96 protein-coding genes and 1 pseudogene (1 of these 97 cut by a window edge) are annotated in these 106758 nt (G+C 72.0%); 47 read left to right on the top strand and 50 right to left on the bottom strand.

The features are described 5' to 3' along the window. The first annotated feature begins 86 nt into the window (after positions 1–86). Positions 87–854 carry an NPP1 family protein gene (locus MQP27_RS30875; protein ID WP_242769374.1) on the top strand — a complete coding sequence of 256 codons (768 nt, stop codon included), beginning with the start codon at positions 87–89 and terminating at the stop codon, positions 852–854. 64 nt (positions 855–918) lie between these two features. Here MQP27_RS30875 and MQP27_RS30870 read toward each other — a convergent pair whose 3' ends face one another. From MQP27_RS30870 to MQP27_RS30855, 4 genes are all read right to left on the bottom strand, one after another. Further along, positions 919–2451 carry an MFS transporter gene (locus tag MQP27_RS30870; RefSeq protein ID WP_242769371.1) on the bottom strand — a complete coding sequence of 511 codons (1533 nt, stop codon included), beginning with the start codon at positions 2449–2451 and terminating at the stop codon, positions 919–921. 11 nt (positions 2452–2462) lie between these two features. After that, positions 2463–2876 (bottom strand): VOC family protein, encoded by a 414-nt coding sequence (locus MQP27_RS30865; protein WP_242769368.1) that lies wholly within the window; start codon positions 2874–2876, stop codon positions 2463–2465. 6 nt (positions 2877–2882) lie between these two features. Beyond that, complete coding sequence (locus MQP27_RS30860) at positions 2883–3653, bottom strand: SDR family NAD(P)-dependent oxidoreductase (RefSeq protein ID WP_242769353.1); 771 nt, start codon at positions 3651–3653, stop codon at positions 2883–2885. Between the two features lie 141 nt (positions 3654–3794). Next, entirely contained in the window at positions 3795–4715 is a 921-nt protein-coding gene (locus MQP27_RS30855; RefSeq protein ID WP_242769350.1) for a zinc-binding dehydrogenase, read from the bottom strand. Positions 4716–4814: 99 nt separating this feature from the next. On the opposite strand from MQP27_RS30855, the gene MQP27_RS30850 reads away from it, so the two are divergent. From MQP27_RS30850 to MQP27_RS30835, 4 genes and pseudogenes are all read left to right on the top strand, one after another. Continuing rightward, positions 4815–5642, top strand: coding sequence for a class I SAM-dependent methyltransferase (locus MQP27_RS30850; RefSeq protein WP_242769347.1), 828 nt, complete (start codon positions 4815–4817; stop codon positions 5640–5642). Between the two features lie 307 nt (positions 5643–5949). Next, entirely contained in the window at positions 5950–7089 is a 1140-nt protein-coding gene (rho, locus tag MQP27_RS30845; RefSeq protein WP_242769344.1) for a transcription termination factor Rho, read from the top strand. A 76-nt stretch (positions 7090–7165) separates the two neighbouring features. Next, the gene (locus tag MQP27_RS30840) at positions 7166–7729 is read left to right on the top strand and encodes a hypothetical protein (protein WP_242769330.1); all 564 of its coding nucleotides are present in this window, start codon (positions 7166–7168) and stop codon (positions 7727–7729) included. Positions 7730–7922: 193 nt separating this feature from the next. Continuing rightward, positions 7923–8753: pseudogene (locus tag MQP27_RS30835) on the top strand (D-alanyl-D-alanine carboxypeptidase family protein); the annotation flags it as partial. Between the two features lie 83 nt (positions 8754–8836). Here the strand turns inward: MQP27_RS30835 and MQP27_RS51465 are convergent. Both MQP27_RS51465 and mptB read right to left on the bottom strand, forming a co-directional pair. Next, the gene (locus MQP27_RS51465; RefSeq protein ID WP_308290015.1) at positions 8837–10189 is read right to left on the bottom strand and encodes a glycosyltransferase 87 family protein; all 1353 of its coding nucleotides are present in this window, start codon (positions 10187–10189) and stop codon (positions 8837–8839) included. Beyond that, complete coding sequence (gene mptB, locus MQP27_RS30825) at positions 10186–11583, bottom strand: polyprenol phosphomannose-dependent alpha 1,6 mannosyltransferase MptB (protein ID WP_242769326.1); 1398 nt, start codon at positions 11581–11583, stop codon at positions 10186–10188. The genes MQP27_RS51465 and mptB overlap by 4 nt, the downstream gene beginning before the upstream one ends. Positions 11584–11753: 170 nt before the next feature. Between mptB and MQP27_RS30820 the strand changes: the two genes are divergently transcribed. Next, the gene (locus MQP27_RS30820) at positions 11754–12518 is read left to right on the top strand and encodes an alpha/beta fold hydrolase (RefSeq protein ID WP_242769323.1); all 765 of its coding nucleotides are present in this window, start codon (positions 11754–11756) and stop codon (positions 12516–12518) included. A 9-nt stretch (positions 12519–12527) separates the two neighbouring features. Here the strand turns inward: MQP27_RS30820 and MQP27_RS30815 are convergent, their stop codons facing one another. From MQP27_RS30815 to MQP27_RS30795, 5 genes are all read right to left on the bottom strand, one after another. Next, positions 12528–13466, bottom strand: coding sequence for a glutaminase (locus tag MQP27_RS30815; RefSeq protein WP_242769321.1), 939 nt, complete (start codon positions 13464–13466; stop codon positions 12528–12530). Positions 13467–13535: 69 nt separating this feature from the next. Continuing rightward, on the bottom strand, positions 13536–14948 hold the full coding sequence (aspA, locus tag MQP27_RS30810) for an aspartate ammonia-lyase (RefSeq protein ID WP_242769318.1): 1413 nt from the start codon (positions 14946–14948) through the stop codon (positions 13536–13538). Positions 14949–15070: 122 nt separating this feature from the next. Further along, positions 15071–16087 carry an asparaginase gene (locus tag MQP27_RS30805; RefSeq protein ID WP_242769303.1) on the bottom strand — a complete coding sequence of 339 codons (1017 nt, stop codon included), beginning with the start codon at positions 16085–16087 and terminating at the stop codon, positions 15071–15073. Between the two features lie 31 nt (positions 16088–16118). Beyond that, positions 16119–17576 carry an amino acid permease gene (locus MQP27_RS30800; protein WP_242769300.1) on the bottom strand — a complete coding sequence of 486 codons (1458 nt, stop codon included), beginning with the start codon at positions 17574–17576 and terminating at the stop codon, positions 16119–16121. Continuing rightward, positions 17573–18250, bottom strand: a complete 678-nt coding sequence (locus tag MQP27_RS30795; RefSeq protein WP_242769478.1) for a FadR/GntR family transcriptional regulator — start codon at positions 18248–18250, stop codon at positions 17573–17575. The genes MQP27_RS30800 and MQP27_RS30795 overlap by 4 nt, the downstream gene beginning before the upstream one ends. Before the next feature lie 179 nt (positions 18251–18429). On the opposite strand from MQP27_RS30795, the gene MQP27_RS30790 reads away from it, so the two are divergent. After that, complete coding sequence (locus MQP27_RS30790; protein ID WP_242769297.1) at positions 18430–19119, top strand: GAF and ANTAR domain-containing protein; 690 nt, start codon at positions 18430–18432, stop codon at positions 19117–19119. 130 nt (positions 19120–19249) lie between these two features. Here MQP27_RS30790 and MQP27_RS30785 read toward each other — a convergent pair whose 3' ends face one another. The 5 genes from MQP27_RS30785 to MQP27_RS30765 form a co-directional block, all read right to left on the bottom strand. Next, entirely contained in the window at positions 19250–20086 is an 837-nt protein-coding gene (locus tag MQP27_RS30785; RefSeq protein ID WP_242769294.1) for an undecaprenyl-diphosphate phosphatase, read from the bottom strand. 73 nt (positions 20087–20159) lie between these two features. Then, entirely contained in the window at positions 20160–20534 is a 375-nt protein-coding gene (crcB, locus tag MQP27_RS30780) for a fluoride efflux transporter CrcB (protein WP_242769291.1), read from the bottom strand. Next, a complete protein-coding gene (locus MQP27_RS30775; protein WP_242769288.1) occupies positions 20531–20911 on the bottom strand; it encodes a DUF190 domain-containing protein in 381 nt (126 codons plus the stop codon). The genes crcB (MQP27_RS30780) and MQP27_RS30775 overlap by 4 nt, the downstream gene beginning before the upstream one ends. Next, complete coding sequence (crcB, locus tag MQP27_RS30770; RefSeq protein ID WP_242769285.1) at positions 20908–21369, bottom strand: fluoride efflux transporter CrcB; 462 nt, start codon at positions 21367–21369, stop codon at positions 20908–20910. Before crcB (MQP27_RS30770) ends, MQP27_RS30775 begins: the two co-directional genes overlap by 4 nt. A gap of 170 nt (positions 21370–21539) precedes the next feature. Then, on the bottom strand, positions 21540–22502 hold the full coding sequence (locus MQP27_RS30765) for an SMP-30/gluconolactonase/LRE family protein (RefSeq protein ID WP_242769282.1): 963 nt from the start codon (positions 22500–22502) through the stop codon (positions 21540–21542). A gap of 135 nt (positions 22503–22637) precedes the next feature. Between MQP27_RS30765 and MQP27_RS30760 the strand changes: the two genes are divergently transcribed. Further along, positions 22638–23480, top strand: coding sequence for a YhjD/YihY/BrkB family envelope integrity protein (locus MQP27_RS30760; RefSeq protein ID WP_242769277.1), 843 nt, complete (start codon positions 22638–22640; stop codon positions 23478–23480). Between the two features lie 13 nt (positions 23481–23493). Here MQP27_RS30760 and MQP27_RS30755 read toward each other — a convergent pair whose 3' ends face one another. The 3 genes from MQP27_RS30755 to MQP27_RS30745 all read right to left on the bottom strand — a co-directional run bounded on the left by MQP27_RS30755 (position 23494) and on the right by MQP27_RS30745 (position 27706). Beyond that, entirely contained in the window at positions 23494–23781 is a 288-nt protein-coding gene (locus MQP27_RS30755; RefSeq protein ID WP_242769274.1) for an ArsR/SmtB family transcription factor, read from the bottom strand. Positions 23782–23978: 197 nt separating this feature from the next. Next, on the bottom strand, positions 23979–25538 hold the full coding sequence (locus MQP27_RS30750) for a glycosyl hydrolase 53 family protein (RefSeq protein ID WP_242769271.1): 1560 nt from the start codon (positions 25536–25538) through the stop codon (positions 23979–23981). 146 nt (positions 25539–25684) lie between these two features. Beyond that, on the bottom strand, positions 25685–27706 hold the full coding sequence (locus MQP27_RS30745; RefSeq protein WP_242769268.1) for a beta-galactosidase: 2022 nt from the start codon (positions 27704–27706) through the stop codon (positions 25685–25687). A gap of 230 nt (positions 27707–27936) precedes the next feature. Here MQP27_RS30745 and MQP27_RS30740 point away from each other — a divergent pair, with 230 nt between their 5' ends. From MQP27_RS30740 to MQP27_RS30710, 7 genes are all read left to right on the top strand, one after another. Further along, positions 27937–29256, top strand: coding sequence for an ABC transporter substrate-binding protein (locus tag MQP27_RS30740; protein ID WP_242769250.1), 1320 nt, complete (start codon positions 27937–27939; stop codon positions 29254–29256). Further along, positions 29253–30179, top strand: a complete 927-nt coding sequence (locus MQP27_RS30735) for a carbohydrate ABC transporter permease (RefSeq protein ID WP_242769246.1) — start codon at positions 29253–29255, stop codon at positions 30177–30179. Before MQP27_RS30740 ends, MQP27_RS30735 begins: the two co-directional genes overlap by 4 nt. Continuing rightward, the gene (locus tag MQP27_RS30730) at positions 30176–31081 is read left to right on the top strand and encodes a carbohydrate ABC transporter permease (protein ID WP_242769234.1); all 906 of its coding nucleotides are present in this window, start codon (positions 30176–30178) and stop codon (positions 31079–31081) included. Before MQP27_RS30735 ends, MQP27_RS30730 begins: the two co-directional genes overlap by 4 nt. Then, positions 31078–32109: a LacI family DNA-binding transcriptional regulator gene (locus MQP27_RS30725; RefSeq protein WP_242769232.1), complete on the top strand. Its 1032-nt coding sequence runs from the start codon at positions 31078–31080 to the stop codon at positions 32107–32109. The genes MQP27_RS30730 and MQP27_RS30725 overlap by 4 nt, the downstream gene beginning before the upstream one ends. Positions 32110–32209: 100 nt before the next feature. Then, a complete protein-coding gene (locus MQP27_RS30720) occupies positions 32210–32953 on the top strand; it encodes a methyltransferase domain-containing protein (RefSeq protein WP_242769230.1) in 744 nt (247 codons plus the stop codon). Between the two features lie 148 nt (positions 32954–33101). After that, positions 33102–33452, top strand: coding sequence for a VOC family protein (locus MQP27_RS30715; protein WP_242769228.1), 351 nt, complete (start codon positions 33102–33104; stop codon positions 33450–33452). Positions 33453–33522: 70 nt separating this feature from the next. Next, positions 33523–33909 (top strand): MarR family winged helix-turn-helix transcriptional regulator, encoded by a 387-nt coding sequence (locus MQP27_RS30710; RefSeq protein WP_242769226.1) that lies wholly within the window; start codon positions 33523–33525, stop codon positions 33907–33909. Between the two features lie 243 nt (positions 33910–34152). On the opposite strand, the gene MQP27_RS30705 is transcribed toward MQP27_RS30710, so the two are convergent. Then, positions 34153–34752, bottom strand: coding sequence for a TetR/AcrR family transcriptional regulator (locus MQP27_RS30705; RefSeq protein WP_242769224.1), 600 nt, complete (start codon positions 34750–34752; stop codon positions 34153–34155). Positions 34753–34852: 100 nt separating this feature from the next. Here MQP27_RS30705 and MQP27_RS30700 point away from each other — a divergent pair, with 100 nt between their 5' ends. After that, complete coding sequence (locus MQP27_RS30700) at positions 34853–35767, top strand: oxidoreductase (protein ID WP_242769219.1); 915 nt, start codon at positions 34853–34855, stop codon at positions 35765–35767. Positions 35768–35798: 31 nt separating this feature from the next. Here the strand turns inward: MQP27_RS30700 and MQP27_RS30695 are convergent, their stop codons facing one another. The 9 genes from MQP27_RS30695 to gnd form a co-directional block, all read right to left on the bottom strand. Further along, entirely contained in the window at positions 35799–36212 is a 414-nt protein-coding gene (locus MQP27_RS30695) for a nitroreductase family deazaflavin-dependent oxidoreductase (protein WP_242769218.1), read from the bottom strand. Between the two features lie 102 nt (positions 36213–36314). After that, positions 36315–36752, bottom strand: a complete 438-nt coding sequence (locus tag MQP27_RS30690) for a VOC family protein (protein ID WP_242769217.1) — start codon at positions 36750–36752, stop codon at positions 36315–36317. 319 nt (positions 36753–37071) lie between these two features. Then, positions 37072–37473: an SseB family protein gene (locus tag MQP27_RS30685; RefSeq protein ID WP_242769216.1), complete on the bottom strand. Its 402-nt coding sequence runs from the start codon at positions 37471–37473 to the stop codon at positions 37072–37074. A gap of 127 nt (positions 37474–37600) precedes the next feature. Next, positions 37601–38842 carry an acyl-CoA dehydrogenase family protein gene (locus MQP27_RS51460; RefSeq protein ID WP_242769215.1) on the bottom strand — a complete coding sequence of 414 codons (1242 nt, stop codon included), beginning with the start codon at positions 38840–38842 and terminating at the stop codon, positions 37601–37603. Between the two features lie 97 nt (positions 38843–38939). Further along, positions 38940–39647 (bottom strand): GntR family transcriptional regulator, encoded by a 708-nt coding sequence (locus tag MQP27_RS30675; protein ID WP_242769214.1) that lies wholly within the window; start codon positions 39645–39647, stop codon positions 38940–38942. Continuing rightward, positions 39644–40192, bottom strand: coding sequence for a cysteine hydrolase family protein (locus MQP27_RS30670; protein WP_242769213.1), 549 nt, complete (start codon positions 40190–40192; stop codon positions 39644–39646). The genes MQP27_RS30675 and MQP27_RS30670 overlap by 4 nt, the downstream gene beginning before the upstream one ends. Further along, positions 40189–41652, bottom strand: coding sequence for a purine-cytosine permease family protein (locus MQP27_RS30665; protein ID WP_242769212.1), 1464 nt, complete (start codon positions 41650–41652; stop codon positions 40189–40191). Before MQP27_RS30665 ends, MQP27_RS30670 begins: the two co-directional genes overlap by 4 nt. 70 nt (positions 41653–41722) lie before the next feature. Then, positions 41723–42205 (bottom strand): hypothetical protein, encoded by a 483-nt coding sequence (locus MQP27_RS30660; RefSeq protein WP_242769211.1) that lies wholly within the window; start codon positions 42203–42205, stop codon positions 41723–41725. 47 nt (positions 42206–42252) lie between these two features. After that, complete coding sequence (gene gnd, locus MQP27_RS30655; protein WP_242769210.1) at positions 42253–43692, bottom strand: NADP-dependent phosphogluconate dehydrogenase; 1440 nt, start codon at positions 43690–43692, stop codon at positions 42253–42255. 182 nt (positions 43693–43874) lie between these two features. On the opposite strand from gnd, the gene MQP27_RS30650 reads away from it, so the two are divergent. The 8 genes from MQP27_RS30650 to MQP27_RS30615 all read left to right on the top strand — a co-directional run bounded on the left by MQP27_RS30650 (position 43875) and on the right by MQP27_RS30615 (position 57368). Further along, positions 43875–45320, top strand: coding sequence for a glyceraldehyde-3-phosphate dehydrogenase (locus MQP27_RS30650; protein WP_242769209.1), 1446 nt, complete (start codon positions 43875–43877; stop codon positions 45318–45320). A 116-nt stretch (positions 45321–45436) separates the two neighbouring features. Next, the gene (locus tag MQP27_RS30645; RefSeq protein WP_242769208.1) at positions 45437–46888 is read left to right on the top strand and encodes a purine-cytosine permease family protein; all 1452 of its coding nucleotides are present in this window, start codon (positions 45437–45439) and stop codon (positions 46886–46888) included. A 126-nt stretch (positions 46889–47014) separates the two neighbouring features. Further along, a complete protein-coding gene (locus tag MQP27_RS30640; RefSeq protein ID WP_242769207.1) occupies positions 47015–48589 on the top strand; it encodes an acyl-CoA carboxylase subunit beta in 1575 nt (524 codons plus the stop codon). Positions 48590–48650: 61 nt separating this feature from the next. Beyond that, positions 48651–50366, top strand: a complete 1716-nt coding sequence (locus tag MQP27_RS30635; protein ID WP_242769206.1) for a fatty acyl-AMP ligase — start codon at positions 48651–48653, stop codon at positions 50364–50366. Continuing rightward, positions 50363–54310 carry a type I polyketide synthase gene (locus MQP27_RS30630; RefSeq protein ID WP_242769205.1) on the top strand — a complete coding sequence of 1316 codons (3948 nt, stop codon included), beginning with the start codon at positions 50363–50365 and terminating at the stop codon, positions 54308–54310. The genes MQP27_RS30635 and MQP27_RS30630 overlap by 4 nt, the downstream gene beginning before the upstream one ends. A 21-nt stretch (positions 54311–54331) precedes the next feature. Further along, on the top strand, positions 54332–55276 hold the full coding sequence (locus tag MQP27_RS30625; protein WP_242769204.1) for an alpha/beta hydrolase: 945 nt from the start codon (positions 54332–54334) through the stop codon (positions 55274–55276). A gap of 122 nt (positions 55277–55398) precedes the next feature. After that, complete coding sequence (locus tag MQP27_RS30620; protein ID WP_242769203.1) at positions 55399–56646, top strand: PucR family transcriptional regulator; 1248 nt, start codon at positions 55399–55401, stop codon at positions 56644–56646. Positions 56647–56726: 80 nt separating this feature from the next. Beyond that, the gene (locus MQP27_RS30615) at positions 56727–57368 is read left to right on the top strand and encodes a cutinase family protein (protein ID WP_242769202.1); all 642 of its coding nucleotides are present in this window, start codon (positions 56727–56729) and stop codon (positions 57366–57368) included. Between the two features lie 62 nt (positions 57369–57430). Here MQP27_RS30615 and MQP27_RS30610 read toward each other — a convergent pair whose 3' ends face one another. Next, the gene (locus MQP27_RS30610; RefSeq protein WP_242769201.1) at positions 57431–59152 is read right to left on the bottom strand and encodes a hypothetical protein; all 1722 of its coding nucleotides are present in this window, start codon (positions 59150–59152) and stop codon (positions 57431–57433) included. A gap of 229 nt (positions 59153–59381) precedes the next feature. Here MQP27_RS30610 and MQP27_RS30605 point away from each other — a divergent pair, with 229 nt between their 5' ends. Next, a complete protein-coding gene (locus MQP27_RS30605) occupies positions 59382–60779 on the top strand; it encodes an MFS transporter (protein ID WP_242769200.1) in 1398 nt (465 codons plus the stop codon). A 40-nt stretch (positions 60780–60819) separates the two neighbouring features. Here MQP27_RS30605 and MQP27_RS30600 read toward each other — a convergent pair whose 3' ends face one another. The 4 genes from MQP27_RS30600 to lnt all read right to left on the bottom strand — a co-directional run bounded on the left by MQP27_RS30600 (position 60820) and on the right by lnt (position 65952). Further along, on the bottom strand, positions 60820–62862 hold the full coding sequence (locus MQP27_RS30600) for a helix-turn-helix domain-containing protein (protein ID WP_242769199.1): 2043 nt from the start codon (positions 62860–62862) through the stop codon (positions 60820–60822). A gap of 76 nt (positions 62863–62938) precedes the next feature. Beyond that, positions 62939–63739, bottom strand: a complete 801-nt coding sequence (locus MQP27_RS30595; protein ID WP_242769198.1) for a 3-hydroxybutyrate dehydrogenase — start codon at positions 63737–63739, stop codon at positions 62939–62941. Positions 63740–63793: 54 nt separating this feature from the next. Beyond that, entirely contained in the window at positions 63794–64273 is a 480-nt protein-coding gene (locus tag MQP27_RS30590) for an NUDIX hydrolase (RefSeq protein WP_242769197.1), read from the bottom strand. 68 nt (positions 64274–64341) lie between these two features. Then, positions 64342–65952: an apolipoprotein N-acyltransferase gene (gene lnt, locus MQP27_RS30585; protein WP_242769196.1), complete on the bottom strand. Its 1611-nt coding sequence runs from the start codon at positions 65950–65952 to the stop codon at positions 64342–64344. A 246-nt stretch (positions 65953–66198) separates the two neighbouring features. On the opposite strand from lnt, the gene MQP27_RS30580 reads away from it, so the two are divergent. Next, positions 66199–67266, top strand: a complete 1068-nt coding sequence (locus tag MQP27_RS30580; protein ID WP_278196695.1) for an O-antigen ligase family protein — start codon at positions 66199–66201, stop codon at positions 67264–67266. A gap of 9 nt (positions 67267–67275) precedes the next feature. On the opposite strand, the gene MQP27_RS30575 is transcribed toward MQP27_RS30580, so the two are convergent. Then, positions 67276–67821: a hypothetical protein gene (locus MQP27_RS30575; RefSeq protein WP_242769195.1), complete on the bottom strand. Its 546-nt coding sequence runs from the start codon at positions 67819–67821 to the stop codon at positions 67276–67278. 105 nt (positions 67822–67926) lie between these two features. Continuing rightward, complete coding sequence (locus MQP27_RS30570; RefSeq protein WP_242769194.1) at positions 67927–68712, bottom strand: glutamate racemase; 786 nt, start codon at positions 68710–68712, stop codon at positions 67927–67929. A 39-nt stretch (positions 68713–68751) separates the two neighbouring features. On the opposite strand from MQP27_RS30570, the gene MQP27_RS30565 reads away from it, so the two are divergent. Then, positions 68752–69945, top strand: a complete 1194-nt coding sequence (locus MQP27_RS30565; RefSeq protein WP_242769193.1) for a glycosyltransferase — start codon at positions 68752–68754, stop codon at positions 69943–69945. A gap of 4 nt (positions 69946–69949) precedes the next feature. Here the strand turns inward: MQP27_RS30565 and MQP27_RS30560 are convergent, their stop codons facing one another. Next, on the bottom strand, positions 69950–71257 hold the full coding sequence (locus MQP27_RS30560; RefSeq protein ID WP_242769472.1) for a TerD family protein: 1308 nt from the start codon (positions 71255–71257) through the stop codon (positions 69950–69952). A gap of 299 nt (positions 71258–71556) precedes the next feature. On the opposite strand from MQP27_RS30560, the gene MQP27_RS30555 reads away from it, so the two are divergent. From MQP27_RS30555 to MQP27_RS30540, 4 genes are all read left to right on the top strand, one after another. Continuing rightward, on the top strand, positions 71557–71994 hold the full coding sequence (locus MQP27_RS30555) for a DUF6643 family protein (RefSeq protein WP_242769192.1): 438 nt from the start codon (positions 71557–71559) through the stop codon (positions 71992–71994). A gap of 43 nt (positions 71995–72037) precedes the next feature. Beyond that, complete coding sequence (locus MQP27_RS30550) at positions 72038–72865, top strand: MOSC domain-containing protein (RefSeq protein WP_242769191.1); 828 nt, start codon at positions 72038–72040, stop codon at positions 72863–72865. Positions 72866–73079: 214 nt separating this feature from the next. Then, positions 73080–73685, top strand: a complete 606-nt coding sequence (locus MQP27_RS30545; protein ID WP_242769190.1) for an Rv1733c family protein — start codon at positions 73080–73082, stop codon at positions 73683–73685. Between the two features lie 108 nt (positions 73686–73793). After that, on the top strand, positions 73794–76232 hold the full coding sequence (locus MQP27_RS30540; protein ID WP_242769189.1) for a right-handed parallel beta-helix repeat-containing protein: 2439 nt from the start codon (positions 73794–73796) through the stop codon (positions 76230–76232). Between the two features lie 17 nt (positions 76233–76249). On the opposite strand, the gene MQP27_RS30535 is transcribed toward MQP27_RS30540, so the two are convergent. Continuing rightward, a complete protein-coding gene (locus MQP27_RS30535; RefSeq protein ID WP_242769188.1) occupies positions 76250–78574 on the bottom strand; it encodes a lipase family protein in 2325 nt (774 codons plus the stop codon). Positions 78575–78864: 290 nt separating this feature from the next. Here MQP27_RS30535 and MQP27_RS30530 point away from each other — a divergent pair, with 290 nt between their 5' ends. Together MQP27_RS30530 and MQP27_RS30525 are read left to right on the top strand one after the other, a co-directional pair. Then, positions 78865–79683 carry a DeoR/GlpR family DNA-binding transcription regulator gene (locus MQP27_RS30530; RefSeq protein WP_242769187.1) on the top strand — a complete coding sequence of 273 codons (819 nt, stop codon included), beginning with the start codon at positions 78865–78867 and terminating at the stop codon, positions 79681–79683. A 93-nt stretch (positions 79684–79776) separates the two neighbouring features. Next, on the top strand, positions 79777–80259 hold the full coding sequence (locus MQP27_RS30525; protein WP_242769186.1) for an SRPBCC family protein: 483 nt from the start codon (positions 79777–79779) through the stop codon (positions 80257–80259). A 26-nt stretch (positions 80260–80285) separates the two neighbouring features. Here the strand turns inward: MQP27_RS30525 and cds1 are convergent, their stop codons facing one another. Next, positions 80286–81410, bottom strand: a complete 1125-nt coding sequence (cds1, locus tag MQP27_RS30520) for an L-cysteine desulfhydrase Cds1 (RefSeq protein ID WP_308290014.1) — start codon at positions 81408–81410, stop codon at positions 80286–80288. Between the two features lie 331 nt (positions 81411–81741). Between cds1 and MQP27_RS30515 the strand changes: the two genes are divergently transcribed. Beyond that, a complete protein-coding gene (locus MQP27_RS30515; protein ID WP_242769185.1) occupies positions 81742–82065 on the top strand; it encodes a hypothetical protein in 324 nt (107 codons plus the stop codon). A gap of 228 nt (positions 82066–82293) precedes the next feature. Further along, positions 82294–82824 (top strand): ATP-binding protein, encoded by a 531-nt coding sequence (locus tag MQP27_RS30510; protein WP_242769184.1) that lies wholly within the window; start codon positions 82294–82296, stop codon positions 82822–82824. A 35-nt stretch (positions 82825–82859) separates the two neighbouring features. Here the strand turns inward: MQP27_RS30510 and MQP27_RS30505 are convergent, their stop codons facing one another. From MQP27_RS30505 to MQP27_RS30495, 3 genes are read right to left on the bottom strand one after another with little or no spacing between them, the layout of a single operon-like run. Next, positions 82860–85421 carry an ABC transporter permease gene (locus MQP27_RS30505; RefSeq protein WP_242769183.1) on the bottom strand — a complete coding sequence of 854 codons (2562 nt, stop codon included), beginning with the start codon at positions 85419–85421 and terminating at the stop codon, positions 82860–82862. After that, a complete protein-coding gene (locus MQP27_RS30500) occupies positions 85418–86167 on the bottom strand; it encodes an ABC transporter ATP-binding protein (protein WP_242769182.1) in 750 nt (249 codons plus the stop codon). Before MQP27_RS30500 ends, MQP27_RS30505 begins: the two co-directional genes overlap by 4 nt. After that, positions 86164–86457: an SHOCT domain-containing protein gene (locus MQP27_RS30495; protein ID WP_242769181.1), complete on the bottom strand. Its 294-nt coding sequence runs from the start codon at positions 86455–86457 to the stop codon at positions 86164–86166. The genes MQP27_RS30500 and MQP27_RS30495 overlap by 4 nt, the downstream gene beginning before the upstream one ends. Positions 86458–86633: 176 nt before the next feature. On the opposite strand from MQP27_RS30495, the gene MQP27_RS30490 reads away from it, so the two are divergent. From MQP27_RS30490 to MQP27_RS30475, 4 genes are read left to right on the top strand one after another with little or no spacing between them, the layout of a single operon-like run. Beyond that, positions 86634–87191 carry a TetR/AcrR family transcriptional regulator gene (locus MQP27_RS30490; protein WP_242769180.1) on the top strand — a complete coding sequence of 186 codons (558 nt, stop codon included), beginning with the start codon at positions 86634–86636 and terminating at the stop codon, positions 87189–87191. Between the two features lie 11 nt (positions 87192–87202). Continuing rightward, the gene (locus MQP27_RS30485) at positions 87203–87598 is read left to right on the top strand and encodes a (R)-mandelonitrile lyase (RefSeq protein WP_242769179.1); all 396 of its coding nucleotides are present in this window, start codon (positions 87203–87205) and stop codon (positions 87596–87598) included. 11 nt (positions 87599–87609) lie between these two features. Continuing rightward, the gene (locus tag MQP27_RS30480; RefSeq protein ID WP_242769178.1) at positions 87610–88194 is read left to right on the top strand and encodes a DUF4865 family protein; all 585 of its coding nucleotides are present in this window, start codon (positions 87610–87612) and stop codon (positions 88192–88194) included. Continuing rightward, positions 88191–89099, top strand: coding sequence for a phosphotriesterase family protein (locus MQP27_RS30475; protein WP_242769177.1), 909 nt, complete (start codon positions 88191–88193; stop codon positions 89097–89099). Before MQP27_RS30480 ends, MQP27_RS30475 begins: the two co-directional genes overlap by 4 nt. Positions 89100–89111: 12 nt before the next feature. On the opposite strand, the gene MQP27_RS30470 is transcribed toward MQP27_RS30475, so the two are convergent. Then, positions 89112–89636: an SMI1/KNR4 family protein gene (locus tag MQP27_RS30470; protein WP_242769176.1), complete on the bottom strand. Its 525-nt coding sequence runs from the start codon at positions 89634–89636 to the stop codon at positions 89112–89114. Positions 89637–89670: 34 nt separating this feature from the next. Then, the gene (locus MQP27_RS30465; RefSeq protein WP_242769175.1) at positions 89671–91140 is read right to left on the bottom strand and encodes a ketol-acid reductoisomerase; all 1470 of its coding nucleotides are present in this window, start codon (positions 91138–91140) and stop codon (positions 89671–89673) included. An 88-nt stretch (positions 91141–91228) separates the two neighbouring features. Between MQP27_RS30465 and ilvY the strand changes: the two genes are divergently transcribed. Further along, entirely contained in the window at positions 91229–92077 is an 849-nt protein-coding gene (gene ilvY, locus MQP27_RS30460; RefSeq protein ID WP_242769174.1) for an HTH-type transcriptional activator IlvY, read from the top strand. 15 nt (positions 92078–92092) lie between these two features. Here ilvY and MQP27_RS30455 read toward each other — a convergent pair whose 3' ends face one another. Together MQP27_RS30455 and MQP27_RS30450 are read right to left on the bottom strand one after the other, a co-directional pair. Further along, the gene (locus tag MQP27_RS30455; RefSeq protein WP_242769173.1) at positions 92093–92548 is read right to left on the bottom strand and encodes an RpiB/LacA/LacB family sugar-phosphate isomerase; all 456 of its coding nucleotides are present in this window, start codon (positions 92546–92548) and stop codon (positions 92093–92095) included. A gap of 10 nt (positions 92549–92558) precedes the next feature. Then, complete coding sequence (locus MQP27_RS30450) at positions 92559–92780, bottom strand: hypothetical protein (protein WP_242769172.1); 222 nt, start codon at positions 92778–92780, stop codon at positions 92559–92561. Between the two features lie 116 nt (positions 92781–92896). On the opposite strand from MQP27_RS30450, the gene pdxR reads away from it, so the two are divergent. After that, complete coding sequence (gene pdxR, locus MQP27_RS30445; RefSeq protein ID WP_242769171.1) at positions 92897–94333, top strand: MocR-like pyridoxine biosynthesis transcription factor PdxR; 1437 nt, start codon at positions 92897–92899, stop codon at positions 94331–94333. A 19-nt stretch (positions 94334–94352) separates the two neighbouring features. Here the strand turns inward: pdxR and MQP27_RS30440 are convergent, their stop codons facing one another. Further along, the gene (locus tag MQP27_RS30440; protein ID WP_242769170.1) at positions 94353–95591 is read right to left on the bottom strand and encodes an ROK family protein; all 1239 of its coding nucleotides are present in this window, start codon (positions 95589–95591) and stop codon (positions 94353–94355) included. Between the two features lie 184 nt (positions 95592–95775). Here MQP27_RS30440 and MQP27_RS30435 point away from each other — a divergent pair, with 184 nt between their 5' ends. After that, a complete protein-coding gene (locus tag MQP27_RS30435; RefSeq protein WP_242769466.1) occupies positions 95776–96909 on the top strand; it encodes a methyltransferase in 1134 nt (377 codons plus the stop codon). Here the strand turns inward: MQP27_RS30435 and MQP27_RS30430 are convergent, their stop codons facing one another. Continuing rightward, complete coding sequence (locus tag MQP27_RS30430; protein ID WP_242769169.1) at positions 96910–97785, bottom strand: class II fructose-bisphosphate aldolase; 876 nt, start codon at positions 97783–97785, stop codon at positions 96910–96912. Between the two features lie 65 nt (positions 97786–97850). Next, on the bottom strand, positions 97851–98732 hold the full coding sequence (locus tag MQP27_RS30425) for an SIS domain-containing protein (protein ID WP_242769168.1): 882 nt from the start codon (positions 98730–98732) through the stop codon (positions 97851–97853). Between the two features lie 146 nt (positions 98733–98878). Between MQP27_RS30425 and MQP27_RS30420 the strand changes: the two genes are divergently transcribed. The 5 genes from MQP27_RS30420 to MQP27_RS30400 all read left to right on the top strand — a co-directional run bounded on the left by MQP27_RS30420 (position 98879) and on the right by MQP27_RS30400 (position 105932). Beyond that, entirely contained in the window at positions 98879–99658 is a 780-nt protein-coding gene (locus tag MQP27_RS30420; protein ID WP_242769167.1) for a DeoR/GlpR family DNA-binding transcription regulator, read from the top strand. Between the two features lie 93 nt (positions 99659–99751). Then, a complete protein-coding gene (locus MQP27_RS30415) occupies positions 99752–101590 on the top strand; it encodes a glycoside hydrolase family 15 protein (protein WP_242769166.1) in 1839 nt (612 codons plus the stop codon). Between the two features lie 129 nt (positions 101591–101719). Beyond that, the gene (locus tag MQP27_RS30410; RefSeq protein ID WP_242769165.1) at positions 101720–102373 is read left to right on the top strand and encodes a hypothetical protein; all 654 of its coding nucleotides are present in this window, start codon (positions 101720–101722) and stop codon (positions 102371–102373) included. Positions 102374–102452: 79 nt separating this feature from the next. Continuing rightward, the gene (locus MQP27_RS30405) at positions 102453–103919 is read left to right on the top strand and encodes an amidohydrolase (protein WP_242769164.1); all 1467 of its coding nucleotides are present in this window, start codon (positions 102453–102455) and stop codon (positions 103917–103919) included. A 162-nt stretch (positions 103920–104081) separates the two neighbouring features. Further along, entirely contained in the window at positions 104082–105932 is a 1851-nt protein-coding gene (locus MQP27_RS30400) for an isochorismatase family protein (RefSeq protein ID WP_242769163.1), read from the top strand. 62 nt (positions 105933–105994) lie between these two features. Here MQP27_RS30400 and MQP27_RS30395 read toward each other — a convergent pair whose 3' ends face one another. After that, positions 105995–106758 carry the 3' portion of a lysine N(6)-hydroxylase/L-ornithine N(5)-oxygenase family protein gene (locus MQP27_RS30395; RefSeq protein ID WP_278196693.1) on the bottom strand. 592 nt of this gene lie beyond the right edge of the window, so only the last 764 of its 1356 coding nucleotides appear in the window; its start codon lies off the right edge, out of view; the stop codon is at positions 105995–105997.

Genomic DNA, 106758 nt, shown 5'->3' with positions numbered 1-106758 from the left:
AAGCCGCGTCGACGCCTACCAGCGCTTTACCGCCATCCTCGGCGTCAGCCCCGGCAACAACCTCTACTGCTGAGGCGGGAGATGTGATGCGGAACCTGAGATCCCTCACCAAGGCCCTGCTCGGTGCCCTCGGGGCACTGACGCTCGTCGTCGCCGTGCCGGCGAGCGCCCATGCCAACGTGCTGCAGCTGCTGCCGCAGAACGCCGACGGACTGGAGCAGACCTTCTCACCTGCCTACGACTACGACGGCGACGGCTGCTACGCGACGGCCGCGATCGGCGCCGACGGCACGATCAACCCCGGGCTGAAGCTCGGCGGTGACGTCAACGGGCACTGCCACGACTACGCCCAGCTCGCCAACGCCAACACCTACTCGCGGGAGAAGTGCAACAACGGCTGGTGCGCGGTGATGTACGCCAGCTACTTCGAGAAGGACCAGGCGACCCTCGGTCCGGCGGCGATCGGGCACACGCACGACTGGGAGCACGTCGTGGTGTGGATCAGCAACAACGAGGTGCAGTACGTGTCGGTGTCGCAGCACAGCGGCTACCAGGTGGCGGCCCGCTCCTCGGTGCGCTTCGACGGCACCCATCCCAAGATCGTCTACCACAAGGACGGTGTCTCGACCCACTGCTTCCGCTTCGCCAACGGCAACGACGAGCCGCCGGAGAACGCGACCGGGGGCTGGTTCTATCCGCGGCTGGTGGGCTGGAACGGCTATCCGGACGGCTTCCGCGACAAACTGCTGAGCGCCGACTTCGGGGCAGCCACCATCAAGATCAAGGACGGCGACTTCGCCTACGCGCTCGCCCACTCCATGCCTTCTGGGATCCCGTTCGACCCGAACGCGTGACGGAGGCTCGGATCTCACGAGAGAGGCCGGGGTCGCCGACCCCGGCCTCTCCCTTCCGCGCGTGCTACGCCGACGCCGTCTGCACCGTCGGTTCGCCCGCGCCCACCGCCGACCGGGCCGCGTTCTTGCGGACCAGCAGCAGCGTGACCAGTGCGCCGAGGAGGGAGGCGCAGCCGCAGATCACCACACCGACCGCCATGCCGTGGCCGAGCGCCGTCTGCGCGGCGGCCCGGGCGCTGTCGCTGCCGGCGTTGACGACGGCCAGCGGGCCCGCCGCCGACTCCATGCCCGCGTCCGCGCCGCTGAGCTTCCCCACCAGCACCCCGGAGGCGGCGCTCATCGCGACCGTGCTGATGACGGCCGGGCCGAGCGCCTGCCCGAACTCGCGCACCAGGCTGGTCGCACCGCTGGCCATGCCGGTCATGTTGATCGGTACGGCGTTCACGGCGGCGGAGGTGAGCGAGGAGACCACGCAGATGAAGCCGACGCCGAGCAGCAGCACCGGGCCGATGAAGGCCGCGAGGGACGTGGTGGTGATGGGCAGCGCGGCGATCCAGAACTGGCCCGCGGCCATCGGCAGCAGCCCGCCCATCAGCAGCCAGCGCGGCTCCACCCTGGTGAGCATCTTGCTCAGCACCGGCGCCAGCAGCAGTGGGATCAGCTGAAGGATCACGAACGGCATGCCCGCCCGCAGCGCGCTCAGGTGCATCACCGCGCCGAGCCGGATCGAGACGCAGTACGCGGTGCCGATGAAGCCGAACATGCCGGCCAGCGCGACGACGGCCGCGGCCGCGAACGAGGGGATCCTCAGCAGGTCCAGGTTGAACATGGGCGACGCGGAGCGCTTCTCGGCGACGACGAAGCCGACCAGGGCCACGGCGGCCAGGGAGAGCGAACCGACGATCGCCGCGCTGCCCCAGCCGCGGTCGCCGCCCTCGATGATGCCCCACAGCAGCGCGGTCAGACCGACGGCGATGGTGATCTGGCCCGGCCAGTCCAGGGTGCGGCCCTCGGGCGCCTTGGAGTCGGTGACCAGGATCCAGCAGGTGACGCCCACGGCGAGGCCGAGCACGACGGGCGGTACGAACGCCCAGCGGAAGTCGGCGACCGTGGCGAGGATCCCGGAGGACAGCGGGCCGAGGGCCGAGGCCAGCGAGATGCTCAGCGCCCAGATCGAGACCGCCTTGGCGCGGTCCTTCTCCTCGGGGGTGGCGGCCGCGATCACCGCGAGGGAGCTGGGGAAGAGGGCGGCGGCACCGACACCGGCGAGGGCCTGGCCGATCCACAGCATGGTGATGTTCTGGGAGGTGGCGTTGAGGAGTTCGCCGAGCGCGAGCACGAATCCGCCGAGCACCAGCAGCCGCTTGCGCCCGAAGAGGTCGCCGACCACGCCGAAATTCAGCTCCAGAATGGCTGTGGGCAGAATGAAGGCAGAGGTCACCCAGGCCACCTGGGAACCCGAGGCGCCGAAAGCGGCCTGAATGTTTCCGTTGATCGGGGAAGGCACCGTAATACACAGCTGTGCCGCCGCGACAGCGAGACAGCACGCTATGAGCGTCCCCGTGTCGAGTTTCTTCAAGGAAATCGATTCCGTCATCGCGCGTGCCCTCACTCTGCGTTTTTCTCTATGAGTTCGATGAGATTTCCCTCGGGGTCACTGACCCAGGCCATGCGGATTCCGGGCTCGGGTGAGGGCCCGGGTTTCATGACCTCGCCCGCTCCGCGGGCCACCAGGGCCTCGTAGACGGGTTCGAGTTCGGGGGTGGTGACCGCGAAGTGCCCGTATCCCTCGGTGAGGACCGCGGTCATCGGATCCGGCGCCCGCAGGCCGGGGGCGGATCCGGGTCGGGCGAGGAGTTCCAGGCGCCAGCCCTGCGGATGAGCCAGCACGACGCCGCTGAGGCCGGGGCCGTCGAGCCGGAACTCGAAGACGGGCGCGAGCCCGAAGGCGTCCCGGTACCAGGCGGTCTGGGCGACGAGGTCGCGTACGTTGAGGCCGACGTGATCGAGTCGCGCGAGCACGGCCGCTCAGCCCGCCATCGCGCTGTCGCCGCCGTCGACCATGAGGTTGGCGCCGTTGACGAACGCGGCCTCGTCGGAGCACAGAAAGGCCGCGACGCGCGCGATGTCCTCGGGTTCGCCGACCCGTCCGGCCGGGATCCGGGCCTCCAGGTGGGCCCGGGGGCCGTCCGGGTCGTCGAGGAAGGGAGCGGTGGCAGCGGTGCGGGTCATGCCGGGGGCGACGGTGTTGACGCGGATGCGGTGCGGGGCGCCGGCCGCGCACAGGTGCTTGCTCATCGCGAGCACCCCGCCCTTGGCGGCGCCGTGCGGCACCATCGGCATGAACGGCGCACCGCGCACGGCGGCCACCGAGGCGACGTTCAGGACGGCCCCGCCGCCGCGCGCGACGAGGTGCGGCCAGGCGGCCTGTGTGCAGAAGTAGGGGATGTCCAGCTCGTTCTTGATGGTGAAGTACCAGTCCTCGGCCGGCATCGTCTCGAACGGGCCGTTCCGCAGTGCGGACGCGTTGTTGTAGAGGATGTCGATCCCGCCGAAGGCCTCGATCCCGGCGTCGATCCACTGCCGTGCGCCGGCTTCGGTGGACAGGTCGACGGGCGCGAGGGACCGCATCACTCCGCCGGCCTTCTCGACGAGTTCCACGGTTTCCGCGGCGCTGTCCTCGTCGATGTCACAGCCGAATACGGTGGCGCCTTCGGCCGCGAATACCCGAGCCGCGGCCCTGCCTATTCCTGCCCCCGTTCCGCTGATGAAAGCGATTTTCCCGGCCAGTCGACCCATGATTGTCCAAGTCCCTTGTCCCATGCCCGCCGGAGTGCGGTGATGGCAGAGTAGGTAGGGGGTTGGGCCGGAACAAGAAATAGGTCAGGAAAGGAGCATCGGGGGTTCGTATGGCAGGTATGCGGCTCGGGCCCGAAGGCGTCAGCTCACGTCCAGGACCGCCTTCCCGCGCAGCCTGCGGCCGCTCAGCGCCTCCACCGCGTCCGCGATCTTGTCCCAGGGTCCGCGCCAGCCGACCGGCACGCGCAGCTTCCCGGCGTCGACGAGGGCGAGCAGCCGCCCCAACTGGGCCTGGCGGTCGGTGAGTCCACCGCCGTTGTAGACCGACACGATCGACTTGGGCTGCCTGCTGCCGAGCGTGGACCCGACCGGCAGCACGGCCTCCCGACCGGAGGCCCAGCCGATGCTCTGCAGGCTGCCGCCGGACGCCAACAGGCCGTACGCGGCGGCGAGTTGGTCGCCACCCACCGTGTCGACCACGACGTCGACCGGTTCCGTCACCCGGTCGACCCCGCCCACCACCTCGTCCGCGCCGAGTTCCGAGACCCAGCGCAGCCCGTCCTCGGACCCGGCGACCCCGATCACGTGCGCCCCGCCCAGCGCGGCGAGCTGCACCGCGAACCCGCCCACGCCCCCGGACGCCCCGGTCACCAGGACCCTGCGGCCGAGCAGCGGCCCGGCCTGTTCCAGTGCCCGCAGCGCGGTGCCCGCCGCGACCGGCAGCGCGGCGGCCTCACCCAGGTCGACGCCGTCCGGGACGACCGCGACATCGGCCACGTCCATCGCCCTCAGCGCCCCGAAGCCGCCGCCCTCCGCGAAGCCGACGACCCGGCTGCCGACGCCGGGCCCGGTGCCGTCCGCCGCGGCACGCACGACGACGCCGGCCGCGTCGAACCCGATCACCTCGCCGGGCGCGGCCTGCTGCGCGAACCACAGCTCCGCCGAGTTCAGCGAGGTGTGCCCGACCTCGACCAGCACCTGGCCCGGTCCGGGCGCCGGATCCGGGGCCTCCCCCAGGCGCAGCCGCCCGGGTGCCTCGGGGTCCACGATCAGTGCGCGCATGACTTGCCCTTCCCGTCGTCGGACATCCGTCCCACGCCAACCGTGACCGATCCGGGGTTCTTCCCGCCATTCGAAGCCCGTCCGGGGTTGGATGTCGTCATGAGCACCGACGAGCACACGCGGTTCATGCGGGCCAACGAGGCCAACTGGGACGCCCGCACCCCCGTCCACCTCGCCAGCCGCTTCTACGGCCTCGACCAGGACCTCGACCCCGAGCGCTGGTTCGCCTCCTTCGAGTGGCACGACCTCGGCGACCTGCCCGGCCGTGACGTGCTCCACCTGCAGTGCCACCTCGGCACCGAGACGATCGCCTTCGCCCGGCGCGGCGCCCGGGCCACCGGCCTCGACTTCTCCGCGGCCTCGGTGGCCGCGGCAAGGGACATCGCGACGAAGGCGGGCCTGGACGTGGACTACGTACAGGCGAACGTGTACGACGCCGAACAGGCCCTGGACGGACGGCAGTTCGACGTCGTGTACACCGGCAAAGGCGCGCTGTGCTACCTGCCGGACCTGGACCGCTGGGCCGACGTCGTCGCCCGACTCCTGCGCCCCGGCGGCCGGTTGTACATCGTCGAGTTCCATCCCGTCCTCAACTCCCTCGGCCCGAAGCCCGCTCCCGGCGAGGGACCCGAGCTGCTGCTGCGCCACGACTACCTGGCGGGTGGCGGTCCCGTGCACCGCGACGCGACGCACACGTACACCGACGGCCCGGCCGTCGAGGGCGCCACGGACAGTTACGAGTGGATGCACGGAATAGGCGAGGTAGTCAACGCGTTGACCGGGGCAGGACTGACCATCCGGAGCCTTCGCGAGAGCGACGAGCTGCCCTGGCCGCGCTGGCCGCAGATGGTCCGCACGCCGTCCGGCTGGTGGCGGCTTCCGGAACCCCGGATCCCGCTTCTGTACGGTCTGCTCGCCTCTCGCTGATCGGTTTGACGATCGGTTTGACAGCGGGCCCACTGTGGTACGGTCCTGCTAGCACTTGTGTACGCCCCGTGTCAGGGCGCCGGTGCCAGTTCCTCTTCAGTACGCCGACCCGCCCGCCGATTCCCGGCCGGCGCACCGGCATTCCGGCTCCACCTCGTACCCGGTGCGGCTGTGCCGTACCCCGAGGCAGCTGTTCCCGCCGCCGAAGGCGCATCACCACCTGCGCGCCTTCCCGTCGCGGCTCTCCCCTTCCCTCCCGCATGTCTCATGCCATCCGTCTTCGAACGGACCGAAAGGACCAACCACCATGACCACCACTCTCGAACCCCCTGTGAAGCAAGAAGCCCAGACCCAGATCGCCGTCGGTGTCCTCGACATCGACGCGGGCGGGAAGGGCCACCTGCGCGCCGAGAGCCTGCACGCCTCGCCCTCCGACCTCCCGGTCTCCCCCGCGCTGATCCGCCGTCACGGCCTGCGCAAGGGCGACCTCGTCGAAGGCGTCCGCGACGGCCGGCGCGCACTGACCGAGGTCGCACGGGTCAACGGGCGCACGCCCGACGACCTGCGCGGCCGACGCCACTTCCGTGACCTCACGCCGCTGCACCCCAACCAGCGACTGCGCCTGGAACACCCGGCGGCCGGTCTGACCGGACGCGTCGCCGACCTCATCGCGCCCGTCGGCAAGGGCCAGCGCGGGCTGATCGTGGCCCCGCCCAAGACCGGCAAGACCGTGCTGCTCCAGCAGATCGCGGCGGCCGTCGCCGGCAACCACCCCGAGTGCCGCCTGATGGTGGTGCTGCTGGACGAGCGTCCCGAGGAGGTCACCGAGATGCGGCGCTGTGTGCGCGGCGAGGTGTACGCCTCCACCTTCGACCGGGCGCCCAAGCAGCACATCGCGCTCGCCGAACTCGTCATCGAGCGGGCCAAGCGGCTCGTCGAGGCGGGCGAGGACGTCGTCATCCTGCTCGACTCCCTGACCCGGCTGTGCCGGGCGCACAACAACTCGGCCGCCGCCGGTGGCCGCACCCTCAGCGGCGGCGTCGACGCGGCCGCGCTGCTGGGCCCCAAGCGGTTCTTCGGCGCCGCCCGGCTGGCCGAGGAGGGCGGTTCCCTCACGATCCTCGCCACCGCGCTCGTGGAGACCGGTTCGCGCGCCGACGACTACTTCTTCGAAGAGCTCAAGAGCACCGGCAACATGGAGCTCCGCCTCAACCGCGAGCTCGCCTCGCGCCGCGTCTACCCGGCCGTCGACATCAACCCCTCCGGCACCCGCCGCGAGGAACTCCTCCTGTCCCCGGCCGAGTTGACCGCCGTACGCGGACTGCGCCGCGCGCTGCAGACACGCGACGGCCAGGGCGGCCTGGAGACCCTCCTGGAGCGCATGCGCGACACCCCCGACAACGCGACATTCCTGCGCCGCATCCAGCCGACGCTGCCCGCCGAATGACCGGTGCCCCCGGCGGAGTCGACGGCCGGACGGATACCGTTGCCGTTGCAAGGCACCGACATGAGGGGGACTCGCCGTGACCGGCATCGAGATCGCTGTGGGATACGTCTTCGCCTGGGCCGTGCGCAAGGTGCGCCGGGCGGCACCGAGGGCGGACGCGGAGGTCGACCGCGCGATCGACACGGGGATGGACCGCCTGCACGACCTGGTCAGCGCGAAGCTGGGCGACGACCCCGCACTCACCAGGGCCATCGCCGAGGCCGACGGCGGCTCCGAGGAACTGAGCGAGCGGACCCGTCGGCGCCTCGAGGACTCCCTGGCGGACGCCACCGACGACGACCCCGACTTCAGGACGGCCCTCGAACAGGCGGTCGCCGAGCTCCAGGCGGCCGGCGCCCCCGTACCGACCCGGACGGTCACCGCCTCCGGCACCCGCGCCGTGGCCGTGGGCGGCAACGCGGGCGTCATCATCACCGGCGACCGGGCGAGCGTCCCCGCCGGCGCCCCCGCCGTCCCGCCCCGGAGCGGCGAGAACCCGCCCGCGGCCCGGCAGACGGACGTCGAGGCCTCCGGGGAACGCGCCGTCGCGGTCGGGGAGGACGCGGGCCACATCGTGACGGGCGACGGTCCGAACGTCTGAAACGGGCCCAACGCCTCGAACAACCCCACCACCTGGAACGGCTTCAGCGTCTCGCACTGCCCCACCGCCCGGACCAGCCCTGTCGCCGGAAACAGCCCACCGCTCGACAAGGCACTGCGGCATCCGGGTGCTCCCGCCTCCACCCCGGCCCGGCCATCGCCGCGTACGGCGGAGCGATTTCTACGTTGGCGGTATGACTATCGGATTCTCATCCCGGGCGGTCGTCACGACCTGTGCGCTCTGCGCGGCGGGCGTGCTCGCGTTCACCCCCGTCGCGGCGGCCGTTGGCGCGGAACCCACCCCGCCCGGCGGGCCGCGCACGGCGGTGCCGCAGCCGTCGCTGCTGTATCGAGCCGGCACCCAGGTGCGCGCCCACCGCGGAGCGCCCGCGGTTCCGGACGTCTCCGCGCTGTCCTGGCTGGTGGCCGACGCCGACAGCGGTGAAGTGCTCGCCGCGCACGACGCGCATCGCAGGCTGCCGCCGGCGAGCACCCTCAAGACCCTGTTCGCCCTCACCGTGCTGCCGGCCCTCCCGGCCGGCGTCCGGCACACGGTCACGGAGGAGGAGCTGGCGGGCATCGGGCCGGGCAGCAGCCTGGTCGGGGTCGCCGAGGGGCGCACCTACCAGGTCGCGGACCTGTGGCGCGGGGTGTTCCTCAACTCCGGAAACGACGCCGTGCACGTCCTGGCCGCGCTCAACGGCGGCTGGCGTACGACGGCCGTACGGATGCAGGCCAAGGCCCGTGCCCTCGGCGCCCGCGACACACATGTGCGGTCGCCGGACGGCTACGACACGCCGGGGCAGGTGTCGTCGGCGTACGACCTGGCTGTGTTCGGGCGGGCGGGGCTGCGCAACGCGGACTTCGCGCGGTACTGCGGCACGGCCGAGGCCAAGTTCCCGGGCGGGGGCGGATGGTCGTACGAGATCGCGAACACGAACCGGCTGCTGACCGGCGCGGACGGTGTGCAGCGGTATCCGGGGCTGATCGGCGTCAAGAACGGCTACACCAGCAACGCGGGCAACACGCTGGTCGCCGCGGCCCGCCGGGGCGGGCGCACGCTCGTCGTCACGGTGATGAACCCGCAGGCGGGCGGCGGGTTCGCCGTCTACGAGGAGGCCCGGGAGCTGCTCGACTGGGGCTTCGCGGCCGCCGGGCGGGTGGCGCCGGTGGGGTCCTTGGACGCGCTGCGGGTCAGGCCGAGGCCGGGACCGGAAGCCGTTCCCGTGGTCGCGGCGGTCGCGCCGGAGGGCGGGCCGGGCTGGGCGGAGACGGGGTTCATCGCGGGTGCCGCGGCGCTCGGCGCGGGCGCGGTGGCGCTGGCGCTGTGGGCCAAGGGCAGGCGGACTGCGGGGAGTTGACCGACCGGCAGCCCCAGCAGCAGGCCCAGCGTGATCCACGCGTAGATGTTGCTGCCCAGGAACCCGTCGATGCCGGAGGCGTCGTCGAACCACAGCCACACCACGCTCGTGCACAGCATCGCGTACAGGGCGCCCGCCACGCGCGGGTGCCCCGTGCGGATCAGCACGGCGAAGGACGGCAGCAGCCACACCAGGTGGTGGACCCAGGTGATCGGGCTGACCAGGCAGGCGGTCAGCCCGGTCAGCGCGAAGGCGGTCGCCCAGTTCCCCGCGGCGACGGCCTGCCGGGACCGCCACGCCCACACGCCCAGCACCAGCAGCACCGCCAGCGCCCAGACCGGCCGGTCCGTGATGCCGAGGCGGGCCAGGATGCCCTGCACCGACTGGTTGGAGACGTAGTCGAGGCGGCCCACCCGGTTGGTGTCCCACAGGGCCTCGGTCCAGTAGAAACGCGAGGCGTCGGGGGCCATCAGGGCGGCGAGCCCGGTCGCCGCGCAGGTGACGAAGGCCGCCACCGCGGCGGCACGCCACCTGCGGGCGATCAGCAGCAGGCCGATGAAGACCGCGGGCGTGAGCTTGATCGCCGCCGCGAGACCGATGCCGACGCCGGCCCAGCGCCCGCGGCCGGTGCGCAGCAGCCAGGCGTCGGTGAGCACGAGAGCCAGCAGCAGCAGGTTGACCTGGCCGAAGCTGAGGGTGTCGCGCAGCGGCTCGAAGAGGGCGAGGACACAGGCGCCCAGGGCACAGCCGTACCAGCCGTAGCGCCGCCACGCGCCCTCGGTCAGGTAGTGCAGGACCAGGGCGAGGGCCGCCAGGTTGAGCAGCAGGGCGAGGGCGATCGCGGTGCGCAGGCCGACGAGGGTCATCGGCAGCATGCTGACGGCCGCGAACGGCGGGTAGGTGAAGCCGTACGTCGTCCCCGGCACCTGGTAGTCGTAGAGCCGTCCGCCGTGGTGGATCCAGGTGTTGACGGCCCCGTAGTAGACCCGCAGGTCGAACCAGTCGCGCAGCAGCGGCACGGTCGCGGTGAAGGCCGTGACGGCGGCGGCGAGGGAGAGGACCAGCAGCAGGCGGCCGCGGTCGGTGCGGGGCCCGGTCATGCGGTACGTCCCAACGCGGGCGCCTGGGCCGCCTGGTGGGCCTGCCACAGCACGACCACGGCGAGCAGGCCGCCGGAGACGGCCAGTACGAGTTCGTCGGTGCCCGCGGGCGTCCCGTTCGGCAGGGCGAGGAACGCGACGACTCCGGTCACCACGGCCAGTCGGCGCCGTATCGACGTGCTGGGTGCCGCCGCGGCGATGAGGAACAGGCCCCACAGGGCGTACCAGGGGCGGATCGCCGGGCCGAGGACGACCACCGCGGCCAGGCTCAGGCCGAGCGCATACACCGGCGAGATGCGTCCGCGGCGCGTCCATATGACGAGGATCGCGACGCCGGTGGCGACCAGGCCCAGGGCCTGCCAGGCCGGTACCGCGAGGGGGGCGAGATCACTGCCGAGCTTGGTCAGCAGGGCGGCGGTGGCGCGGCCGAGGAGGCTCGTCAGGGCCCAGTTGTGGGGCGACACGGGCGTCTTGAGCGCTCGTATCCAGCCGTATCCCGTGCCGGTCACGGCGGTGACGGCGACGGTGGTGGCGGCAGCTGCGGCCGCGGTCGTCAGCACCGCGCGCACCGGACCGCGGCCCGCGCGGATCTGGAGCGCTGTCACCGCCGCGAGCCCCAGCACGGCGGGCGCCTTGACCAGGGCGGCGAGCGTGACGAGCACCGCGCCCAGCAGCGGCCAGCGGCCGAGCGCGGCCACCAGGCCCATGCCCAGCAGGCCGAGCATGATCGCGTCGTTGTGGGCGCCGGCGACCAGGTGCAGCAGCACCAGCGGGTTGAGGGCGCCGAGCCAGAGCGCCTGCGCGGGGTCGGCGCCGCTGTGGCGGGCGAGGCGGGGCAGGGTCGCCGCCATCAGGGCCACGCCGAGCAGGGCCACCAGGCGCATCCCGAACAGGCCGGCCGGCAGTTCGCCGTGGGTCAGGCCCGACAGGGCGGAGGCGACGCCGAGGAAGACCGGGCCGTACGGGGTCCCCGTGTGCTGCCACAGCGGCGGGACCTCGTTCGCGAGCGGGCCGCCGAGATGCGAGGGACCGTAGGCGTAGACGTCCATGTGGGCGTCGACCATGGCGCCCTGGGCGAGGTAGCTGTAGACGTCACGGCTGAACAGGGGCGGGGCGAGCAGCAGCGGGGCCGCCCACACGGCGAGGACGAGCAGCAGGGCGCGCGGGGTGGGGGGCTCGGCGCTGCGCACGAGCCGGCCGAGCAGCACCCAGGCGGCTATCAGCAGGACGACGCCGAAGTAGGCGCCGACGACTCCCAGGGCCACGCGGACGTTCGAGGGGTCCAGGAGCTCTTCGACGGGCAGGGCGCCGGCCGTCTCACCTCCGAGTGCGAGGAAGGCGGTGCCGGCCAGGCCCAGCACCTGACAGCGGCGGAGATCGACGGGGAAAGCCATGGCCAACACTCGGAAAGCGTGTCAACGCCGGATGGCCGGAAATTGACGTGCCGGTCTCCGGGCGGGGGCCTGCGCGTGACCGGCTTGTGATTCCGCCGTCGGGGCGATGAGTTCGCCGGGTCCGGCCGGTCTCCTTGATACCCGACCCACCTGTGAAGGACGTGATCGCTGTGCCGAGCAGCTCCGGATACGCCAAGGTCAACGGTCTTGAGATGTACTACGAGGTCCACGGGCCCGCAGCTGCCGCGCGCCGTCCGCTGGTGCTGCTGCACGGTGGTGTCCACACCGTCGGGCTGTCGTTCGCCGCGGTGCTGCCCGTGCTGGCCGCCGATCGGCGGGTCGTGGCTCCCGAACTCCAGGGACACGGTCACACCGCCGACACCGATCGCGACCTGACGGTGCCGAACCTCGCCTCGGACGTCGTGGCGCTGCTGGACGAACTCGGCATCCGGCAGGCCGACTTCCTCGGCTTCAGCCTGGGCGGGCTGACCGCCCTGGAGGTCGCCGTGCGCCACCCCGAGCGCGTGGGCCGCCTCGTGCTCGCCGCGACGCAGTACCGCCAGGACGGCTACCACGACGACGTCCGGAAACCGGATTTCACCTCACCCCGGCTGCCCAGCCAGGCCGACTTCCAGGAGATGGCCGACGCGTACGCGGCCGTCGCGCCGCGCCCCGAGCACTTCCAGGACTTCCTCGGCAAGGTCACCGGCGCCGCCCACGCCCCGCTGCCCTGGACCGCCGACGACCTGCGCGGGCTCGGGACGCCCACGCTCCTGGTCGTCGGCGACCGCGACTTCGTGCGCGTGGAGCACGCGGCGGAGATGCGGGAGCTGATCCCGCAGGCGCGGCTGGCGGTGCTGCCGTCCACCACGCACGTGGAGCTGATGGGGCGCACCTCTCTGCTGGTGCCGCTGCTGACCGAGTTCCTGGACTGAACGGCCGGCTCAGAAGACCGACAGCCCGGTCAGGGTCGTGAAGCGGTCCAGGGCCGCCACGCCCGCCACCGAGTTGCCCCGCTCGTCCAGGCCCGGGCTCCACACGCACAGCGTGCACCGCCCGGGCACGACCGCGATGATGCCGCCGCCCACCCCGCTCTTGCCGGGCAGGCCCACCCGGTAGGCGAACTCGCCCGCCGCGTCGTACGTCCCGCAGGTCAGCATCACCGCGTTGACCTGCTTGGCCTGGCTGCGCGTGAGCAGCCGGGTGCCGTCGGCGCGGATGCCGTGGCGGGCCAGGAAGCTCGTGGCCAGGGCGAGGTCGGCGCAGGAAGCGGTGATCGAGCACTGCCGGAAGTACTGGTCGAGCAGGGCCGGGATCGGGTTGTCGATGTTGCCGTAGGACGCCATGAAGTGGGCGAGTGCGGCGTTGCGGTCGCCGTTGGCCGCCTCGGAGGCGGCGACGTCCTTGTCGAAGTCCAGGCCCGGGTTGCCGCTCTCCGTGCGCAGGAAGGCGAGCAGTTCACCGGCCGCGTCCCCGGTACGGGTCTGCAGTCGGTCGGTGACGACCAGCGCGCCGGCGTTGATGAACGGGTTGCGCGGGATGCCGCTCTCGTACTCCAGCTGGACCAGCGAGTTGAAGGGGTTGCCGGAGGGCTCGCGGCCGACGTGCTCCCACAGTTCGTCGCCCTCGCGGGCCAGGTCGAGGGCGAGGGTGAAGACCTTGGTGATGGACTGCGTGGAGAACGGCTCGCGCCAGTCCCCCACGCCGTACACCGTGCCGTCCAGCTCCGCTACCGCCATGCCGAAGCGGCGCGGGTCGCAGGCCGCGAGCGCCGGGATGTAGTCGGCGGGGCGGCCGCGGCCGGGGGTGCGCTCGATCTCCTCGGCGATGCGCTCCAGGACCGGCTGGAAGGAATGGGACGACGTCGCTGTCATGATCACCATTGTGCCTCCAGGCCGGTCCCGGCGCGTCGTCGCAGGTCGGATGCGGGTCGGATGCGGGTCTGATGCGGGTCAGGCCAGGGGTGAGGCACTGCCCGCGACGACCTCGGGCCGCAGCAGGTCGGCCAGGGTCTCGGCGGGCAGCAGGCCCTTCTCCAGGATGAGTTCGGCCACGCCGCGGCCAGTGACGAGGGCCTCCTTGGCGATGTCAGTGGCGGCCGTGTAGCCGATGTGCGGGTTCAGCGCCGTGACCAGCCCGATCGAGTTCTCGACGCTCGCACGCAGCGCCTCGGTGTTGGCGGTGATGCCGTCCACGCAGCGCTCGGCCAGCGTCACGCACGCGGCCTGCAGATGCGTGATCGACTCCGACAGGGAGTGCAGGATGATCGGCTCAAAGGCGTTGAGCTGCAACTGGCCCGCCTCGGCGGCCATGGTGATGGCGACGTCGTTGCCGATCACCTCGAAGGCGACCTGGTTGACGACCTCGGGGATCACCGGGTTGACCTTGCCGGGCATGATGCTCGAACCGGCCTGCACGGGCGGCAGGTTGATCTCGCCGAGGCCGGCCCGCGGCCCGGACGACAGCAGCCGCAGGTCGTTGCAGCTCTTGGACAGCTTGACGGCGATCCGCTTGAGCACACCGGACATCTGGACGAACGCCCCGCAGTCCTGGGTGGCCTCGACGAGGTTGGCCGCGGTGACCAGCGGCAGCCCGGTGATGTCGGCGAGGTGGCGGCGGGCGGACTCGGCGTACCCGACCGGAGCATTGAGTCCGGTGCCGATGGCGGTGGCCCCCAGATTGATCTCATGGATCAACTGGACGGCCTCGTCAAGACGGTTGCGATCCTCGTCAATCATGACGGCATACGCGGAGAACTCTTGACCGAGCGTCATCGGCACCGCGTCCTGCAACTGTGTACGGCCCATCTTGAGCACATTGCGGAACTCGACGGCCTTGCGGGCGAACGAGTCCTGCAGTACAGCCATCGACCTGAGCAACCCACGCACCGCGAATACCGTCGCCACCTTGACGGCGGTCGGATACACGTCATTGGTGGACTGCCCGAGGTTGACGTCCTCGTTGGGATGCAGGAACTGGTACTGCCCCTTCTCGTGCCCCATCAACTCCAACGCCCGGTTCGCGACGACCTCGTTGGCGTTCATGTTGGTCGAGGTCCCGGCGCCACCCTGGATGACGTCGACCACGAACTGGTCGTGCAGCTTCCCGTCCCGGATCTCCCGACAGGCCTCGACGATGGCGGCGGACTTCTTCGGCTCCAGCAGCCCCAGCTCCTCATTGGCCAGAGCGGCGGCCTCCTTGACGGCGGCCAGGGCGTCGATGAGGTGCGGATAAGCGGAGATCGGAGTCCCGGTGACGGGAAAGTTCTCGGTGGCACGCAGGGTGTGCACACCCCAGTAGGCGTCGACGGGAACATCCCGATCACCAAGCAGATCATGCTCGCTACGGGTGACGACGTGGGTCATGAGGGTACGGAACCTCTTTCAGAAGGGTTGCTTGAAACGCCCCGTCTTTGAGGGGCGCGGGGAACTGCGCGACCAGCCACAACGGACCCGGCAGCCGCCGGACAACAAGTCGGCCCGCCCCACTAGGCGCAAGCCGAAACCACCACAGGCTCAAGCGAACGAACGGGCCGCACACACCCCACCGCCCGCCCACCACCGAGCAGCGCCTCACCGGCGAACTCGGTGAGCAGCTCCGGATCAACCCCGGCCCGCGCCAACGCCGCCGCAGTCACCGGGATCCGCGCCCGATTCGCACCATCGGCAATCTTCACGGCAACGGCTCGCCCATCCGGCAGCGCAGCAACCTGCACCCCCTCGAAGCCGTCCTTCGCCAGCAGCCCCGGCACAGCAGCCATCAACGCGGCCACATCCCGCCCCGCACCGGAGGCCATCTCCGCGTGCGACCGCATCGCGTCAGCCACCCGCGCCTCCGGCGTACCAGGAGCGGCGGCAGCGATCCGCGCCCCCGCACGAGCAAGCCCGTGCAGCGAGACCGAGAACAGCGGCGCCCCGCACCCGTCGACGGTCACCTGGGCGATCCGCTGCCCGGTGAGATCCTCGACGATCTCCGCGATGGCCTGCTGGAGGGGGTGCTCCGGATCGAGATAGTCGTCCAGGGACCAGCCGTTCAACACGCACGTGTAGAGCATGGCCGCGTGCTTGCCGGAGCAGTTCTGGGCGAGCCGCGAGGGCGCACGCCCCTCCCGCACCCACGCGTCCCGCACGACCGGGTCGAACGGCATGTCGGTCACGTTGCGCAGATGGTCCTCGCTCAGCCCGGCGAGCTCCAGGATCCGCAGGGTCCCGGCGAGGTGTCGCTCCTCGCCGGAGTGGCTCGCCGCGGTGAGCGAGAGCAGCTCGCCGTCGAGCGGCAGCCCCGCCCGGACCATGGCGACGGCCTGGACGGGCTTGAGGGCGGACCGGGGGTAGAAGGCCGCCTCGATGTCGCCGAGCTGGAACTCGACGCGTCCGTCGGGGCCGAGCACGACGACGGAGCCGTAGTGGATGCCCTCGACGACCCCGCCGCGTATCAGGTGGGCGACGGGGGCGTGGAGGGGCTCGCGGATCAGGGGTGCGTCCGCGACGGAACTGCTGAACATCACTGCCTCTTGTCCGGGAGCGGTACGCGGGTCACGCGCCCGCTCCAGTGGTGGGTTCGTTCTCGGTGGACCGGCGGGCGACGCGGCCGCGGATGCCGAACCATCCGCCGACCAGCGCTCCGACGATCAGCGGCAGGCACAGCACGGTGGTGCGGCCGGCGCCTCCGTCGGCGTACATGAGGATCAGGACGGAGGCGAGGAACGCCAGCGTCACGAGTTCGGTCCACGGGGAGCCGGGCAGCCGGTAGCCCGGGCGGGTCAGCTCGCCCTTCTGGGTCTTCTGCCAGAAGAGGAGGTGACAGATCATGATCATGCCCCAGGTGGAGAGGATGCCGATCGCCGCGAAGTTCAGGACGATCTCGAAGGCGTCCGCCGGGACCACGAAGTTGAGGCCGACGCCCAGGACACAGATACCGCTGGTGAGCAGGATGCCGCCGTACGGGACCTGGCTGCGGCTCATCACCGAGGTGAACCTGGGGGCAGAACCGGACATCGCCATGGAGCGCAGGATGCGGCCGGTGGAGTACAGGCCGGAGTTGAGCGAGGACATGGCCGCGGTGAGGACGACGAGGTTCATCACGCCGCCGGCCGCCGGGATGCCGATGTTGGACAGCACGGTCACGAAGGGGCTCTCGCCGGAGCTGTACTTGTTCCAGGGCAGCAGCATCGACAGCAGGACGACCGAGCCGACGTAGAAGAGACCGACGCGCCACATGATCGAGTTGATCGCCTTGGGCATGATCTTCTCGGGGTTCTCGGTCTCGCCCGCGGCGACGCCGACCAGTTCGACGGAGGCGTAGGCGAAGACGACGCCCTGGATGATCAGCAGCATGGGCAGCAGGCCGTTGGGGAAGACACCGCCGTTGTCGGTGATCAGCGACGGGCCGGGGGCGGCTCCGTCGACGGGGTGCTGGGTCACCAGCAGGAAGATGCCGATGCACATGAAGATCACCAGCGCGCTGACCTTGACGATCGCGAACCAGAACTCCAGCTCACCGAAGATCTTGACGGAGATCAGGTTGACGGTCAGCACGACCGCAAGGGCGATCAATGCGATCAACCATTGAGGGATGTCGGAGAACATGCCCCAGTAGTGGGTGTACGTGGCGACCGCGGTGATGTCGGCGATGCCGGTGGTCGCCCAGTTGAGGAAGTACATCCAGCCCGCGGTGTACGCGCCCTTCTCGCCGAGGAACTCGCGGGCGTACGACACGAAGGCGCCCGAGGAGGGCCGGTACAGCACGAGTTCGCCGAGGGCGCGGACGACGAGGAAGGCGAAGACGCCGCAGACCGCGTAGGCGACGAACAGGGAGGGGCCGGCGTCGGCGAGCCGGCCGCCCGCGCCGAGGAAGAGACCGGTGCCGATGGCGCCACCGATGGCGATCATGTTGACGTGCCGGGACTTCAGGGACTTGCTGTAGCCCGCGTCTCCGGCGTCGACATGGCCGGAACGTTTCTGCACGCCTTCGTGCAGGGACTGCTCGCTCACGCCTCGGGTCCGCCTTCCGTTGGGGTGTCCGTGCGCGCGGGGCGCACGATGTCGGTGAGGGTGGTCTCGACGCGGTCGAGATGGTGCGCCATGGCGTCCGTCGCGTCGAGTTCGGAACCGTCCATCAGCGCCTCGACGATCGCCCGGTGCTCGCGGTTGGACTGCTCGCGGCGCCCGCCCAGCTCGTTGAGGAAGGCCGACTGACGCGCCAGTGCGTCCCGGATCTCCTCGATGACCCGGCGGAAGACCGGGTTCTGGGAGGCCTGGGCGACAGCGAGGTGGAACAGCGTGTCGAGGGCGACCCAGGAGGTGGTGTCGGTCTCCCGCTCCATGCGCTCCAGCAGGTGCGCCAGGTGGTCCAGGTCCTCGGGCGTGCGGCGCACGGCCGCGTAGCCCGCCACCGGGATCTCCACGTGGCGGCGTACCTCCAGCAGGTCGCTGGCCGCGTAGTCGCCGAAGGTGGGGTCCTCGACGGCGTTCGCGACCACGAAGGTGCCCTTGCCGGTCCTGGAGACGGTCAGGCCCATCGTCTGCAGGGCCCGCAGGGCCTCGCGCAGCACGGGCCGGCTGACCTCCAGGGTGCGGCAGAGCTCCGCCTCGGAGGGCAGCTTGTCCCCCACCGCGTACTCGCCGTTCTCGATGGCGGCACGCAGATGTGCCAGGACCGCTTCCATCGCGCTGATGCGCCGCGGACCCTGACTGGCTGTCTTGCTGTCTGACAGGTTCACGGGAGCGATACTGCGGGTGACGGGCGGACACTGTCAAGGGGGTCACCCGGCCGCCCGGTGAGACTTGCGGGAAAGGCTGGGTAGACGGCTTCTTGGCCAGGACGGACCAAGACACGGAGGCCGGTATGGACTGGGCCGGATTCGCGCAGCAGATGGCGGCGATGGCCCGCGATCTGCTCGCCCAGGAGTCGGTCGACGCCACCCTGGAACGAATCAGCCGCTCGGCGGTCGAGCTCGTGGAGGGCTGTGACGCGGCCGGCATTCTGGTGCTGAGCGGCGCGAAGGTGAAGACGTTGGCCCCCACCGAGAAGCTGGTCGTCGACAGTGACCGCCTGCAGGGGCGGCTGGGCGAGGGGCCGTGCTTCGATGCCGCCCGCACCGTGGACGGCGAGCGGGTCTTCCGTATCGCGGACTTCACCCGGGAGCAGCCGCGCTGGCCCGCCTACGCCCCGCAGGCGCACGCTCTGGGCATGGGCAGCATGATGGGCTTCCTGCTCTACACCGAGGACCAGGAGTTCGGCGCGCTCAACCTCTACTCACGGGAACCGGGCGCCTTCACCGACGCCAGTGAACTGGCCGGCTGGCTGCTGGCCTCCCATGCCGCCGTCGCCTTCTCCAGCGCCCGCTCCCACGCCCAGATGGAGCAGGCGGTCGCCACCCGTCACCTCATCGGCGAGGCCATGGGCATCCTGATGGGCGCGCACAACCTCACCGAGGAGCAGGCGTTCGAGGCCCTGCGCCGCTTCTCGCAGCAGCACAACATCAAGCTCCGCGAGGTCGCCCGGCGGGTCTGCGAGCGCGGCGGCGTGGACTGACGGCACGGGCGGCTCCCCCGGCTCGTTGGCTGAACCGGAGGAGCCTGGTCGGGCCAGCCCCCCAGGGGAGCGTCGCTGCACCCGGCCTGCACGCCAAGTCCCCAGCCCGGCTCCCTTCACGCATCCGCCGTCAGCTGTCCAGCGCCCCGCTCGCCAGCAGGCCGAGCAGCAGCACTCCCACGACGATCCGGTAGACGACGAAGGCGTTGAAGGAGTGCTTGGCGACGTACTTCAGCAGCCAGGCGATGGAGGCGTAGGCGACGACGAAGGAGACGAGCGTGCCGACGGCGAGCGGGGCGGCGCCCACGCCCGTGCCGAGCGCGTCCTTGAGCTCGTACAGACCGGCGCCGGTCAGGGCCGGGATGCCGAGGAAGAAGGAGAGACGGGTGGCGGCGACGCGGTCCAGGTCGAGGATGAGGGCCGTCGACATGGTGGCGCCGGAGCGCGAGAAGCCGGGGAAGAGCAGGGCGAGGATCTGCGAGCCGCCGACCAGCATCGCGTCCTTGAAGGTCGTGTCGTCCTCACCTCGCTTGTGCCGGCCCATCTGGTCCGCCGCCCACATGACGCCACTGCCGACGATCAGTGAGGCCGCAACCACCCACAGGGAGGCCAGCGGGCCCTCGATGAGCGGCTTGGCGGCCAGGCCCACGATCACGATGGGGATGGTGGCGTAGATGACCCACCAGGCGAACTTGTAGTCGTGGTGGTACCGCTCCTCCTTGTTGACCAGCCCCCTTCCCCAGGCGGAGACGATCCGCACGATGTCCTTGAAGAAGTACAGGAGCACGGCCGCGATCGCCCCGACCTGGATGACGGCCGAGAAGCCGACGACGGCGTCGTCGTCGACGGGGATGTTCATGAGCCCCTCGGTGATCTTCAAATGGCCGGTGGAGGAGACGGGCAGGAACTCGGTCAGTCCCTCGACGACTCCGAGGACGGCGGCCTGGCCGACGTTGATGACGCTCATGGGATCCAGTTCTGGAGGAGTTGGTCGACAGTGCTGTAGACAGTCTTACTACGCGTGGGCGTGGTCCGGGTAGTCAGGACCACAGGGCCTGCGCGACCGACACCCCGGCGAATGCCGCGCCGAGGCCCGCCGTCACGCTCCCCACGACGTTGGCGGCAGCGTAGAGCCCCGCCCCCGTCTCGGTCAGCCGCAGGGTCTCGTACGAGAAGGTCGAGTACGTCGTCAGGGCCCCGCACAGGCCGGTGCCGAGGAGCAGTTGCAGGTGGGAACCGGCCGCTCCCCGGGCCGCGGCGCCGGTCAGGAGGCCGAGGATCAGGCAGCCCGTGACGTTCACCGCGAAGGTGCCCCAGGGGAAGACCGTGTCGTGCCGCGACTGCACCGCGCGGTCGGTGAGGTAGCGCAGCGGAGCGCCCACCATGGCGCCCGCGATCACCAACAGCCAGTTCACAACGACCTCTTACCCTTCGCGTCCGCTTTGCCGGGGTCGCTCTCGCGGCCGACGTACCTGATGACCTCGCAGTCGTCGAGGATGACGAGTCCCTCGCCGACGAGTTCGTCGAGCTGCGGGAGGAAGGCCCGGACCCGCTCCCCGGTGTCGACCATCACGATCGCGACGGGCAGGTCCTCGCTGAGGGAGAGCAGCCGGGTGGTGTGGATCAGGGAGGACGCGCCGAAGCCCTCGATGCCGCGGAAGACGCTGGCGCCGGCGAGTCCGGCCGCGTGGGCGCGGTGCACGATCTCGGAGTAGAGGGGCTTGTGGTGCCAGGTGTCGTTCTCGCCGATGAACACGGTCACGCGCAGGGCGTTGCCGGTCAGCCTGGTCATGGCTGCCTCCACTTCAGGACGCGGCGGCACGCGGCGACCGCGAGCCAGACCGCCGAGAGGGCCGCGAGCAGGGTCGCGGCGAGGTAGGCCAGGCCCGTGCGGGGGTGGCCGGAGTCGACGAGCCGCTGGATGTCGACGGCATAGGTGGAGAAGGTGGTGAAGCCGCCGAGCACGCCGGTGCCGAAGAAGGGGCGGACGAGTCGGTGGGCGGCCCAGATGTCGGTGATGACGACCATGAACACGCCTATCACGGCACAGCCGACGACGTTGGTCCAGAAGGTCGCCCAGGGGAATCCGCCCGGCTGAGCGGGCCACCACAGGGCGAGTGCGTAGCGGGCGGTGGCGCCGAGGGCTCCGCCGAGGGCGACCACCGCGACAACGGGTGCCTGGGTGCGCCACTCGGGCCGCCGCGGGGCGCCGGTGCGGGTACGGAGGCTCTCGGCTTCCGGGGCTGTCATAAGCGTGCGTCTCCTACTCGCCGGGGCCCGGGCGTGCGGGCGCCGCTCCTTCGCAAGTAGGGACCGTTGGCGGCACCACTGCCGCGGTTCGGGTACGGCGGGCCCCACCGCCGCGCCGCGACGAGGTGCTCGCGGCCGGGCTACAGGGTAGCGCCCGGCCCGGACCGGGGTCATTTCGGGGCGGGCCGCTCGCAGACCGCGATCCCGCGCTCCCACAGGCTGCCCAGCACCAGGTGGCCGGCTGCTTCGCAGACGCTGGTGACCATGCGGAAGCCGGAGCGGCGGTGGGTGAGGTGGTGAACGACGTCGCCCTGGTCGTCGACGGCGAGGACGCCGATGGTGCCGGCGGGGCGGTAGGGGGCGTGTACGGCGATGCGGGCGGCGGCGCCGCGGACGGCGGGCGGGGTGCGGTGCAGCAGGTCGAGCGGCGGGACGCGCGGGGAGGCCAGGGAGACCCAGATCGGCCCGTCCGGTGAGCCGCGCCAGATGTTGTCGGGCATGCCGGGCAGGTTCTCGGCGAAGGGCTCGCCGTGCCCCGCCTTCGGGCCGGTGAGCCAGTAGCGGGTGAGCCTGCGGGCGCCGGTCTCGGCGACGACCAGGAACGATTCGTCGGCGGCGAGTGCGAGGCCGTTGGCGAACTGCAGCCCCTCCAGCAGCACTTCGGGCGCCTCGCTGCCGGGTGCGAGGCGCAGCAGCCGGCCCGTGCCGGTGTGCTCGACGATGTCGCCGATCCAGTGCTCGAGCGGGTGCACCCGGCTGGAGACGGTGAAGCAGACGCTGCCGTCCGCCAGGGCGACGACGTTGCTGCAGAACCGCAGCCGCTCCCCCGCCACCGAGTCGGCGAGGATGCGGACGATGCCCTCGCGCAGGTCGACGCGGAGCAGGCCGAGGTCGGCGTCGCACACCAACAGGGCGTCGTCCGGCAGGAGTTCGAGGCCGAGCGGCCGGCCGCCGGTCTCGGCGAGCACTTCGACACGGGCGGGCGCCTCGCCGGTCAGGCCGTCGACGCGCAGGATGCGGCCGTCCTCCACGCCGGTGAGCACCCGGCCCCGGGCGTCGGCGACGACGTCCTCGGGGCCGCGGCCGCCGATGGCGACGTACCGGAGCGGAACAAGAGCGGCGGGTCGGTCCATGGAAACCTCCTCGTCGAGGTCGGGACAGTTCATGCTGGCACGTAGGAGGAGGTCCGCCGGGCGCGGGGTCACTCGATCAGGTTTACCTCGGCACTTTCCCGGCCACTCAGGACATCGCCGAGAAGGAGTGGTCCCATGTCACGGTCGGCCCGCTGGTGGCACCGGTCGGGGCTCGGCGAGCTGCACCGGCGGGGCAGGGAGCTGGAGTTGCTGCACCGGGCCATGGGCTTCGCCACGCTCGCGCTGGTCACGCTGGCGCCGCTGCTGATCGTGGTCGCGGCGGCGGATCCGCTGGGGCACGGCGGATTCGCGCTGTGGCTGGTGGACGGGATGGACCTGTCCGGGCGCTCCGCCAAGGCCCTGTCGGACGTCTTCGGGCCGCCCAGCAAGGTGGTCGGCACCGCCAGCGCGTGGAGCGTGGCGTTGCTCGCGGTGTTCGGGCTGTCGTTCGCGGCGAGCGTGCAGAACGGCTACGAGCGGATCTGGAAGCCGTCCCCCGGCCCGTGGCACCGGATCTGGCGGCAGGCGGTCTGGCTGGTCGTGCTCATGGCGTACGTGTACGCGCAGGTGGAGACCCGGAACGTGCTGCACGGGACCGCCCGTATCCCGCTGAGCATGGCGGTCGGGATCCTGTTCTTCTGGTGGGGCCCGCACTTCCTGCTCAATCGCCAGGTGCGCTGGCGGCATCTGCTGCCCGGCGCGCTCGCCACAATGGCGGGGCTGGTGGGCCTGCGCTGGTTCTCCTACCTGGTGTTCACCCCGCTGCTGGTCACCAACGCGGTCAGCTACGGCCCGGTCGGCACCATCCTGGTCGTGGAGTCCTGGCTGGTCGGAGTGGGTTTCGTGGTCTACGGCGGTGCGCTGGTCGGGCGGCTGCTGTGCGAGCGGTTCGGCTACACGGACGAGGAGGCGGCAGCCGAGGAAGGGTCAGCCGAGGAGGAGGCCCCGCCCCTCCAGGCGCCCGAAGGCAAGGTCTAGCCCCTGGCCGCGCCTACCAGCCCTTCTCGAACATCCGCGCCACCTCGGCGATCCGCACCTCGTCGCGCCGGTAGTAGGTGCGCGTCCCGATGCTGCATGCGGTCAGCAGGCCCATGTCCGCGAGCAGTGCGAGATGGGTGGCCGCGACCGCGCTCGGCACGCCGAGCTTCGCGGCGACGGCGTCCACGGTCACGCCTCTTTCGACGCCGCTCCCGGGCGAGAGCGGCGGGAAGTGGGCGGCCGGGTCCTTGAGCCACTCCAGGATGTCCAGACGTGTCCCGCTGACGGAAGTCCTCAACATCGCGTGCCCCTTTCCGGACGGACCACCGCGAACCGCGTCCTCCCACTGTCCCGCAGGACCCACAGTCGTGTCCGTGACTCGGCGGTCCTTGTCCGGTACCGAACGGCGCGGTCTGTCCAGGCGTGCCGGGCACCGGCCCGGTACGAAAAGGGCGAGGGCCCGACCGCTCCCCTGCGGCCGGGCCCTCTTCTCATGGTTCAGCGATGGCTGAACCAGCTCATGGCGGAAGTCGCCTTGTTCGAGTAGTCGAACAGGGCCTGGTTCTCCCAGCCGTTGCCGGAGGTGGAGTCGGTCGGGTCCCAGCCGTTGCCGGTGACCGCGGTCCAGGTCGCCTCCCAGTAGAAGACACCGAGTCCCTTGTTGCCGGGGACGGCCTCGACGATGTTCGCGACGGCGTTCATCCACGCCAGCTGGCCCGCCTGGGTGGCCGGGTAGCCGGTGACCAGCTCGCCGCTGGTGTCGATCTGGTTCTCCAGCGAGTCGTTCTGGGACAGCGTGAACGGGTAGGCCGTCTCGGCGATGAAGACCGGCTTGCCGTAGCGGGAGACCACGTCGTCCAGGGTGGTCTGCGCGGCGGCCAGCGAGCCGTGCCAGTAGCCGTAGTACGACAGCCCGATCACGTCGTAGTTGATGCCGTAGGTCTTGGCGTTGTCGAACCACCAGCGGACCGTCGCGTCGTCGCCCGCGTTGGCCAGGTGCAGGGCGACCTGCGTGCTGGAGGAGACCGCCTTGACCGCGCTGTAGCCGGAGTTGATCAGCCCGGCGAGCTGCGACCAGTTGTCGGTGGAGCCCTCGGACCACAGCATGCCGCCGTTGATCTCATTGCCGACCTGGACCATGTCGGCCGTGGTGCCCTGGGCCTTCAATGCGTTCAACACGTCGTACGTGTGGTTGTACACGTCCGTCTTGAGTTGACTGTATGTGTGCGAGGACCAGGCGGCGGGCTTGGTCTGCTTGCCCGGGTCGGCCCAGCTGTCCGAGTAGTGGAAGTCGACCAGCAGCTTCATGCCGGCGGCCTTGATGCGCTTGGCGACGGCGAGCACGCGCGTCTTGTTGTTGTAGCCGTCGGCCGGGTCGACCCACACCTTCAGGCGCGCGTAGTTCATGCCGGCGTTCTTCAGGATGGTGACCGCATCGCCCGTGGTGCCGGAGCTGGTCTTGTAGACGCCGCCGAGGGCCTCGCTCTTGGCGAGGGAGGAGATGTCGGCACCCTTGATCGACAGGCCGGTCGAGCCGGAAGCGAAGGTCAGGTCGTCAACATTGATCCAGTTGCCCGCGTTCGCGTCACTGTTGATGCTGATGGTGCACTGGTTGTTGGTCACATTGACCGACGTGACAATGCGGACCCAGCTGCTGGTGGAGACCGGCAGATCGGTCCTCTGCTCGGAACTGCCGCAGTTCTTCAGGGATATGTACGCGGAGTTCTGGCCGCCGCTGGAGCGGACCCAGGCGGTCAGCGTGTAGTTGCCGTTGGTCAGTCCCGACAGGTACTGGTACGTCTCCACCTTGTAGGCGGCGGACGAGTACTGGGACAGGCGGTAACTGCCGCTGTGGCCACCGGACTCGGTGTACGAGGCGCCGGTGTCGCCGTACTCGGACCAGCCGGCCGGGACGGCCACGCCCGCGCCGTCGGACTCGAAGCCGCCGTTGGTGAGCGTACTGGCGGCGTGCGCCGTGGTGGCGGGCACAGCGACGAGGGCGAGCCCGGCCACGAGCGGCAGCAGCAGGGCCCTTAGTGTGCGTCTGGGATGGAACATCTTCGTCCGTCGTCCCTTCGACGTGATGAGGATGGGGCGTCCCCTCCAGTGGGGGTTTCCCCGATGGGGTTCCTTCCGGTGGCACCCGGAGGGAGAGCCCCTCCGCCCGCGGCTCTCGTGGCACGCGCGGGCGGAGGGGAGTCGGCTCAGCCGTCGAGTCGTACGACCCGGACGGCTCCCGCGGGCAGCGCGAGGCGGCCCGCGGCGCGTTCACCGGTCAGCAGCTCGGTGCCGTGCGCCTCCAGCGGCACCTTCGCGTCCGAGCCGGTGTGGTTGATCGCGAACAGATAGCTGCCCGACTCACCGGTGCGGCGGACGACCTCGACGTCGCGGGGCAGGTCGGCGCGCGGGGCGACCCGGGCGTCCTCCAAGGCCCAGCCCAGCAGGGCGTCCAGGCCCTCGGCGGCGAGGCGGGTCGAGACGTACCAGGCGGTGCCCTCGCCGAGGTGGTGGCGGGTGACGGCCGGCCGGCCCGCGGTCAGGCCGTCGGCGTACGTCCACACGGTCTCGGCGCCGCGCGGCACCACGAACTCGCTCCACACGTCACCGGCGAGTTCGCTGCCGTCCGGGCCGGTGATGCGTACCAGCTGCCCCTGCAGCAGCGGCGAGAACTCCTCGACGGTCAGGCCCAGCACGTCCCGGAGCGCGCCCGGGTAGGCGCCCGGGTGGACGGCGTCGTGCTCGTCGACGATGCCGGAGAAGTACGAGACGACGAGGGTGCCGCCCCGCTCGACGTACTCCTTGAGGTTGTTCCCGGCCGCCTCCGTCATCAGGTAGAGGGCGGGCACGACGACAAGGGGATACCTCGACAAGTCGGCTTCCGGGTGGGCGAAGTCGACCGTGAGGTGGCGGTCGTACAGGGCCTCGTAGAAGGCGTCGGCGCGCTCGCGCGGGTCGTGGTCCTCGCTGGGGCGCCACTCCAGGTTCTGCGCCCACCAGGAGTGCCAGTCCCACAGGACGGCCACGTCGGCCTCGGTGCGGCTGCCGCGGACGGTGCTCAACGAGTCGAGGGACGCGCCCAGTTCGACGACCTCGCGCCACACGCGCGTGTCCGTGCCGCCGTGCGGGAGCATCGCCGAGTGGAACTTCTCGGCGCCGCGCCGGGACTGGCGCCACTGGAAGAACATCGCGCCGTCGGAGCCGCGCGCCACGTGGGCCAGGGAGTTGCGGGCCATCTGGCCGGGCGCCTTGGCCGGGTTGCGCGGCTGCCAGTTGACGCCCGAGGTGGAGTGCTCCAGGAGCAGCCAGGGGGCGCCGCCGGCGACGGAGCGGGTGAGGTCGGCGGCCATCGCGAGGTTGACGTGGGTGCGGCGGCCGTCGGTGATCAGGTAGTGGTCGTTGGTGACGAGGTCGACCTCGCGGCCCCAGGCCCAGTAGTCGACGGAGTCGCACTGGCTGAGGGCGGTCATGAAGTTCGTGGTGACCGGGACGCCGGGTGACAGGCGGTGCAGGATGTCCCGCTCCGCGCAGAAGTTCTCGCGCATGGTGTCGTCCGCGAAGCGCTTGTAGTCCAGCGCCTGGGCCGGGTTGACGGCCGTCGGGGTGGCGCGCGGCGGGTTGATCTGGTCGAAGCCGGCGTAGCGCTGGCCCCAGAAGGCGGTGCCCCAGGCCTCGTTGACGGCTTCGACGTTCTCGTACGTCGTCCGCAGCCAGCGGCGGAAGTGGGCGGCGCAGGAGTCGCAGTAGCAGGCGGAGACGGGGACGCCGTACTCGTTGTGCACGTGCCACATCGCGAGGGCCGGGTGGTCGCCGTAGCGCTCGGCGAGCTTGCCGGTGATGGTCGCGGCGGCCGCGCGGTAGTCGGCGTTGCTGTGACAGATCGCGGCGCGGGAGCCGAACTCGTAGCGCACGCCCTCGCGGCTGACCGGCAGCGCCTCGGGGTGGGCGCGGTAGAACCAGGCGGGCGGGCAGACGGTGGGCGTGCCCAGGTCGACGCGGATGCCGTTCTCGTGCAGCAGGTCGACGATCCGGTCCAGCCAGCCGAAGTCGTACACCCCAGGTGAGGGCTCGAGGAGCGCCCAGGAGAAGATTCCGAGGCTCACCATCGTGACGCCGGCCTCGCGCATCAGCCGGACGTCCTCGTGCCAGACGCTTTCCGGCCACTGCTCGGGGTTGTAGTCCCCACCGAAGGCGAGCCTGGTGAGGCCCCTGGGGCTGGTCTCCGGCATGGATCTCTCCCGTTTTATCGATCATTTGGGAACGTGCACACACAGCGGCGGTGGTGCGAGCCCAACATAACCGCACAGCAACAACCATTGACAAGTGTCCGGGATGTTTCTCTACTGTGAACGCTCACAGAGCAGCATGACAGGTCCTCGCGACGGGCGGGGGCCCGGCTCATGTGATTCGCATGGCAGGTTCCCGCAGCAGGCGGGGGCCCAGGTCAGGGGAGAGATCCATGCCCAACACGAAGCGCAGTCGCCTCGTGGCTTGCACCATCGCCGTCGCCCTCGGCGCCACCGCACTCGCCGCGTGCGGTTCGTCCGACTCGGACAGCAAGGCCGAGTCCGGTCCGGTCTCGCTGACGTACTGGACCTGGACGCCCGGCATGGACAAGGTCGTGGACCTGTGGAACAAGGGTCCGGGCAAGAAGGACCAGATCACGGTCACGGTGAAGAAGCAGGCGTCCGGCGACACGCTGGTCACCAAGATCCTCACCGCGCACAAGGCGAAGACGGCCCCGGACCTGGTGCAGGCCGAGTACCAGGCGCTGCCGACGCTGGTCAGCAACGACGCGCTCGCCGACATATCGAAGCAGGTCGGCGACGCGAAGAGCGACTTCGCCGAGGGCGTCTGGCAGCAGACCACGCTGGGCACGGACGCGGTGTACGCGGTGCCGCAGGACATCGGGCCGATGATGTTCTACTACCGCGCCGACCTCTTCAAGAAGTACGGCCTGAAGGTCCCGACCACCTGGGACGAGTTCGCCGAGACCGCCCGCGCGCTGAAGAAGAAGGCCCCGGACAAGGACCTCACCACCTTCTCCGCCAACGACTCCGGCCTCTTCGCGGGCCTCGCCCAGCAGGCCGGCGCCAAGTGGTGGACGACCTCCGGCGACAAGTGGAAGGTCGGCATCAACGACGCGGCCACCAAGAAGGTCGCCGACTTCTGGGGCGGCCTGGTCAAGGAGGGCGCCATCGACAACCAGCCGATGTACACGCCGTCCTGGAACAAGGCGCTGAACACCGGCAAGCAGATCGCCTGGGTCTCCGCCGTGTGGGCGCCGGGCACGCTGACCACGGCCGCGCCCGACACCAAGGGCAAGTGGGCCATGGCCCCGCTCCCCCAGTGGTCCGCCGGTGAGAACGTCACGGGCAGCTGGGGCGGCTCCTCCACCGCCGTCACCTCGGACTCGGCGCACAAGGAGGCCGCCGCCAAGTTCGCCGCCTGGCTGAACACGGACGGCACGGCCCTGCAGGCGCTGGCCAAGGAGAGCGGTATCTACCCGGCCGCCACCAACGCCCAGACCAGCGGCGCCTTCGCCACTCCCCCGGCGTACTTCTCGAACCAGTCGGACTTCTACACCAAGGCCGCCGAGATCGCGAAGACCACGGCGCCCTCGGCCTGGGGCCCGAACGTGAACGTCGCGTACACGACCTTCAACGACGCGTTCGGCGCCGCCGCCAAGAACAAGTCGGACTTCACGGCCGCCCTGGACAAGATGCAGGACGCCACGGTCGCCGACCTGAAGAAGCAGGGCTTCGAGGTCGCTCAGTGAGCAGCACCACCCGCCGGAGGTCGTACGGGGTCAAGGGGGCCCCGTACGCCTTCCTCCTCCCCGCAACGCTCCTCTTCGCTCTGTTCTTCGCGCTGCCCATCGGCTACGCGGCCTACCTGAGCTTCCGCAAGGTGCACGTCTCCGGGCTCGGCCTGGGTTCGGGTGCCCGCAAGGAGGTCTGGGCCGGCCTGGAGAACTACTCCGACGCCCTCACCGACAGCGAGCTGCTGCACGGGGCGCTGCGCGTGCTCGGCTACGGCTGCATCGTCGTCCCGGTGATGCTCGGCCTCGCCCTCCTGTTCGCGCTGATGCTCGACTCGGAGAGGGTGCGGCTCGCCCCCTTCACCCGGCTGGCGATCTTCCTGCCGTACGCCATTCCCGGCGTGGTGGCGGCCCTGATGTGGGGCTTCCTGTACCTGCCGGACGTCAGCCCCTTCTACTACGTGCTGGAGAAGCTGAACCTGCCGCAGCCGAACCTGCTCGACGGGGGTCCGCTGTACCTCGCGATGGCCAACATCGCGGTCTGGGGCGGCACCGGCTTCAACATGATCGTCATCTACACCTCGCTGAAGTCGATCCCGGCCGAGGTGTACGAGGCGGCCAAGCTGGACGGCGCCACCCCGCTGCAGATCGCGCTGCGGATCAAGATCCCGATGGTGGCGCCCTCACTGGTGCTGACCTTCTTCTTCTCGATCATCGCGACGCTCCAGGTGTTCAACGAGCCGACCACCCTCAAACCGCTCACCAACTCCCTGCCGCTGACCTGGAGTCCGCTGATGACCGTCTACCAGGACGCGTTCCGCAAGGGCGACATCTACCAGGCGGCCGCCGAGGCCGTGATCATCGCCGTCGCGACACTCGTCCTGTCCTTCGGCTTCCTGCGGGCCGCGAACCGCCGTCAGAAGCAGGAGGCCGCACGATGAGTTCCCTCGCCGTCCAGAAGGTCCCCGCCACGGCCGGCACCACGGGTACCGCCCAGGACCGTCCGCCGCTGCGCCGCCGGATCTCGCTGGTCCCGACGGTCACGCTGCTGATCGGCGCGATCTACACGCTGCTGCCGGTTGCGTGGGTCGTCATCGCGTCCACCAAGTCCGGGCGCGAGCTGTTCTCCACGTTCACGTTCCTGCCCGGCAGCGGCTTCGCCGACAACATCAAGCAGCTGAACGCCTATCGCGACGGCGTGTACTGGAAGTGGATGGGCAACTCCGCCCTCTACGCCGGTCTGGGCGCCCTGCTGTCGACGTGCGTGTCGGCGTTCAGCGGCTACGCGCTGGCGACCTACCGCTTCCGCGGTCGCGAGACGATCTTCAACGTCCTGCTCGCCGGCGTGCTGATGCCGCCGATCATCCTCGCCATCCCGCAGTACCTGCTGCTGGCCAAGGCGGACCTCTCGGACTCCTACCTGTCCGTGCTGCTCCCGCAGATCCTTTCGCCGTACGGCGTCTACCTCGCGCGCATCTACGCCGCGGCAGCCGTGCCGACCGACGTGGTCGAGGCGGGGCGGATGGACGGGGCGAGCGAGTGGCGGATCTTCACCCGGGTCGCGCTGCCGATGATGGTGCCCGGTCTGGTGACGGTGTTCCTGTTCCAGTTCGTGGCCGTGTGGAACAACTTCCTGCTGCCGTACATCATGCTCAGCGACGACGAGAAGTTCCCGATCACGCTGGGCCTGTACACACTGCTCGAACAGGGTGCCAACACTCCCGCGCTCTACACCCTGGTGATCACGGGCGCGTTCCTGGCGGTGCTTCCGCTGATCGCGCTCTTCCTGGTCGTCCAGCGGTTCTGGAGCCTCGACCTGCTCTCCGGAGCCGTAAAGTCATGACCATGAGCAACACGGGGGGCCGACGCAGACCGCCGACGATCCACGACGTGGCCCGCGAGGCGGGTGTCTCGCGGGGCACCGTCTCGCGGGTGCTCAACGGCGGGCACTACGTCAGCCCGGCCGCGGCGGAGGCGGTCAACGCGGCGATCCGCAAGACGGGGTACGTCGTCAACAGGCACGCGCGCTCACTGATCACCGGCCGTTCGGACTCCGTCGGCTTCCTGCTGACGGAGCCTCAGGAGCGGTTCTTCGAGGACCCCAACTTCAATGTGCTGCTGAGCGCCTGCACCCAGGCGCTGGCGGCGCACGACATTCCGCTGCTGCTGATGCTGGCGGGCACCAAGGACGAACGGCGGCGCATAACCCGCTACATCACGGCCGGTCATGTCGACGGCGTGCTGCTGGTCTCCAGCCACTCCGGGGACCCGGTCGCGGAGGAGCTGCACAAGGCGGGCGTGCCCCTCGTGCAGTGCGGCAAGCCCATGGGCCTCGGATCCAAGGTGAGTTACGTGGCCGCGGACGACCGGGACGGCGCCCGGGACATGGTTCGCCATCTGCTGTCGCTGGGCCGCCGTCGCATCGGGATGGTGAGCGGACCGCTGGACACGCCCGGCGGTGTGGACCGTCTCGCCGGGTACAAGGAGGTGCTCGCCGACGCGGGCATCGAGATCGACGAACGGCTCGTCGTCTCCGGCGACTACAGCCGGGCCAGCGGCGAGGCCGGGGCCGAACGGCTGCTGGCCCAGGCCCCGGACATGGACGCCGTGTTCGTCGCCTCCGACCTGATGGCGCAGGGCGCCCTGACGGCGCTGTACCGGGCGGGCCGCAGGGTCCCGGAGGACGTGTCGGTGGGCGGCTTCGACGACTCCGTCGCGGCGATCGAGGCGACCCCGCCCCTCACCACGATCCGCCAGCCCTACGACCGCATCAGCGCCGAGATGGTACGGGTGCTGCTCGCCCAGATCGGCGGCGAGGACCCGGCGGCGGTGATCCTGCCCACGGAGCTGGTGAAGCGGGACTCCACATAGCGGCAGGGGACATGGGCGCTCGGGGCCCGGGGGCCGAAGCTCCCGGGCCCCGTCCGTCGTTCCCTCCCCGGCACGGCCGTCCCTTCGCATACTGAGGGGCATGGCCATCTACGACACGCTCGGCACGACGTACGGCCTCACCCGGCGACCGGATCCGCGGATCGCCGCGCGGATCCACGCCGCGCTCGGGGACAGCGCCGAGGTGATCAACGTCGGCGCGGGCACCGGCTCCTACGAGCCGCCCCGCACGGTTCTCGCCGTCGAGCCGAGCCAGGTCATGATCGCCCAGCGCCTGCCCGGAGCCGCGCCCGCGGTGTGTGCCGTCGCCGAGCGGCTGCCGTTGCGCACCGGCGCCGCCGACGCCGTGATGGCGCTGCTGACCGTGCACCACTGGACCGACCCGGCGGCGGGTCTCGCCGAGCTGCGCCGGGTGGCCCGCCGCCGCATCGTCGTCCTGACCTGGGACCAGGCGGTCTTCCGCGAGCGGTTCTGGCTCGTGCGCGACTACCTCCCGAGCGCCGCCGCCTACGACGACACCCGCGCCGTACCGATCGGGCGGCTGGCCGAGCTGCTCGGCGGGGCGCGCGTCGAGCCCGTCCCCGTCCCGCACGACTGCACCGACGGGTTCGGCGCCGCGTTCTGGCGCCGGCCCGACGCCTACCTCGACCCACGCGTGCGTGCCGGGATCTCCCTGTTCGCGCAGACCGGGGAGGACGCCCTCGCCCCGGGCCTCGCGGCGCTCGGTGACGACCTGGCGACGGGCCGCTGGCACGAGCGGCACGCCGGTCTGCTCACGCTCGACAGCATGGACGTCGGCTACCGGCTGCTGATCGCGGACAGCTGATCTCCCGTACGGCGGACCCTCTGATCCTTGAGGTGGTCGACTCACGGCTCCAGGCGGTCAGGATTCGAGAAGCCGTCCACCGCTCCCCCGCCCTAGCGTGAAACCACCGACGAAAACCGTCGGGTCACCCGATGCGGAGGAGCACACCATGACCGCCGGCCTCAACACCGTCATCTACCCCGTCAAGGACATCGCCGCGGCGAAGGCCCTGTTCAGCGCGCTGCTGGAGGTGGAGCCGTACGCGGACGAGCCGTACTACGTCGGCTTCAAGGACGCCGGACAGGACATCGGCCTCGACCCCAACGGCCACGCCAAGGGCATGACCGGACCGGTGCCCTACTGGCACGTCTCCGACATCCGGGGCCGGCTCGCGGCGCTGCGCGAGGCGGGCGCCGAGGTGCTGCAGGACGCCCAGGACGTCGGCAACGGCAGGCTGATCGCCTTCGTGAAGGACGCCGACGGCAACCACATCGGGCTGCTTCAGGACCCGACCTCCTGACCCGGCCACTGCATGCACCCGCACTAATTGCACGCTCAACGAATGGCTGATTCGGTGTTACCGTGCGGGTATGGGAGCGAAGACGGCCGAGGCCCGGCTCGAGGACAAGTGGCGGGACATCCTGTCCACGCACGCTCGCACGATGTGCGAGATCGACCGGGTGCTGCACCCGTACGGCCTGGGCGCGAGCGACTTCGAGGTGCTGGACATCCTCGCCTCCGAGTCGCCCCGCGACGGGGACCAGTGCCGGGTGCAGAACCTGGTCGGCCGAGTCCATCTCAGCCAGAGCGCGCTGTCCCGGCTGATCGCCCGACTGGAGAAGGACGGCCTGCTGGAGCGCTCCGTCTGCGTGGAGGACCGCCGCGGCGTGTGGGTCACCCTGACCACCAAGGGCCGGGACCTGCACACCGAGGTACTGCCACTGCAACGCGCCGCGCTGGCGCGGATGTTGGGCTAGCGCCTGTCCGGCGGATCAGGTCGGCTATAAGAAACGGCGCCTCCTGGCTCACCCGAGCGGGGCCTGGCGCTCCCCCACTGCCTTGAGGGAGTCGACGCGGTGGGGGCACCTCCCGGCCGAAGGCTGGGGGACGTCGGCGAGTGACGACAACACGGCTGGGGGTGCCCCCTCCGGGGGAGTGCGTGCCAGACCCCGCGACGCCGAGCTGATCCGCCGGACAGGCCCCAGCAGTCGCGGGTACCCCTATTCCGGCGCGGCCCCCCGCAGGATGAAGGCAATCACGTCGTCGAGCGCGCGCTCGTCGGTGTCCGGGGGCAGCATGCCCGTGGCTGCGAGGTTGGCGTACCCGTGCAGGGTGGCGAAGATCGGCACGCCCACGGACTCCGTTGTCCCCGCGCGCAGTTCACCCCGGCGCTGCCCCTCGACGATCAGCTCCACCAGCAGGTCGGACCAGCGTTCGGTGGCCGCGACCAGCGCCTCGGACGCCTCCGGATCGTGCTTGATCGAGTACATCAGGTCCAGCAGTACGGCATTGCCGAGCGCGAACCCCACATAGGCGCGGACCATGGCGTCGAGGCGCTCCGCGAACGACTCCCCGAGCCCCTCCTGGGACGCCTTCAGGGCCGTCGCCAACCGGTCGAACCCGGTCAGCGCCAGGGCGTCGAGCAGCGCCTGCTTGTCCTTGAAGTGGCGGCTCGGCGCGGCATGGCTGACGCCGAGATCACGGGCGAGCTCACGCAGCGACAGCGCGGCCGGCCCCTTCTCCCGGAGCGTCTCCTCGGCGCGGGTCAGCAGCGCGGCGCGCAGGTCTCCGTGGTGGTAGCTGCGAGGGCGGGTGTACATACGCGCCAGTGTATCGGGCATGTGTTCCGTGACTACATTGTTGGCACCGCCATCTTTGTTGTCATTGACAGCATTGTTGGCGACGCCTACATTGGCTGCCATGACTACTGCACCCAGCAAGTGGACCGTGTCCGACATCCCCGACCAGACGGGCCGCACCGTCGTCGTCACCGGCGCCAACAGCGGGCTCGGCATCGCGACCGTGGAGGCGCTGGCCGGCGCCGGCGCGCACGTCGTGCTCGCCGTCCGGGACCCGAAGCGCGGCGAGGCCGCGGCGGCCGGGGTCGACGGCAGCGTGGAGGTACGCCGCCTCGACCTCGCCGACCTCTCCTCCGTGCGCGAGTTCGCCTGGAACTGGCGCGGCGATCTGGACCTGCTCATCAACAACGCCGGCGTCATGAACATCCCGGAGTCCGCCACCAAGGACGGCTTCGAGACCCAGATCGGCACCAACCACCTGGGCCACTTCGCCCTGACGAACCTGCTGCTGCCGCGCATCACCGACCGGGTGGTGACGGTGTCGTCCGGCGCGCACAGGATCGGCGGACCGTACATCCACTTCGACAACCTCAACCTCACCGGCGAGTACACGCCCATGAAGGCGTACGGCCAGTCCAAGCTGGCCAACCTGCTGTTCACGCTGGAACTGCAGCGCCGGCTGACGGAGTCGGGCTCGTCCGTGCGGGCCACGGCCGCGCACCCCGGCTATGCCGTCACGAATCTGCAGAGCCGTGACGCCAGCGCGGTGCGGCGTCTCCTCATGCGGGTCGGCAACCGCGTCATGGCCCAGGACAACAAGGCCGGTGCCCTGCCCACCCTGTTCGCCGCCGTCCAGGACCTGCCCGGCGCGAGCTATGTCGGCCCCGACGGCCTCGGTGAGATGCGCGGCGCCCCGACCCTGGTCGGCCGTTCGGCCGCGGCCGGCGACCCGGCCGCCGCCCGCCGTCTGTGGACGCTCTCCGAGGAGCTGACCGGCGTCACCTACCCCCAGCCCACCACCGTCGACGCGGCGTGAGGGACCGGGTTCCCGGCCCCGCGCCGCACGCTCAACTCCGGGCGTGCAGGCGGAAGACCGGATGGTCGGCGGGGTCCGGCAGCGCGGTCAGTACCGCGGAGACGGTCGGCATGCCGCCGTACTTGTCGCGGTACGCCGCCATGATGGGCGGGCGGTCGGCCTCGGGGACCTCCTCCGCCATGAGGTCCTCGGTGCGGCCGTGGGCGGTGACCCGGCACTCGGGCGAGGCCTGGAGGTTGAGCGCCCAGTCGCTCAGGCCGCGGTAGGAGACGAGGTAGCGCGCCCCCTCGTACTCCAGTACGGCGACGGGCACGGTGCGCCACTGGCCGCTGGTGCGGCCGCGCACCGAGAGCCGGGACACGACCGACCGCCCGAACAGCGGCGCGAGCCGGTTGCCGACGTTGCGCTGCATCCAGGGCGGCTTGAGATAGGTGCGGTCCTTCATACCGTGCCTCCTCCGTCGGTTCCTCCGTTGCAGGACCCCGCAGTCGCACTCCTGTGGATACTCCACCGTGAACGCACGGTTCACCAGGCCCTTGCGGAAGCGCTACGCGAGGCCGCCGAAGTCGGGGATGGTGACCGAGCCGTCCTCGGCGAGCGGGAAGCCGGGGTTGTGGGCGACTTCCCAGGCGTGGCCGTCGGGGTCGGTGAAGGCGCTGGAGTAGAAGCCGATGGCGTTGACGGCGGCGGGCTTGGTGACGGTCCCGCCGGCCCGCTCCACGGCCGCCAGCAGTGCGTCGACCTCGGCCTCCGAGCGGACGTTGTGCGCGAGGGCGATCCCGCCGAAACCGCTCGCCGGCGTGGGCTCCAGACCGCAGTCCCGGGCCAGCTCGTCCCGGCTCCACAGTACGAACCCGAGGCCGCCGGCCTGGAAGAAGACGGTCTCCGCGACCTCCTGTCCCCGCCAGCCCAGCGCCTCGTAGAAGGCCTTGGAACGGGCGAGATCGGAAACGCCCAGCGTGATCAGAGTGATGCGCTGTTCCATCCGGTCACCGTACTCGCGTGGACGGGCCCGCCGATGGCGTACTCAGGGGAGTCGCCCTCGCGGATCCCGCGCGCCACGTGAATGCCTCGATCCGCCGCGTTTTGCGGACAGTCCCCGCGCATCAGGGAGCGACGCGGGCGCCCTGACGGACGTATCGTCTGCCACGGCGACCGCGGGCGTCCGAGGATGAACGGGGTCGGCGCCGTTCGTCCTCGTGTCGTGCGAGAGCCCGGGTGCGGGAGCGGGAGACCGCCCGCACCCTGCCCGGGCCCGGCCGCTCCCCTTCCGAGTTCGGTGGCCGGGCCCCCTCCATCACGGTCTACGGGCGCGCCAGCAGGGTGCGCACCCCTTCCGAGGTCAGCGTCAGCGGGTGGTCGGAACCCGCGTCGATGGTGAGGGACAGATCGTCGGCCGGCCACTGGGAGGCCAGCGCGCCCAGCGGCACCAGACGGTAGCTGGAGATGTACGGCAGCAGCTCCGCCATCTCCACCTCCGAGGTGAACACCGGAACCACCGGGTCACCCCCGGGCTGTTCCAGGACGGGCAGCGCCACGGCGGCGGGATCGGCCCCGTCGCCCTGGTTCGCGTCGTCGGGCACGGGAACGAGCACATCGCTGCCGGCGAGCGTGTCCAGCGCCGCCGTGTCCTCGGTGTTCACGGCCAGCGCGTCCAGCGCCTGCCGGGCCGGTGTGGCGTTGTTGCGGTGGGCAGGTGTCTCCATGGCAGATCCCCTGGTAGCGGCGGTGGTACGCCCCACCCGACGGCAAGATCGCTTCCGGGCGCGGCCCTGCTCGCGTACCCGATCGGAAGCGAGACACACCTTCGACCGCGCAGAAGCCCCGGGAGCGCTATGGGATCAGGGCGATGTGGTCCGAGGGCAGGCCGAGGCGGTCGCAGCCGACCCGGCGGGTCAGCGGCTCGGCCATGCTGGGGCCGACATGCGTCCAGTACGTGGCCGCGTCCCGGAAGTAGCGCTGCATCCGCTCGCCGTCGCGGGCGTGCCGGGAGCCGGCGGTGCGGAACAGGGTGCCCTGCAGTACGTCCCAGGCGATGCGCCCGGCGTTCAGGAACATCAGCGCGAGCCGGTTGTCCTCGGCGGTGGTGAAGGGGGCCTCGCCGCTCGCATTGCGCCGGCACGCCTCCATCCAGTCCTCGGCGGTCTGCCGCAGCGCCGCCTCGGCCATGTGGATCATGCCGAGCGCCTCGCCGAGGTGCCGCTGGTAGTCGTGCAGGTCGGCACGGGTGCGGTCGGGCTCCAGGGTGAGGGGGCGGGCGGCGACGATCCGGGCGTACTCGTCGGCGGCGGCGTACGCGATGCCGATCATGATGGCGGCCAGCTCCCCGTGGAAGAAGCTGGGCGCGCGCCCCGCGTACATCGGGTTGCCGTGCAGTTCGGAACCGACGCTGCCGCCCTCCACCGGAAGGTCGAGCAGGAACGCCTCGCGGGTGAGGTACGCCGGGATGCGCGCCTGCTCCATGTGCACGCTGTTGGACCCGCTCCCGCGCAGTCCGAGGACGCCGTGCCAGTCGTCCAGCACCGTCCAGGCCGACCGCGGCGCGACGAAGAGCACCGGCGGGCCGGGCGGGTCGCCCGGGGTGGCGGGCGCGCGGAGGGTCTGACCGACGTAGTGGGTCGAGTACGGCGCGCCGGAGGAGTACGGCCAGGTGCCGTCGAGCACGACATGCCCGTCCCCGTCCGGGGTCGCGACCCCGACCGGCACGACGGTCGACGCGGCCCGGAACTCGCCGTCGGCGCCGAAGATCTCGTCCTGCGCCCGCTCCTCGAAGACCGTGGCCACCTGGAGCACATGGGCGGCGGTGAGCGAGAGGGCCCACCCGGTGGACGGGCACCCGCGGGCGAGCTCGCTCACGACCCGGTAGAACACGGGCAGCCCGAACTCGTACCCGCCGTACCGCCGCGGCTGCAGGATCCGGTAGAACCCCGCCCGCAGAAAGTCCTCGTGGGTCTCCTTCGGGTAGTGCGTCAACTGCTCGGTCTCCGGCTGCCGTTCGAGCAGGACGGGCCGGAGCGCCACGGCGCGCCGGATGATCTCGGCTTCGGTGAGGGCGGGTTCGGGAGGGACGAGCACGGTGCCTCCTGACGTGTGGGGCCGTCCGGTTCATGACGCGCTACGAGTGATTGAACACGCCGGCAGTCCCGGGGTACCGACCCGAAATCGCCAACCGTCAGCCGAATTCGAGCGTCAGCTGGAAGTGGTCCGGGTCGAGCAGGCTGACGACGTGCTCGACGAAGCTGCCGTCGGCCGCGCGGCTGGTGCGCCGCGTGTCGAGGAACCAGTCGCCCGGCGTCCGCCGCAGCAGCTCCGCCTCCCGCGCGTCGATGCGCCGCCCCGCCAGCCGCTGCTCGCCATGGTCGGGCCGCAGCCCGGCCCGCAGCATCACGTCGGTGAGGGACTCCCCCGCGAACCCGCGTCCCGGCAGCTCCCGTATGCCCGGCACGGGCGGCAGGAAGCTGCGTTCGTACGTCACCACCGTGCCGTCGGCGACCAGCTCGCGGGTCCGCTCCACGCACACGAACTCGCCGTCGGCCAGGGCGAGTTGCTCGGCAAGTCGCGCCTCGCGGACCTCGCGCACGGCCAGCGTCCGCACCCGGGCGTCGGTGCTCCGGGTGGCGAGCGCGCGGGCCCAGCCGAGGCTGTCCTCCAGGGGGCGGCCGTCGAAGAGCACGTAGGAGCCCTTGCCGGTGCGGGTGGCGATCAGTCCAGCCTCGCACAGTTCGGCGAGGGCCGCGCGGACCGTCGTACGGCTGACTCCGAACCGCTGGGCCAGCGCGTGCTCGCCGGGCAGCCGCTCCCCCGCCGGGCGACGACCGCTGCGGATCTCCTTCGCGAGCACCTCGGTGATGCGCTGGTGCTTGAGCGGGACTCCGCTCACCCGGCCTCCCCGAGAATCCCGGAGACGGTCGTCACGCGGATCAGCGGCCGGTACAGGTCCATGATCTGGAGCGCCTTGGTGTGCGAGTCGTCGTCCGCTCCCGCGCAGGCGTCCGCGGCGACCACCACCTCGACCCCGGCGTCGGCGGCGGCGAGCGCGGTGGACAGGACGCAGCAGTCGGTGCTGACGCCCGCGAGCACCAGGCGGCCCCCGGGGCCGACGTGCCGGGCGAGTTCCGGGGTCCACTTGCCGAAGGTCGGGGCGTCGAGGACGTGACCCTTGTGGCCGGTGAACTCCTCGGTGAGTTCCCACAGTTCGGCGTCCGGTGGCTTGAGGGCGAAGGGCCAGCGGTCGTAGTAGGCGCGCCAGGCGCCGTCCGGTTTCGCGGGGGCCAGGAAGCGGGTGAAGGCGACCCGCTCGCCGTAGGCCGGCAGCAGACGTCGTACTCCTGCCGCGGCCTCGTTGTAACGGGGCGTGGCCCAGGGGCTGTCGGGGTCGGCGAAGACGCGCTGCATGTCGATGACCGCGAGCAGACCGGTGGTCATACGGCCGCCTCCGCGTCCAGCCGGCTCGGGGCCTGTGCCTCCTGGGCGTGGACGCGGCCCCGGCTCAGGGCGAGGGTGCCGAGGAAGCCGAGCGCGAGGGCGGCCAGCACGCCGAGGTTGGCGTACGCCCACGCGCCGGACTTGCCGCCGAGGCCGAAGGGGTCGAGCAGGTAGCCCTGCCAGGTCAGCCAGCTCGCGGCCGAGTTGGTGACCAGGCCCCAGCCGAGGGCGGTGGCGGCGACGGTGAGCAGGAGCGGGGTGAGCGGGGCGTCGCCGTAGCGGCCGGCGGGGCGGTAGAGGTCGCCTTCGTCGTAGTCGCGGCGGCGCAGGGCGAGGTCGGCGAGCATGATGCCGCACCAGGCGGCGATGGGGACGCCCAGCGTGGTGAGGAAGCCCATGAACTGGCCGAGGAAGTCGTCGGCGAGGAAGACGATGTAGATCGAGCCCGCGATCATCAGGACGCCGTCCACGAAGGCGGCCAGGTAGCGGGGGATGCGGATGCCCGCGGACAGCAGCGCGAGGCCCGAGGAGTAGATGTCCAGGACCGCGCCGCCGACCAGTCCGAGCACCGCGACCACGGCGAACGGAACCAGGAACCAGGTGGGCAGGATGGTGGTGAGGGCGCCGATGGGGTCGGCGGCGACGGCCGTGTTGAGCTTGGTGGAGGAGCCGGCCAGCAGCAGGCCGAAGACCAGCAGCAGGAGCGGGGCGACCGAGGCGCCGAAGGTGGTCCAGCCGATCACGCCGCGGCTCGACGAACTCCGGGGAAGGTAGCGGGAGTAGTCGGCGGCGGCGTTGACCCAGCCGAGGCCGAAGCCCGTCATCATGAAGACCAGCGCGCCGATGAACTCCTGGGCGGAGCCGGCCGGCAGGGCGCTGACGGTGCTCCAGTGGATGTGGTCGGCGACCAGCGCGATGTAGACGACGGTGAGCACGCCGGTGACGACCGTGATCACCGTCTGCAGCCGCATGATCAGGTCGAAGCCCATCACGCCGCCGACGACGGTGAGCGCGCCGACCAGGACGAGGGCGACCACCTTGGTCTCGGTGCCGCCGCCCCAGCCGAGCCGTCCGAAGACGGTCGCGGTGGCCATGGTGGCCAGCGCGCACAGCACGGTCTCCCAGCCGACGGTGAGCACCCAGGAGATCACCGACGGCAGCCGGTTGCCGCGCACGCCGTACGCGGCCCGGCTGAGGACCATCGTCGGCGCGGAGCCGCGCTTGCCGGCCACCGCGATGAAGCCGCACAGCAGGAAGGAGAAGACGATGCCGATGACGCCGGCGACGAGCGCCTGCCAGAAGGAGATCCCGAAGCCGAGCGCGAAGGCCCCGTAACTCAGGCCGAGGATCGAGACGTTGGCCCCGAACCAGGGCCAGAACAGCGTCCGCGGGGTGCCCTTGCGCTCGGCGTCGCCGATGACGTCGAGGCCGTGTGTCTCCACCTGAAGCGATTCCGCCATCGTCGACCTACCTGTCCAGACGTGTTCAGTCGACGCTAGGTGGCCCCCACCGGGCCGTCAAGCCCGCGCCTCAGCGGGCCCAGAACGGCAGCGGCGCGCAGACGTTCGCGCAGGTGTAGCCGCCCGGCATCAGCAGTCCCGCGTCGTCCTCGTTGTTGTCGCCGCCCGCGAAGTACACCTCGGGGACCCAGCCCCAACGGCCGTTGTCCGCCATGGTGGAGCCCCACCAGTAGTTCTCGGCGGAGCCGTCCCGGAAGGTCTCGCCCTTCATCTCGGTGACGAACCAGTTGGCGGCACCGCCCTGTTCGAGGTGGCCCACGACGGGCGCGCCGGGCGAGCGGGTGGCGTAGACGGGGACGTGGCCGCGGGTGAGGTTGCAGTACCTGACCTCCGTTCCCGGCCACACGCGTCCGGTGCCGGGGTCGGTCAGGTTCTTCTTCGTGGGGCTGTGGCAGGGGACGTTGTCGGTGGCGTGGGCGGCGGGGGCGGTCAGGGCCGCCAGGGCGGCGAGCGCCGCGGCGGCCGTGGTGAGTCCGCGCTTGATGTGGATCATGCCCTCGGGAACGACCGGTTCCGGTGGATGGTCACGCCGGGTGTGGGTCAGGCGGGGGTCTCCGGGCGGTCGGGCGCGGCCCAGTGGGTGTGGAAGGCGCCGGGCCGGTCGGTACGGCGGTAGGTGTGAGCGCCGAAGTAGTCGCGCTGGCCCTGGAGGAGAGCCGCGGGCAGGCGCCCCGCGCGCAGGGTGTCGTAGTGCGCGAGGGCGGCGGAGAAGGCGGGGACGGGGATCCCGCGCCGGGCGGCGGAGGCGACCGTCTCCCGCCACGGCACCTGCGCGTCCGTGATCTCCATGGCGAACTCCATCTCGCCCAGCAGGCTGACCAGTTCACGGTCGGCGGCGTACGCGGCGCGGATCCGGTCGAGGAAGGAGGCGCGGATGATGCAGCCGCCGCGCCAGATACCGGCGACGGCGGCGAGGTCGATCTTCCAGCCGTACTCGGCGGCGGCGTCCTGGATCATCTTCAGGCCCTGGTCGTAGGCGATGACCTTGGACGCGTACAGGGCGTGCTCGACCTGGGAGGCGAAGCGTTCGGCCTCGGTACGGCTGAGCAGCGGGCGGGTGCCACCGGGCAGGCCCGCGTAGGCGGCGCGCAGCTCGCTCTGGCCGGAGGCGGCGCGGGCGAAGGTGGCCTGGGCGATGGCGGTGACCGGCGAGGCGAGGTCCAGGGCGGTCTGCACGGTCCAGCGGCCGGTGCCCTTCTGGCCGGCCGCGTCCTGGACGATGTCTACGAAGGGGGCGCCGGTCTCCGGGTCGGTGTGGGCCAGCACCTCGGCGGTGATCTCGACGAGGTAGGAGCCGAGCCGCCCCTCGTTCCAGCGCCGGAAGACGTCCGCGATCTCGGCCGGGGTGTACCCGCCGACCTGCCGCAGCAGGTCGTAGGCCTCCGCGATGAGCTGCATGTCGGCGTACTCGATGCCGTTGTGGACCATCTTGACGAAGTGCCCGGCGCCGTCGCCGCCGACATGGGCGGCGCAGGGCTCGCCGCCAACCTTGGCGCTGATCTTCTCGAACATCGGGCCGAGGGTCTGGTACGACTCCGCGGAGCCGCCGACCATGATCGACGGCCCCTCCAGCGCGCCCTCCTCGCCGCCGGAGACGCCGGCGCCGACGAAGTGGATGCCGCGCTCGCGCAGGGCGGCCTCGCGGCGGCGGGTGTCGGCGAAGTGCGCGTTGCCGCCGTCGATGATCATGTCGCCGGGCTCCAGGAGCGCGGCGAACTCGTCGATGACGGCGTCGGTGGCGGGGCCCGCCTGCACCATGACCATCAGGCGGCGGGGGCGCTCCAGGGCGGCCACGAACTCCTCGGCCGTCTCGGCGGCCACGAACGTGCCCTCGTCGCCGTAGACCTCCATGAGCGCGCGAGTGCGGCCCACCGTGCGGTTGTGGACGGCGACGGGGTAGCCGCGGCGGGCGAAGTTCCGCGCCAGGTTGCGGCCCATCACGCCCAGGCCGGTCACGCCGATGGCTGCGGTTGCGTTCATGGTGTACGTCCCTCGATCGGGTGCGGTGACGGTCGCGGGGCGGGCGACCCCGTGACCCTCAGGTACGCAGCGGCGGCCGGATCGTCTCGATTCCGGGTGGGACGGGTGTGACGAACCCCGCTCAAACGATCGATCAAAAGGGGATTAACATATGAGCGCCGCCTAGCTCGAAAGATGGTTCCGTGACTGTCAACGACGACTCGTTCACCGACTGGATGACCCGCGAGGAAACCGCGGAGTCGATGATCCCGATCATCGGGAAGCTGCACCGCGAGCGGGACGTGACCGTCCTGCTGCACAGCCGCTCCCTGGTGAACAAGTCGGTGGTGAGCATCCTCAAGACCCACCGTTTCGCCCGGCAGATCGCCGGCGAGGAGCTCTCGGTCACCGAGACCCTGCCGTTCCTGCGGGCCCTGACCGCGCTCGACCTGGGCCCGTCCCAGATCGACATCGGCATGCTCGCCGCGACGTACAAGGGCGACGACCGCGGTCTGACCGTGGAGGCCTTCACCGCCGAGGCCGTCGCGGGTGCCACCGGCGCCAACAAGATCGAGCGCGGCGAGGGCCGTGACGTCGTCCTGTACGGCTTCGGCCGCATCGGCCGGCTCGTGGCCCGCCTGCTGGTCGAGAAGGCCGGCTCCGGCAACGGTCTGCGGCTGCGCGCGATCGTCGTGCGCGGGGGCGGCGAGCAGGACATCGTGAAGCGCGCCTCGTTGCTGCGCAGGGACTCGATCCACGGCCAGTTCCAGGGCACGATCACTGTTGACGAGACGAGCAACACGATCTACGCCAACGGCAACGCGATCAAGGTGATCTACGCCAACGACCCGTCCGAGGTCGACTACACGGCGCACGGCATCAAGAACGCCATCCTGATCGACAACACGGGCAAGTGGCGCGACCGCGAGGGCCTGTCCCAGCATCTGCGCCCCGGCATCGACAAGGTCGTGCTGACCGCGCCGGGCAAGGGCGACGTCCCGAACATCGTGCACGGCGTCAACCACGACACGATCAAGCCGGACGAGCAGATCCTGTCCTGCGCCTCCTGCACCACCAACGCGATCGTGCCGCCGCTGAAGGCGATGGACGACGAGTTCGGCGTGGAGCGCGGTCACGTGGAGACGGTCCACTCGTTCACCAACGACCAGAACCTGCTGGACAACTACCACAAGGCCGACCGGCGGGGCCGCTCCGCGCCGCTCAACATGGTCATCACCGAGACCGGCGCCGCCTCCGCCGTGGCCAAGGCGATGCCCGACTTCAAGGCGCGCATCACCGGCAGCTCGATCCGGGTCCCGGTGCCGGACGTCTCGATCGCGATCCTCAACCTCCAGCTCTCGCGGGAGACCTCCCGCGACGAGGTTCTCGACTACCTCCGCGACGTCTCGCTGACCTCGCCGCTCAAGCGCCAGATCGACTTCACCACGGCCCCCGACGCGGTCTCCAGCGACTTCATCGGCTCCCGGCACGCCTCGATCGTCGACGCGGGCGCCACCAAGGTGGAGGGCGACAACGCGATCCTCTACCTCTGGTACGACAACGAGTTCGGCTACTCCTGCCAGGTCATCCGGGTCGTGCAGCACGTCTCCGGGGTGGAGTACCCGACCTTCCCGAGCCCGGCGGTCTGACCAGGGCGGATCGTCTGGTCAAGTTGTCTGGTCAAGGGTCGGCAATGTGACCTTTGGCCAGACAATTCCAGGGAAAGAATCCGGCCAGTGGGGTGGATCAACACTCTGGAGGCGCCGTGACCACTTCATCGGAACCGCGGGTGCAGGGCCTGGAGATCCGCTCCATCGACTACGTCCCGCTCGACGAGCGCCACGGCAAGCTCTGGCACCTCGGCCCGCTGTGGTTCATGTCGAACGCCCAGATCGCCACCCTCGCCGTCGGTCTGATCAGCATCACCGAGGGCGGCAACCTCATCTGGTCGCTGATCGCGATCGTCGCGGGCACCGTCCTGGGCACCTTCTTCATGGCCTTCCACTCGGCCCAGGGCCCGCAGCTGGGCCTGCCGCAGATGATCCAGTCCAGACCGCAGTTCGGCTACGTCGGAGCCCTGCTGGTCTGGCTGTTCGCCTACGTCCAGTACGCGGGCTTCAACGTCTTCAACACCATCCTCGCCGGTGAGGCCCTGCACACCACGGTGCACGGGGGCGTCAAGCTGTGGGTGGTCGTGGTCACGGTCGTCGCCCTGGTCATCGCCCTCGTCGGCTACGACGTGATCCACAAGGCCGAGCAGTTCCTGACGTACACCTTCCTGGTCGTCTTCGGCGTCTTCACCGTCGGCGTCCTGGTCACCCTGCACTACCCGGCGGGCTCCTTCGACCTCGGCGCCTTCAAGTGGACGCCGTTCCTGGCCCAGTTCGGCGTGGTCGCCGGCTACCAGATCAGCTGGGCGATCTACGTCTCCGACTACTCCCGCTATCTCCCGCCCGGCGTGACGGTCCGCAAGACCTTCTACTGGACCTACTTCGGCTCCGCCCTCGGCGGCATCTGGCTGATGGTCCTCGGCTCGCTCCTCGCCGCCTGGGCAGGCAAGGACTTCGACACCATCGAGTCGATCAACGCGGCCGGCGACAAGGTGTTCAGCGGCTTCGGCGCGATCGTGCTCCTCTTCGCCGTCCTGGGCCTGGTCTCCGTGACGGCACTCAACATGTACGGCGGTTCGCTCACATTGATCAGTGCCGTCGACTCGATCAAGAGGGTGCGCCCGACGCTCTCGGTGCGCCTGGTGACGATCGGCCTCACGGCGGCGCTCTCCCTCGCCGGCGCCCTCGCGGCGACCTCCGACTTCCTGGAGAACTTCAACAACTTCCTGCTGCTGGTCCTCTACCTCTTCATCCCGTGGACCGCGGTCAACCTGATGGACTACTACGTGGTCCGCCGCGGCCACTACGCCATCGCGGAGATCTTCAAACCGCGCGGGATCTACGGCCGTCGGGGCTGGCACGGCATCATCTCCTACCTGGTCGGCTTCGCCGTGATGATCCCGTTCTTCTCCGTCGGCACCCTCTACACGGGCCCCGTCGCCGACGCCCTGGACGGCGCCGACATCTCCCTGTTCATCGGCCTGCCGGTCTCCGCGGCGCTGTACTGGTGGCTGACCCGGTCGATCGACGTGGAGGCCGAGGCGCGGGTGGCCGAGGCCGAGGCGGAGGCACTGGAGCGGGCGGCGCACGAGCACCGGGAGCCGTGAGGCACCTCGTTGTCACAGCCGGACTAACAGCGCTTCCACAGGACTCAACTCCCGCAAAGAGAACGCCGAACCACTCAATCCGCCTCTCGACCACTGCCATATTCGAAAGCCATTTCGGAGGTGGTTGTGACGCGAGAGGCGACGACATCCCGTCCCGAAGGGACGGTCGCGCAGGTTCCCGACCGCACCGCCGAGCGCCTCGCCCGCCTGGCGGAGCGCCGGGCTCGCGCCGTGGCTCCGGGCGGCACGAGACGACGTGGACAGTTCGGCGCACGGGAGCGGATCGAACGGCTGCTGGATGCGGGCTCCTTCACGGAGACCGGCCTGTTCGTGCGGGCCCGGCCCGTCGGCGACGGTGCCCGGCGCCCGTACGGGGACGGGGTGATCACCGGGCACGGCACGGTCGACGGCCGTACCGTCTGCGTCTTCGCGCAGGACTCCACGGTCTTCGGCGGCAGCATGGGCGAGGCCTTCGGGGAGAAGACGGTCGCCCTGATGGACCTCGCCCTGAAGATCGGCTGCCCGGTCGTCGGGCTCAACGACGGCGGCGGGGCCCGCATCCAGGAGGGCGTCGCATCGCTCGCCCTCTACGCCGAGCTGGTGCGCCGCAACGTCAAGGCGTCCGGGGTGATCCCGCAGATCTCGGTCGTCCTCGGCCCCTGCGCGGGCGGCGCGGCCTACTCGCCCGCCATCACGGACCTCACCGTGATGGTCGACGGTGCCTCGCACATGTTCGTCACCGGGCCCGACGTCATCGAGGCGGTCACCGGCGAGCGCACCAGCGCCGAGGACCTGGGCGGCGCCCGCACCAGCAACGCCCTGAGCGGCAACGCGCACTTCCTCGCCACCGACGAGGAGGACGCCCTGGACACCGTACGGGACCTGTTGTCGTATCTGCCCGGCAACAACCTCGAACGGCCGCCGGAGTACGCCCCCGCCCCCGCCCGCGACGGCGCCTGGCTGGACGAGGCCGTGCCGGACCGGCTCCAGCAGGCCTACGACATGCGGGACATCCTGCACACGGTCGTCGACGACGGTGAACTCCTGCAGGTCCAGGAGCTGTTCGCACCGAACATCATCTGCGCGCTGGCCCGCGTCGAGGGCCGGTCGGTGGGGGTCGTGGCCAACCAACCCCTGTGTTCGGCCGGGGTGCTGGACATCGACGCCTCCGAGAAGGCCGCGCGGTTCGTACGGTTCTGCGACGCGTTCGGCATCCCGCTGCTGACCTTCGCGGACGTGCCGGGCTATCTGTCCGGGGTCCGACAGGAGCAGGCCGGGATCATCCGGCGGGGCGCCAAACTGCTGTACGCGTACGCCGAGGCGACCGTCCCCAAGGTCACCGTCGTGGTCCGCAAGGCCTACGGCGGCGGATACGCGGTGATGGGTTCCAAGCACCTCGGCGCCGACGTCAACCTCGCCTGGCCCACCGCCCGTATCGCCGTGATGGGCGCCGAGGGCGCGGTGGGCGTCCTGCACCGGCGTGAACTCGCCGCCGCCACCGACCCGGAGGCGCTGCGCACCCGGCTCGTCGCCGCGTACGAGAGTACCCACGGCACCCCGTACCTCGCGGCCGAGCGCGGCTACGTGGACGCCGTCATCGCCCCTCGCGAGACCCGCGAGCAGGTCTGCCGCGCGCTGCGGACGCTGCGCGGCAAGCGCGCCCCGATGCCGGAGCGCCGGCACGGCAACATCCCCCTGTGACCCCGCCGACCTCCAACCACCGTGCCACGCAAGCCCGTTACGTGACCTGAGGAGCCACATCGTGGAGAGCCGCCGCCCCCCGATCGCGCCCGCCCACCGGACTCTGCCGGAGTTCGTGCGGCACTGGGCCGGGGCCGCCCCCGACCGCCGGGCCTTCACCTTCGTCGACCATCCCGCGCCGGGTTCGCGGGGCGTCCACCGCACACTGACCTGGCGGCGCCTGGACCTGCGCGTGCGCGCCCTGGCCGCCCGGCTCGCCGAGGACACCGAGCCCGGAGCGCGGGTCGCGCTGCTGTGCCCGCAGGGCCTGGAGTACGTCACCGCCTTCCTCGCGGCGCTCGCGGCCGGACTGGTCGCCGTACCGCTGTATCCACCGGGTCTGCCCGGGCAGGACGACCGGCTCTCGGCGGTGCTCGCCGACGCGGACCCGGCGGTCGTGGTGACGACGCGCCGGACCGCCGACGCGGTGCGCGGCTTCCGCGCGGACACGCCGGCCCGGGTCGTCGTGGCCGACGAGGTGCCCGACACGTCCGCGGGCGACGCGCGGCCGGTGGCCCTCGACGCCGTGGCCTATCTGCAGTACACCTCCGGCTCGACCCGCACCCCGGCGGGCGTGGAGATCACCCACGCCAACGTCGTCGCCAACGCCCGCCAGGCACTGGCCGCTTACGGCGCCGACGCCCATCCGGTGACCTGTGTGGGCTGGTTGCCGCTCTACCACGACATGGGGCTGGTGCTGAGCGTCGCCGCCCCGGTGGTGCGCGGGCTGCCGTCGGTGCTGATGGATCCGGTGGCGTTCCTGCACGAACCGGTGCGCTGGCTGCGGCTGTTGGGGACGCATCCGCGCGCGGTGAGCGCGGCCCCGAACTTCGCCTACGACTACTGTGCCTCCGCCGTCACGGACGCGCAGAAGGCGGATCTGCGGCTGGGTGACGTCGTCGCGCTGATCAACGGCAGTGAACCGGTCCGTCCCGGCACGGCCGACCGCTTCCACGCCGCCTTCGCCGGTCAGGGGCTGGTGCCGGAGACGCACTGTCCCTCGTACGGGCTCGCCGAGGCCACCGTCTTCGTCAGCGCGGCCCGGCCCGGCGAGCCGCTGCACCGGGTCGCCCTCGACCGGGACGCCCTCGCCGCCGGGAAGGCGCTGCCCGCACGACCCGACGACCCTCGGGCGGTGCTGCTGGCGGGCTGTGGCACTCCGGCGGGCCAGCGGGTCCGTGTCGCGGACCCCGTGTCCGGTGCCGGTCTCTCCGACGGCGAGGTGGGCGAGATACAGGTGCGGGGCCCCAATGTCGGCCGCGGATACCGCAACCAGGAGGAGCTCACCCGGCGCGTCTTCGGCCCCGGCGGATGGCTGCGCACGGGCGACCTCGGGGCTGTGCTGGAAGGGCGGTTGATCGTCACGGGGCGGCTGAAGGACCTCATTGTGGTGGACGGCCGCAACCACTATCCGCAGGACGTGGAGGCCACCGCCCAGGAAGCGGATCCGGCGATCCGGCCCGACCGGCTCGCCGCCTTCGGCATCCCGGGCGGCTCGGGCGAGCGGGTGGTCGTGGTCGCCGAACACGCTCGCGGCACCTCGCTCGCCGACATCGACGTACCGGCGCTGGTCCGTGCCGTGCGCGCCGCCGTCTCCGCCCGGCACGGGCTGCGGCTGGCCGAGGTCGTGCTGGTGGCGCCGGGCAGCGTGCCGCGGACCTCCAGCGGCAAGGTCTCGCGGGCACGGACCCGCGAGCGGTATCTGGCGGGCGACTACACGGCGGAGCGTGCGCGGTGAGAGCCGCCGACGAGCAGGCGGTGCGTCGGCTGATCACGGAACGGGTGGCCGCCTGGAACGGGACACCCGGGCAACCCGCCCCGATGGACCGGCCGTTGGCGGACCTGGGCATGTCCTCCCGGGACGCCGTGGTGCTCGCCGGGGAGCTGTCACGGCTGGTGGGCCGGGAGTTGCCGGCCACTCTGGTCTGGGAGGCGCCCACCGGGGACGCGCTGGTCACGCGTGTCTGCGGCGCGCGGGAACCCGCCCCCGTGCCGGTGACCATGCAGGTGATCTCCGGGGAGCCCGTGGCGGTCATCGGAGTGGGCTGCAGGCTGCCGGGCGGTGTGCACGGACCCGAGGACTACTGGCGGCTGCTGGGTGACGGCGTCGACGCGATCCGGCACGTCCCGGAGGACCGCTGGCGCGACTTCACGCCCTTTCCGCACTCCGAGGCGCTCCCGTACGGGGGTTACCTCGACGACATCGCCGGGTTCGACGCGGACTTCTTCCGGATCACCCCGCGCGAGGCCGCCGTGATGGACCCGCAGCAGCGGATCCTCCTCGAGGTCGTCCACGAGACGCTCGACCACGCGGCCGTCCCGGCGGCCTCCCTGGCGGGCAGCAACACCGGTGTCTTCGTGGGCGTATCGGCCGCCGAGTACGGCCAACTCACCGGCGCCGACGCCGAGTCGGTCGACCCCTGGGCGCCGGCGGGAGCTGCGCTCAGCGTCGCCGCGGGCCGGCTGGCGTACTTCCTGGACACCCGCGGGCCGAGCATGACCGTCGACACGGCGTGTTCCTCCTCGCTGGTCGCCGTGCACCACGCGTGCGTGTCCCTGCGCACGGGCGAGAGCGAGCTGGCGATCGCCGCCGGGGTCAACCTCCTCCTGTCCCCCACCGTCACGGTCGCGTTCAACCGCGCGGGAGCGCTCGCCGCGGACGGCCGCTGCAAGCCGTTCTCCACGGCTGCCGACGGCATCGGGCGCGGCGAGGGCTGCGCCGCCGTCCTCCTGAAACGGCTGTCCGACGCCGAGCGGGACGGCGACCGGGTGCTGGCCGTGGTCCGCGCCACGGCGGTCAACTCCGACGGCCGCTCCAACGGCCTGCTGGCGCCCAACCCCGCGGCCCAGCAAGCCCTGTTGTCGACGGCGTACGCACGAGCCGGTGCCGACCCGGCACACGTCGACTACGTCGAGGCACACGGCACCGGTACTCCGCTCGGCGACCCGATCGAGGCGGGCGCGCTGGGCGCGGTCCTCGGCGCGGGCCGCGACCCCGACCAGCCGCTGCTGCTCGGCTCGGTCAAGGGCAACCTGGGGCATCTGGAGTCGGCGGCGGGCATCGCCGGCCTGGTCAAGACGGTTCTCGCCCTGCACCACGACGCCATCCCGCCGTCCCTGCACTGCGCGGACGGCAGCGCGCTCGACGACGTACGGCTGCGGGTGGCGACGGAGGCCGAGCCGTGGCCGCGTTACAGCGGGACGGCGATGGCGGGCGTCTCCGGTTTCGGCTTCGGCGGCACCAACGCTCATGCCGTACTGGAGGAATGGCGGCCCGCCCTGCTCCCACCGCCGCAGGAGCCGACGGCCCGGCTGCACCTGCTGTCCGACGTCGACGGGGAACGGCTGCGGGACACCGCGTCCCGGCTCGCCGGCTGGCTCCGGACTCCCGAGGGCACCCGCGCGCCGCTGGCCGACGTGGCACGCACGCTCGCCGGGCGCACCGGTCGCGGGCCCGTCCGGGCAGCCCTGGTCGCCCGCGACCGCCACGAACTCGCCGACGGTCTGCGGGCGTTGGCGCTCGGCGTCCCCCATCCCGCGGTGGTGACCGACGACCGGGACCGAGTCGGGCGCGGACCTGTGTGGGTGTTCTCCGGGTACGGCAGCCAGTGGGTCGGAATGGGACGGCGTCTGCTGGCCGAGGAACCCGCCTTCGCGGCCGCGGTGGAGAAGACCGACGCCCAGCTCGCCGCGGAGTGCGGGTTCTCGCTCTACGACCACCTCGCCTCCGGCGGCGACCTGGACCGACTCGAGATGGCTCAGCCCGTGCTGTTCGGGCTCCAGGTGGCGCTGGCAGAGCTGTGGCGTTCGTACGGGGTCGAGCCCGCCGCCGTGATCGGCCACTCCATGGGCGAGGTGGCCGCGGCGGTGTGCGCGGGCGCCCTGGACCTGTCGGACGCGGCGAGGATCGTGGCCGTACGGGCGCGGCTGCTGAGCCGGCTGCGGGGTGGCGCGATGGCGGTCGTGGACCTGGAGGACGGTGAACTCCCTACCCTGGAAAGGGACTTCCCCGGCGTCCATGTCGCCGTGCACTCCTCGCCGGGGCAGAAAGTCGTCACCGGGGAGGAGGAGGCGGTCTCCGCGCTGGTGCGCAAGCTGGAGCGGGCCGGACGGGCGGCTCGGGCCATGCGGGTCGTCGGGGCCGGCCACTCACCCCAAGTCCAGTCTCTGCTCCCCGAGTTGGCCGACGCGCTGGCCGACGTCAGGGGCAGACTGCCGCGCGTCCCCGGATACTCCACCGTGCTGGACGACCCGCGCGGCGACTGCTTCTTCGACACGGGCCACTGGGTGGCGAACCTCCGTCGGCCCGTGCGTCTGGACCGGGCCGTCGCGGCGGCCTGGGCGGACGGCCACACCGCGTTCGTCGAGATCTCGCCCCACCCGGTCCTCCTCCGGGCGATCACGGACAACGCGCCGGGGGCTCTCGCCGTCGGCTGCCTGCGGCGCGACGGCGACGGATCCGCCGCGTTCCTGGGCCAGTTGGGCACCCTGTATGCGGCCGGTCAGCGGCTGCCGCCACCGGTGGGCCGGGTCATCGACCTGCCCGCGCCACGCTGGCGGCACGTGCGCCACTGGTGGACGGACGGAAGAGTGACGGCCACGCCCGCGCCCAAGGCCGTGGCACCGGAAGACGATTCCGTCGCCGCCCGCCTGCGCCACCACATCGCCGCCGTCACCGGCCACCCGACCGCACGCCTCACCCCCGCCACCGCCCTGACCGACCTCGGCCTGGACTCCCTGATGGCCGTCCGTGTCCGGACCGCGCTGGAGCGCGAGTTCCGGATCGAGCTGCCGCTGCGCGACCTGCTCGGCGCCGCAAGCATCGGCGCGGTGGCCGACCGCGTACAACAGGCGCTTTCCGCCTCGGAGTCACGACCGCTACGGACCTTGCACTCCGGCGGCTCCCGGCCGCCGCTCTTCCTCGCCCATGCCGCCGGCGGCACGACCGACGTGTACCGGGCCCTCGTCGATCGACTCGGCGACGAACGCCCCGTGTACGGGCTGGAGCGGCTGGACGAAGCCGACTCGGTCACCGACAAGGCACGCCGATACGCCGAGGCGATCACCGAGGTCCACCCCGACGGGCCCTGTCTGCTGGGCGGTTGGTCCTTCGGCGGCTTCGTCGCCCAGGAGACCGCACGGCAACTGGCGGCGGCCGGTCGGGAGGCGGAGCTGGTGGTGCTCCTCGACTCCGTACGGCCGCTCGACGACCGCGCCCCCGCCGACCGCGTCCGTGCTCACCTGACCGGGTTCGCCGCGCACGTCGCCGATGCCTACGGCGTCCGGCTGGAGCTGCCGTACGACGAACTCGTCACGATGGACGACGACGGCGAGCGCATCGACACCGTGCTGCGCGCCCTGCGCGAGGCCGCCGAGGTGCCGGCCGCGGCGCTGGAGCACCAGCGCTCCTCCTATCTCGACCTGCGGATCGGCGAGGCGCACCGGCCGCGGCCGTACGAGGGGCGGGTGGTGCTGTTCCGGGCCGGCGAGCCCGCCCCGCACACCGTGCGCGACCCGGCGTACGAACGGGACGACGAGGCGCTCGGCTGGGACGAGGTGTGCCCGCGGCTGACCGTCGTACCCGCGCCGGGGCATCACCTCTCGCTTCTCGACCCTCCGCAGGTCGACGAGCTCGCCGCCCTGCTGCGGCGGGAGTTCGACCGCGCCGAGCAGACCCGCTGAACCGGAACCCGAGGAGCCGCCATGCCCCACCGACCACGCACCGCCGGAGTCTCCCGACGCACCGTCACCAAGGCCGCGGCGACGGCCGGCCTGGCCGCGCTCTTCGGGGCCGCGGCCGGCACCGCACGGGCCGCGACCCGGATCAGCGCCCGTACCTTCGACGTGTCCCTGCCCTCCGCCGCCCTGGGCCGCAGCGCGACCGTGCGGCTGATCCTGCCGTCGGACTTCGACGCACAGCCGACGAAGACCTATCCCGTCCTGTATCTCCTGCACGGCGCCCACGACGACTACACGTCCTGGACCCGGGAGACGGACATCGAGGCCTTCACCGCGGGCCGGGACCTGATCGTTGCGATGCCGGACGCGGGTCCGACCGGCATTCCCACGGCCTGGGCCAGTGGCCCGGACTACGAGACCTTCCAGGTCAGGGAGGTCCCGGCGCTGCTCGCCGGCAGCTATCGAGCCTCCGGCGTGCGGGTCGTCGCGGGGGTCTCCACCGGCGGCTACGGGGCGCTGGCGCACGCGGCCCGGCATCCGGGCGTGTTCGCGGCGGCCGCCTCGTACAGCGGCATCCTCGACACCACGTTCCTCGGTGTGCCGACGATCGTCGACGCCATCGTGGCCCGGGAGGGCCTCGCACCCGTGTCGCTGTGGGGCAACCCGGTGCTGAACCTGCTCACCTGGCAGAGCTTCAACCCGCGGGCCCGCGCGCAGGGGCTGCGGGGCACTCCCCTGTACGTGTCGAGCGGCAGCGGGGTGGCCGGAGGCACCGGCGACTGGCTGCCCGAGGCGCTGGAGAGCGCGCTGTGGCCGCAGGCGCACAGTTTCACCGACGCCCTCGACCGGCTCGGCATCGCGGTCGCCAAGCACTTCTACTCGGGCGGAGGACACAGCTGGGCGTACTGGAAGCAGGAGTTCACCACGTCCTGGCCGATGCTCGCCGGTGCACTGGGAGTGCCGGAGTGATGTCGGTGCCGTCGGGGCACGGAACGGAGCGCGGGGGGCGAGCGTCCAACACGGGACTTGCCCCTCGCCCCACGGGCAACAGCCCGCGGGTGAGCCCGTTCCGGGTGAAAGGAGTGTCCTCGATGGCCGTCCCCACCCCCCACGGCGGAGCGGCCGGTCCGCCGCCCTCGGTGCCGCCGGAGCTGGCCGACCTCCTGCGCGCGCAGCTCGGAGCGGTCGCCGACGTGGTCGCGGAGGAGGTGCGCCGGCAGGTCCCCGAGTACGCGGGCCCGCCCGACGGGCCGTACGCCAGGAACCTGCGGGCCGGCGTGGAGCAGGCGCTGACCCTGTTCGTCGACCACATCGCCGACCCGCGCGGCCGGGGCGACGCGATCGCGGCGACGTACCACGCGCTCGGGCGGGGCGTGGCCCTGGAGGGCCGCAGCCTGGAGGTGCTGCAGTCGGCGTTGCGGATCGGCGGGATGCAGGCCTGGCGGCTGATGGGGCGGACGGCCGAGGAACTCGGCCTCGACTCGGCGGTGGTGGCGGCACTGGGCGAACTGGCGTTCAGGACGGTGCACGAGGTCGCCGAGGCGGCCGCCGAAGGGTACGCGCAGGCGCGGCCGCACAGTACGGAGCAGTTGGAGCGGCGGCGCCGGCGGCTGCTCGACCTGCTGCTCGGCGAGGGGCCGGTGTCGCTGGACGCGGTGCACGACCTGGCGCACGGTGCGCGGTGGTCGGTGCCGCGCCGTGTCGCCGTCGTCGTGCTCGCCGCCGGGCCCGAACAGCGCGCGGAGGAACGGCCGCTCTCGGCCGCCGGTGCGCTGGTGGACGTGGAGTCGCGGCCGCCGCGGATGCTGGTGCCCGATCCGGACGGCTCGGGCCGTTTCGCCGGGCGGGCCTTCGCGCTGGCGCTGCGCGGACGTCCGGCGGCGATCGGGCCGACGGTGCCGCTCGTCGAGGCCGCGCAGTCGCTGCGCTGGGCCTCGCTGGCGCTGGGGCTGATGGGGCGCGGGGTGCTGCCCCGGCAGGGGGTCGTACGGTGCGACCGGCACCTGTCGACCCTGCTGCTGCACGCCGACGAGCCGCTGCTCGCCCAGTTGGAGGCGCGCGCCCTGGCTCCCCTCGACGGGGTCTCCGAGGGCCAGCGCGCCCGTCTCGCGGAAACCCTCCTGGCCTGGCTGCTCGGCGGCAGCAACGTCCCCGACGTCGCCGTCCGCCTCCACATCCACCCGCAGACGGTCCGCTACCGGCTGCGCCAACTGGAGAAGCTCTTCGGCGACGCCCTGCACGACCCCGCCAGCCGCCTGGATCTGATCCTGGCGCTGCGCGCGGAGGAATTACGTATGGACGCAACAAAATCCGTGGAGTTTCTGAATTCCCGTCCATAACACCCTTTCACACGACGCGAATACGTTCGGGACGTCCTTTTCCGCAGGCGCGCAACGCGCCCCACCCGCAAAGGATCCCCATGCGTATCCGCTTGTGCCTCGCCGCGCTCTCGCTCGTCGGCGGGGCCGGACTCACCACCCTCTCGGCGCCCGCCGCAACGGCGGCGACCTGCTCGGACATCGACGTCGTCGCGGCGCGCGGCACCTTCGAACCGGGCACACTGGGCGCGATCGTCGGCGACCCGGTGTATTCGGCGCTGCAGCAGAAACTCACCGGCCGGAATCTCACCAGCTACAAGGTGAACTACCCGGCAGACCTCTCCCTCACCTCGGCCGCGCAGGGAAACTCGGACCTGGTGAACCACGTCACCGGCCAGGCGGCGGCCTGCCCGAATCAGCGCTTCATTCTCGTCGGCTATTCGCAGGGCGCGAATGTCGTCGACAATTCGATCGGCATCAGCAGTGACGGCGCGGTCGTCGGCAGCCCGATCGTGGCGACCATTCCCGCCGCGCTCGCGCCGAGGGTCGCCGCGGTGCTCCTGTTCGGCAACCCGATCCGGGCGCTGGGCAAGAGCGTCACCGGCACCTACCAGAGCCGCACCATCGACTTCTGCGCCCAGGGCGACCCGATCTGCGAGAACGGCGGTGACGACGTCCTGGCCCATCTGAGCTACACCTCGGACGCCGGCGCGGCGGCCGACTTCGCCGCGACGAAGGTCTGACGGCCGACGCCGAGGGCCCGGGAGCGATCCTCCCGGGCCCTCGGCGCGTCCGCCCGCGGTGACTACTGAGGGGCGCGGGCGAAGCGTGCGAGGTTGGTCGAGACGGGCTCGGGCCGCCCGTTGTTCTGCGCGGGAGCGGCGGTGAGAACGTCCAGGTGCTGGTAGCCGTCGGCGACCACGGGATGCAGGTCGGCGGGGATGCGTCCGGCCAGCAGCCCGTCGCCCGCGAGGACGGTGAGCGTCGGGTTCGCGGTCAACCCGTCCGGATGCACGACGAGTTGCTTCACCTGGGGCGAGGTGGCCAGTTCGATGTCGGTGACCAGCTTCGTCGGGAAGTACTGCTCGGTGAAGTCCAGCGGCTGCCGCGCGAGACTGCGCGCCAACTCCTGGATGTCGGTGACCTCTTCACCGGCGTTGGTGAAGGGCGTGCCGTCGGAGGAACGGTAATCGGGATCGTCCGCGGCGCCGACACGGTCGTAATCGCGCCATGTGTAGAGCGGTCCGTGCGGCTCGGCCGGGATGGCCTTGTACTGCGTGCCGAACAGCGCGGGCTGCGATGAACTCCCGTTGGCGGCAGGGAAGTTCTTGTCGGTGATCGGCCCGCCGTCGAAGAAGCCGACGCTGCTCTGCAGGAAGGCGAGCGGTACGGAGTTGTCGTCCAGCAGTGCCCCGAGGACGGCCGCGTTGGTGAGCCGGAAGTCCTTCACCGCGGGTGTGCCGGTGAGGAAGGTGGCGGTGTCCTTGGAGAACAGGAAGCGGTTCGTCGCCTCGATATTGGTGTTGGCGGGCAGATAACTCGGCAGGTCGGACTCGCCGTCGGGATCCTGTAGGGCGCCCACCCCGGCGATCGCCAGGAGGGTCATGGTCTCGGGGTTGAGCAGGACCGGCGCGGACAGTGATCGCGGGAGCACCCCGCTGTCGAGGCCGGCCTGGACGACGCCGTAGCCGAGGCCGACGTCGGGCAGGTCGGTGTCGTCGGGGATGCTGCCGCTGAGGTCGGCGAGCGAGGTGGAGACGGTGGTGTCCAGGGCGAAGTAGCCGGCGCACTGGTTGTATCCGGCGTCGGCGGTGGTGGCCGGGTCGCCGTCGAAGTCGGCGGTGGCGAAGTAGCCGGTGACGACACCGCCGAGGGAGTGCCCGCCGCACAGCACCTTCCGCTTGCGCAGGCCTTGGTCGGGCAGCTCGGCGGTGAGGAGGTCGTACTGGTCGCGGACGGTCTGCTGGATGCCGAGCTTCGCCATCCAGCCCAGCTGGTCGTTGCCGACGAAACCGGCGAAGGTGCGCCCGGCCACCTGCTTGCCGCGGTAGTAGTAGTCGACGGCCGTGTGCTGATCGCCGGAGTCGACGCCGGTGTGGTCCTCCAGGCAGTTGGAGCGCCGGTCCAGGGCCCAGAACTCGATGTGCCGGCCCTGTTCGGCGGCGCGGGCCACGGTGTTGCGGGCGACGCTATCGAAGGCTCCGGCGCCCTCCAGGATGCCCGGCTGAGCGACCAGGATCCTGTCCGCGTCGGCCGGGGCGGCCGGGCCGTCGGAGGAGCGGTAGCGCAGGTACGACAGCCAGTCGCACGCGGCCGGGCGCGCCCCGAAGGACGCCGGCAGCGGTACCTTCACGCGCACGACCGACTCGGCGACCGAGCCGACCGAGCTCACCGGCGTCTCGGTCCGCGCGGTCTCTCCCTGCGCCTCCGGGACGGCCACGATGAGCGTCCCGGCGGTCAGCAGTGCCGCCAGCGCGGCGGTACGCAGGGCTTTCGGGGTTCGTCCTCTGCTGCGGCTCGTGTTCATGGTCGGACGGTAGGGCCGGGTGGGCCGGGCGATCGGACGGTGCTCACAAAGACTCAGCACCTGGTGAAGCGATTGTCACCAGCAGGGGACATCCACCGAGCAGGGGTGGGCGGGGAACGCACAGCGCGCCCTCGAACTATGTAGTCCCGCCACATGTGCGCCCGACCTGGCCGTTCCTACGGTGTGCCGAAACGTACCCGTCCCCACCGCACACGAGGAAGTGGCGCACATGGCCTCCGCAGCAGCATCCGCTCCGCCGTCCCCAGCAAGCCTCAAGCGCATTGTCGCCGCCAGTCTCATCGGCACCACGATCGAGTGGTACGACTTCTTCCTCTACGGTTCCGCCGCCGCCCTCGTCTTCGGCAAGCTGTTCTTCCCGGACTCCGACCCGCTGGTCGGCACCCTGCTGTCCTTCCTGACGTACGCCGTCGGATTCGCCGCCCGCCCGCTCGGCGCCCTGGTATTCGGACACTACGGTGACCGGCTCGGGCGCAAGAAACTGCTGGTGCTGAGCCTGCTGCTGATGGGCGGGGCGACGTTCGCGATCGGGCTGCTGCCCACGCACGCGACCGTCGGCACCGCGGCTCCGGTGCTGCTGACCACGTTGCGGCTGATCCAGGGCTTCGCGCTCGGCGGCGAATGGGGCGGCGCCGTACTGCTGGTGTCCGAGCACGGGGACGCGCGGCGGCGCGGATTCTGGGCGTCCTGGCCGCAGACGGGCGCTCCGGCGGGACAGTTGCTCGCGACCGGTGTGCTGTCGCTGCTGACGGCCGTGCTGTCGGACAGCGCCTTCGGGTCGTGGGGCTGGCGGATCCCGTTCCTGCTCTCGGGTGTACTGGTGATCGTCGGACTGTGGATCCGTCTGTCCGTCGACGAATCGCCGGTGTTCCAGCAGGCACGGGCGCAGGCCGAGGCCCGCAGGGCGGCCCGCGGCGCCGAGGCGGAGAAGCTGCCGCTGGTCTCCGTGCTGCGCCACCACTGGCGGGACGTCCTGGTCGCGATGGGCGCGCGCATGGCGGAGAACATCAGCTACTACGTCATCACCGCGTTCATCCTCGTCTACGCCACCACGTCGGCGGGTGTCTCCAAGCAGACCGCGCTCAACGCCGTGCTCATCGCCTCGGCCGTGCACTTCGCGGTCATCCCCGCCTGGGGCGCCCTGTCGGACCGGGTGGGCCGGCGTCCGGTGTATCTGCTGGGCGCGGTCGGTGTCGGCCTGTGGATGTTCCCGTTCTTCTCCCTCATCGACACCGGCGGCTTCGGCAACCTGGTCCTCGCGGTGACCGTCGGCCTGGTGCTGCACGGCGCCATGTACGCGCCCCAGGCCGCCTTCTTCTCCGAGATGTTCGCGACCCGTATGCGCTACTCCGGCGCCTCGATCGGCGCCCAGTTCGCCTCGGTCGCGGCGGGCGCGCCGGCCCCGCTGATCGCCACCGCGCTGCTGGCCGACTACGACAGCTCGACGCCGATCGCCCTGTACGTCATCGCCGCCGCCGTCCTGACGGTGATCGCCGTCGCCGCGGCCAAGGAGACACGCCACCGGGACCTGGCCGACGTCAAGCCGGCGGCGGGCTCCCCGGGCGAGGAGACCGCGCCGGCCCGGACGGCGGACGCCCGCACCCTCTGACGGCACACCGCACCGGCCCCCGTACGCGCGCGTGCGGGGGTCAGCGCTGTGCCGACAACCTGTGCAGGCGCAGGGCGAGCTGGATCTCCAGGGTGCGGGCGGGGCTCTGCCAGTCGTCGCCGAGGAGGCGGCCGACGCGCTCCAGGCGCTGGGCGACGGTGTTGACGTGGACGTGCAGCGCGTCCTTGGTGCGGGCCGGGCTCATGCCGCAGGTGAAGTAGGCGTCGAGGGTGTGCACGAGGTCGGTGCCGCGTCGTTCGTCGTACGCGACGACCTCGCCGATCGTCCGGTCGACGAAGCCTGCGATGTCCCGGTCTCCGGCGAGCAGCAGGCCGAGGAAGCCGAAGTCCTCGGCGGCGGCACCGTCGCCGGAGCGGCCGAGCAGCCGTAGGGCGTCCAGGCAGCGCCTTCCCTCCGCGTAGGCGGCGGCCACGGCGTCGGGGCGGGCGGCGAGGTCACCGACGGGAGCTGAGGCGCCGACGGTGACCGCTTCGTGGACGGCCGTGCCGAGGTCGCGGGCGGTGCGGCGGGCCAGCTCGGTGGCGGTGTCGCCGTCGGCCAGCGGCAGCAGCAGGACGGTGCCGCCGTCGCGGGCAGCGGCCAGGCCGTGCCGGGTCGCGGCGAGGTGGGAGGCGGCCGACCACAGGCGACGCCGGGCGCCCGCGTCCTGGTCGGCGGCGGTGGCGCCGTCGACATGCGTGGCGTGAACGGTGGTGCCGTCGAGGCGCGCCGGGCCGGCGGTGACGCCGTCGAGGCCGGCGGTGGGGCCTCGTTGGCGGGCGGCCTCGGCGATGCCACGGTCCAGGCGGGCGGCGAGCACGACATGGGTGGCGTCGAGGTCGGCGTGCAACCGTGCCGCCCGCTCGCGCAGCAGGCGCGGGTCGCGGTCGCGGGCGTCGAGGAGGTCGTCGAGCAGCTCGCCGCGGACGCGTTGTTCGGCCTCGGCGGCGGAGCGTCTGGCCAGGAGCAGCAGCGAGGTGACCATCGCCGCCCGCTCCAGGGTGCGCTGGTCGACGGGGTCGAGGCCGGGGTGGCCGCGCAGGACGAGCGCGCCGAGCAGTTCGCCGCCGGCGGTCACGGCGGCGATCCAGTCGTCCGCGTGGCGCACGGCGTGTCCCTCGGCCCGGGAGGCCTCCAGGGCGGCGGCCGGTGCGGTGGCGGCCTCGGTGAACTCGACCGTGCCGTCGAGGACTTCGGAGACGGCGGCGGCCACGTCGTGCACCCCGCCGCCGCGCAGGACGAGTTCGGCGAGCCGGTCGTGCACGTCGGAGGCGCGCTCGATGACGCCGCTGCGGTCCCGGATGATCTCGTTGGCCCGCTCCAGGCCGGCGAGGGCGGAGCGGGTCTCCGTGAGGAGGTTCGCAGTGTCGATGGCGGCCGCGGCCAGCGCGGCGAACGAGCCCAGCAGCGCGATCTGCTCCCGCTCGAAGACGCGGGCGCGCCGGTCGGCGGCGAAGAGGACCCCGATCACGTGGTGGCCCAGCATCAGCGGGACGCCGAGGATGGCGACCAGCCCCTCGTCGTGCACGCCCGCGTCGATGGCGTGGGTGTGCTGGAAGCGGGCGTCCTTGAAGTAGTCGTCGGTGACATAGGGGCGGGCCGTCTGGGCGACGAGACCGCCGAGCCCCTCCCCCATGCCGAGCCGCAGCTGCTGGAAGCGGGCGGCGACCGAGCCCTCCGTCACCCGCATGTAGGTGTCGCCGCGCTCTGGGTCGTTCAGGCTGAGGTAGGCGACATCGGTGCCCAGCAGCGACCGGGCGCGCTGCACGATCGCCTGCAGTACGGCGTCCAGGTCCCGCAGGCCGGCCAGGTCGTGGGCCGTCTCGAACAGCGCCGACAGCTCGGCCTCCCGTCGGCGCCGCCCCTCCAGTTCGGCGCGCACGCGCAGCGCGAGCAGCTTGGCGTGTTCGAGCGCGTCGAGTACCGCGGCGGGCCGGCCCTCGGCACGGGCCAGCAGCACCGGCTGCTCGTAGGCGTCGGCGGACGCGCCCCTGGCCAGCAGCTCCAGGAACGGCGCCTCCGGGCCGGAGGGCACAGCTGCGGCCTCGGCGCGCTCGGCGGACTGCACGTGATCGCGAGACATGCTCACAGGATTCCCCATCGCGCGGCCACCCCGTCAGCCCTGTGGAAAACTCCCCGGCGCACGGCTGCCGCCCTGCTCAGTGGGCGGTCCAGCCGCCGTCGAGGACGAGCGAGGTACCGGTCACGAAGGAGGCCTGCGGGCTGCACAGGTACGCCACGGCCTCGGCGACCTCCTCCGGCTCGATCAGCCGCTTGACGGCGCTGTCCTGCAGGAGCACCTCGGTCAGGACGCGCTCCTCGGGGATGCCGTGGGCCCTGGCCTGGTCGGCGATCTGCTGCTCGACCAGGGGGGTGCGCACATAGCCGGGGTTCACGCAGTTCGAGGTGACGCCGTGGGCCGCGCCTTCGAGGGCGGCGGTCTTGGACAGTCCCTCCAGGCCGTGCTTGGCGGCCACGTAGGCGGACTTGTAGGCCGACGCGCGCAGTCCGTGGACGGAGGAGACGTTGACGATACGGCCCCACTGCTGGCCGTACATGTGCGGCAGGGCCCCGCGCACGAGCCGGAAGGGCGCCTCCAGCATCACCGTGAGCACCGTGTGGAAGACCTCGGGCGGGAACTGCTCGATGGGGCGCACCAGTTGCAGCCCGGCGTTGTTCACGAGGACGTCGGTGCCCGCGGCGGCGAGTTCGGCGGCGTCGAGGTCGGTGAGGTCGAGCACGTGCGGTTCGACGGCACCCGCGAGGCCGTCGGCGTGCTCGGCGAGGGCCTCCAGGCCCCGGGCGTCCCGGTCGACCGCTCTCACCTTGGCCCCGGCGGCCGCGAGCCGCAGCGCGCAGGCGCGGCCGATGCCACCGGCGGCGCCGGTGACGAGGGCGGTGCGGCCGCCGAGGTCGACGGAGGGGGCGTGGGGGGCCGGAGCGGGGCTGGGCGCGGTCATGGCACGACCCTAGGCAGCGCCCCCGCCTCCCCACATGTGGTCAACACCCATACTTCATCCGCCGCTCATGGGCTCGAACCATGTGGGTTCATCCGCGAGCGCCTGCTTGATCCGGAAGTGGTGGTAGTCGGTCATCTCGGGCAGCGCGTCGAGCGCGAACCAGCCGACCGCCAGGGACTCGTCGTCGTTCACCCGGGCCTCGCCACCGACGGCGCGACAGCGGAAGCAGAGGTCCATGAACTGGCAGACATCGCCGTTGGGATAGGTGACCGACTTCCCGGACCGCACGGAGACCATCCGCTCGACGACGACGTCGACCCCCGTCTCCTCGTGGACCTCCCGCACGAGGGCCGCCGCGGGCTGCTCGCCCGGGTCGGGGATGCCGGAGATCAGCGCCCACCGGTGGTTGTCCGCGCGCTGGCCCAGCAGCACTCTGCCCTCGTCGTCGAAGACGACGGCGCTGACGCCGGGGAGCCAGAGCAGCTGGTGGCCCGCCGAGGCCCGGATCTCACGGATGAAGTCAGGAGTTGGCATGGCACCGACCCTAAGGTGCCGGTGCCAGGGATCCGGCGCACTTCACGGAGCGTGCGCCGGGCGTACGGCTACACGTTCCGGGCGCGCCGCCCGCGCACACCGGCGCCGATCGCCCAGCCGAGGCCGCCCGCGGCGACCAGCACCAGGGCCAGCTCCGGCAGGGTGCCCAGCCGGGTGGCCGGCGTCTGGGAGGACCGCAGCGGCACCTTCTGCACCAGGTGGGCGGCGACGAACATGCCGGTCTTCTGGGTGATCTTCCCGTCGGGCATGATGATCGCGCTGACGCCGCTGGTGACCGGCACGGTGACGGTCCGGCTGTGCTCGACGGCGCGGACGCGGGACATGGCGAGCTGCTGGTAGGTCATCTCGCTGCGGTCGAAGGTCGCGTTGTTGCTCGGCACCGAGATCATCTGGGCGCCGTCGGTGACCTCGGAGCGCACGGCCCAGTCGAAGGCGGCCTCGTAACAGGTGACCAGGCCGACCTTGGCCTTGTCCATGGTGAACACGCCCGGCTTGGTGCCGCGGCTGAAGTCCTGGCGGACCATCGCCGTCCAGTTGCTGTTGATCGCGCCGATCAGTCCGCGCAGCGGCAGGTACTCGCCGAAGGGCTGGATCTGCCGCTTGTCGTAGGTGTCGGTGGGGCCCTTCTCGGGATCCCAGAGGATCTGCTCGTTCCAGAGCTTTCCGTCCCGCTCGACGACCCCGCCGACCGAGATGGGCACGCCGATCGCCTTGGCCGCGCTGTCGATGACGGCGTAGGCGTCGGCGTTGGCGAAGGGGTCGACGTCGGAGGAGTTCTCCGGCCAGAGCACGAAGTCCGGCTTGGCGATCTTGCCGGCCTTGACCTCGGCGGCAAGCCGCTTCGTCTCGCGCGCGTGGTAGTCGAGCACGGCCCGCCGCTGCGCGTTGAACTCCAGCCCGGAGCGGGGCACATTGCCCTGGATCACCGCGACGGTGGCGTAGCCGTCCTCGGCCTTGTCGCTCACCAGCGCGCGTGCGGCCACCGCGCCCACCACGGGCACGGCCACGCTCAGCAGGGCCACGGCCGCCGCCGAGCGCTGGACGGTCCGCGTCCGGCGGCCCTCGACGAGGAGGCGTACGACCTCGTACAGGCCGAAGCCGCACAGGGCGACCGCGAAGCCGAGCACCGGGGTGCCGCCCACGGCCGCGAGCGGCAGGAAGACGCCGTCGGCCTGACCGAAGGCGATCTTGCCCCAGGGGAAGCCGTGGAACGGCACGCGCGCGCGTGCCGCCTCGCCCGCGATCCACACGGCGGCGGCCCAGACCGGCCACCCGGGCAGTCTCGACACCGCGGCGACACCCGCGCCGACCAGCGCGACGAAGATCGCCTCGATCGCCGCCAGCGCGAGCCAGGGTCCGGCGCCGACCTCCACGCCGGTCCACACCAGCAGCGGCAGCAGGAAGCCGAGGCCGAAGAGGTAGCCGAGGCCGAGGCCCGCCTTCCAGCTGCGGCCCCGCAGTACCCAGCCGAAGACGGCGAAGGCCGGCAGGGCCAGCCACCACAGGGTGCGCGGCGGGAAGCTGACGTAGAGCAGGACTCCGGAGAGCGCGGCGGCGAGGGCCGGAACGAGGCGTACCAGACGCGCGGCGCGCGACGCGGGCGCGTTCTGCGGCTGCAACTGGTCCGACTCGTCCACGGAAGTTGCGGTGACGGTCACTCCGGGAGTGTACGGCGGGTGACCTTGGCGCCGACAGTTCGGTCCGGAGGGCAGCACGGGCCGCCGCGGGGCCCCAGGCGTCGCATCGTTCCTGCGTAACTCGGCCCAACTCATCCACAAAACGTCCATCAACCGTTACGGTGTGCCCAGCCACAGTCGTCCGGCCGGATTCCGGTCTTGACGACCGGGTCGTGCGAGGTCGGGGGGCTTCGGTCGGGTTCGGGGGGCGGGGTGGGTTCCACGCGGATGACGTCTGACGCCGGTCCTGGGGAGGACTGCGAGAGACGAAACGTTTCGGACATCACGGGTGTGGTGGTCCTCGGCGCCTGCGCCAGTTGGTCCCTGATCACGGCGACGGTGCACGAGGGACGCCCGGAGGGCGTGCTGCTCGCGGTGCTGGCCGTCGCGGCCGGCTATGCCGCCGGACGGATCTGCGGCGCGCTGCTGCCGGTCGCCGCGCCCTGCGCCGGGGCGCTGGCCGGGCTCGGGCTGATGGTGGCGGTGCCGCATCTGGCGCCGGGACCGCAGATCGTGGCGCCGCTCGGGCACGCCGGTGCCACGGCCGCCCTGCTCACCCTGTGCGTCGGCGCCGCGGGCTGTGCGGCCTGGGCCGCGGAGGGGGCCCTCCTGCGGTTCGCCCTGGGCGCGCTGGCCGTCGCGATCACGGTGAGCGCGGCGCTACTCGGCTCGACCAGCGGGTTCGTCAGCTGCACCGCGGTACTGCTGTGCTCGCTCGCCGCCGGCCGGATGGACCGCCGCGGCCTGGGTCTGGCCGGCCTGGTCCTCGCCGCGGCCGTGATGGCGGGCCTCACCTGGGCGATCGCGGCCAACAGCCTGCCCGCCGGGCTCACCGCCTCCCTGGAGGGCCCCTTCACCGTGCACCGCATCGACCTGTGGCGGGACGCCCTGCACCTCGCGCGCCACAACGCCGCCCTGGGCGTCGGGCCGGAGCGGTTCGGCGAGCTCAGCACGACGGCGGCCCGCACGCTCCTCTCGGACGGCAAGCCGCACTCGGCGCTTCTGCAGCAGGCGGCGGAAGAGGGGGTCGTCGGCGTGATCCTGCTCGGCGCGGCCTTCTGCTGGATGCTGTACACGCTCTGGCGCTCACCGAGGCCCACACCGGTCGTGCTCACGGCGGGCGCGGCCCTGACGGCGCTGGCCGGGATCGCCGCGGTCGGCAACGCGCTGAGCTTCACCGCCGTGTCGGTCGGCGCGGGACTCCTTGCGGGCATGGCCACCGCCCGGCCCTTCGCCGACGACGCACCGCACCACAAGCCGGACGTACGCGCGCGTGGTGACCGGTTGACTCCTTGAGGGCGGCGGTCAGAGCGCCGCGCCGGGCGAGCCGGGCCGCAGCCGGTCCCGGATGACCCGTACGGCGGCCTCCGCGTTGTCCACGGTGATCGTGAACGTATGGCCGTCCCACAGCCGCAGGACCACGCCCTCACCACGGCGTACGACGACCGCGGTGCCCTTCTCGGGCCGCCAGCGGTAGCCCCAGCCGCCCCACTGGCGGGGAGTGACGTGCGGGGCGAACTCGGCGCCGGCGACATGGTCGAGGGGGATGCGGCGGCGCGGCACGCCGATGTGGCCGCAGCGCACCTCGACGGAGTCCCGGTCGAGCCTCAGATCGACGTGCACGAAGGCAAGGGTGCCGAAGAGGACCAGCAGCCCGGCCGCGATGCAGCCCACGACGGACATGACCAGCGGGGCGATCCCGGAGCCCCACGCCGAGTCGACGGCGAGCTCGATCCCGAGCGCCATGAACGCGGCCCCGCCGAGCGCCAGCAGCCACTGGGCCCGGTTCGTCGCGCGTCCGGTCCAGACGTCGGGGTGCTTGACGCTCTCGTCGTGGGGGTGGTCCCTCATACCCTTGAGATTACTCAGGTTTCGCTGCGGTGGTACCGGGTCGCGCAGAGTGACTCCGCCGACCGGGGGCCGGTGGAGTCATGGCGTCCGTTTTGTGCCCCTCGATCACCGGGCGGGGCTGACCGCCCGCAGAAGGCGGCCTTCCTCGTACGCCGTCGCGGGCGCCGGGAGTCCCCCCTCGCGTCCGCTCAGCAGCACGGTCAGGGTGCCGGTGGCCGGGGCGTCGGGGGCGGGCTGTGCGCCGATCCGGCGCAGGGCCTGGGCGGCCACCGCGCCCGCGGACCCGTGCAGGACGAGCGGCGCGGCGCCCGGCTGCCGCACGGCCGTGCGGATGCGTTCGGCGACGAGTTCGTAATGAGTGCAGCCCAGGACGACGGTCGTTACGTCGTCGGGCGTCAAGGCGGCCGCCGCGGCGACGGCGGCTTCGATGGCGGGCTCGTCGGCGTGCTCCACGGCCTCGGCGAGCCCGTGGCAGGGCACCTCGGTGACCGTCACTCCGTCGGCGAACTCCGCGATCAGGTTGCGCTGGTAGGGGCTGCCGGTGGTGGCGGGGGTGGCCCAGATGGCCAGGGGGCCGCCACCCGCCGCGGCGGGCTTGATCGCCGGGACCGTGCCGATGACGGGCAGCTCCGGTTCCAGGCGGGCGCGCAGGGTGGGCAGGGCGTGCACGGTGGCGGTGTTGCAGCCGACGATCAGCGCCTCGGGGCGGTGCGCGGCGGCGGCCTCGGCCACGGCCACGGCGCGCGCGGTGAGGTCCTCGGGAGTCCTGGGTCCCCAGGGCATGCCGTCCGGGTCCAGGGAGAGTACGAGATCTGCGTCGGGCCGCAGCCGCCGAACCGCGGCCGTGGCCGCCAGCAGACCGATTCCGGAGTCCATGAGCGCGATCTTCACCCGGCCACGATAGACGATGGGCCCTTGCGGGCAGGTCCGGTGGGGGACACTGCCCGGGTGAGCGCCATCGTGTGGACCGCCGCCGTATCCCTCGCCGCCTGGCTGTGGCTGCTGCTGTGTCAGGGCTTCTTCTGGCGCACGGACGTGAGACTTCCGCGCCGCGCGGATCCCGGCGACTGGCCCTCGGTGTGCGTCGTCGTCCCCGCGCGCGACGAAGCCGCCGTACTGCCGTCGAGCCTGCCGTCCCTCCTCGCGCAGGAGTATCCGGGGCGGGCGGAGGTGTTCCTGGTCGACGACGGCAGCTCGGACGGCACCGGGGAGCTGGCCCGCGAACTGGCCCACAAGACGGGCGGCCTGCCGCTCATCGTCACCTCCCCCGGCGAACCGCCTGCCGGCTGGACGGGCAAGCTGTGGGCCGTACGGCACGGGATCGGTCTGGCACGCGCGCGTGGGCCGGAGTATCTGCTGCTGACGGACGCGGACATCGCGCACGAGCCGGACAGCCTGCGGGAGTTGGTCGCGGCGGCGCGCGCCGGGGGCTTCGACGTGGTCTCGCAGATGGCCCGGCTGCGGGTGGAGAGCCTGTGGGAGCGGCTCGTCGTGCCGGCCTTCGTCTACTTCTTCGCCCAGCTCTACCCGTTCCGCCGGATCGGCAGGAAGGGGTCGCGGACGGCCGCGGCGGCGGGCGGCTGCGTCCTGCTGCGTGCGGAGACCGCCGAGCGGGTGCGGATCCCGGACGCCATCCGGCACGCCGTGATCGACGACGTGGCGCTGGCCCGCGCGGTCAAGGGCGGTGGCGGCCACATCTGGCTGGGGCTGGCCGAGAAGGTGGACAGCGTGCGGCCGTATCCGCGGCTGCACGACCTGTGGCGCATGGTGTCGCGCAGCGCGTACGCCCAGCTGCGGCACAGCCCGCTGCTGCTGCTCGGGACGGTCCTCGGGCTGCTGCTCGTGTATCTGGTGCCGCCCGTGTCCCTGGTGGCGGGGCTCGCGGCCGGCAGCCCGGCGGCCGCGCTGCTGGGCGGGCTGGCGTGGCTGGTGATGACGGGGACGTACGTCCCGATGCTGCGCTACTACCGGCAGCCGCTGTGGCTCGCTCCGCTGCTGCCGTTCACGGCCTTCCTCTACCTCCTCATGACGGTCGACTCCGCGGTGCAGCACTACCGGGGGCGCGGTGCGGCCTGGAAGGGCCGCACCTACGCGCGCCCGGACGCCGTGTCCGACGAGGGGTGACCGCTCACTTGCGGCCCGGGGTCCAGTTCATGCCCCAGCCGTAGGCGTGGTCGATGGTCCGCTGCGGACTCACTCCCCGTTCGGGCACCAGGTAACGGGCCTCGCGCTGGACGACCAGGTCGTTGCCGGTGTTGGTGATCAGGGCGAGGGCGCACACCGTGGACGGGACCGTGCACTCGTCGAGCGAGAAGTCGATCGGCGCGCCGAACTGCGGCTGGAGGGTGACCGTGGCGTGCAGGTCGGCGAAGGAGCGGGCGCCCTCGTAGATGGTCACGAAGACGAGGATCCGCCGGAAGTCCTGCTTGTGGTCGAGGTTGATGGTGAGGTTCTCGCCGCTCGCGACGGCGCCGGTGCGGTCGTCGCCGTCGAGGTGGATGTACGGCGGGCGCTGGAGCGAGCCGAAGGCGTTGCCGAGGGCCTGGATGACGCCCTTGCTGCCGTCGCTGAGTTCGAACAGGGCGCACAGGTCGAGATCGAGGTCGTTGTGCATCGCGACGGCACGGCCGCGCTTGCTGCCCCAGCCCGAGAACTGCTTGCGCACCTCCCAGTTGAGGTTGACGCGCATGGTGCCCGAGGTGCCGCCCTGTTTGGTGAGGGAGACCGCGGGGGCCGCCTTGGTGAGTGTCACCTTGGTCAGCCGGACCGGCGCGGTGGGCGGCGGCGGAGGCGGCATGGGGACGGGGGGTCCGGCCGGCGGAGGCATCGTCACGGGCGGGGCGACGGGTGGCGGCGCCGTCACGGGCGGAGCCGCCGGCGGTTGCGCGGTCACGGGCGGTGCCGGGGCGGTGTGCTGCGGTTCGTCCACCGTGATGCCGAAGTCCGTGGCCAGCCCTTCGAGTCCGCTGCTGTAGCCCTGGCCGACCGCGCGGAACTTCCAGGCGCCCTGCCGACGGTAGAACTCGCCCAGCACGAAAGCGGTTTCCACGCTTGCGCCCGTGCTGTCGAAGCGGGCGGCCACGGTGTTCCGGCCGGCGTCGCGGACCTCGATGTAGAGGTCGGGGACCTGTCCGAACGTCCCGCCGTCCGCCGAGGCCGCGAGGACGACGGTCTCGATCGCGGGCTCCACGCGCGCGAGGTCGACGACGAGCGTGTCAACGGTACGGCCGCCGTCGTGCCGCTTGCCCTCGTGCCGGACCGCGCCGGAGGAGTGCACGGGCTGGTTGTAGAAGACGAAGTCGGCGTCGGAACGGACCTTGCCGCCCACCAGCAGAAGGGCCGAGGCGTCCGCGTCGGGCACGCCCGGTCCGGAGCGCCAGCCCAATTCGACCCGCAGCGCCGTGGTCGGCACCGGAGTATTCGACCCTTTCGACATTGACATGTCCGCCCCCATCAGGAGTCCGCGTGCCGGTCCGCGCCCCGGCGGCCCTTCCGCATGCTTACTCGCACAACCTATTCCCCGGGACGGCGAACTCCCATGAAGCGCACAGCGCGACGGTGGACCGACCCGCCGGTAACCCGCCCGGAACTCGGCCTTTACAGGATCCTGGCGTGGATCGCCGCCCTATTTTGCCGAGTTCGCTCGCATTGGGGATCCCGCGTCACTGCCGACACGGAAAACAACCCTCTTATCGGTCTCCCCAACCAGCACATCGTGGGCTTAACTTATGTGCCATGACCTCCCCCCGCTCCACTTATGGCGGTGGCTACTACTCCGCCTTCCCGGACACCCCGATCTACGACAGGCTCGTCGCCGAGCGGGGCACCCCGCAGATCGCCCCGATCCGGGTCCCCGCCGCCTACGACATGCCGGGCAGCCACCTGCCCGCGCTGCCGTCGGCTCTGCCCGCCCTCCCGGCGGGCCCCTCCCAGCCCTCCTACGGCGGCTACCCGCAGGCGCAGCAGCCGTCTCCGCTGCAGCAGGCGCCCGCCGCGTACATCCCGCAGCAGGCCACCGCGCCACGCGGTTACCCCGGCCCGCAGCAGCCCCAGCCGCAACGGCCCATGGCCGCCGGCACGGGTTACGAGGCGATGCGCCCCGCGGCGCCGCGCCCCGGTCCGGCCGCCCCCTATCAGGACCCGTACAACCAGCAGCAGTACCGCGGCTACTGAGCGGTCCCGCCCGGTTGTCGGTGCGGCCTGGCACGATGGCCGTATGGGGAGCCAACTGCTGCAGTCGATTCACGTCCATCCGGTCAAGGCGTTCCGGGGCCTCGCGCCGCGGGAGGCCGTGGTGGAGCCCTGGGGGCTGGCCGGAGACCGGCGCTGGGTGCTGATCGACGACGGGGGAAGGGTCGTCACACAACGTCAGCAGCCGCGCCTCGCGCTCGCCGCCGCCGAGTTCCTGCCCGGCGGCGGTGTCCGGCTGTCCGCGCCCGGTATGGACCCGCTGTCCGTGCCCGTCCCGCGGCCGCTGGGCACGGTGCCGGTGCAGATCTTCGGGGACAAGGTCGAGGGTGTTCTCGCCGAGGACGAGGCCGCGCACCTGTGGTGCAGTGAGTACCTCGGCGCCGGCACCCGCCTCGTGCACATGGACGATCCGGCCGTCCGCCGCCCCGTCGACCCGGATTACGGGCGGCCGGGCGAGACGGTGTCCTTCGCCGACGGCTATCCGCTGCTGCTCACCAGCGCGAGCTCCCTCGACGCCCTCAACTCCCTGATCGCACAAGGCGATCACGCGGCCGACGGACCGCTGCCGATGAACCGGTTCCGGCCCAACGCGGTCGTGTCCGGCGCGGCCGCCTGGGCCGAGGACGACTGGTCCCGCATCGCGATCGGTGACGTGACCTTCCGGGTCGCGAAGCCATGCGGGCGGTGTGTGGTGACGACCACCGACCAGGGCACCGCCGTCCGGGGCAGGGAGCCCCTGTACTCGCTGGGACGGCACCGCCGGATCGGCGGCAAGCTGGTCTTCGGCCAGAATCTGGTGCCTCTGCACCGCGGCACCATCCGCGTCGGGGACCCCGTCACGATCCTGGACTGAGCGGCTTTGCGGCAGTCCCCCTCCGGACGGATCCGGACAGGATCCCGGCAAGATCGGGCCGACGGGAACCAGCGCCGGGGGCCCGCACGTTGGGCTGGGGTGAGAAGTTCATGAGAGGCCCCGGTCCGAGGTGATTTCGCTCTCTCTTCGGCCGGGCCCGCGGGTGAACGACTCCGGGTGGGGTTATCACGGAGCGGGAAGGGGGTGCGGGACGGTGCGAGCAATCGGCGGACTCTGGCGCTGGCGGCACAATCCGCTGCGCCGCAGAAGCGATCTGGTCGAGGCCTGGGTGGCCCTGGTGGCCCTGGTGCTCATCCTGGTCGCGGCGCCTGTGATCGGCTCCCTCGTGGGCAGTGTCGCCCAGGACGCCCTGCAGCAGTCGGTACGGGACCAGCGCGCCGCCCGCCACCAGGTGACGGCCACCGTGGTGCGCAAGCTGGACCGCTCCCCGCTGGACACCGACCCGGAGACCTCCTCCTCCAGAGACCTGCGCAGCCGGGTCCTCGCCGACTGGACCGCACCGGACGGCACCCACCAGCACGGCGCGGCCCTGGCCGACCTCAGGTCCCCGCACCGCGGCGACCACTTCCGGATATGGACGGACGAGCACGGCCACACAGTGGCCCGTCCGCTGGACTCCGCGACGGCGACGACGCACGCGGTGCTCGCGGGCTTCGGCGCGGCGATGCTCACGGCGGGATTCGTCGAGGCCGCCCGGCGGACGATCGTCTGGCGCATGGTCCGCCGCCGGTACGCCCGTTGGGACCAGGCCTGGGACAAGGCGGGCCCGGACTGGGGCCGGACCGGCACCGGCAGCTGACGGCCTTCGGACTCTGGTCATCCCACCACCTGCGCGCACGCTACGGTGGACCGGCCGAGGCATTCGGCGACAAACCCGCGTACTACGAGGTGGGGGCACAGCAGCGCCATGGCACAGGGCACGGTCCAGGTGACGCACACCGGCACATCGAGGTGGCGCCGCCGCACGGGTGAGTACACGTCACTCGCCGCAGCCCTGGAGGCCGCGGCGGACGGCGACGTGCTCACCGTCGCTCCCGGCACCTACCGGGAGAACCTCGTGCTCCAGCGGTCGGTGACGCTGCGCGGCCCCGAGGGCTCCCCCGGCTCGGTGCGGATCGCGCCCCTGGACGGGGTGCCGCTGACGGTGCGGGCCTCCGCGGTGGTGCAGGACCTGCACGTGGAGGGGCAGGACGCGGCCGCGCCCGCGCTGCTGGTCGAGGAGGGCACTCCGGAGCTGCTCGACGTCCGGATCGTCACGCGGTCGGCGGCCGGGATCGAGGTGCGCGGCGGTGCGCGCCCTACCGTGCGCCGGTGCACCGTCGACAATCCGGCGGGTGTCGGGATCGCCGTACTCGACGGCGGGGGCGGCGTGTTCGAGGAGTGCGAGGTCGTCGCCGCCGGTCAGGCCGGTGTCGCGGTCCGCGGCGGTGCACATCCGCGTCTGGAGCGCTGCCGCATCCACCACGCCTCGGGCTCGGGGCTGACGGCGACGGGTGAGAACTCCGCGCTGGAGGCCGTGGGTTGCGAGGTCTACGAGGTGCGCGGCAGCGGCGTCCAGGTGACCGGCCGGGCCACCGCGCACCTCACGGACTGCGATGTGCACCGCACCACGGCGGACGGCGTCACGCTCGACACGGACGCGGTGCTGACGCTCGCGGACTGCCGCATCCACGACATCCCGGAGAACGCGGTCGATCTGCGCTCCCGCTCGGTGCTCACGCTGACCCGCACGACGGTGCGTCAGTTCGGGCGCAACGGCCTGTCGGTGTGGGACCCGGGCACGCGCGTGGACGCCAACCAGTGCGAGATCTTCGACAGCACCGGCGACTATCCGGCGGTGTGGGTGAGCGACGGCGCGACCGCCGTGCTGGACTCCTGCCGGGTGCACGACGTGCCGGACGCCCTGTTCGTGCTGGACCGCGGCTCGCGCGCGGACGTCGTCGACAGCGATCTCACCCAGGTGCGCAACACGGCGGTGTCGGTGAGCGACGGGGCCACGGCCCAGCTCGACGACTGCCGCATCCGGGACGCCGCGACGGGCGCCTGGTTCCGGGACCACGGCAGCGGCGGCACCCTCAACAACTGCACGGTGGACGGCACCCAGACGGGCGTGATCGTCACCAAGGGCGCCGACCCCACCATCGAGCGGTGCACGGTCGACTCCCCCGCCGAGGCCGGCTTCTACGTGTCCGCGGGCGGTCGCGGCACGTTCCAGAACTGCCGGGTGACCGGGAGCGGCGGTTACGGCTTCCATGTGATCGACGGCTGCCGTACGACGCTCAGGAAGTGCCGTACGGAGCGGTGCGCGCGCGGTGGGTACGAGTTCGCGGAGGGCGGCCCGGACACCACGCCCGGCACGGGCCCCGTCGTGGAGGACTGCACGAGCGACGAGAGCGGCGGCGTACGGCCGCCGGAGGCCCGGGAGACCGCCGTGCAGACGGCGAGCCAGTCCCCCGGCCTGCTGGGCGCGATCCCCGGCCAGCGCACCACCGAGCAGGAGCCCCTCGTCGCCCCCGCCGGCCCGGAGCAGCCGGTGCGGACCTCGAAGGCCGTGCTCGGCGAGCTGGACGCGCTGGTCGGCCTGGACAGCGTCAAGCGCGAGGTGCGGGCCCTGACCGACATGATCGAGGTGGGCCGGCGCCGCCAGCAGGCGGGCCTGAAGGCGGCCTCGGTCAAGCGGCACCTGGTCTTCACCGGCTCCCCCGGCACCGGCAAGACCACCGTGGCCCGCCTCTACGGCGAGATCCTCGCCTCCCTCGGCGTGCTGGAGAAGGGCCATCTCGTCGAGGTGTCCCGTGTCGACCTGGTCGGCGAGCACATCGGCTCGACCGCGATCCGCACCCAGGAGGCCTTCGACAGGGCGCGCGGCGGGGTGCTGTTCATCGACGAGGCGTACGCGCTGTCGCCGGAGGACTCGGGCCGGGACTTCGGCAAGGAGGCCATCGACACGCTGGTGAAGCTGATGGAGGACCACCGGGACGCGGTGGTGGTGATCGTCGCGGGCTACACGGCCGAGATGGAACGGTTCCTTTCGGTCAACCCCGGTGTGGCGTCCCGGTTCTCACGGACCATCACCTTCAGCGACTACAACCCCGACGAGCTTCTACGGATCGTCGAGCAGCAGGCCGACGAGCACGAGTACCGGCTGGCGGAGGGTACGGCGGAGGCGCTGCTGAAGTACTTCACGGCGATCCCCAAGGGCCCGGCGTTCGGCAACGGCCGTACCGCCCGGCAGACCTTCGAGGCGATGGTGGAGCGGCACGCGGGCCGGGTCGCCCAGGTCGACGAGCCCAGCACGGACGACCTGACCCTGCTGTACGCCGAGGACCTGCCCGACGCGCCCTGACACCGCTCCGTACGGATTCAGTCCCCGTCGGGGCGGGGTGCCGGCACCTCGGGGCGCAGTCGGGCGAGCAACCGTTCGCGTTCCTCCGCGAAGGCCGGGTCGGCCTGGTAGTCGGAGTGGCCGAGGATCGGTGCGGGGAGTGGGTGCCGGGCGGTGCGGCCGTAGGCGAGCGGGTCCTTCAGCGGGCCCCGGTCCACCTCGGGGCCGCAGTCGCCCGGCAGGCGGATCGGGCCGCCGATGGGGTCGGTCGCGCGGTAGAGGTTGCGCCAGCAGTCGACCTCGTGGTGCAGCGAGCTGAGCGCGGCCGGGCCGAAGTGGGCCGGGAACCAGCGGCCGTAGAGGCGCTCCAGGGGTGAGCCGTAGGTCAGCAGGGCGACCCGTTTGCGGACGGACGGCTTCAGCTGCCAGGCCGCGGCGGCGGCGAGGACGCTGCCCTGGGAGTGCCCGGAGATGACCAGGCGGCCACCGGTGGCACGGGTCCAGGTCGCCATGCGCCAGCTGAGGTCGGGCACCGCCCGCTCGGCGTAGCAGGGCGGGGCGAAGGGGTGGGCGGCGCGCGGCCAGAAGGTGCCGACGTCCCACAGGATGCCGATGGTGCGTCGCGCGGAGGCGTCCTTGTAGGCGCGCCGGCCCCAGGTGACGAAGAGGATGAAGCCGAAGCCGATCAGCCAGGAACCCAGGGCCTGCGCGGTCTGGGCGGCGCCGTGCACGAGGGCGTGCGCGTGGTCGGCGGCCGGGGCCGGGGCCTCTTCGGTGAACTTCGCGCCGACCAGGGCGCCGGCTCCCAGGATCAGGGTCGTGGCGGAGGTGACGGCGACGAGGAGCGGGGCGCGGTCGGTGAGCGTGGCCAGGGCGCGGGTGGTGGCGATGGCGCGGGTGCGGGCGGTGTCCTCGGGTTCGCCTGGGTGGTCGAGCCGCACCTCCCCCAGCTCGGTCCGGCGCAGCCGCCAAGCCCCGCGTCCGAGCAGGGCGCACAGTCCGAGCAGGGCGAGCAGCAGCACCGGGATCACCGAGGACTGCCAGGTCAGGACGACCGGCGGGCCGGCGATGGAGGTACCGGTGCCGTCCAGCCAGTCGGAGACCCGCTGGGAGACGCCGCCGGACATCACGCCGCCGAGCGCGCAGGCCAGCATGGCGACGGCGGGTCCGGCCAGGCCGCGCATCGCCGCGCGCGGGTCGGGATGGGTGCGGTGCAGCGTACGGGCGACGACGGCCAGGGCGATCACGAGGAGGCCCTGGACCAGGGCGAGGCCGCCGAAGGTGGTGCCGCCACCGGCCAGTCGCCCGGACGACTCCCACCCGGGGCGCTCCCAGCCGGCGTACACGACGGCGGACAGCAGCAGGGCGAGGGCGGCGAGCGGCAGGCGTCGTACGAGATGCTCGTCTAGTTCCTGGTCGAGGCGGTTCTCGCTGCGTCCCCGGCGGCACACCACCCACAGCACGACGACGGCGGTCGCGGCGAGGGCCGCGTACAGCAGCAGGCTCAGCGTGTCGAGTACGGCGGGGCCGCCGGGCCGGTGGTCGAAGCGGGCCGCGGAGGAGGCGACCGCCGCCGCAACCGTGAGGAGGCCGGCCGCGGTGTGGGCGGCGCGCAGCCGGGCGACCAGGCGACGGCCGTACCAGAAGCCGGGGCGGCCGAGCGAGGTGCGGCCGGTGTCCTCGTCGGGCTCGGGCTCGTGGGAGAGCGGCCGCTGGGACTCGTAGGCGCTCCAGGTGCGGCGGGAGAGGTACCACAGCAGGGTCGTGAGGGCCGTCGGCACCGCGGCCGCGACGGCGAGGCGGCGGCCGGGGCGGCTCCACCAGCCGTCCTGGGAGACCTCGGGCGAGAGGAAGCCCAGCCAGGAGTGGCGGTCGGCGCACGCGTGCGTGCCCGCGCACTGCCAGGCCGCCAGGTCGAGGGCGACCTCACACGCGGCCGCGACCAGCAGCACCGTCAGGGTCAGCCCGACGAGCCGTACCAGCAGCCCGTAGAAGCGGACCGTGCGGCTGTGGCCACGCGTCGTGGGGCGCATCCAGTGGGCGAGGTTGACGACCATGAACGGCAGCAGCAGGAGCCACAGGGCGCGGGCGCTGTTGCCGGAGGTGAGGTTGCACCAGACGTACGCCTCCTGCACCGGCTTGTCCTGGTAGTCCTGCGGTCTGGACTCCGCGTCGACGTCCTCGCAGCGGCGGAAGACGGCGGCCGTCTCGTCGCCGGTGACACGCACCGTGCGCGGATCGTCGAGCATCGCCTCGGGCGTGGTGCCGCCCACGCCGTGGACCAGGAGTTCCAGAGCGGTTCCGGATCCGTCGAGGCTCTCGGCGGGCCGGTCGGCCGAGGCCCGTTCCTGAGCACGTCCCACTGTTCGCACTTCCCCCGTGACGCCTGTTCTGCTTGTGTCCGTGCGGGCACAGGATCTCCGCCGGGACGGTGGCGTACACCTCTCCACACGGAATCTCCCCGAGACGTGTGACAGGCGGGGTACGCGTGAGGTGTACGTGACATGAGCGCGGCGTGACCGTCGGTGGCGTAACCTGCACCGACCCGTGCGAGGATGGGACGTCCGCGCACCGGGGCCGGGGGAGAACCTCCTCGTCGGAGAGGGTGCGACGGGCGTGTCGGACTGCTTGAGGCGAAAGGACCGGAGCGTACGTGAGTGAGAATCAGAACCTCCTCGCGGAGCAGCGGCGCGCCCTGATCCTGGACGAGGTGCGGCGCCGGGGCGGGGTCCGCGTCAACGAGCTGACCCGCAAGCTCGGCGTGTCGGACATGACCGTCCGCCGCGATCTGGACGCGCTGGCGCGGCAGGGTGTGCTGGAGAAAGTGCACGGCGGTGCGGTGCCGGTGGTCGAGGCGAGCACCCACGAGCCGGGCTTCGAGGCCAAGTCGGGCCTGGAGCTGACGGCCAAGGAGGACATCGCGCGCGCGGCGGCCGAGCTGGTCGCGCCGGGCACGGCGATCGCGCTCTCGGGCGGTACGACGACGTACGCGCTGGCGCACCAGCTGGTCGACGTGCCCGATCTGACCGTGGTGACCAACTCGGTGCGGGTGGCCGACGTGTTCCACGCCGCGCAGCGCACCTCCGGGCCCCGGCAGGGCGCGGCCACCGTGGTGCTGACCGGCGGGGTGCGCACGCCGTCCGACTCGCTGGTGGGGCCGGTGGCCGACCAGGCGATCGCGGCGCTCCACTTCGACGTGCTGTTCCTGGGTGTGCACGGGATATCGGTCGAGGCCGGCCTGTCCACGCCGAACCTCGCGGAGGCCGAGACCAACCGGCGCCTGGTGCAGTCGGCGCGGCGGGTCGTGGTGGTCGCCGACCACACCAAGTGGGGTGTGGTGGGCCTGAGTTCGTTCGCGGCGCTGGAGCAGGTCGACACGCTGGTCACCGACGCCGGGCTGCCGAAGGACGCGCGGGCGGAGATCTCGGAGCATCTGCGGCGGCTGATGGTGGCGGGCGAGCCGGAGAGCTGATCGCGGGCGGGCGGTGCTGACATCTGACGGTCCGCCAGTTATCGTGACGTTGCCCCGGTCAACCACCCTTCCGCGTCAAGGGGGTTCACGTCCATGGCCCACCGTCTGCGTCCCGTCGGACTCGACTTCGTCGAAGTCGCGCCCGTACGGCTGGTCTTCGCACGGGAGATCGCCGCGCCGCCCGACGCGGTCTTCCACGCGCTCAACGACGACGTGCCCGGCTGGGCGGAGTGGTTCGCGGCCGTGACACACGCCCGGGCCGTCGACGACGGTGCCGGGCGCGACATCCGGCTCAAGGGCGGCGGGCACTTCCTGGAGACGGTGATCGCGGCGAAGGAGGCCGAGGTCTACGCGTACCGGGTCGACGAGACCAACGCGCCGGGCGCCCGCGCTCTCGCCGAGGAGTGGCGGCTCGTCCCGGCCGGGACGGGCACGCGCGTGCAGTGGACGTTCGCCGCGGACGGGACGGCACCGTTCCGGCTCGTCGTGAAGGCGGCACGCGCGGGGCTCGGGCGGGCCTTCAGGGACGCGGTGACCGCGCTGGACCGGCGGCTGGCGCGGCAGGGGCAGCCGTAGCGGCCTCGCGGCACGGCGGCCGTGGCTCAGCAGGGCCAGACGCCCGTCTCCAGCAGTGACTCGATCGCCGCCGAGTACGGTGCGATGTCCAGGCCCTGCTCGGTGAGCCAGCTGTCCGAGTAGTACTTGTCCAGGTAGCGGTCGCCCGGGTCGCACAGCAGCGTCACCACGCTCCCCTGCCGGCCCTCGGCGACCATCTCGGCGACGATCTTCAGCGCGCTCCACAGCCCGGTGCCGGTCGAGCCGCCCGCCTTGCGGCCGATGGCCTGTTCCAGGGCCCGTACGGCCGCCACGCTCGCCGCGTCGGGGACCTTCATCATCCGGTCGATCGCGCCGGGCACGAAGCTCGGTTCCATGCGGGGGCGGCCGATGCCCTCGATGCGGGAGCCGCAGTCGCAGGTGACGTCCGGATCGCCGGTGGTCCAGCCCTCGAAGAAACAGGAGTTGTCCGGGTCCGCCACGCAGATCCGGGTGTCGCGCTGGGTGTAGTGGACGTAGCGGGCGAGGGTCGCCGAGGTTCCGCCGGTGCCGGCCGTGGCGACGATCCACGCGGGCTCCGGAAACCTCTCCAACTCCAGCTGGCGGAAGATGGATTCGGCGATGTTGTTGTTTCCGCGCCAGTCCGTGGCCCGTTCCGCGTAGGTGAACTGGTCCATGTAGTGGCCGCCGGTCTCCACCGCGAGGCGGGCCGACTCCTCGTACATCTTCCGCGAGTCGTCCACGAAGTGGCACTGTCCGCCGTGGAACTCGATGAGACGGCACTTCTCGGCGCTCGTCGTGCGCGGCATGACGGCGATGAAGGGCACGCCGATCAGCTTCGCGAAGTACGCCTCGGAGACGGCCGTCGAGCCGCTGGACGCCTCGATCACCGGGCGGCCCGGCCGGATCCAGCCATTGCACAGGCCGTAGAGGAAGAGCGAGCGGGCCAGGCGGTGCTTGAGGCTGCCGGTCGGGTGGGTCGACTCGTCCTTGAGGTACAGGTCGATGCCCCACTTCTCGGGGAGCGGGAAGCGCAGCAGGTGGGTGTCGGCCGAGCGATTTGCATCGGCCTGGACCTTGCGCACGGCCTCTTTCAGCCAGTCGCGGTAGGCGGCGTCGGTGTGGTCCACGTCGAGGGTCACGCCGGTCGGGGTCTGCTGGGAAGTGCTCACGGCGGTGCTCCTCACAAGGGGCCGCAGCCGTCGGAAGGTGCGGCCGTCGCATCGATCATAGACACCATCCACACGCTTCTCACCTGCATAAACACCACTTTGAGGGGCTCAAAGCACGGCCTTGGGGCCGGACTGCGGAGGGCGTGGGGGGCGCATTCGCGGAGTGCTCCGGGCGCCCGTGCTCCGGGGGCCGTGCGTACTGGTGCTCGACGCCGGGTGCGGGCAGACTGCACCGACACGGGGGCGCCACACTGGATCACGACACACGCCGGCCGACGACCCACGAGGGAGTACGGCCGGTGCACCGGACGCGTACGAGGGGGCGGGCGGCATGGCGGAGCCGGAGTTCACGGCCACGGGCGTGCGGATCGGGAAACGGCTGCGATCGCTCACCCGGGCCGGGCAGGTCCGGATCAGCGACGGCAGGCTTGCGTTGCTCACCAGTTACGGCACCGAGATCGACAGCGCGCCGGTGCAGGCGGTGCGGGCGTCCAAGCCCTGGTTCGCCCCGGAGGACCGGGCGCTGGCGGACCTCAACGGCAAGCGCTACACGCTGACCCTGGGCGATCACGATCCGGCGCCGGGCGAGCCGGGGCCGCCGGCCGCGAGCCGGTTCATCGAGGCCGTGCGCAGGGCCGCGGGGCGCGGGGGCTGAGCGGCGCCGCGGACGGCGGGACGGGGCGCGCCGGGGCGGACGGAGGCGGTCGCGAGTTGCGGTACCGCACCCCCTGGGTCACGCTGGTCTCACGTCACTCTGGGTTTACCGGCGATAACGCTGCGAACCAGCCCGCCGGGCACGACAGCAGGCGGCCGTATTCCGACCGGCACGCTGCTGGATCCGAACTCCGTGTTCTTCCGGACCTCAAGTCGGGGAGTCGCAGCCGTGACCAGTCACCCAAGCAGGCACTGCACGGTGGAGCTCCAAGCCCTGCCGTCGCGGATCGGCCAGGTCCGCAGAATCCTTTCAGCGCAGTTGCGCTACTGGCATATGGACCCCCTCATAGACCGGGCCGCGCTCGGTGTGACGGAGCTGTTGACGAACGTCCACCGGCACGCCCAACCGGACAAGATGTGCACCGTGGAGATCGAGCTGCTGCTGGACCGGCTCACGGTCTCCGTGCACGACCACGACCCCCGGCTGCCCGAGGTACGGGACGTGGAGGCCTCCGCGACCAGCGGCCGCGGGCTCGCCATGGTGGCCGCGGTCAGCGAGAGCTGGGGAGTACGGCCGGACGGCGAGTCGGGGAAGGTCGTGTGGTTCACGCTGCCGACGTCCTCGCCGGCCGCCGCCACGCCGGCCCGGCCGCTGCGCCGTACGGCGGACAAGCCCGCGCACCGCTTCGTGGACGTCGACCACGCGGCCGACGCCCACCGGACCGCCCATGCTCCCGCCCGGTCGGCCGTCGCAGGCTGATCGGGCGGTGACGGTCCTCGCAAAGCCGTGACGGCTCACTCGGTCGCGATCGCTCGCAGTACGTCCAGGCGTGCCGCCCGCCTCGCCGGGCGCAGGCCCGCCAGGGCGCCTGCCGTCAGGCCCACCAGTGCCACGATGAGGAGTTGTACGGGTGGGACGGCGAAGGCGAAGGCCGAGTCGCTCGCGCCGTCCGAGGCCTTGACCAGGACCCAGCCGAGGAAGGCGCCGAGGCCCAGGCCGCCCGCGGTGCCGAAGGCGGCCACCAGGATCGACTCCCAGCGGACCATGGCGCGCAGTTGGGGCCGCGTCTGGCCCACCGCCCGCAACAGGCCCAGTTCCCGGGTGCGTTCGTGGATCGCCAGGGTCAGCGTGTTGGCGATGCCGAGGAGCGCGATGAGGACCGCGAGGGCGAGCAGCGCGTAGACCAGGGTGAGCATCATGTCGATGCCGCCGGCCGAGGACTGCGCGTACTCGTCGCGGGTCTGGACCTCGGGGTTGCCGTACTGCGCGGCGACCTTCTGCACCGCCGCCTTGCCCGTGGCGGTGTCCACGCCATCCTTGAAGGAGACGGCGACCAGGGTGTCGGCGTCCTGGGTGCGGTGCGGGGCCCAGGCGGCGCGGGTGATGACGTAGTCGCCGGCGAGTTCGGACCGGCCGTAGACCGCGCGGACCGTGAAGGTCTCCTTCTTGCTGTCGGTGAAGGCGAGTTGGGCCTTGGAGCCGGTGGTGAGGTGTTGTTTCTCGGCTTCGGTGCGGGTGACGGCCAGGCCGTCCGTGCCCAGGTCGCGGAGTGATCCGTCGACCTTGCCGAGGTCGAAGGTGCGTTCCAGGGCGACCGGGTCGGTGACCGTCAACGCCCTGCCCCTGCCATCGACTTCGGCGACGCCGCGGCCGAGGCCCACCGCCGTGTCGACCTCGGGCAGTCGCTGGACGGCTCCTGCCAGGCGGGGGCTCAGGCCGCTTCCGCCCGCGCCGAAGGACGGGGTGCTCACGGCGACGTCGCCCGCGAAGGAACGGGAGACCGTCTGGTCCATGGTCGCCTTGAGGGAGGCTCCGAAGACCGTGAAGAGCGACACGACCGCCACGCCGATCATCAGGGCGCTCGCGGTGGCCGCCGTCCGCTTGGGGCTGCGCAGGGCGTTGCGGCGGGCCAGGCCGCCTGTGACGCCCCGGAGTTTGTCGAGAGGGCCGCCGAGGACCCGGACCGCGGTCGTGGAGGCGACGGGGCCGAGGACGACGAACGACACCAGGGCCAGGACGGCGCCGAGTGCCGCCGTCCACAGGGACGGTGAGACGAGGACGCCGCTGAGCGTCATCGCCATGGCGAGGGCCGCGATGCCCAGGCCGGTGACCGCTCGGGTGCGGGAGGCCGCCGAGGTGTCCACGGCCGTCTCGCGGAGGGCCGCCAAGGGGGCGGTGCGGCCCGCTCGTACGGCGGGGAGGAGCGCGGAACCGAGGCAGACCGCGATGCCGACGGCCAGCGGGAGCGCCATGGACAGGGCGCTGATCACCAAGTCGCCGTCGGGGAAGGGGAATCCGATCGCCGGGAAGAGTGCCTGCAGGCCGGCAGCGATGCCGATGCCGCCCGCCAGGCCCGCCGCGGAGGCGGTCACGGCCACGCCGGTGGCCTCCACGAGGGTCGTCGCGGTGACCTGGCGGCGGGAGGCGCCGAGAGCCCGCAACAGGGCGTTCTCGCGGGTGCGTTGGGCGATGACGATCGCGAAGGTGTTGTGGATGGAGAAGGTGGCGACCAGGAGGGCGATGCCGGAGAAGACCAGGAGGAGGGTGGTGAAGACGTTCAGGAACTGGCTGGAGATCATGTCGGTGTTCTCCTGGGCCGACTCCTGGCCGGTGATGGCCTCGACTCCCTTGGGCAGGACGGGAGTCAGGCGGTCGACGAGCGCCTTCTCGCCGACGCCGGGACCTGCCCGTACCTTGATGCTCGCCGCCTCGCCGGGCCGCGCCGTGAGGTACTTCTCGGCGTCGGCGCGGGTCATGCCGGTGAAGGTCACCTGGGCCATGCCGTCCTCGCCGCCGAAGGTCGCGAGGCCGACGATCGTCACCTTGACGGGGTCGGGCGTGCGCAGGGTCGTGGTGTCGCCGAGCGCGAGGTCGCCCTTCTTGGCCGCACCCCGGTTGACGACGACCTCGCCGGACTTCCGCGGGGCCCGACCCTCGGCGAGGCGGTACGGGTTGAGCTCGGGGTCGGTGATCCAGTTGCCGGCGAGGGTGGGCGGGCCCTGGCCGCCGATCGGCTTGCCGTTCTTGCCGACGAGCTGGCCCGCGCCCTCGATGTCGGGCTCGGCGGCCGCCACACCCGGCACCTTGGCGAGCGTGTCGGCAAGCGTCGTCGGGACCGGTTGGCGTACGCCCTGGCTCTCGCCCGGCGTGGTGATGGTGTCCGCGCTGCGGACCACCGCGTCCGTGCCGCTGGTCGCGTCGCCGAACATGGTGTCGAAGCTCGCGCGCAGCGTGTCGCCCATGACCAGGGTGCCGGCCAGGAACGCCACACCGAGGAAGACCGCGAGGAACGTACCGGCGAAGCGGCGCTTGTGGGCGCGCAGGGAGGACACGCTCAGGCGTACGGCTGCGTTCATGAGGGCACCTCGAAGGCTTTCATGCGGTCCAGGACCTTGTCGGCGGTCGGGGATTCCATCCGGTCGACCAGGCGTCCGTCGGCGAGGAACACGACCTCGTCGGCGTGGGCCGCGGCCACCGGGTCGTGGGTGACCATGACGACCGTGCGGGAGGTCTGGCGCACGGCGCGGCCGAGGAGGCCGAGGACCTCCTCGCCGGAGCGGGAGTCGAGGTTGCCGGTGGGCTCGTCGGCGAAGACGACGTCCGGCCGCCCGGCGAACGCCCTTGCCACGGCGACGCGTTGCTGCTGCCCGCCGGAGAGCTCGGAGGGGCGGTGGTGGAGGCGGTCGCGCAGGCCCACGACGTCGATCAGGGCGTCGAGCCACTCCGGGTCGCCCCTGCCGCCCGCGAGGTCCAGGGACAGCGTGATGTTCTCGGCCACGGTGAGGGTCGGCACCAGGTTGAAGGCCTGGAAGACGAAGCCGACCCGGTCGCGGCGCAGCAGGGTGAGGCGGCGGTCGTCGAGTGCGCCCAGTTCGGTGTCGCCGATGTGGGCGGCGCCCGAGGTGAGGGTGTCGAGACCGGCCGCGCAGTGCATGAGGGTGGACTTGCCGGAGCCCGAGGGCCCCATGATCGCGGTGAAGCGGCCGGCCGGGAAGTCGACGCTCACCCCGTCCAGGGCCCTCACCTCGGTGTCGCCGCGGCCGTACACCTTGACGGCGTCGACGACGCGCGCGGCCGTCCGCACGGTGGTCGTGGCGGTCATGCCGCACCGCCCTTGCCCACGTTCCGGCCGAACTGCTCGTCCAGGACGGACAGACGGCGCCAGTACTCGTCCTCGTCGATCTCGCCGGAGGCGAAGCGGCGGCCGAGTACGGCGAGGGGCGAGTCGCCGGACGGGCGGGGGTCGTCCATCGCGCGCCACGGTCCGCGCCGGCCGCGCCACACCGTGCGGCGCAGCACGTTGGCGACGCCGATCACGACGGCCGCCCAGATCAGCGGGAAGAAGAGGATCCACGGGCCGGGGCCGCCGTTCCAGTCTGCGAGGGTCTGCATCTCGGGTCATCTCCTGAGTGGGTCCGGTGGTGATGCCTCGAGACTCGCGCCGGGGAGGGGTCCGGGTCGTCGTACGGCCAGCGGCAGTGCGCGTACCTCCCGGGGAGTAGGCGGGGGCGTTCGCGCTGCTCCCCACGGGCTCGACTTCTGTAACTACTAGTATGTACAGTGACGTCATGAGCACTTCGGACCGACTCATCGAGTCCACCCGTGAGCTGCTGTGGGAGCGCGGGTACGTGGGCACCAGCCCCAAGGCGATCCTGGAGCGCGCGGGTGCCGGCCAGGGCAGCATGTACCACCATTTCAAGGGCAAGCCCGATCTCGCGCTGGCCGCGATCCGGCGCACGGCCGAGGAGTTGCGGGCCGGCGCCGAGCGGGTACTGGGCGGGCCGGGGACGCCGTACGAGCGGATCGAGGCGTATCTGCTGCGGGAGCGCGATGTGCTGCGCGGCTGTCCGGTGGGGCGGCTGACGATGGATCCGGACGTCGTCGCGAGCGAGGAGCTGCGCGCGCCGGTCGACGAGACGCTCGACGCGATCCGTGAGCTGATCGCCGGGATCGTCGAAGAGGGCAAGGAGCAGGGCCAGTTCGCGCCCTCGCTGGACGGCGAGGAGATCGCCGCGACCGTCCTGGCGACCGTGCAAGGAGGCTATGTCCTCGCGCGTGCCTCCGGCTCCCCCGCCGCCTTCGACGCCGGTGTCCGAGGACTGCTCTCCCTGCTCGCCCCGCGATAGGAGACCCGTACATGCAGATCACGAGGACCCGCTCCGAGACCCGGCAGGGTCCGGCGGAGAACTTCACCGGCCAGGTGTGGCTGGACGAGGTGGCGGCGCCCGCGGCTCCGTCCCGGCTGCGCGTGTTCAGCGTCCACTTCGCGCCGGGCGCGCACACCGCCTGGCACCGGCATCCGCACGGTCAGGTGCTGTACGTCACGGAGGGCGAGGGGCTGGTGCAGCGCAAGGGCGGTGTCGCGGAGGTGATCCGGGCGGGCGACACGGTGTGGATCGAGCCGGGCGAGTGGCACTGGCACGGCGCCGGGCCGCGCACCTTCATGACGCATCTCGCGGTCGTCGAGGCCGCCGAGGACGGCACCACCGCGGAGTGGGACGCGCACGTCGGCCCCGAGGACCATCCCGCCTGAGGAGGCATCGGATGCACGCCATGCAGTACGAGCTGACCCTGCCCGCCGACTACGACACCGGAATCATCCGCGAGCGCGTCGCCCGCATCGGCCACCTCCTGGACGACTGGGACGGCCTCGGCACCAAGTCGTATCTGCTGCGCGAGCGCGGGCGGTTCGGCTCGCCGGTCAACCAGTACGCGCCGTTCTACCTCTGGAACACCGTGGAAGGCATGAACACGTTCCTGTGGGGCGGCGCCTTCCAGCGGCTCAGCGACGACTTCGGGCGGCCGGTGGTGCGGCAGTGGACGGGTCTGGCGTACGAGGAGGGCGGCGCCGTCGGCGGCTCGGCGCGGTTCGCGGTGCGGCGGCGTGAACCCGTACCGGACGGCGTGGAGTTGGCCGATGTGACGGCGCGGGCGGCGGGCGAGACCGAGCGGCTGGCCGGCGCGGACGGGGCGGTGCTCGCCGCGGCGGCCGTGGACACGAGCCGCTGGGAGCTGGTGCACTTCTCGCTCTGGGAGCACGACACGCCCAAGGCCGACGGGGACGTGTTCCAGGTGCTGCATCTGTCCGCGCCGGGGCGGGACCGGCTGCCGCGGGGGCGGCAGTGGTGAGTGCGGTCCGTACGGTGCTGGGGGATGTGCGGCCGGAGCAGCTGGGCGTGTGCGACGCGCACGACCATCTGTTCCTGCGCAGCCCGCAGTTGCCCGGGCAGGAGCTGAACGACGCGTCGGCCGCGCGGGCGGAGCTGGCGGCGTTCCGTGCGGTGGGCGGCGGGAGTGTCGTCCAGTGGACGCCGTACGGCATGGGACGGCGGGCCGCCGATCTGCCCGCGCTGTCCCGGACGGCCGGAGTGCACCTGGTCTGCGCGACCGGGCTGCACCAAGCCGCCCACTACACACCGGAGTTGCTCGAAGAGGTGCGCGGCAGGCTCGCCGAGGTGTTCGTCTCGGAGCTGACCGAAGGCATCGGGACGTCGGGGGTGCGGGCCGGGCTGATCAAGGTCGCGGGCGGCTTCCACGCGCTGGACGAGCATGCGCGCTGGACGATGAGGGCCGCGGCCGAGGCCCATCACGCGACGGGCGCGACCATCGCCGTCCACCTGGAGCACGGCACGGGGGCGCTCGACGTACTCGACCTGCTGTGCGGCAGGTTGGGGGTGGAGCCGGGTCGGGTGGTGCTCGGGCACCTCAACCGCTCCCCCGACCCGGTGATCCAGCGGCAGGCCGCCGAGGCGGGTGCCTATCTGGCGTTCGACGGTCCGTCGCGCGCCCATCACGCCACCGACTGGCGGATGCCGGACGCCGTGCGCGCGCTGGCCGACGCGGGTCACGGGGACCGGCTGCTGCTCGGCGGCGACACCGTGGTCGCCGGGGCCCGTTCGGTCGACGGCGGCCCCGGGATGCCGTATCTGCTGCGCAGAGTCCGCCCGAGGCTGGCGCTGGAGCTGGGTGAGGAACTCGTGGACCGGGTCCTCACCGAGAACCCCGGCCGGGCGTTCGCCGCCGACTGGCGGTGAGGCGGGCGGAGTTCAGCGGCAGAGTGCGTCGATGTCCTCGGAGAACGTCGGGAACTGGGCCTGCGCCTCGGTGACGATCTCGTCGGCGGTGCGGCGCGGGGTGGTCGCGTGGCGCTCGGCGAGTTCGGCCAGTGCCGCGTTCGGGCGGCCCTCGTACTGCCCGAACTCCACGATCTCCAGCGGGCCCACGCCGTCGGCCAGCACCCACAGGAAGTCGGAGAGGTTCCCGGCCACGACACCGCGCTCGCCCTCCGAGCCGAGGAACACCACGGGCTGCTCGGCGAGCGGCAGCCCCGGCCGGGCGAGCCAGAGCGCGGCGAGACCGCCAGTGCCGTCCTGCCCGAAGACCCGGTAGGCGGCGCCGTCGAGCTCGTGGTTGCCGGTCCAGTTGCGCAGCCAGTCGGTGGTCTCCTCGGCGGAGTCGAAGGCGTCGTAGGGCTCGAAGTCGACGCCCCCGTCCTCCTCGTACTCGAACTCCACTCGGGCCACCTCGGCCAGGGCGGGCGGAAAGGCGCGGTCGTCGGTCGTCTCGATCATGCGCGCAGGCTAGCGCCCGCCACTGACAACGGACCTAGGCGACCGAGATGTCCACGGAGGGACGGAGTTTGGCCGCCGCGGCCAGGGCCTCGTGCACGGGGTGGCCGTCGAAGGCCGCCAACAGGGCTTCGTCCGCCGGGCGTTCGGCGGCGGGGTAGGCGATCTGCTCGTACGCGGCCTGGAAGCGGGGACCCCAGCGGCGGGCGCCGAGGCGGGCCGTGCGGGAGCAGTTGTCGACCATGTGGGCGACGTTGCGGGCGTGCATGTACGGCAGGAGCGAGTCGACGGCCTCGATGACCGACTCGTTGACGATCTCCGACCAGGGATGCCCGCGCTCCGCGAACTCGTCGATCTGCGCGGTCATGGTGGCGAGGAACACGCCGGCCGTGAACGGCTCGACGGGCAGGGCCTGTTCGGCGCGGCGGGCGTGCGCGCGATCGCTCACCGACCACATCGGGGAACCCCCGATCTCGCTCATCGGGCGGCTGCCCAGGCGCCGTTCGGCGAGGATCACACTGCGCAGCTCGGTGCCGTCGGCGACCTCGTCGTAGATCTCGGCGACGAGCTCGCGCGCGGGCCCGTACGTGGCCGTGTACGCGCGGTCGAAGACGTCCCGGCCGGCCGTGTCGAGGCCCTCGCGCACCGCGCGCAGGCCCGCGTGCGAGATGGTGCGGGCGATCGGCCCGGTGATGTTCTCACAGGAGCGTTCGTACGCCGTGATCTCGTCGTCACCGGCGAGGCGGAAGCGGGTGTGGAGGCTCTCGACGATGCCGTGCACGGCGCCGAGCAGGATGGCGCGTTCGCCGACGATGTCGGAGAGGTACTCGCTGTCCAGCGTGGTGCGGAAGGTGTACGGCGACCCGAGCGCGACCGACCAGCCGAGCGCGAGGTCGGTGGCCCGTCCGTCGGGGTCGGCATGGACGGCGTAACTGCTGTTGATTCCCGCGCCGTTGATCTCCTCGCCCTGCTGGTAGAGGCGCCGCACGGAGTCGCCCATGCCCTTGGGGCAGACGGCGATCACTCCGTGTCCGGCGGGGAACTCCCCGCCCGTTTCCCGGAGATGGCCGAGCAGGAAGCCGTGCGAGAGGCCGATGACCGCGCCCGGCTGGAGGGCCGCGAAGATCTCCTGGTGGTGGGCGGCGAGGGCGGCGTCCGCGATGAGCAGGATCAGCAGGTCGCTGTCGGCGGCGACGGCGAGCCAGTCGCCGAGTGTGCCGTCCTCCTCGGTGAAGCCGTGGGCGCGGGCGTCGGCGGCGGACGCGGATCCCGGGCGCAGTCCGACGGTTACCCGGATGCCCGAACCGGCCAGGGAGTCGCGCAGGTTGAGGGCCTGGGCGCGGCCCTGCGGGCCCCAGCCGATCACACCGATGCGGCGCACCCCGGCGAACGCCCGCGGGAGCAGCGGGAAGAGGTGCCGGCCGCCGCGCAGGATGGTCTCGGTGCCGCCGGGCACTTCCATCGTTTCGAGGGGGAAGACGCGGGAGGTGTACGTGGTGGAGGTCATGGTCGAGTTGTAGGCTCCGCGCGAGTGTTGCAGCAAGCGCAACTTGCGCAGCGTGCCGTTGCGGGAAGTGAAAGGGCCAGGTGGGCGGGTGCGTGACGACCAGCGGGAGCTGAGGCTTTTCCTGCATCTGGCGCAGACGCTGAACTTCGGGCGGACGAGTCTCGACTGCCATGTCAGTCCGGCGACGCTGACGCGGACGGTGCAGCGGCTGGAGGCGGACCTCGGGCACCGGCTGTTCGAGCGGGGGCCGCGCGGGGTGTCGCTGACGGCGGAGGGGCACCGCTTCCGTGAATACGCCGTCCAGGCAAGGGAGTTGTGGCGCGCCTACCGTGAGGAGCACCCGGACCCGGCCCAACTGACCGGCCGTCTGGCGCTGTTCGCCACGGTGACGGCCTGCCAGGCGCTGCTGCCCGACCTGTTGGCCCCCTTCCGCGCCGCGCATCCGCAGGTACGGCTGGATCTGCGCACCGGTGACGCGGCGGCCGCGCTGGCCCGGCTGGACGAGGGCGAGGTGGACGCGGCCGTGGCGGGGATCCCGGCGCGGCTGCCGGAACCCCTGGTCAGCAGGACGGTGGCGGTGACCGAGCTGGTCCTCGTCACGGCCCGGGACCGCCCGGATCCCGGTCTCGACGGACCGTTCGTCCTCCCCCACCGCGGGCTGGTGCGGGAAGCCGCCGACCGCTGGTTCCGCGCGCGCGGCACGACACCCGAGCCGGCCTGTGAACCGGACGGCCACGAGGGGCTGTTGACGCTGGTCGCCCTCGGCTGCGGGACGGGCGTGGTCCCCCGGCTCGTACTGGAACACAGCGCGGTGCGCGAGCGGTTGGAGGTCGTGCCCGCCGATCCGGCGCCGGAGCCGTTCCCGATCGGGCTGTGCGTACGGCGGGCGGATCTGCGCAGGCCGCTGGTGGCGGCGTTGTGGAGCCTTTGCCAGTAGCGCGGGAACGCCTGGTCAGCGAGTGGTTTTCCCGAGATCCAGCCGCTCGATGCGCTCTACGTTCCCCCGGTCCTCCGCGTCCTCGCTCGCCTCGCCCGCGAACCAGGCGTCGAGGATCTCCTTGAGCAGCGGCTCGGAGGTGAGCCGCAGGCTGAGGGCGAGCACGTTGGCGTCGTTCCAGCGGCGGGCGCCGTCCGCGGTGTACGCGTCGGTGCACAGAGCGGCCCGTACGCCCGGCACCTTGTTCGCGGCGATGGACGCGCCGGTGCCGGTCCAGCAGCAGACGACGGCCTGGTCCGCGGCGCCGGTGACGACGTCACGGGCCGCGGCCTCCGAGCACACGGCCCACTGCGGGTCGTCGCCGGGACTCAGCGCACCGTGGGTCACGACCTCGTGGCCGCGGCCGGTCAGTTCCGCGACGAGGGCGCGCGCCACGGGTTCGTCCATGTCGGAGGAGACGGAGATCCGCATGTCCCGGAGCCTACTCGGGGCACGCGCCGGGCGTCCTCAGTACCTCCGCGGTGCGGATGCGCCGTGCCGGTCGGCCGCCGCGGATCACCAACCGGCGTCGCCGGGGCTCGTCCGGGACGACCGGCGCGTCCGGCAGCGCCGACAGGGCGCCGGCCCTGGCGTACCAGTCGTCGAACACGGCGCGGAACAGCGGGTGGGTCTGAGCGGGCAGTGAGCGCCTGACGAGAGTCACGGCAGTCTCCTTCATGTGATGGGCGATTCCATGTGCTTGGCGATGCCGACCGGCCGGTCGCCGTGCCGTCGTGGTCGACGCTACGAAGGAATGGCTCGCTGCTACTGTCCAATGGCATGCGGGAATCACAGACCAATCTGGCGGGCGACCTGCTGCTGCACCTGGGACGGTCCGGCGAGGGCCTGCTGCACGAGCGGGTGAAGCGGGCGCTGCGGGCGGCGATCAGGGAGGGGCGGATCGAGGTCGGCACCGCTCTGCCGCCCAGCCGGCAGCTGGCGGCTGACCTCGGCTGTTCGCGCTGGGCGGTGACCGAGGCGTACGGCCAGCTGGTCGCCGAGGGATATCTGGAGGCGCAGACCGGTTCCGGCACCCGGGTGCGCTGGTCGAACGCGTCCGACGCGGACGGGCGGCAGCCGGTGGCCCGCCAGGAGGCCGTGGCCCGTTTCGACCTCGCACCCGGCCTGCCGGATCTGCGCGCGTTCCCGCGCCGCCGTTGGGCCGACGCCGTCCGTGCGCAGGTGACGACGGCGGCGTACACGGAGTTCGGCTATCCCCCGTCCGGCGGTCACCTCCGGCTCAGGCGGCTGCTCGCGGAGTACCTGGGCCGCTCCCGGGGCGTCTCGACGACGCCGCAGGACGTGACGGTGTGCACGAGCGTGACCGACGGAGTGCGGCGCGTGTGCCGGGCGCTGCGCGCCGAGGGCATCATCGCGGTGGGCTGCGAGGAGCCGGGCTGGACACGGCTGCGTGAGGTGATCCGGGCCGCGGGCCTGGATCCGGTGCCGATCGGCGCGGACGGCGGTGGTTTGCGCACCGAGGAGCTGGCCGGGCGTCCGGGGCTCAGGGCGGTACTGGCGACTCCCGCCCACCAGTTCCCCCTCGGCAGCGTGCTCGCTCCCGAGCGGCGCGCCGCCCTGCTGCACTGGGCCCGGCAGGTGGACGGCGTCGTGCTGGAGGACGACTACGACGCGGAGTTCCGCTACGACCGTCGCCCGGTGGCGGCCCTGCAGGGCATGGATCCCTCCCGTGTGATCCTCTTCAAGTCGCTCAGCAAGATCTTGTCCCCGGCGCTCGGCATCGGGTGGATCGTGGCGCCGCCGCGCTGGACCGCTCACCTGCACCGGGCCGACCAGGCGGCGACCCAGCCCTCGACGGTCGATCAGCTCGCCTTCGCCGCGCTGCTGGAGTCGGGCGGCTACGACCGTCACCTCCGGGCCTGCCGGCAGCGCTACCGCAAGCGGCGCGACGCCCTCGTCCAGGCCCTCGCCGACGAGCTCCCCGGCGCTCCGGTCTCCGGCATCGCGGCGGGCCTCCACCTCATCCTCCGGCTGCCGACCAGGGTGGACACCGCGGCCGTGGTCACCGCGGCGGCCCGCCGGTCACTGCGCGTCGCCGACCTCGCCGCCTATCACGCCACCGACGAACACGCCGACCACGGTCTGGTCCTCGGCTACGGCAATCTCGCCGACAACGCGGTGCGGGAAGCGGTCCGCCACCTCCGTGCGGCGGTCGAGGAGAGCCGGCCGGCGCCGACGCCCACTGCCGGTGCCTGACTGGGGCGTGGCGTGAGCCTCAGGTGAGTGCTCCCAGCGGATCGTCCAGGACCGGCTGCCAGGCCAACTCGGCCGCGCCGACCAGGCTGTTGTGGTCGAGGGTGCAGGCCAGGATGGGGACGCCGCCGCTCTGGCCCCACAGGCTGCGGTCGGCGACGACGGCCCGCAGGCGCTCGGGGTCGGCTTCGAGGAGGGTGCGGTGGAGGCCGCCGAGGATGATCCGGTCGGGGTTCAGGATGTTGACCAGGCCCGCGAGTCCCAGGCCGAGGCGGTCGATGAGGGCCTCGGTGGCGGCGCGGATCACGGGGTCGTCGTAGTGGTTGCGGACGAGGTCGTCGGCCTGCTTGAGCAGGGACATCTCGGGGCCGGGCGCGCGGCCCGCGGCGGTGAGGAGGGCCAGCGGGTCGGCCTCGACGTCGAGGCAGCCACGGCTGCCGCAGTGGCAGGGGCGGCCCTCGGGGTTGACGGTGAGGTGGCCGACCTCCAGGGCCAGGCCCGAACTGCCCGTGTGCAGACGGCCGTCGAGGACCAGTGCGCCGCCCACGCCCCGGTGTCCGGTCGCCACGCACAGCAGGTCCCGGGCGCCGCGGCCGGCGCCGTGCCGGTGCTCGGCGAGGGCGGCGAGGTTGACGTCGTTGCCCGCGAAGGCGGGTCCGGTGATCCCGGCCGCGCGCACGCACTCGGCGAAGATCCGGCGGACCGGCGCGCCGACGGGCCAGGCCAGGTGCAGGGGGTTGAGGGCGAGGCCGTCGGGTTCGGCGACCGCGGAGGGTACGGCGAGTCCGGCGCCGACGCAGCGGCGGCCCGTCGAACGCAGCAGCTCGGCGCCGGCTTCCACGACCGAGCCGACGACCTTCGCCGGGTCGGCGTCGACGATCTCGCAGCCCGGCGTGGTGGCGACGATCCGCCCGCCGAGGCCGACCAGCGCCGCGCGGAATCCGTCGGCGTGCACCTGTGCGGCGAGCACGACCGGTCCGTCGTCGGCGACGGCCAGCCGGTGGGAGGGCCTGCCCTGGGAGCCCGCGGCGGCACCCGGCCGGGCGTCGACGCGGATCAGCCCCAGGGCCTCCAGCTCGGCGGCGACCGCGCCCGCGGTGGCGCGGGTCACGCCCAGCTCGGCGGTGAGCACGGCGCGGGTGGGCGCGCGACCGGTGTGCACGAGCTCCAACGCGGGCCCGAGCGCTCCGCGCCCCCGGTCCAGCCGCGTCCTCGAGGTGGTCCCTTCCCCCGTCGGCCGGGGGTCCGCCTTGCCGCTCATGAGGGCGAGTCTCCCATGATCCGCGATTACGACGGGCTACGGGGCGCTGACCGGGAGCGCGTTGTCCGTACGTCCGCACGGTGCCCGTCCGGCCGGCGAAAACGCCCCGTGTTGCCGCTGCCCATCCTGCCCGACCGGGTCTGAACTGCGGCTCCGCTAGCCTTGACGCACGATGAACGACCGTATGACGACGCCGTGGGGCGAGCTCGATCTGGCCCGCTTCCCCGAGGACCCGCGCGACCGGCTGCGTGCCTGGGACGCCTCCGACGAGTACGTGCTCAGGCATCTCGCCGAGGAGAAGGTGCCGCTGGACGGCACGGTGGTGGTCGTCGGTGACCGGTGGGGTGCCCTGGTCACGGCGTTGGCCGGGCGGCGGCCGGTGCAGATCACGGACTCGTTCCTGGCGCAGGAGGCGACGAAGGCCAACCTCGCGCGCAGTGGCGTGGAGCCGGGCACGGTGGGGCTGCTGACCACGCAGGACGCGCCGCCCGAGCGGGTGGACGTGCTGCTGGTGCGGGTGCCGAAGAGCCTGGCGCTGCTGGAGGACCAGCTGTCGCGGCTGGCGCCCGCGGTGCACGCGGGGACGGTGGTCGTCGGCACCGGCATGGTCAAGGAGATCCACACCTCCACGCTCCGGCTCTTCGAGCGCGTCCTCGGTCCGACGCGCACCTCGTTGGCCGAGAAGAAGGCCCGGCTGATCTTCTGCACCCCGGACCCCGCGCTGGAGCGGCCCGCCAACCCGTGGCCGTACACCTACACGCTGCCCGACAGCATCGGCGCGGTCTCGGGGCGCACGGTCGTCAACCACGCGGGCGTGTTCTGCGCGGACCGGCTCGACATCGGCACCCGCTTCTTCCTCCGGCATCTGCCCGCGGCCGGTGGTGGCCGGCGGGTGGTGGACCTCGGGTGCGGCAACGGGGTGGTCGGTACGGCGGTCGCGGTCGGCGATCCCGGGGCCGAGGTGCTGTTCGTGGACGAGTCGTTCCAGGCCGTGGCCTCGGCGGAGGCGACGTACAAGGCGAACGGGGTGCCGGGGCACGCCGAGTTCCGGGTCGGGGACGGGCTTGCGGGGGTGCCGGCCGGGAGTGTCGACCTCGTGCTGAACAATCCGCCGTTCCACTCCCACCAGGCGACGACCGACGCGACGGCGTGGCGGATGTTCGCCGGGGCGCAGCGAGTGCTGCGGCCCGGCGGTGAGCTGTGGGTAATCGGGAACCGGCACCTCGGCTACCACGTGAAGCTGCGCAAGCTCTTCGGCAACAGTCAACTGGTCGCCAGCGACCCGAAGTTCGTGGTGCTGAAGGCCGTCAAGAAGTGATCAGGGGCGTTCGGAGCCCTTCAGCGGTCGGGCGAGGGCCGTGATGATGCCGGTCACCGCGCGGGCCATCGCCTCCCGGCCCACGCTCAGGTACTTGCGGGAGTCGACCGCCTCCGGGTGAGCGGCGAGGAACTCGCGGATCGCGCCCGTCATCGCGATGTTGAGGGCCGTGCCGACGTTCACCTTGGCTATGCCGCCCGCGACCGCCGCGGCCAGCTCGTCGTCGGGCACGCCGGAGGAGCCATGCAGGACCAGCGGCACGTCGAGGGTGGCCGAGAGGCGTTTGAGGAGGTCGTGGTCGAGGGTGGCGGTGCGGGTGGTCATGGCGTGGGTGCTGCCGATGGCCACGGCGAGGGCGTCCACCCCGGAGTCGGCGACGAAGGCGCGGGCCTCGGCGGGGTCGGTGCGGGCGCCGGGCGCGTGGGCGTCCAGCGCCGGCTGGCCGAACTTGCCGCCGACCTGGCCCAACTCGGCCTCGATCCACAGGCCTTGAGCGTGCGCCCAGTCGGCGGCGATGCGGGTCGCGGCGAGGTTCTGCGCGTAGGGCAGGCGGGCCGCGTCGTACATCACGGAGCTGAATCCGGCGTCGGCCGCCTGGCGCAGCAGGTCGTCGCTCTGGACGTGGTCCAGGTGCAGGCCGACGGGTACGGCGGCGCGTTCGGCGGCGGTGACGGCGGCGCGGGCGAGCGGGAGCAGCCGTCCGTAGCGGAACTTGACCGCGTTCTCGCTGACTTGGAGGACGACGGGCGCGTCGGCCGCCTCGGCGCCGGCGATGACGGCTTCGACGTGTTCCAGGGTGATGATGTTGAAGGAGGCGACGGCGGAGTGCGCGGCGGCGGCACGGGTGACGAGTTCGCCGGTGGTGACGAGGGGCACGGCTTCTCCCTTGCGAGGATGCGGCTTTGAGACGGCGTCAGGGACCGTCGGAGCGCCGGGGATCGTCAGGGCGCCAGGATCACCGAACGGGTGAGGTGGCGGGGGCGGTCCGGGTCGAGGTCGCGGGCCGCGGCGACGGCGACCGCGAGGCGCTGGGCGCGGACCAGCTCGGCGAGGGGGTCGAGAGTGCCGGGCACCCACAACCCGCCGGTCTCGCGCACCTGCTCGGCCAGCCCTTCGGGTGCCTCGCCGAGCATCCAGGTCGCCGTGCCCCTGGTCGTGATGCTGATGGGTCCGTGCCGGTACTCCATCGCCGGGTAGGCCTCGGTCCAGGCGAGTGAGGCCTCGCGCATCTTCAGTCCGGCCTCGTTGGCCAGGCCCACTGTCCAGCCCCGGCCGAGGAAGGTGAACTGCGTGCAGCCGACGAGCCCTTCGGGCAGCGGGGTCGCGAGTGCGGTGCGGGCGTCGGCGACGACCGCGTCGGTGTGCAGGCCGAGGTGGGCGCGGAGCAGGGTGAGCGCGGTGGTGGCGAACCGGGTCTGCACGACGGACCGTTCGTCGGCGTAGTCGAGCACGACGACGTCGTCCGCGGCGGTCATGACCGGTGTGTCCGGGTCGGCGGTGATCGCGGTCGTGCGGATGCGTCCCCTCAACTCGCCGAGCAGCTCCAGCACTTCGGTCGTGGTGCCGGAGCGGGTCAGGGCCACGACGCGGTCGTACGCACGGCCGTGCGGGAACTCGGAGGCGGCGAAGGCGTCCGTCTCGCCCTGGCCCACGCCCTCGCGCAGCGCGGCGGCCGACTGGGCCATGAAGTACGAGGTGCCGCATCCGACGATCGCGACGCGCTCGCCCGGCGCCGGGAGTGCCCCGGCGTGGCGTGCCGCTTCGGCGGCGGCCCGGGTCCAGCACTCGGGCTGGGTCATCAGCTCGTCCTCGACATGGGTCATGCCGGATCCCTCTCTGACCTGCTTCTCGATCTGCTCTTTCTTGCAAGATATAGCGAGCTTTCGAGCACAATCAAGCATTCGAGAGCAACCGGGGTGCGCTAAGGTCGCCGGGAGTTCGAGGCACGGGCGAGGATCGGAGAGTGCGGATGTCGCGGGACGCCCGCTGGAAGGCGCTGCTGGAGCTGCTCGTGGAGCGCGGCCGGCTGGACGTCGAGGAGGCGGCCGCCGAGCTGGAGGTCTCGGCGGCGACGATCCGGCGCGACTTCGACCAGCTGGCGGAGCAGCAGATGCTGGTGCGGACCCGGGGCGGCGCGGTCGTGCACGGGGTGTCGTACGAGCTGCCGCTGCGCTACAAGACCGCGCGGCATGCGTCCGAGAAGCAGCGGATCGCGAGGGCGGTCGCGGAGCTGATCGCGCCGGGTGAGGCGGTCGGGCTGACCGGCGGCACGACCACGACCGAGGTGGCACGGGCGCTCGCCGTGCGCGGCGATCTGACGTCCGGTTCGCCTGCGCTCACGATCGTCACGAACGCGCTCAACATCGCCAACGAGCTCGCCGTGCGGCCCCAGTTCAAGATCGTGGTGACCGGCGGGGTCGCGCGTCCGCAGTCGTACGAGCTCATCGGGCCGCTCGCGGACGGCGTGCTCGGGCAGATCACGATCGACGTGGCGGTGCTCGGCGTGGTCGCCTTCGACGCCGCGCACGGTGCGGCCGCGCACGACGAGGCGGAGGCCGCGATCAACCGGCTGCTGTGCGAGCGGGCCGAGCGGGTGGTCGTGGCGGCCGACTCCAGCAAGCTGGGGCAGCGGGCGTTCGCCCGGATCTGCGCCGCGGAAGCGGTGGACACACTCGTGACGGACACGGCGGCGACCGCGGAGGCGGTGCGCCGCTTCGAGGAGGCGGGGATCCAGGTGCTCACGGTCTGACACAGTGCGGACCGACTGCCGTGATCCCCGCGCTCGCGAAGGTGATCCCGCCTAGGCTGGGAGCGGGATGCGGGTCGGGGCAGGGAGGCTGCGATGGGCACTGAAGCGAGCGGCGAGGGCGTCCCCGGAGCCGGTCCCCGGTATCTGCCGATCGCCGAGCACGGGCTGATCGGCGATCTCCGCAGCGTCGCCCTGGTCGGCACCGACGGCACCATCGACTGGTACTGCTGCCCGGCCTTCGACGCGCCCAGCGTCTTCGCGGCGATCCTGGACGCCGAGCGCGGCGGGTCCTTCGAGCTGGCGGCGGCCGTACCGGCGAAGACCAAGCAGTTCTACTTCCCCGACACCAACGTCCTGATCACCCGCTTCTTCACCGAGGACGGCGTCGGCGAGGTGCAGGACTTCATGCCCGTCAACGGCGGGGCCGTGGAGGCCGAGCGGCACCGGCTGATCCGGCGCGTGGTGTGCGTGCGCGGCTCCATCCCGTTCCGTACCCGGGTCGCGCCGCGCTTCGACTACGGCACCCGGCCGCACACCGTCCGCATGGCCGGCGAGGTGGCGGTCTTCCGGACCGACGAACTCTCCCTCGCCCTCACGGCGACCGTACCGCTGGAGGCCGAAGGGCTGGACGCGCGGGCCGACTTCAAGCTCTCCGAGGGCGAGACGGCGGTGTTCGCGCTCGACCAGGTCGGCGGGGACGTGGAGCCGCGCCGGTGCGCGAAGCTGGAGGCCGAGGAGCAGTTCGCCACCACGGTCGCGTACTGGCGCCGCTGGTTGTCCGCCTCCAAGTACCGTGGCCGCTGGCGGGAGATGGTGCACCGCTCGGCCCTCACCCTGAAGCTGCTCACCTACGCGCCCACGGGTGCGATCGTCGCCGCCCCGACCACCAGCCTGCCCGAGCAGCTCGGCGGCGAGCGCAACTGGGACTACCGCTATGTGTGGGTGCGGGACGCGGCCTTCTGCGTGTACGCGCTGCTGCGGCTCGGCTTCACCGAGGAGGCCGAGGCGTTCATGAAGTTCGTGACCCGGCACGTCAGTCCGGGCGACGGCAAGCCCTCCGGCCCGCTGCAGATCATGTACGGCATCGACGGCCGCACCGATCTCGCGGAGGTCGAACTCGACCATCTGGAAGGGCATCAGGGCTCGGCGCCGGTGCGGATCGGCAACGCGGCCGCCGAACAGCTTCAACTCGACATCTACGGCGCGCTCATCGACTCGATCTACCTCTACGACAAGTGGGCCAAGCCCATCTCCAGCGACCAGTGGGACGACGTGTGCGCGCTGGTGGAGTGGGTGTGCGCGAACTGGGACCAGCCCGACGAGGGGATCTGGGAGACGCGCGGCGGACGCAAGAAGTTCCTCTACTCGCGGCTGATGTGCTGGGTGGCGATCGAGCGCGCCATCCGCATGGCCAACCGGCGCGGCCTGCCCGCCGACCTGCCGCGCTGGCGCGAGTGCCGGGACACCATCTACCGGCGGATCATGAAGCAGGGCTGGTCGGAGTCGCGGCAGGCGTTCGTCCAGCACGAGGACGACGACGTGCTGGACGCGGCGGTCCTGATGATGCCGCTGACGAAGTTCATCGCGCCGACCGACCCGAAGTGGCTGTCCACGCTCGACGCGCTCACCCACGACCTGGTGTCCGACTCCCTGGTGTACCGCTACGACCCGATGGCCAGCCCCGACGGACTGCGCGGCGACGAAGGCACCTTCTCCATCTGCTCGTTCTGGTACGTCGAGGCCATGGTGCACGCCGGGCGCATCGACGAGGCACGGCTCGCCTTCGAGAAGATGCTCACGTACGCCAACCATCTGGGCCTGTACGCCGAGGAGATCAGCCACACCGGCGAGCAACAGGGCAATTTCCCGCAGGCGTTCACGCATCTGGCGCTCATCAGCGCGGCCTTCAACCTGGACAAGGCCCTGGGCTGAGGGTGGTGCTGGGCACACCCTGGATCCGGTCCTCAGGCCCAGGGACGGCGGGCCCCGGGACCGGAAGGATTCATGACGTCGGCGAACGGACCGACGCGGAATCCATCTCACGGACTCGGGGGAACACCCATGAACGAGACCTTCGCCAGGCGTCTGACGGGCGCCGCCGGCATCGCCACCGCGGCCGCGCTCATCGTCGAAGTGCCCCTGTACTTCGTCTACTCCGGCTCGCCGCCGGACGCGAACGTGCTCGCCCGGCTGCTGTTCGGGATCGTCGCCCTGGCCTGTCTGGTCGTGTTCGTGACGGCCTTCCGTGAACTGGTCCGGCGCGCCCGTCCCGACTACGAGTGGGCGGGTTCGCTGGCCTTCGCCTCGGGGCTGGTCTACGCGACGGTCACCCTGGTCTCCATGGGACTGGAGGCCGGCGCGGTCATCGCCACCGACCATCCGATCGATCCGACGATCACGGTCAACGGCACATACATCCTCTACGGCTCGATCTCCCGTCTGATGCTGGGGCTGTTCCTGGCCACCCTGGGCTGCACCGTCTCCCGAACGGGCCTGTTGCCCCGCTGGATCGGCCGCTCGGCCTACGTCCTCGCCGCGATCAACCTGGCCTTCGTGCCGTCCCTGTTCTTCGGCAACACGCCCGCGCACTTCTACGCGGCGAACGGCTGGGGCACCACGGCTCTGATGGGGGCGATCCTCAGCTACTGGCTGCTGGCCGTGGGCATCTCCACCTACCGGAGCTCCTCGCGGCTCAGCGCCTCGATCGCCGCGTAGTCTCGGGAACGGATCACCGAGCGGGCGGGACGGCCATCGGCTGTCCCGCCCGCTCCCGAGCGACGTCACGACTGGAGCCATGATGACGAGCACCCTGACGCTCACCCGCGTACGCCTGGGTCCCGGCGGGCCGTTGGGCAGTGTGCGGGTCGCCGACGGCAAGGTCGTCGCCGTGACGGAGGGCGAGCTCGACGGGCCGGCGCTCGACCTGGACGGGCGCACCGTGCTGCCGGGTCTGTGGGACGCGCATGTGCACGCCGCGCAGTGGGCCGGCAATCGTCACCGGGTGGATCTGGCCGGCCTGGACTCGGCCCGGGCGGTCGCCGAGGCCGTACGCAAGCACGCGGCCGGTCCGCCCGCGGGCGAGGTGCTGCTGGGCCAGGGGTTCCGGGACGGCCTGTGGCCCGACGTACCCACCAGGGCGCTGCTGGACGCGGCGTGCCCGGACCGGCCGGTCGCGCTGATCAGCGCCGATCTGCATGCCGCGTGGCTCAACTCGGCGGGCCTGGCACTGATCGGCCGCCCTGGCCACGAGACGGGACTGCTGCGCGAGCACGAGTGCTTCGAGGCCATGCAGGCGCTGCCCGAGGTGTCCGTCGAGGTCCTCGACCGGTGGGTCACGGAGGCCTGGCGGGACGCTGCCGCGCGGGGCGTCACGGGTGTCATCGACTTCCACTTCTCCGACAACATCGCCGACTGGAGTCGCCGCGCGGCCGGTGCGCCACTGCCCGTACGGGTCCAAGCGGCCGTGTATCCACGGCACTTGGAGGCGGCGATAGGCCGCGGGCACCGGACCGGCGACGTCCTGCCCGGCACCGGCGGGCTGTTGCAGGTCGGCCCGCTCAAGCTCTTCACGGACGGCTCCCTCAACACCCGCACCGCCCTGTGCTGCGACCCCTACCCGGGGCTGGAGGACACCCAGGAGGCGTACGGCATCGAGGAGACGCCGTACGAGGAACTGGTTCGGCTGATGAGGCGTGCCGTCGAGAACGGAATAGAACCCGCCGTGCACGCGATCGGTGACCGGGCCAACACCCTGGCTCTCGACGCGTTCGCCGCGCTGCGCTGCCGGGGCCGGATCGAGCACGCGCAGTTGCTGACGGCCGCCGACGTGCCACGGTTCGCGGAGCTGGGGGTGACGGCGGGGGTGCAGCCCGCGCATGCCACCGACGACCGGGACGTGGCGGACCGCCACTGGGCCGGGCGCACGGGACGGGCCTTCGCGTACGCCGATCTGCTGGCGGCGGGCGCCCGGCTGGAGTTCGGCTCGGACGCTCCCGTCTCGCCGCTCGACCCCTGGCTCGGCATCGCCGCCGCCGTCCACCGGACGAGCGACGGGCGGCCGGCCTGGCATCCGGAGCAGCGGCTCCCGGTGACGTCCGCGCTCGCGGCATCGGCCCGGGGACGTACGGCGGTCCGGGTCGGCGATCCCGCCGACCTGGTGATCGTGGAGGTGGACCCGCGGGAGGCGGACGCCCACACACTGCGGGAGATGCCGGTGCACGCCACGCTGCTCGCGGGGCGCTGGACGCACGGCCCCTACTGACGCGGCTCCTGCTCAATCGAGGCGACAACGACGGTTAGGTGAGGCTAACCTAAGCAGTACGCCCGATCGGGAGACCGTGCCGTGGGCGAGTCGTGCCACTCGCCGCCCCTGCACCGACAGTCCCCGTATGTCCGGGCTCCGTGACTGCGAGGGGACCGACCTGTGGGAAGCGACGCATCCGGGCACACCACGCTCGACGACGTGCTGCGCGAGAGCGCGCAGCGGCATCCCGGGCGGGTGGCGCTCGTCGACTTCGCGGGCGGCCGGAAGGTGTGGACGTACGGCGAACTGGACGAGCGCGTGGAGCGGTGCGCGGCGCGGCTGCATGCGCAGGGGATCCGGTACGGCGATCGGGTCGTCGTCCGGCTGCCCGGCTGCCCGGACCTCTTCCGGCAGTTCTTCGGACTGATCAGGGTCGGTGCCGTGCCCGTCCTCGTGCCGCCCGGTGTGCGCGACTCGGTGGTGCGGGCCGTCGATGCCTTCGTCGAGGAGGAGGCGGGTCCGGAGGACCTCGCCCTGCTCCAACTGGCCGGTGACGGAGTCGGGTTGCCCCGGCTGGTGCCGTTCGATCACGCCCGGCTGGTGCGTTCGGTGCGGGAGCGGGCCGTGATCCAAGCAGCCGACGAGGAGACGGTCCATCTGGCGGCCCTGCCCGAACAGCCCGTCGGCGTACCGGGGTTGCTCGACTGGGTGGCCGTCCTTCAGGCCGGCGGGCGCGTGGTGCTCGGCCCCGGGGGCGGGCCCGACACGGCCTTCGGCGTCGTCGCGGGCGAGCGCGTCACGCACACCGTGCTGCCGCCGCGGCTCGCCGTGCAGTGGACCGAGGCGGCGGCCGTCACCGCGTACGATCTCGGCAGTCTGCGCGCCCTGGTGGTGGCGGGCGGCGCCTTCGACGAGCGGGTGGCCCGGCGGGTGCGGCCCGCGCTGGGCTGCTCGCTGGTACAGGTCTTCGGCACGGTCGAGGGGCTGGTCTCCTGGACCCGTCCGGACGACGGTCCGGAGGCGGGGGTGACCACGCAGGGGCGTGCGATGTCGGCCGAGGACGAGCTGCGGGTCGTCGACGACGAGGGCCGTGAGCTGCCCGTCGGCGCGAGCGGGCACCTGCTGGTACGCGGTCCCTCGACCGTCTCCGGGTACTGGCGCTCCCCCGAGCACGACGCCGGCTTCTTCACCACCGACGGTTTCCACCGCACCGGCGCGATTGCCCGGGTGACCGGGGCCGGTCACCTCGTCGTCGAGCGCGATCCGCTGCCGGCCGTCGGCACGGGCGGGGCGACGGCACGTCTCGTCCGGCGTGTCCCCGCCCCGCGCAGCCGACCGCCCCGTCCGCATCCACACGAAGGGCACACCGAGATGACGCCTCCGATGTTCCCGTACGTCATGCCGACCCCAGCGATGCTGCCCGCCGACCGGACGGGCTGGACCCTGGACCCGGCCCGGGCGGCTCTGCTGGTCCTCAATCTCCAGAACCGGTTCGTACGGGCGCTGGAGCAGGAGTCCGCTCCGGTCACCGAACTCCTCGCAAACGCACGGCGGTTGGTCGCCGCGGCCCGGGAGGCCGGGGTGCCCGTCGTCCACTCGGTACCGGCCGGCGAGCGGCGGGCCGCCGGGCGGGGACCGGTGCCGTACGCGCGGCTGTCCGGCGCGTCGGCCGGTGCCGAGGGCGAGGCGTTCGCCGCGCAGGCCGAGCCGCGGGCCGGGGACACGGTGCTGACCGCCCGGAAGTACAGCGCGTTCACCCGCACCCGACTGGACGGACGGCTGCGGGAGTTGGGGCGCGATCAGGTGGTGATCCTGGGGCTGTACGCCAGGGCCGGGGTGCTGATGACCGCGGGCGACGCCTGGGCCCAGGACCTGGAGGCCTTCGTGGTCGCCGACGCCGTCGCCGATGTGTCGGCCGGGGGCCACGAGTTCGCGCTGGAGTGGGTGGCGGAGACCTGCGGGGCGGTGACGGCGACGGACCGGGTGGTGACGGTGTTCGGAGCGGACCACTCGACGGCCGAGGCGGTCTGAAACTGCGGCCGAGCACGAACGGGGGGACGGCCGGCAGGGCGGCAGCCGTCCCCCGCTCGGGCTCACACGGACGTCACCCTGCGGGCGACCAGTGAGCGATGGATCTCCCCCGCGCGGATCGCCGTGGTGGACAGGAGCGTCGAGGTCAGGCCGTGGGTGTGTTCGGTGCCACCCTGCAGATAGATGCCGGCGCTGACGTCGGGAGCGGTCTCCACCCGGTGGTCGCGGCTGACGCGTAGCGCGTCCTCGTCGTCGCGCAGACAGATCTTGGCGGCCTCGCCGAGCAACGAGGTGAGGTCGCGGGGCCGGTAGCCGGTCGCGTGCACCAGGACGTCGGCCCGCAGCACCTGTTGCTCCCCCGTCGGCAGATACTCCACCGCTATGTCGAGCGAGCCGTCGTCGCGGGTGAGGACGTCCCGGATGCGGGAGACGTTGAGGAAGCGCAGCCGCTCCCGGCCGGCCACCTTCTCCTGGTACGAGGTCGCGTACAGGGCCTCGATCAACTCCATGTCGACCACGGAGTAGTTGGTGGAGCGGTGGTAGTCGAAGAGGGACTGCTTCACCTCGGAGGGCGCGACGAAGTACGTGTCGACGGCTTCCGGGTCGAAGATGCGGTTGGCGAACGGGCTGTCGTCCGCGGGCGTGTAGCCGTACTTGGCGAAGACCGCGCAGACCTCGGCCTCCGGGAAGGAGCGGTGCAGATAGTCGACCGTCTCGGCCGCGCTCTGCCCCGCGCCCAGGACGACGGCACGTTTCACCGGCGTTCCCGCGGCGGCGAGTTCGGTGACCCGGGGCAGTAACTGGCTGTTGTGCCAGATGCGTTCGG

This window comes from Streptomyces cylindrosporus (assembly GCF_022698165.1).
GTDB lineage: Bacteria > Actinomycetota > Actinomycetes > Streptomycetales > Streptomycetaceae > Streptomyces > Streptomyces cylindrosporus.
Note: the sequence above shows the minus strand (reverse complement) of the source record. Positions and strands in the feature narration are given on the sequence as shown.

What these genes read in the sequence shown, in the direction of transcription:
- MQP27_RS30745 (WP_242769268.1), bottom strand. Translation starts at nt 27,706, where the DNA reads ATGCCGGAGACCAGCCCCAGGGGCCTCACCAGGCTCGCCTTCGGTGGG.
- MQP27_RS30495 (WP_242769181.1), bottom strand. Translation starts at nt 86,457, where the DNA reads ATGCAGACCCTCGCAGACTGGAACGGCGGCCCCGGCCCGTGGATCCTC.
- MQP27_RS30760 (WP_242769277.1), top strand. Translation starts at nt 22,638, where the DNA reads ATGTCACGGTCGGCCCGCTGGTGGCACCGGTCGGGGCTCGGCGAGCTG.
- MQP27_RS30695 (WP_242769218.1), bottom strand. Translation starts at nt 36,212, where the DNA reads ATGAAGGACCGCACCTATCTCAAGCCGCCCTGGATGCAGCGCAACGTC.
- MQP27_RS30470 (WP_242769176.1), bottom strand. Translation starts at nt 89,636, where the DNA reads ATGATCGAGACGACCGACGACCGCGCCTTTCCGCCCGCCCTGGCCGAG.
- MQP27_RS30580 (WP_278196695.1), top strand. Translation starts at nt 66,199, where the DNA reads ATGACGTCTGACGCCGGTCCTGGGGAGGACTGCGAGAGACGAAACGTT.
- MQP27_RS30440 (WP_242769170.1), bottom strand. Translation starts at nt 95,591, where the DNA reads ATGAGCGGCAAGGCGGACCCCCGGCCGACGGGGGAAGGGACCACCTCG.
- MQP27_RS30590 (WP_242769197.1), bottom strand. Translation starts at nt 64,273, where the DNA reads ATGCCAACTCCTGACTTCATCCGTGAGATCCGGGCCTCGGCGGGCCAC.
- MQP27_RS30500 (WP_242769182.1), bottom strand. Translation starts at nt 86,167, where the DNA reads ATGACCGCCACGACCACCGTGCGGACGGCCGCGCGCGTCGTCGACGCC.
- MQP27_RS30705 (WP_242769224.1), bottom strand. Translation starts at nt 34,752, where the DNA reads ATGTACACCCGCCCTCGCAGCTACCACCACGGAGACCTGCGCGCCGCG.
- MQP27_RS30540 (WP_242769189.1), top strand. Translation starts at nt 73,794, where the DNA reads ATGGCACAGGGCACGGTCCAGGTGACGCACACCGGCACATCGAGGTGG.
- pdxR (WP_242769171.1), top strand. Translation starts at nt 92,897, where the DNA reads ATGCGGGAATCACAGACCAATCTGGCGGGCGACCTGCTGCTGCACCTG.
- MQP27_RS30490 (WP_242769180.1), top strand. Translation starts at nt 86,634, where the DNA reads ATGAGCACTTCGGACCGACTCATCGAGTCCACCCGTGAGCTGCTGTGG.
- MQP27_RS30690 (WP_242769217.1), bottom strand. Translation starts at nt 36,752, where the DNA reads ATGGAACAGCGCATCACTCTGATCACGCTGGGCGTTTCCGATCTCGCC.
- MQP27_RS30595 (WP_242769198.1), bottom strand. Translation starts at nt 63,739, where the DNA reads ATGACCGCGCCCAGCCCCGCTCCGGCCCCCCACGCCCCCTCCGTCGAC.
- MQP27_RS30860 (WP_242769353.1), bottom strand. Translation starts at nt 3,653, where the DNA reads ATGGGTCGACTGGCCGGGAAAATCGCTTTCATCAGCGGAACGGGGGCA.
- MQP27_RS30515 (WP_242769185.1), top strand. Translation starts at nt 81,742, where the DNA reads ATGGCGGAGCCGGAGTTCACGGCCACGGGCGTGCGGATCGGGAAACGG.
- MQP27_RS30560 (WP_242769472.1), bottom strand. Translation starts at nt 71,257, where the DNA reads ATGTCGAAAGGGTCGAATACTCCGGTGCCGACCACGGCGCTGCGGGTC.
- MQP27_RS30465 (WP_242769175.1), bottom strand. Translation starts at nt 91,140, where the DNA reads ATGACCTCCACCACGTACACCTCCCGCGTCTTCCCCCTCGAAACGATG.
- MQP27_RS30785 (WP_242769294.1), bottom strand. Translation starts at nt 20,086, where the DNA reads ATGAGCGTCATCAACGTCGGCCAGGCCGCCGTCCTCGGAGTCGTCGAG.
- MQP27_RS30410 (WP_242769165.1), top strand. Translation starts at nt 101,720, where the DNA reads ATGAACGAGACCTTCGCCAGGCGTCTGACGGGCGCCGCCGGCATCGCC.
- MQP27_RS30870 (WP_242769371.1), bottom strand. Translation starts at nt 2,451, where the DNA reads ATGACGGAATCGATTTCCTTGAAGAAACTCGACACGGGGACGCTCATA.
- MQP27_RS30605 (WP_242769200.1), top strand. Translation starts at nt 59,382, where the DNA reads ATGGCCTCCGCAGCAGCATCCGCTCCGCCGTCCCCAGCAAGCCTCAAG.
- MQP27_RS30850 (WP_242769347.1), top strand. Translation starts at nt 4,815, where the DNA reads ATGAGCACCGACGAGCACACGCGGTTCATGCGGGCCAACGAGGCCAAC.
- MQP27_RS30725 (WP_242769232.1), top strand. Translation starts at nt 31,078, where the DNA reads ATGACCATGAGCAACACGGGGGGCCGACGCAGACCGCCGACGATCCAC.
- MQP27_RS30730 (WP_242769234.1), top strand. Translation starts at nt 30,176, where the DNA reads ATGAGTTCCCTCGCCGTCCAGAAGGTCCCCGCCACGGCCGGCACCACG.
- MQP27_RS30710 (WP_242769226.1), top strand. Translation starts at nt 33,523, where the DNA reads ATGGGAGCGAAGACGGCCGAGGCCCGGCTCGAGGACAAGTGGCGGGAC.
- crcB (WP_242769285.1), bottom strand. Translation starts at nt 21,369, where the DNA reads ATGACAGCCCCGGAAGCCGAGAGCCTCCGTACCCGCACCGGCGCCCCG.
- MQP27_RS30455 (WP_242769173.1), bottom strand. Translation starts at nt 92,548, where the DNA reads ATGCGGATCTCCGTCTCCTCCGACATGGACGAACCCGTGGCGCGCGCC.
- rho (WP_242769344.1), top strand. Translation starts at nt 5,950, where the DNA reads ATGACCACCACTCTCGAACCCCCTGTGAAGCAAGAAGCCCAGACCCAG.
- MQP27_RS30700 (WP_242769219.1), top strand. Translation starts at nt 34,853, where the DNA reads ATGACTACTGCACCCAGCAAGTGGACCGTGTCCGACATCCCCGACCAG.
- MQP27_RS30505 (WP_242769183.1), bottom strand. Translation starts at nt 85,421, where the DNA reads ATGAACGCAGCCGTACGCCTGAGCGTGTCCTCCCTGCGCGCCCACAAG.
- MQP27_RS30485 (WP_242769179.1), top strand. Translation starts at nt 87,203, where the DNA reads ATGCAGATCACGAGGACCCGCTCCGAGACCCGGCAGGGTCCGGCGGAG.
- MQP27_RS30775 (WP_242769288.1), bottom strand. Translation starts at nt 20,911, where the DNA reads ATGACCAGGCTGACCGGCAACGCCCTGCGCGTGACCGTGTTCATCGGC.
- MQP27_RS30670 (WP_242769213.1), bottom strand. Translation starts at nt 40,192, where the DNA reads ATGACCACCGGTCTGCTCGCGGTCATCGACATGCAGCGCGTCTTCGCC.
- MQP27_RS30805 (WP_242769303.1), bottom strand. Translation starts at nt 16,087, where the DNA reads ATGTTCAGCAGTTCCGTCGCGGACGCACCCCTGATCCGCGAGCCCCTC.
- MQP27_RS30795 (WP_242769478.1), bottom strand. Translation starts at nt 18,250, where the DNA reads ATGGAAGCGGTCCTGGCACATCTGCGTGCCGCCATCGAGAACGGCGAG.
- MQP27_RS30740 (WP_242769250.1), top strand. Translation starts at nt 27,937, where the DNA reads ATGCCCAACACGAAGCGCAGTCGCCTCGTGGCTTGCACCATCGCCGTC.
- MQP27_RS30415 (WP_242769166.1), top strand. Translation starts at nt 99,752, where the DNA reads ATGGGCACTGAAGCGAGCGGCGAGGGCGTCCCCGGAGCCGGTCCCCGG.
- MQP27_RS30610 (WP_242769201.1), bottom strand. Translation starts at nt 59,152, where the DNA reads ATGAACACGAGCCGCAGCAGAGGACGAACCCCGAAAGCCCTGCGTACC.
- MQP27_RS30855 (WP_242769350.1), bottom strand. Translation starts at nt 4,715, where the DNA reads ATGCGCGCACTGATCGTGGACCCCGAGGCACCCGGGCGGCTGCGCCTG.
- gnd (WP_242769210.1), bottom strand. Translation starts at nt 43,692, where the DNA reads ATGAACGCAACCGCAGCCATCGGCGTGACCGGCCTGGGCGTGATGGGC.
- MQP27_RS30420 (WP_242769167.1), top strand. Translation starts at nt 98,879, where the DNA reads ATGTCGCGGGACGCCCGCTGGAAGGCGCTGCTGGAGCTGCTCGTGGAG.
- MQP27_RS30405 (WP_242769164.1), top strand. Translation starts at nt 102,453, where the DNA reads ATGATGACGAGCACCCTGACGCTCACCCGCGTACGCCTGGGTCCCGGC.
- MQP27_RS30625 (WP_242769204.1), top strand. Translation starts at nt 54,332, where the DNA reads ATGCCCCACCGACCACGCACCGCCGGAGTCTCCCGACGCACCGTCACC.
- MQP27_RS30480 (WP_242769178.1), top strand. Translation starts at nt 87,610, where the DNA reads ATGCACGCCATGCAGTACGAGCTGACCCTGCCCGCCGACTACGACACC.
- MQP27_RS30620 (WP_242769203.1), top strand. Translation starts at nt 55,399, where the DNA reads ATGGCCGTCCCCACCCCCCACGGCGGAGCGGCCGGTCCGCCGCCCTCG.
- MQP27_RS30660 (WP_242769211.1), bottom strand. Translation starts at nt 42,205, where the DNA reads ATGATCCACATCAAGCGCGGACTCACCACGGCCGCCGCGGCGCTCGCC.
- MQP27_RS30435 (WP_242769466.1), top strand. Translation starts at nt 95,776, where the DNA reads ATGACGACGCCGTGGGGCGAGCTCGATCTGGCCCGCTTCCCCGAGGAC.
- mptB (WP_242769326.1), bottom strand. Translation starts at nt 11,583, where the DNA reads ATGGCTTTCCCCGTCGATCTCCGCCGCTGTCAGGTGCTGGGCCTGGCC.
- MQP27_RS30555 (WP_242769192.1), top strand. Translation starts at nt 71,557, where the DNA reads ATGACCTCCCCCCGCTCCACTTATGGCGGTGGCTACTACTCCGCCTTC.
- MQP27_RS30790 (WP_242769297.1), top strand. Translation starts at nt 18,430, where the DNA reads ATGGACTGGGCCGGATTCGCGCAGCAGATGGCGGCGATGGCCCGCGAT.
- MQP27_RS30525 (WP_242769186.1), top strand. Translation starts at nt 79,777, where the DNA reads ATGGCCCACCGTCTGCGTCCCGTCGGACTCGACTTCGTCGAAGTCGCG.
- MQP27_RS30755 (WP_242769274.1), bottom strand. Translation starts at nt 23,781, where the DNA reads ATGTTGAGGACTTCCGTCAGCGGGACACGTCTGGACATCCTGGAGTGG.
- MQP27_RS30815 (WP_242769321.1), bottom strand. Translation starts at nt 13,466, where the DNA reads ATGGTGATCATGACAGCGACGTCGTCCCATTCCTTCCAGCCGGTCCTG.
- MQP27_RS30665 (WP_242769212.1), bottom strand. Translation starts at nt 41,652, where the DNA reads ATGGCGGAATCGCTTCAGGTGGAGACACACGGCCTCGACGTCATCGGC.
- MQP27_RS30715 (WP_242769228.1), top strand. Translation starts at nt 33,102, where the DNA reads ATGACCGCCGGCCTCAACACCGTCATCTACCCCGTCAAGGACATCGCC.
- MQP27_RS51465 (WP_308290015.1), bottom strand. Translation starts at nt 10,189, where the DNA reads ATGACCGGGCCCCGCACCGACCGCGGCCGCCTGCTGCTGGTCCTCTCC.
- MQP27_RS30550 (WP_242769191.1), top strand. Translation starts at nt 72,038, where the DNA reads ATGGGGAGCCAACTGCTGCAGTCGATTCACGTCCATCCGGTCAAGGCG.
- MQP27_RS30875 (WP_242769374.1), top strand. Translation starts at nt 87, where the DNA reads ATGCGGAACCTGAGATCCCTCACCAAGGCCCTGCTCGGTGCCCTCGGG.
- MQP27_RS30720 (WP_242769230.1), top strand. Translation starts at nt 32,210, where the DNA reads ATGGCCATCTACGACACGCTCGGCACGACGTACGGCCTCACCCGGCGA.
- MQP27_RS30425 (WP_242769168.1), bottom strand. Translation starts at nt 98,732, where the DNA reads ATGACCCATGTCGAGGACGAGCTGATGACCCAGCCCGAGTGCTGGACC.
- MQP27_RS30765 (WP_242769282.1), bottom strand. Translation starts at nt 22,502, where the DNA reads ATGGACCGACCCGCCGCTCTTGTTCCGCTCCGGTACGTCGCCATCGGC.
- MQP27_RS30600 (WP_242769199.1), bottom strand. Translation starts at nt 62,862, where the DNA reads ATGTCTCGCGATCACGTGCAGTCCGCCGAGCGCGCCGAGGCCGCAGCT.
- MQP27_RS30750 (WP_242769271.1), bottom strand. Translation starts at nt 25,538, where the DNA reads ATGTTCCATCCCAGACGCACACTAAGGGCCCTGCTGCTGCCGCTCGTG.
- MQP27_RS30575 (WP_242769195.1), bottom strand. Translation starts at nt 67,821, where the DNA reads ATGAGGGACCACCCCCACGACGAGAGCGTCAAGCACCCCGACGTCTGG.
- MQP27_RS30615 (WP_242769202.1), top strand. Translation starts at nt 56,727, where the DNA reads ATGCGTATCCGCTTGTGCCTCGCCGCGCTCTCGCTCGTCGGCGGGGCC.
- aspA (WP_242769318.1), bottom strand. Translation starts at nt 14,948, where the DNA reads ATGACCCACGTCGTCACCCGTAGCGAGCATGATCTGCTTGGTGATCGG.
- MQP27_RS30685 (WP_242769216.1), bottom strand. Translation starts at nt 37,473, where the DNA reads ATGGAGACACCTGCCCACCGCAACAACGCCACACCGGCCCGGCAGGCG.